Origin of the sequence: Streptomyces sp. NPDC015346 (genome assembly GCF_043078785.1) — a bacterium.
GTDB lineage: Bacteria > Actinomycetota > Actinomycetes > Streptomycetales > Streptomycetaceae > Streptomyces.
In genome coordinates, this window is sequence record NZ_JBIBTW010000010.1 from 1 (window position 1) to 110,219 (window position 110,219).

General features: G+C 71.1%; 113 protein-coding genes and 1 tRNA gene (1 of these 114 running past the window's edge). 72 read left to right on the forward strand and 42 right to left on the reverse strand.

All coding sequences use genetic code 11. The features are described from left to right. The 4 genes from ACF06X_RS29970 to ACF06X_RS29985 form a co-directional block, all read left to right on the forward strand. The coding region (locus tag ACF06X_RS29970) for an Hsp70 family protein (protein WP_392290435.1) at positions 1–504 on the forward strand (504 nt) is incomplete at its 5' end. Continuing rightward, complete coding sequence (grpE, locus tag ACF06X_RS29975; protein ID WP_392290436.1) at positions 504–1,157, forward strand: nucleotide exchange factor GrpE; 654 nt, start codon at positions 504–506, stop codon at positions 1,155–1,157. The genes ACF06X_RS29970 and grpE, both read left to right, overlap by 1 nt. Positions 1,158–1,228: 71 nt before the next feature. Next, positions 1,229–2,410 carry a molecular chaperone DnaJ gene (dnaJ, locus tag ACF06X_RS29980; protein ID WP_392290437.1) on the forward strand — a complete coding sequence of 394 codons (1,182 nt, stop codon included), beginning with the start codon at positions 1,229–1,231 and terminating at the stop codon, positions 2,408–2,410. A gap of 4 nt (positions 2,411–2,414) precedes the next feature. Beyond that, on the forward strand, positions 2,415–2,864 hold the full coding sequence (locus ACF06X_RS29985) for a heat shock protein transcriptional repressor HspR (RefSeq protein ID WP_392290438.1): 450 nt from the start codon (positions 2,415–2,417) through the stop codon (positions 2,862–2,864). Positions 2,865–2,937: 73 nt separating this feature from the next. Here ACF06X_RS29985 and ACF06X_RS29990 read toward each other — a convergent pair whose 3' ends face one another. Continuing rightward, entirely contained in the window at positions 2,938–3,921 is a 984-nt protein-coding gene (locus ACF06X_RS29990; RefSeq protein ID WP_392290439.1) for a helix-turn-helix transcriptional regulator, read from the reverse strand. 128 nt (positions 3,922–4,049) lie between these two features. Here ACF06X_RS29990 and ACF06X_RS29995 point away from each other — a divergent pair, with 128 nt between their 5' ends. Then, the gene (locus tag ACF06X_RS29995) at positions 4,050–4,328 is read left to right on the forward strand and encodes a hypothetical protein (RefSeq protein ID WP_392290440.1); all 279 of its coding nucleotides are present in this window, start codon (positions 4,050–4,052) and stop codon (positions 4,326–4,328) included. After that, a complete protein-coding gene (locus ACF06X_RS30000; protein WP_392290441.1) occupies positions 4,325–4,645 on the forward strand; it encodes a (2Fe-2S)-binding protein in 321 nt (106 codons plus the stop codon). The genes ACF06X_RS29995 and ACF06X_RS30000 overlap by 4 nt, the downstream gene beginning before the upstream one ends. Before the next feature lie 117 nt (positions 4,646–4,762). Here the strand turns inward: ACF06X_RS30000 and ACF06X_RS30005 are convergent, their stop codons facing one another. After that, a complete protein-coding gene (locus tag ACF06X_RS30005) occupies positions 4,763–5,167 on the reverse strand; it encodes a pyridoxamine 5'-phosphate oxidase family protein (protein ID WP_392290442.1) in 405 nt (134 codons plus the stop codon). 122 nt (positions 5,168–5,289) lie between these two features. Between ACF06X_RS30005 and clpB the strand changes: the two genes are divergently transcribed. Further along, entirely contained in the window at positions 5,290–7,875 is a 2,586-nt protein-coding gene (clpB, locus tag ACF06X_RS30010) for an ATP-dependent chaperone ClpB (RefSeq protein WP_392290443.1), read from the forward strand. Positions 7,876–7,894: 19 nt separating this feature from the next. Here clpB and ACF06X_RS30015 read toward each other — a convergent pair whose 3' ends face one another. Beyond that, the gene (locus ACF06X_RS30015; protein WP_392290444.1) at positions 7,895–8,356 is read right to left on the reverse strand and encodes a hypothetical protein; all 462 of its coding nucleotides are present in this window, start codon (positions 8,354–8,356) and stop codon (positions 7,895–7,897) included. A 106-nt stretch (positions 8,357–8,462) separates the two neighbouring features. Between ACF06X_RS30015 and ACF06X_RS30020 the strand changes: the two genes are divergently transcribed. Beyond that, positions 8,463–8,999 (forward strand): YbjN domain-containing protein, encoded by a 537-nt coding sequence (locus tag ACF06X_RS30020; protein ID WP_392290445.1) that lies wholly within the window; start codon positions 8,463–8,465, stop codon positions 8,997–8,999. A gap of 14 nt (positions 9,000–9,013) precedes the next feature. On the opposite strand, the gene ACF06X_RS30025 is transcribed toward ACF06X_RS30020, so the two are convergent. Together ACF06X_RS30025 and ACF06X_RS30030 are read right to left on the reverse strand one after the other, a co-directional pair. Further along, positions 9,014–10,063 carry a hypothetical protein gene (locus ACF06X_RS30025; protein WP_392290446.1) on the reverse strand — a complete coding sequence of 350 codons (1,050 nt, stop codon included), beginning with the start codon at positions 10,061–10,063 and terminating at the stop codon, positions 9,014–9,016. Positions 10,064–10,355: 292 nt separating this feature from the next. Continuing rightward, positions 10,356–11,555, reverse strand: coding sequence for a pyridoxal phosphate-dependent aminotransferase (locus ACF06X_RS30030; RefSeq protein ID WP_392290447.1), 1,200 nt, complete (start codon positions 11,553–11,555; stop codon positions 10,356–10,358). A 93-nt stretch (positions 11,556–11,648) separates the two neighbouring features. On the opposite strand from ACF06X_RS30030, the gene ACF06X_RS30035 reads away from it, so the two are divergent. From ACF06X_RS30035 to ACF06X_RS30115, 17 genes are all read left to right on the forward strand, one after another. Further along, complete coding sequence (locus tag ACF06X_RS30035) at positions 11,649–11,846, forward strand: hypothetical protein (protein ID WP_392290448.1); 198 nt, start codon at positions 11,649–11,651, stop codon at positions 11,844–11,846. Positions 11,847–12,152: 306 nt separating this feature from the next. Continuing rightward, on the forward strand, positions 12,153–12,671 hold the full coding sequence (locus ACF06X_RS30040) for a DUF2617 family protein (protein WP_392290449.1): 519 nt from the start codon (positions 12,153–12,155) through the stop codon (positions 12,669–12,671). A gap of 75 nt (positions 12,672–12,746) precedes the next feature. Next, a complete protein-coding gene (locus ACF06X_RS30045; RefSeq protein ID WP_392290450.1) occupies positions 12,747–14,528 on the forward strand; it encodes a spermidine synthase in 1,782 nt (593 codons plus the stop codon). An 82-nt stretch (positions 14,529–14,610) separates the two neighbouring features. After that, positions 14,611–15,606 (forward strand): SRPBCC domain-containing protein, encoded by a 996-nt coding sequence (locus ACF06X_RS30050; protein ID WP_392290451.1) that lies wholly within the window; start codon positions 14,611–14,613, stop codon positions 15,604–15,606. 19 nt (positions 15,607–15,625) lie between these two features. Further along, positions 15,626–16,417: an aldose 1-epimerase gene (locus ACF06X_RS30055; protein ID WP_392290452.1), complete on the forward strand. Its 792-nt coding sequence runs from the start codon at positions 15,626–15,628 to the stop codon at positions 16,415–16,417. 24 nt (positions 16,418–16,441) lie between these two features. Beyond that, positions 16,442–16,990: an orotate phosphoribosyltransferase gene (pyrE, locus tag ACF06X_RS30060; protein ID WP_158988380.1), complete on the forward strand. Its 549-nt coding sequence runs from the start codon at positions 16,442–16,444 to the stop codon at positions 16,988–16,990. A gap of 311 nt (positions 16,991–17,301) precedes the next feature. Further along, a complete protein-coding gene (fbaA, locus tag ACF06X_RS30065) occupies positions 17,302–18,324 on the forward strand; it encodes a class II fructose-bisphosphate aldolase (RefSeq protein ID WP_392290453.1) in 1,023 nt (340 codons plus the stop codon). A gap of 110 nt (positions 18,325–18,434) precedes the next feature. Next, positions 18,435–19,997, forward strand: coding sequence for an MFS transporter (locus ACF06X_RS30070; RefSeq protein ID WP_392290454.1), 1,563 nt, complete (start codon positions 18,435–18,437; stop codon positions 19,995–19,997). Between the two features lie 25 nt (positions 19,998–20,022). After that, the gene (locus ACF06X_RS30075) at positions 20,023–20,436 is read left to right on the forward strand and encodes a DUF3151 domain-containing protein (protein WP_392290455.1); all 414 of its coding nucleotides are present in this window, start codon (positions 20,023–20,025) and stop codon (positions 20,434–20,436) included. Between the two features lie 300 nt (positions 20,437–20,736). Next, positions 20,737–21,540 (forward strand): DUF3152 domain-containing protein, encoded by an 804-nt coding sequence (locus ACF06X_RS30080; protein ID WP_392290456.1) that lies wholly within the window; start codon positions 20,737–20,739, stop codon positions 21,538–21,540. Between the two features lie 106 nt (positions 21,541–21,646). Beyond that, on the forward strand, positions 21,647–22,495 hold the full coding sequence (locus ACF06X_RS30085; RefSeq protein WP_189599676.1) for a tryptophan 2,3-dioxygenase: 849 nt from the start codon (positions 21,647–21,649) through the stop codon (positions 22,493–22,495). Beyond that, positions 22,488–23,768, forward strand: coding sequence for a kynureninase (gene kynU, locus ACF06X_RS30090; RefSeq protein WP_392290457.1), 1,281 nt, complete (start codon positions 22,488–22,490; stop codon positions 23,766–23,768). Before ACF06X_RS30085 ends, kynU begins: the two co-directional genes overlap by 8 nt. Positions 23,769–23,871: 103 nt before the next feature. After that, on the forward strand, positions 23,872–24,741 hold the full coding sequence (locus tag ACF06X_RS30095) for an alpha/beta hydrolase (protein WP_392290458.1): 870 nt from the start codon (positions 23,872–23,874) through the stop codon (positions 24,739–24,741). 283 nt (positions 24,742–25,024) lie between these two features. Then, positions 25,025–26,371 carry a sensor histidine kinase gene (locus tag ACF06X_RS30100; RefSeq protein ID WP_392290459.1) on the forward strand — a complete coding sequence of 449 codons (1,347 nt, stop codon included), beginning with the start codon at positions 25,025–25,027 and terminating at the stop codon, positions 26,369–26,371. Further along, positions 26,368–27,027, forward strand: a complete 660-nt coding sequence (locus ACF06X_RS30105) for a response regulator (RefSeq protein WP_392290460.1) — start codon at positions 26,368–26,370, stop codon at positions 27,025–27,027. The genes ACF06X_RS30100 and ACF06X_RS30105 overlap by 4 nt, the downstream gene beginning before the upstream one ends. A 96-nt stretch (positions 27,028–27,123) precedes the next feature. Then, positions 27,124–28,311 carry a cytochrome P450 gene (locus ACF06X_RS30110; protein ID WP_392290461.1) on the forward strand — a complete coding sequence of 396 codons (1,188 nt, stop codon included), beginning with the start codon at positions 27,124–27,126 and terminating at the stop codon, positions 28,309–28,311. 209 nt (positions 28,312–28,520) lie between these two features. After that, entirely contained in the window at positions 28,521–29,324 is an 804-nt protein-coding gene (locus ACF06X_RS30115) for a hypothetical protein (protein WP_392290462.1), read from the forward strand. On the opposite strand, the gene ACF06X_RS30120 is transcribed toward ACF06X_RS30115, so the two are convergent. After that, positions 29,321–30,139 (reverse strand): diacylglycerol kinase, encoded by an 819-nt coding sequence (locus tag ACF06X_RS30120; protein WP_392290463.1) that lies wholly within the window; start codon positions 30,137–30,139, stop codon positions 29,321–29,323. The genes ACF06X_RS30115 and ACF06X_RS30120 overlap by 4 nt on opposite strands. A 142-nt stretch (positions 30,140–30,281) precedes the next feature. On the opposite strand from ACF06X_RS30120, the gene ACF06X_RS30125 reads away from it, so the two are divergent. The 6 genes from ACF06X_RS30125 (at position 30,282) to ACF06X_RS30150 (ending at position 33,907) form a co-directional block, all read left to right on the forward strand. Next, entirely contained in the window at positions 30,282–31,565 is a 1,284-nt protein-coding gene (locus tag ACF06X_RS30125) for an adenylosuccinate synthase (RefSeq protein WP_392290464.1), read from the forward strand. Between the two features lie 85 nt (positions 31,566–31,650). Beyond that, a complete protein-coding gene (locus ACF06X_RS30130; protein ID WP_392290465.1) occupies positions 31,651–32,502 on the forward strand; it encodes a Scr1 family TA system antitoxin-like transcriptional regulator in 852 nt (283 codons plus the stop codon). Positions 32,503–32,515: 13 nt separating this feature from the next. Next, on the forward strand, positions 32,516–32,707 hold the full coding sequence (locus ACF06X_RS30135; RefSeq protein ID WP_392290466.1) for a DUF397 domain-containing protein: 192 nt from the start codon (positions 32,516–32,518) through the stop codon (positions 32,705–32,707). Positions 32,708–32,904: 197 nt separating this feature from the next. Beyond that, positions 32,905–33,249, forward strand: coding sequence for a hypothetical protein (locus ACF06X_RS30140; protein WP_392290467.1), 345 nt, complete (start codon positions 32,905–32,907; stop codon positions 33,247–33,249). Further along, positions 33,249–33,521 carry a hypothetical protein gene (locus tag ACF06X_RS30145; RefSeq protein ID WP_392290468.1) on the forward strand — a complete coding sequence of 91 codons (273 nt, stop codon included), beginning with the start codon at positions 33,249–33,251 and terminating at the stop codon, positions 33,519–33,521. The genes ACF06X_RS30140 and ACF06X_RS30145 overlap by 1 nt, the downstream gene beginning before the upstream one ends. 140 nt (positions 33,522–33,661) lie before the next feature. Continuing rightward, positions 33,662–33,907, forward strand: coding sequence for a type II toxin-antitoxin system HicB family antitoxin (locus tag ACF06X_RS30150; protein WP_392290469.1), 246 nt, complete (start codon positions 33,662–33,664; stop codon positions 33,905–33,907). Between the two features lie 178 nt (positions 33,908–34,085). On the opposite strand, the gene ACF06X_RS30155 is transcribed toward ACF06X_RS30150, so the two are convergent. Next, on the reverse strand, positions 34,086–34,916 hold the full coding sequence (locus ACF06X_RS30155; RefSeq protein ID WP_392290470.1) for an oxidoreductase: 831 nt from the start codon (positions 34,914–34,916) through the stop codon (positions 34,086–34,088). Between the two features lie 89 nt (positions 34,917–35,005). On the opposite strand from ACF06X_RS30155, the gene ACF06X_RS30160 reads away from it, so the two are divergent. The 3 genes from ACF06X_RS30160 to ACF06X_RS30170 are packed head-to-tail and all read left to right on the forward strand — an operon-like array spanning position 35,006 to position 36,972. After that, positions 35,006–35,947, forward strand: coding sequence for a LysR family transcriptional regulator (locus ACF06X_RS30160; protein ID WP_392290471.1), 942 nt, complete (start codon positions 35,006–35,008; stop codon positions 35,945–35,947). Positions 35,948–35,989: 42 nt separating this feature from the next. Continuing rightward, positions 35,990–36,640, forward strand: a complete 651-nt coding sequence (locus ACF06X_RS30165; RefSeq protein ID WP_392290472.1) for a DUF6232 family protein — start codon at positions 35,990–35,992, stop codon at positions 36,638–36,640. Beyond that, positions 36,637–36,972, forward strand: coding sequence for a hypothetical protein (locus tag ACF06X_RS30170; protein WP_392290473.1), 336 nt, complete (start codon positions 36,637–36,639; stop codon positions 36,970–36,972). The genes ACF06X_RS30165 and ACF06X_RS30170 overlap by 4 nt, the downstream gene beginning before the upstream one ends. Positions 36,973–37,030: 58 nt before the next feature. Here the strand turns inward: ACF06X_RS30170 and ACF06X_RS30175 are convergent, their stop codons facing one another. Both ACF06X_RS30175 and ACF06X_RS30180 read right to left on the reverse strand, forming a co-directional pair. Beyond that, positions 37,031–38,926, reverse strand: coding sequence for a serine/threonine-protein kinase (locus ACF06X_RS30175; RefSeq protein ID WP_392290474.1), 1,896 nt, complete (start codon positions 38,924–38,926; stop codon positions 37,031–37,033). Positions 38,927–39,038: 112 nt separating this feature from the next. Continuing rightward, positions 39,039–40,562 carry a substrate-binding domain-containing protein gene (locus ACF06X_RS30180; RefSeq protein WP_392290475.1) on the reverse strand — a complete coding sequence of 508 codons (1,524 nt, stop codon included), beginning with the start codon at positions 40,560–40,562 and terminating at the stop codon, positions 39,039–39,041. Between the two features lie 155 nt (positions 40,563–40,717). On the opposite strand from ACF06X_RS30180, the gene ACF06X_RS30185 reads away from it, so the two are divergent. Then, positions 40,718–41,662, forward strand: a complete 945-nt coding sequence (locus ACF06X_RS30185; RefSeq protein WP_392290476.1) for an NADP-dependent oxidoreductase — start codon at positions 40,718–40,720, stop codon at positions 41,660–41,662. 44 nt (positions 41,663–41,706) lie between these two features. On the opposite strand, the gene ACF06X_RS30190 is transcribed toward ACF06X_RS30185, so the two are convergent. Together ACF06X_RS30190 and ACF06X_RS30195 are read right to left on the reverse strand one after the other, a co-directional pair. Next, positions 41,707–42,180, reverse strand: a complete 474-nt coding sequence (locus ACF06X_RS30190) for a MarR family winged helix-turn-helix transcriptional regulator (protein ID WP_392290477.1) — start codon at positions 42,178–42,180, stop codon at positions 41,707–41,709. Further along, positions 42,177–42,830 carry a DJ-1/PfpI family protein gene (locus tag ACF06X_RS30195; protein ID WP_392290478.1) on the reverse strand — a complete coding sequence of 218 codons (654 nt, stop codon included), beginning with the start codon at positions 42,828–42,830 and terminating at the stop codon, positions 42,177–42,179. Before ACF06X_RS30195 ends, ACF06X_RS30190 begins: the two co-directional genes overlap by 4 nt. 219 nt (positions 42,831–43,049) lie before the next feature. Between ACF06X_RS30195 and ACF06X_RS30200 the strand changes: the two genes are divergently transcribed. From ACF06X_RS30200 to ACF06X_RS30210, 3 genes are all read left to right on the forward strand, one after another. Then, complete coding sequence (locus ACF06X_RS30200; RefSeq protein ID WP_392290479.1) at positions 43,050–44,411, forward strand: aspartate aminotransferase family protein; 1,362 nt, start codon at positions 43,050–43,052, stop codon at positions 44,409–44,411. A 72-nt stretch (positions 44,412–44,483) separates the two neighbouring features. Continuing rightward, complete coding sequence (locus ACF06X_RS30205) at positions 44,484–45,215, forward strand: GntR family transcriptional regulator (RefSeq protein WP_392290480.1); 732 nt, start codon at positions 44,484–44,486, stop codon at positions 45,213–45,215. A gap of 134 nt (positions 45,216–45,349) precedes the next feature. Beyond that, on the forward strand, positions 45,350–46,000 hold the full coding sequence (locus tag ACF06X_RS30210) for a hypothetical protein (protein ID WP_392290481.1): 651 nt from the start codon (positions 45,350–45,352) through the stop codon (positions 45,998–46,000). 109 nt (positions 46,001–46,109) lie between these two features. On the opposite strand, the gene ACF06X_RS30215 is transcribed toward ACF06X_RS30210, so the two are convergent. Continuing rightward, positions 46,110–46,829: an SLATT domain-containing protein gene (locus ACF06X_RS30215; RefSeq protein ID WP_392290628.1), complete on the reverse strand. Its 720-nt coding sequence runs from the start codon at positions 46,827–46,829 to the stop codon at positions 46,110–46,112. 304 nt (positions 46,830–47,133) lie between these two features. Here ACF06X_RS30215 and ACF06X_RS30220 point away from each other — a divergent pair, with 304 nt between their 5' ends. The 7 genes from ACF06X_RS30220 to ACF06X_RS30250 all read left to right on the forward strand — a co-directional run bounded on the left by ACF06X_RS30220 (position 47,134) and on the right by ACF06X_RS30250 (position 53,714). Continuing rightward, complete coding sequence (locus ACF06X_RS30220; protein WP_158994433.1) at positions 47,134–47,469, forward strand: YbaB/EbfC family nucleoid-associated protein; 336 nt, start codon at positions 47,134–47,136, stop codon at positions 47,467–47,469. 72 nt (positions 47,470–47,541) lie between these two features. Continuing rightward, complete coding sequence (recR, locus tag ACF06X_RS30225; protein ID WP_158988352.1) at positions 47,542–48,141, forward strand: recombination mediator RecR; 600 nt, start codon at positions 47,542–47,544, stop codon at positions 48,139–48,141. A 57-nt stretch (positions 48,142–48,198) separates the two neighbouring features. Next, positions 48,199–48,873, forward strand: a complete 675-nt coding sequence (locus tag ACF06X_RS30230; protein WP_392290482.1) for a DUF5063 domain-containing protein — start codon at positions 48,199–48,201, stop codon at positions 48,871–48,873. Between the two features lie 244 nt (positions 48,874–49,117). After that, complete coding sequence (locus ACF06X_RS30235; RefSeq protein ID WP_158988350.1) at positions 49,118–50,389, forward strand: aspartate kinase; 1,272 nt, start codon at positions 49,118–49,120, stop codon at positions 50,387–50,389. A 63-nt stretch (positions 50,390–50,452) separates the two neighbouring features. After that, positions 50,453–51,514 carry an aspartate-semialdehyde dehydrogenase gene (locus ACF06X_RS30240; protein WP_392290629.1) on the forward strand — a complete coding sequence of 354 codons (1,062 nt, stop codon included), beginning with the start codon at positions 50,453–50,455 and terminating at the stop codon, positions 51,512–51,514. A 278-nt stretch (positions 51,515–51,792) separates the two neighbouring features. Further along, complete coding sequence (locus ACF06X_RS30245; RefSeq protein ID WP_392290483.1) at positions 51,793–52,461, forward strand: SigE family RNA polymerase sigma factor; 669 nt, start codon at positions 51,793–51,795, stop codon at positions 52,459–52,461. Then, complete coding sequence (locus ACF06X_RS30250) at positions 52,458–53,714, forward strand: hypothetical protein (RefSeq protein WP_392290484.1); 1,257 nt, start codon at positions 52,458–52,460, stop codon at positions 53,712–53,714. The genes ACF06X_RS30245 and ACF06X_RS30250 overlap by 4 nt, the downstream gene beginning before the upstream one ends. 86 nt (positions 53,715–53,800) lie before the next feature. Here ACF06X_RS30250 and ACF06X_RS30255 read toward each other — a convergent pair whose 3' ends face one another. The 7 genes from ACF06X_RS30255 to ACF06X_RS30285 all read right to left on the reverse strand — a co-directional run bounded on the left by ACF06X_RS30255 (position 53,801) and on the right by ACF06X_RS30285 (position 61,251). After that, positions 53,801–54,541 (reverse strand): SURF1 family protein, encoded by a 741-nt coding sequence (locus tag ACF06X_RS30255; RefSeq protein WP_392290485.1) that lies wholly within the window; start codon positions 54,539–54,541, stop codon positions 53,801–53,803. 23 nt (positions 54,542–54,564) lie between these two features. After that, positions 54,565–56,415, reverse strand: coding sequence for a prolyl oligopeptidase family serine peptidase (locus tag ACF06X_RS30260; RefSeq protein WP_392290486.1), 1,851 nt, complete (start codon positions 56,413–56,415; stop codon positions 54,565–54,567). An 80-nt stretch (positions 56,416–56,495) separates the two neighbouring features. Continuing rightward, the gene (locus ACF06X_RS30265; RefSeq protein WP_392290487.1) at positions 56,496–56,744 is read right to left on the reverse strand and encodes a hypothetical protein; all 249 of its coding nucleotides are present in this window, start codon (positions 56,742–56,744) and stop codon (positions 56,496–56,498) included. 88 nt (positions 56,745–56,832) lie between these two features. Then, positions 56,833–58,056 (reverse strand): protein kinase, encoded by a 1,224-nt coding sequence (locus ACF06X_RS30270; RefSeq protein WP_392290488.1) that lies wholly within the window; start codon positions 58,054–58,056, stop codon positions 56,833–56,835. 122 nt (positions 58,057–58,178) lie between these two features. Further along, on the reverse strand, positions 58,179–59,669 hold the full coding sequence (locus ACF06X_RS30275; protein ID WP_392290489.1) for a SulP family inorganic anion transporter: 1,491 nt from the start codon (positions 59,667–59,669) through the stop codon (positions 58,179–58,181). Positions 59,670–60,151: 482 nt separating this feature from the next. Then, on the reverse strand, positions 60,152–60,382 hold the full coding sequence (locus ACF06X_RS30280) for a hypothetical protein (RefSeq protein WP_392290490.1): 231 nt from the start codon (positions 60,380–60,382) through the stop codon (positions 60,152–60,154). 209 nt (positions 60,383–60,591) lie between these two features. Next, positions 60,592–61,251: a helix-turn-helix domain-containing protein gene (locus tag ACF06X_RS30285; RefSeq protein ID WP_392290491.1), complete on the reverse strand. Its 660-nt coding sequence runs from the start codon at positions 61,249–61,251 to the stop codon at positions 60,592–60,594. Positions 61,252–61,572: 321 nt separating this feature from the next. Here ACF06X_RS30285 and ACF06X_RS30290 point away from each other — a divergent pair, with 321 nt between their 5' ends. The 3 genes from ACF06X_RS30290 to ACF06X_RS30300 are packed head-to-tail and all read left to right on the forward strand — an operon-like array spanning position 61,573 to position 65,545. Continuing rightward, entirely contained in the window at positions 61,573–62,250 is a 678-nt protein-coding gene (locus ACF06X_RS30290) for a hypothetical protein (protein WP_392290492.1), read from the forward strand. A gap of 58 nt (positions 62,251–62,308) precedes the next feature. Continuing rightward, positions 62,309–63,724 carry a transcriptional regulator gene (locus ACF06X_RS30295; protein ID WP_392290493.1) on the forward strand — a complete coding sequence of 472 codons (1,416 nt, stop codon included), beginning with the start codon at positions 62,309–62,311 and terminating at the stop codon, positions 63,722–63,724. Continuing rightward, positions 63,725–65,545: a DEAD/DEAH box helicase gene (locus ACF06X_RS30300; RefSeq protein ID WP_392290494.1), complete on the forward strand. Its 1,821-nt coding sequence runs from the start codon at positions 63,725–63,727 to the stop codon at positions 65,543–65,545. It abuts the gene before it with no gap. Positions 65,546–65,563: 18 nt separating this feature from the next. Here the strand turns inward: ACF06X_RS30300 and ACF06X_RS30305 are convergent, their stop codons facing one another. After that, entirely contained in the window at positions 65,564–65,752 is a 189-nt protein-coding gene (locus ACF06X_RS30305; RefSeq protein ID WP_392290495.1) for a hypothetical protein, read from the reverse strand. Between the two features lie 70 nt (positions 65,753–65,822). Here ACF06X_RS30305 and ACF06X_RS30310 point away from each other — a divergent pair, with 70 nt between their 5' ends. Both ACF06X_RS30310 and ACF06X_RS30315 read left to right on the forward strand, forming a co-directional pair. Continuing rightward, entirely contained in the window at positions 65,823–66,776 is a 954-nt protein-coding gene (locus tag ACF06X_RS30310; RefSeq protein ID WP_392290496.1) for a NaeI family type II restriction endonuclease, read from the forward strand. Next, a complete protein-coding gene (locus ACF06X_RS30315) occupies positions 66,773–67,276 on the forward strand; it encodes a very short patch repair endonuclease (protein ID WP_392290497.1) in 504 nt (167 codons plus the stop codon). The genes ACF06X_RS30310 and ACF06X_RS30315 overlap by 4 nt, the downstream gene beginning before the upstream one ends. A gap of 20 nt (positions 67,277–67,296) precedes the next feature. On the opposite strand, the gene ACF06X_RS30320 is transcribed toward ACF06X_RS30315, so the two are convergent. Further along, positions 67,297–68,571, reverse strand: a complete 1,275-nt coding sequence (locus ACF06X_RS30320; protein ID WP_392290498.1) for a DNA cytosine methyltransferase — start codon at positions 68,569–68,571, stop codon at positions 67,297–67,299. Positions 68,572–69,155: 584 nt separating this feature from the next. Beyond that, positions 69,156–69,560, reverse strand: a complete 405-nt coding sequence (locus ACF06X_RS30325) for a hypothetical protein (RefSeq protein ID WP_392290499.1) — start codon at positions 69,558–69,560, stop codon at positions 69,156–69,158. Between the two features lie 166 nt (positions 69,561–69,726). Between ACF06X_RS30325 and ACF06X_RS30330 the strand changes: the two genes are divergently transcribed. Beyond that, complete coding sequence (locus ACF06X_RS30330) at positions 69,727–70,149, forward strand: hypothetical protein (RefSeq protein ID WP_392290500.1); 423 nt, start codon at positions 69,727–69,729, stop codon at positions 70,147–70,149. A gap of 71 nt (positions 70,150–70,220) precedes the next feature. On the opposite strand, the gene ACF06X_RS30335 is transcribed toward ACF06X_RS30330, so the two are convergent. The 3 genes from ACF06X_RS30335 to ACF06X_RS30345 form a co-directional block, all read right to left on the reverse strand. Continuing rightward, positions 70,221–70,763 (reverse strand): hypothetical protein, encoded by a 543-nt coding sequence (locus tag ACF06X_RS30335; protein ID WP_392290501.1) that lies wholly within the window; start codon positions 70,761–70,763, stop codon positions 70,221–70,223. 111 nt (positions 70,764–70,874) lie between these two features. After that, a complete protein-coding gene (locus ACF06X_RS30340; protein ID WP_392290502.1) occupies positions 70,875–71,087 on the reverse strand; it encodes a hypothetical protein in 213 nt (70 codons plus the stop codon). Continuing rightward, positions 71,084–71,323 carry a hypothetical protein gene (locus tag ACF06X_RS30345; RefSeq protein ID WP_392290503.1) on the reverse strand — a complete coding sequence of 80 codons (240 nt, stop codon included), beginning with the start codon at positions 71,321–71,323 and terminating at the stop codon, positions 71,084–71,086. Before ACF06X_RS30345 ends, ACF06X_RS30340 begins: the two co-directional genes overlap by 4 nt. Positions 71,324–71,360: 37 nt before the next feature. On the opposite strand from ACF06X_RS30345, the gene ACF06X_RS30350 reads away from it, so the two are divergent. Beyond that, positions 71,361–72,371, forward strand: a complete 1,011-nt coding sequence (locus ACF06X_RS30350; RefSeq protein ID WP_392290504.1) for a LacI family DNA-binding transcriptional regulator — start codon at positions 71,361–71,363, stop codon at positions 72,369–72,371. A 76-nt stretch (positions 72,372–72,447) separates the two neighbouring features. On the opposite strand, the gene ACF06X_RS30355 is transcribed toward ACF06X_RS30350, so the two are convergent. The 4 genes from ACF06X_RS30355 to ACF06X_RS30370 form a co-directional block, all read right to left on the reverse strand. Beyond that, positions 72,448–72,918, reverse strand: coding sequence for a hypothetical protein (locus ACF06X_RS30355; protein ID WP_392290505.1), 471 nt, complete (start codon positions 72,916–72,918; stop codon positions 72,448–72,450). 1 nt (position 72,919) lies between these two features. Continuing rightward, on the reverse strand, positions 72,920–73,819 hold the full coding sequence (locus ACF06X_RS30360) for a TIR domain-containing protein (protein WP_392290506.1): 900 nt from the start codon (positions 73,817–73,819) through the stop codon (positions 72,920–72,922). A gap of 195 nt (positions 73,820–74,014) precedes the next feature. Further along, positions 74,015–74,088, reverse strand: a tRNA-Pro gene (locus ACF06X_RS30365). 95 nt (positions 74,089–74,183) lie between these two features. Beyond that, on the reverse strand, positions 74,184–75,122 hold the full coding sequence (locus tag ACF06X_RS30370) for a metallophosphoesterase (RefSeq protein ID WP_392290507.1): 939 nt from the start codon (positions 75,120–75,122) through the stop codon (positions 74,184–74,186). A gap of 149 nt (positions 75,123–75,271) precedes the next feature. Between ACF06X_RS30370 and ACF06X_RS30375 the strand changes: the two genes are divergently transcribed. Continuing rightward, complete coding sequence (locus ACF06X_RS30375; RefSeq protein WP_158988342.1) at positions 75,272–75,736, forward strand: GatB/YqeY domain-containing protein; 465 nt, start codon at positions 75,272–75,274, stop codon at positions 75,734–75,736. Positions 75,737–75,828: 92 nt separating this feature from the next. Here ACF06X_RS30375 and ACF06X_RS30380 read toward each other — a convergent pair whose 3' ends face one another. Then, the gene (locus ACF06X_RS30380; RefSeq protein ID WP_392290508.1) at positions 75,829–78,072 is read right to left on the reverse strand and encodes a transglycosylase domain-containing protein; all 2,244 of its coding nucleotides are present in this window, start codon (positions 78,070–78,072) and stop codon (positions 75,829–75,831) included. Positions 78,073–78,488: 416 nt separating this feature from the next. Here ACF06X_RS30380 and ACF06X_RS30385 point away from each other — a divergent pair, with 416 nt between their 5' ends. Further along, entirely contained in the window at positions 78,489–78,833 is a 345-nt protein-coding gene (locus tag ACF06X_RS30385) for a WhiB family transcriptional regulator (RefSeq protein ID WP_015034550.1), read from the forward strand. Positions 78,834–78,914: 81 nt separating this feature from the next. Here ACF06X_RS30385 and ACF06X_RS30390 read toward each other — a convergent pair whose 3' ends face one another. Then, positions 78,915–80,285: an ArsA family ATPase gene (locus tag ACF06X_RS30390; RefSeq protein ID WP_392290509.1), complete on the reverse strand. Its 1,371-nt coding sequence runs from the start codon at positions 80,283–80,285 to the stop codon at positions 78,915–78,917. Further along, entirely contained in the window at positions 80,282–81,244 is a 963-nt protein-coding gene (locus ACF06X_RS30395; protein ID WP_392290510.1) for an ArsA family ATPase, read from the reverse strand. The genes ACF06X_RS30390 and ACF06X_RS30395 overlap by 4 nt, the downstream gene beginning before the upstream one ends. Before the next feature lie 71 nt (positions 81,245–81,315). Here ACF06X_RS30395 and ACF06X_RS30400 point away from each other — a divergent pair, with 71 nt between their 5' ends. From ACF06X_RS30400 to ACF06X_RS30420, 5 genes are all read left to right on the forward strand, one after another. After that, a complete protein-coding gene (locus ACF06X_RS30400) occupies positions 81,316–81,474 on the forward strand; it encodes a DUF4177 domain-containing protein (RefSeq protein WP_003967454.1) in 159 nt (52 codons plus the stop codon). Then, positions 81,471–81,938, forward strand: a complete 468-nt coding sequence (locus tag ACF06X_RS30405; RefSeq protein ID WP_158988338.1) for a RidA family protein — start codon at positions 81,471–81,473, stop codon at positions 81,936–81,938. The genes ACF06X_RS30400 and ACF06X_RS30405 overlap by 4 nt, the downstream gene beginning before the upstream one ends. A 91-nt stretch (positions 81,939–82,029) precedes the next feature. Then, positions 82,030–83,034, forward strand: a complete 1,005-nt coding sequence (locus ACF06X_RS30410) for an NUDIX hydrolase (RefSeq protein WP_392290511.1) — start codon at positions 82,030–82,032, stop codon at positions 83,032–83,034. Beyond that, positions 83,031–83,861 (forward strand): MBL fold metallo-hydrolase, encoded by an 831-nt coding sequence (locus tag ACF06X_RS30415; RefSeq protein ID WP_392290512.1) that lies wholly within the window; start codon positions 83,031–83,033, stop codon positions 83,859–83,861. The genes ACF06X_RS30410 and ACF06X_RS30415 overlap by 4 nt, the downstream gene beginning before the upstream one ends. Positions 83,862–83,958: 97 nt before the next feature. Beyond that, entirely contained in the window at positions 83,959–84,843 is an 885-nt protein-coding gene (locus ACF06X_RS30420) for a prohibitin family protein (RefSeq protein ID WP_392290513.1), read from the forward strand. A gap of 96 nt (positions 84,844–84,939) precedes the next feature. Here the strand turns inward: ACF06X_RS30420 and ACF06X_RS30425 are convergent, their stop codons facing one another. After that, on the reverse strand, positions 84,940–85,614 hold the full coding sequence (locus tag ACF06X_RS30425) for a Crp/Fnr family transcriptional regulator (RefSeq protein WP_015034542.1): 675 nt from the start codon (positions 85,612–85,614) through the stop codon (positions 84,940–84,942). A gap of 229 nt (positions 85,615–85,843) precedes the next feature. Here ACF06X_RS30425 and nth point away from each other — a divergent pair, with 229 nt between their 5' ends. From nth to ACF06X_RS30440, 3 genes are all read left to right on the forward strand, one after another. After that, positions 85,844–86,845, forward strand: coding sequence for an endonuclease III (gene nth, locus ACF06X_RS30430; protein WP_392290514.1), 1,002 nt, complete (start codon positions 85,844–85,846; stop codon positions 86,843–86,845). Positions 86,846–86,914: 69 nt separating this feature from the next. Beyond that, on the forward strand, positions 86,915–87,667 hold the full coding sequence (locus ACF06X_RS30435) for an NUDIX hydrolase (RefSeq protein WP_392290515.1): 753 nt from the start codon (positions 86,915–86,917) through the stop codon (positions 87,665–87,667). A 52-nt stretch (positions 87,668–87,719) separates the two neighbouring features. Beyond that, the gene (locus ACF06X_RS30440) at positions 87,720–88,919 is read left to right on the forward strand and encodes a MarP family serine protease (protein ID WP_392290516.1); all 1,200 of its coding nucleotides are present in this window, start codon (positions 87,720–87,722) and stop codon (positions 88,917–88,919) included. 19 nt (positions 88,920–88,938) lie between these two features. Here ACF06X_RS30440 and ACF06X_RS30445 read toward each other — a convergent pair whose 3' ends face one another. From ACF06X_RS30445 to ACF06X_RS30470, 6 genes are all read right to left on the reverse strand, one after another. Beyond that, entirely contained in the window at positions 88,939–89,127 is a 189-nt protein-coding gene (locus tag ACF06X_RS30445) for a hypothetical protein (protein WP_392290517.1), read from the reverse strand. 120 nt (positions 89,128–89,247) lie between these two features. Beyond that, positions 89,248–90,189, reverse strand: coding sequence for an alpha/beta fold hydrolase (locus tag ACF06X_RS30450; protein ID WP_392290518.1), 942 nt, complete (start codon positions 90,187–90,189; stop codon positions 89,248–89,250). Then, the gene (locus ACF06X_RS30455) at positions 90,186–90,662 is read right to left on the reverse strand and encodes a phage holin family protein (protein WP_392290519.1); all 477 of its coding nucleotides are present in this window, start codon (positions 90,660–90,662) and stop codon (positions 90,186–90,188) included. Before ACF06X_RS30455 ends, ACF06X_RS30450 begins: the two co-directional genes overlap by 4 nt. Before the next feature lie 38 nt (positions 90,663–90,700). Continuing rightward, positions 90,701–92,113: a Na+/H+ antiporter NhaA gene (gene nhaA / locus ACF06X_RS30460; RefSeq protein ID WP_392290630.1), complete on the reverse strand. Its 1,413-nt coding sequence runs from the start codon at positions 92,111–92,113 to the stop codon at positions 90,701–90,703. A gap of 308 nt (positions 92,114–92,421) precedes the next feature. Beyond that, complete coding sequence (gene acs, locus ACF06X_RS30465) at positions 92,422–94,377, reverse strand: acetate--CoA ligase (protein WP_392290520.1); 1,956 nt, start codon at positions 94,375–94,377, stop codon at positions 92,422–92,424. Between the two features lie 190 nt (positions 94,378–94,567). Further along, positions 94,568–97,114, reverse strand: coding sequence for a bifunctional SulP family inorganic anion transporter/carbonic anhydrase (locus tag ACF06X_RS30470; protein WP_392290521.1), 2,547 nt, complete (start codon positions 97,112–97,114; stop codon positions 94,568–94,570). A 312-nt stretch (positions 97,115–97,426) separates the two neighbouring features. On the opposite strand from ACF06X_RS30470, the gene ACF06X_RS30475 reads away from it, so the two are divergent. After that, a complete protein-coding gene (locus ACF06X_RS30475) occupies positions 97,427–98,713 on the forward strand; it encodes a hypothetical protein (RefSeq protein ID WP_392290522.1) in 1,287 nt (428 codons plus the stop codon). Between the two features lie 132 nt (positions 98,714–98,845). Here ACF06X_RS30475 and ACF06X_RS30480 read toward each other — a convergent pair whose 3' ends face one another. Further along, positions 98,846–99,832, reverse strand: coding sequence for an ATP-binding protein (locus ACF06X_RS30480; RefSeq protein ID WP_392290523.1), 987 nt, complete (start codon positions 99,830–99,832; stop codon positions 98,846–98,848). A gap of 102 nt (positions 99,833–99,934) precedes the next feature. Between ACF06X_RS30480 and ACF06X_RS30485 the strand changes: the two genes are divergently transcribed. Then, entirely contained in the window at positions 99,935–100,762 is an 828-nt protein-coding gene (locus ACF06X_RS30485; RefSeq protein WP_392290524.1) for an oxidoreductase, read from the forward strand. A gap of 335 nt (positions 100,763–101,097) precedes the next feature. Here the strand turns inward: ACF06X_RS30485 and ACF06X_RS30490 are convergent, their stop codons facing one another. Then, complete coding sequence (locus ACF06X_RS30490; RefSeq protein WP_392290525.1) at positions 101,098–101,952, reverse strand: HAD family hydrolase; 855 nt, start codon at positions 101,950–101,952, stop codon at positions 101,098–101,100. 553 nt (positions 101,953–102,505) lie between these two features. Between ACF06X_RS30490 and ssd the strand changes: the two genes are divergently transcribed. From ssd to ACF06X_RS30525, 7 genes are all read left to right on the forward strand, one after another. After that, positions 102,506–103,621 (forward strand): septum site-determining protein Ssd, encoded by a 1,116-nt coding sequence (gene ssd, locus ACF06X_RS30495; protein ID WP_392290526.1) that lies wholly within the window; start codon positions 102,506–102,508, stop codon positions 103,619–103,621. Beyond that, positions 103,618–104,802 carry a TadA family conjugal transfer-associated ATPase gene (locus ACF06X_RS30500; RefSeq protein WP_392290527.1) on the forward strand — a complete coding sequence of 395 codons (1,185 nt, stop codon included), beginning with the start codon at positions 103,618–103,620 and terminating at the stop codon, positions 104,800–104,802. Before ssd ends, ACF06X_RS30500 begins: the two co-directional genes overlap by 4 nt. Then, positions 104,796–105,686, forward strand: a complete 891-nt coding sequence (locus ACF06X_RS30505; protein ID WP_392290528.1) for a type II secretion system F family protein — start codon at positions 104,796–104,798, stop codon at positions 105,684–105,686. Before ACF06X_RS30500 ends, ACF06X_RS30505 begins: the two co-directional genes overlap by 7 nt. 44 nt (positions 105,687–105,730) lie before the next feature. Beyond that, the gene (locus ACF06X_RS30510) at positions 105,731–106,471 is read left to right on the forward strand and encodes a type II secretion system F family protein (RefSeq protein WP_392290631.1); all 741 of its coding nucleotides are present in this window, start codon (positions 105,731–105,733) and stop codon (positions 106,469–106,471) included. A gap of 46 nt (positions 106,472–106,517) precedes the next feature. Beyond that, positions 106,518–106,721, forward strand: coding sequence for a DUF4244 domain-containing protein (locus ACF06X_RS30515; RefSeq protein WP_392290529.1), 204 nt, complete (start codon positions 106,518–106,520; stop codon positions 106,719–106,721). Then, positions 106,708–107,067 (forward strand): TadE family type IV pilus minor pilin, encoded by a 360-nt coding sequence (locus ACF06X_RS30520; protein ID WP_392290530.1) that lies wholly within the window; start codon positions 106,708–106,710, stop codon positions 107,065–107,067. The genes ACF06X_RS30515 and ACF06X_RS30520 overlap by 14 nt, the downstream gene beginning before the upstream one ends. Before the next feature lie 161 nt (positions 107,068–107,228). Continuing rightward, positions 107,229–107,579, forward strand: a complete 351-nt coding sequence (locus ACF06X_RS30525; protein WP_392290531.1) for an Rv3654c family TadE-like protein — start codon at positions 107,229–107,231, stop codon at positions 107,577–107,579. Here ACF06X_RS30525 and ACF06X_RS30530 read toward each other — a convergent pair. Beyond that, a complete protein-coding gene (locus ACF06X_RS30530) occupies positions 107,512–109,998 on the reverse strand; it encodes a DEAD/DEAH box helicase (RefSeq protein ID WP_392290532.1) in 2,487 nt (828 codons plus the stop codon). The genes ACF06X_RS30525 and ACF06X_RS30530 overlap by 68 nt on opposite strands. An 80-nt stretch (positions 109,999–110,078) precedes the next feature. On the opposite strand from ACF06X_RS30530, the gene bldG reads away from it, so the two are divergent. Continuing rightward, positions 110,079–110,219, forward strand: the beginning of a protein-coding gene (gene bldG / locus ACF06X_RS30535; protein WP_392290533.1) for an anti-sigma factor antagonist BldG. The gene runs 213 nt beyond the window's last position; only the first 141 of its 354 coding nucleotides appear in the window; it begins with the start codon at positions 110,079–110,081; its stop codon lies off the right edge, out of view.

The following is a 110,219-nucleotide window of genomic DNA, read 5'->3' on the forward strand; positions in this document are numbered from 1 at the left end:
GCCAACGGCATCATGCACGTGACCGCGAAGGACCTGGGCACGGGCAAGGAGCAGAAGATGACCGTCACCGGCGGCTCCTCGCTGCCGAAGGACGAGGTCGACCGGATGCGCCAGGAGGCCGAGCAGTACGCCGACGAGGACCACCGTCGTCGCGAGGCCGCCGAGTCCCGCAACCAGGGCGAGCAGCTCGTCTACCAGACGGAGAAGTTCCTCAAGGACAACGAGGACAAGGTCCCGGGCGAGGTCAAGACCGAGGTCGAGACCGCCGTCGCCGAGCTGAAGGAGAAGCTCAAGGGCGACGACACCGCGGAGATCCGCACCGCCACGGAGAAGGTCGCGGCCGTCTCCCAGAAGCTCGGCCAGGCGATGTACGCCGACGCCCAGGCGGCCCAGGCCGCCGGTGGCGAGGCGCCGGGCGCCGGTGCCAAGGCCGACGACGACGTCGTGGACGCCGAGATCGTCGACGACGAGAAGCCGAACGACGCGAAGGGTGGCGCTGCCTGATGACGGAGGAGACCCCGGGCTTCGAGGAGAAGCCCGACGTCCCCTCCGGCGCCGAATCTGACGACGCCGCCGAAGCCGCCGAGACCCCCTCCACGGAGGAGGTCCCGGCGGCCCCGGCCGGGGACGTAAGCCAGACGGCCGGCCTGACGGCCCAGCTGGACCAGCTCCGCAGCGCGCTCTCCGAGCGCACGGCGGACCTCCAGCGGCTCCAGGCCGAGTACCAGAACTACCGCCGCCGCGTGGAGCGGGACCGGGTCACGGTCAAGGAGATCGCCGTCGCGACCCTCCTGACCGAGCTCCTGCCCGTGCTCGACGACGTCGGCAGGGCCCGGGACCACGGCGAGCTCGTGGGCGGGTTCAAGTCGGTGGCCGAATCGCTGGAGACCGTCGTCGCCAAGATGGGACTGCAGCAGTTCGGCAAGGAGGGCGAGCCCTTCGACCCGACGATCCACGAGGCCCTGATGCACTCGTACGCGCCGGACGTCACCGAGACGACCTGCGTGGCGATTCTGCAGCCGGGGTATCGGATCGGCGAGCGGACCATCCGGCCCGCGCGCGTGGCCGTGGCCGAGCCCCAGCCCGGGGCCGCGCCGGCCGCGAAGGAAGAGAAGTCGGCCGACGAGGAGAGCGGTGCCCCCGAGGAAGGTGCGTGACCTGGTCCCTGTGGGGCCGGGCCACGTGCCCTGCGGGGTGACGCGATGATCGTCCGGGAGGAGGGACGTCGATGAGCACGAAGGACTTCGTCGAGAAGGACTACTACAAGGTTCTCGGCGTCCCCAAGGACGCCACCGAGGCCGAGATCAAGAAGGCGTACCGGAAGCTCGCCCGCGAGAACCACCCGGACGCCAACAAGGGCGACGCGAGCGCCGAGGCGCGGTTCAAGGAGATCTCCGAGGCGAACGACATCCTCGGCGACCCCAAGAAGCGCAAGGAGTACGACGACGCTCGCGCGCTCTTCGGCAACGGCGGCTTCCGGGCAGGGCCGGGCGGTCCGGGCGGCACGTTCAACTTCGACCTGGGCGACCTCTTCGGCGGCGCCCAGGGACCCGGCGGGGCGGGCGGCTTCGGCGGCGGCCTCGGCGACGTGTTCGGCGGGCTGTTCAACCGGGGCGCGGGCGGCGGTCCCGGCACGCGGACGCAGCCGCGCCGCGGCCAGGACATCGAGTCCGAGGTGACGCTCAGCTTCACCGAGGCCATCGAGGGCGCCACCGTCCCGCTGCGGATGTCCTCCCAGGCGCCCTGCAAGGCCTGTTCGGGCACCGGCGACAAGAACGGCACGCCCCGGGTGTGTCCGACCTGTGTCGGCACCGGCCAGGTCTCGCGCGGCGGCAGCGGTTCGTTCTCGCTGACCGACCCGTGCGTGGAGTGCAAGGGCCGCGGCCTGATCGCCGAGACACCGTGCGAGGTCTGCAAGGGCAGCGGGCGGGCCAAGTCCTCCCGCACCATGCAGGTCCGCATCCCGGCGGGCGTCTCCGACGGCCAGCGGATCCGGCTGCGCGGCAAGGGCGCTCCCGGCGAGCGCGGCGGCCCGGCGGGCGATCTGTACGTGGTCGTCCATGTCGACACCCACCCGGTCTTCGGCCGCAGGGACGACAATCTGACCGTCACCGTGCCCGTCACCTTCGCCGAGGCGGCGCTCGGCGGCGAGGTCAAGGTGCCGACCCTGGGCGGCCCGCCGGTGACGCTGAAGCTTCCCGCCGGGACCCCGAACGGCCGGACGATGCGCGCCCGCGGCAAGGGCGCCGTCCGCAAGGACGGCACGCGCGGCGACCTGCTGGTGACGGTCGAGGTCGCGGTGCCCACGGAGCTGGACGACAAGGCCCGCGAGGCGCTCGAGACCTACCGCGAGGCGACGGCGGGCGAGGACCCCAGGGCAGAGCTGTTCCAGGCCGCGAAGGGAGCTTGACGCGATGGACCGACCAGGACGTAGCCGTAACCCCTACGAGCTGACCGACGAGAGCCCGGTGTACGTCATCTCGGTGGCGGCCCAGCTCTCCGGCCTGCACCCGCAGACCCTCCGGCAGTACGACCGTCTCGGCCTGGTCTCTCCCGACCGCACGGCCGGGCGGGGCCGGCGCTACTCGGCCCGCGATATCGAACTGCTGCGCACCGTCCAGCAGTTGTCGCAGGACGAGGGCATCAACCTGGCCGGCATCAAGCGCATCATCGAGCTGGAGAACCAGGTCGCGGCGCTGCAGGCCAGGGTCGCGGAGCTGTCGGCGGCGCTGGACGGCGCGGCGATGGCGATGCAGCAGCGGGAGGCGCAGGTGCACGCCTCGTACCGGCGCGACCTGGTGCCGTACCAGGATGTGCAGCAGACGAGCGCGCTGGTGGTCTGGCGGCCCAAGCGCCCCGAGTGACCGAAGCCCGCATGACCTGAAGAGTGTGAAGGCCCCCTCCGCGGAGGGGGCCTTCACGTCGTCATGGGGCCCCTCAGCCGTCCTGGTCCAGGATCCCGGACTGGGCGATCAGATAGCCGAGCTGGGCCCGGCTGCCGCTGCCCAGCGCGGCGGCGAGCTTGGCTATGTGGGCGCGGCAGGTGCGGACGTTCATGCCGAGGCGGCGGGCGATGGCCTCGTCGACGTGGCCCTCGACGAGGAGTTTGGCGATCGAGCGCTGCACCCCGCCGATCCCGTCCACGGACGGGCTGTACGGGATCTCCTCCTCCCACGGCACGCCGTGGAGCCAGAACTGGTCGAAGACGCCGACGAGGTACTGGACGAGTCCTTCGTGGCGCAGTTCGAGCGCGACCCGCCGGTCCCGGCGCGCCGGGACGAAGGCGATCTTGCGGTCGACGATGATGAGCCGGTCGATGATCTCCTCGAGCGTGCGCACCTCGAGTCCGTACGGGGCGATCCGCTCGACGTACCCCATGGTCGCGGAGTGGTGCCGGGCGGTGTGCTGGTAGAGGGTGCGCATCCGGATGCCCCGGTCGAGCAGCGGCTCCACGCGGCGCAGCCCGGCCTGCACGACCTCGGGCTTGCGGCCGCTGCCCGGCTGGATGGTGAGCAGCTCCTCGGTGCACTCGTTGATGACGCGGTCGAGGGTGGCGTTGATGAGGCTGAGGCCTTCGAGGACGGTGATCGCCTGGGTCGCGGAGGGGTCCGGGGCGTTGATCGTCATGAATGGCTCGAACGTGTCCGCCAGGGAGATGGCGAGCTGCCGGCGTTGCTGGATCTCCCTCTCGATGGGGTGTATGAGCTTGTTCAGCGCGATGGACGGCGGTATCGGCCGCAGCCACTGCGAGTCGTCCGGATCCGGGTGCAGCAGGGCCAGTTCGATCAGGCACGGGACGGAATCCACCTCCGCGCGGGAGATCCGGCCGGCCCGCAGCGCGGTCGCGTAGAGACGCCTTCCGGCGTCGCACAGCTCGCCCGGACCGTGCCCGGCGTCCGTATCGCCCTGGTTCGGCTCCATTTGCACCCCCCTCAGGGTCCTGAATTACAGGAACATGATGCCTGGCACCGCTGGTGGAAGGGTTCGGAGTGAGCCATCGTCTTATTCGCGGGGGAGGAGGTAATGATCAAAAGAGGTGGAGATCGGCCATGACCAGGATGGTTCGTGCACTTGGCGCCATAGCTTTCGCTGCAGCGGCTGCTCTTGGCGCTCTCGCCGCCAACGGCGAGCCGACGTGGGACACGCCGCCGGCGAACAACGTTGTCGCGGCTCCGGGCGAGCCGACGTGGGACTTCGTGAAGACGGTCGCGGGTGAGCCCACGTGGGACCTCGCTCCGACGGCCGAGGGAGAGCCCACATGGGACTCCGGCACGACCGGCGAGCGTGAGCCGACATGGGACTCTGCCCCGGCGGGCGCGGACGCATGACCGTGCCGCCGGACGACCGGGTCTTCCGGCGAGAGATGGCCTCGGCCTATCGATCCGGGTGGCATTTCATCGATCTCGTCACGGCCATTCCCCACCGTGGCGATTCGTTGATGGTCACCCTCTTCGGAGAACCGATCGTCGTCGCTCGTGAGCAGGACGAGGACGTTCGCGCCTACCGGTGCCTGAGGCGGCCTCGAGGAGCCCCGCAGCCCGTTCGCTGTGCCATCCGGTACGGCATGATTTTCGTCAACCTCGACCAGCGGGACCACCAGCTGGTCGAGCCCGAGACCACCACCGCCACCCCCCGCAGTGCCTGAGCGGTTCCCCCGTCGTTGTAGATCGCTCAGGTGCTTCCCCCACACAGCGGCGCCATCGCGGACCTGAAACGCGATGGCGCCGCTGTGCTGTCCGCGTGCCGTCGGGCGGGACTCGGGCTACGCCCGGCCCATCGCCCGCGTGAGCGTGATCTCGATGACCACCCGGTCCGGGTTCGGCGACGGCGTGCGGCCGTAGCGGGCCGCGTAACGCTCCACCGCGTCCGCGACGACCTCCGCCTCCGTACGGATGCGCGCCACGCCCTCCAGGGTCGCCCAGCGGCCCTTGTCGACCTGACAGACCGCCACCCGCGCCCCCTCCGGCCCCGCCGCGAGCACGTTGGCGACCTTGTGGCTGTGCTTGTTGGTGATGACCCGCGCCAGGCCGTTCTCGGGGTCGTACGTCACCCCCACCGCCACCACGTGCGGCGTACCGTCCGGGCGCGGGGTCGTCAGGGTGCTCATGTGGTACTCGCGCCAGAAGCTGAGATACGCGTCGTCCGGGTTCCTCGGGTCAGTCGCCATGCCGCGAGCCTATCCTTGAGTGGAATGGACTCAACTTTGTGTACGCTGGATGAGTCATACGTTGAGTCATGCGCTGAGTCGTACGCGAGGACAGGACGCGCCGACAGGAGGAGACACCGCACGTGGACGCCGAACTGACCAACAAGAGCCGGGACGCCCTCAACGCGGCCACCAGCCGCGCCGTGTCCGACGGGCATCCCGACCTCACCCCCGCGCATCTGCTTCTCGCGCTGCTCGCGGGGCAGGAGAACGAGAACATCGTCGACCTGCTCGCCGCCGTCGAGGCCGACCAGGTCGCTGTACGGTCCGGAGCGGAGCGGCTGCTCGCCGCCCAGCCCAGCGTGACCGGTTCCACGGTCGCGCCGCCGCAGCCCAACCGTGAGCTGCTCGCCGTCGTCGCCGACGCCGCCGAGCGTGCCAAGGAGCTCGGGGACGACTATCTGTCCACCGAGCACCTGCTCATCGGGATCGCGGCGAAGGGCGGAGCGGCGGGCGAGGTGCTGGCCCAGCAGGGGGCGAGCGCCGCGAAGCTGCTCGACGCGTTCGAGAAGGCAAGGGGAGGGCGCCGGGTGACCACACCCGACCCGGAGGGTCAGTACAAGGCGCTGGAGAAGTTCGGTACGGACTTCACGGCGGCCGCGCGCGAGGGAAAACTGGACCCCGTCATCGGGCGCGACCAGGAGATCCGGCGCGTCGTCCAGGTGCTGTCCCGCCGCACCAAGAACAACCCGGTCCTCATCGGTGAGCCCGGCGTCGGCAAGACCGCCGTCGTCGAGGGCCTCGCCCAGCGGATCGTGAAGGGCGACGTGCCCGAGTCGCTGAAGAACAAGCGCCTCGTCGCGCTCGACCTCGGCGCGATGGTCGCCGGCGCGAAGTACCGCGGCGAGTTCGAGGAGCGCCTGAAGACGGTCCTGTCCGAGATCAAGGCGAGCGACGGACAGATCATCACCTTCATCGACGAGCTGCACACCGTCGTCGGCGCGGGCGCCGGCGGCGACTCCGCCATGGACGCCGGCAACATGCTCAAGCCCATGCTGGCCCGCGGCGAGCTGCGCATGGTCGGCGCGACCACGCTCGACGAGTACCGCGAGCGGATCGAGAAGGACCCCGCCCTGGAGCGCCGCTTCCAGCAGGTCCTCGTCGCCGAGCCGTCGGTCGAGGACACCATCGCGATCCTGCGCGGACTCAAGGGCCGGTACGAGGCCCACCACAAGGTCCAGATCGCCGACTCCGCGCTGGTGGCCGCGGCCACCCTCTCCGACCGGTACATCACCTCCCGCTTCCTCCCCGACAAGGCCATCGACCTCGTCGACGAGGCCGCCTCCCGGCTCCGCATGGAGATCGACTCCTCGCCGCTCGAGATCGACGAGCTGCAGCGGGCCGTCGACCGGCTGCGCATGGAGGAGCTCGCGCTGAAGAACGAGACCGACGCGGCGAGCAGGCAGCGGCTGGAGAAGCTGCGGCGCGACCTCGCCGACCGCGAGGAGGAGCTGCGCGGCCTGACCGCCCGCTGGGAGAAGGAGAAGCAGTCCCTCAACCGCGTCGGCGAGCTCAAGGAGCGCCTCGACGAGCTGCGCGGCCTGGCCGAGCGAGCACAACGTGACGGTGACTTCGACACCGCCTCCAAGCTGCTCTACGGCGAGATCCCGGCCCTGGAGCGGGAGCTGGCCGAGGCCTCCGAGGCCGAGCAGGAGGTCGCCCGGGACACCATGGTCAAGGACGAGGTCGGCCCCGACGACATCGCCGACGTGGTGGGCGCCTGGACCGGGATCCCGGCCGGCCGCCTCCTGGAGGGCGAGACGCGGAAGCTGCTGCGCATGGAGGAGGAGCTGGGCCGGCGCCTGGTCGGCCAGAGCGAGGCCGTCCAGGCCGTCTCCGACGCCGTGCGCAGGACCCGGGCCGGTATCGCCGACCCCGACCGCCCCACCGGCTCCTTCCTCTTCCTCGGCCCCACCGGTGTCGGCAAGACGGAGCTGGCGAAGGCGCTCGCGGACTTCCTCTTCGACGACGAGCGGGCCATGGTCCGCATCGACATGTCGGAGTACGGCGAGAAGCACTCCGTCGCCCGGCTGGTCGGCGCCCCGCCCGGCTACGTCGGGTACGAGGAGGGCGGCCAGCTCACGGAGGCGGTCCGCCGCCGCCCGTACAGCGTGGTCCTGCTCGACGAGGTGGAGAAGGCCCACCCGGAGGTCTTCGACATCCTGCTCCAGGTCCTCGACGACGGCCGGCTGACCGACGGCCAGGGCCGGACGGTGGACTTCCGCAACACCATCCTGATCCTGACGTCCAACCTGGGCAGCCAGTACCTCGTCGACCCGGCGACCTCGGCGGAGCAGAAGAAGCAGCAGGTCATGGACGTCGTACGGGCCTCCTTCAAGCCGGAGTTCCTCAACCGGCTCGACGACCTGGTGGTGTTCTCGGCGCTCGGCAAGGAGCAGCTGGGCCGGATCGCACGGCTCCAGATCGACCGGCTCGCGGCGCGCCTGGCCGAACGCCGGCTCACGCTCGACGTCACCCCGGCCGCGCTCGACTGGCTGGCCGAGGAGGGCAACGACCCGGCCTACGGCGCCCGCCCGCTGCGCCGCCTGATCCAGACGGCGATCGGCGACCGGCTCGCGAAGGAGATCCTCGCGGGCGAGGTGACCGACGGCGACACGGTCCGGGTGGACCGCTCCGAGGACGGCCTGATCGTGGGCCCGTCGCGGTAGGACCGTCCGGCGCCGGGCGTCAGACGTCGAAGGCACTCAGGCGTACGAGGGCGGACTCGCCCTCGTACGCCACCTTCACGTGGACCACGACCGGGCCGTTCAGCTCGACCTCGGCGCCGTACTGCATGTCCACGCACAGGTCGTGGTCGCAGAACTGCGGCTCGTCCGGTTCCGCGCCGGGGTAGGTCCCGGCGACCCACCCCGCCGCCTCACGGCGGGGCATCCGGAACTCGGCCGTGACGTACGTGTCCAGCCAGCTCGTCGTGGTGCACCGGGGCCCCTGCGCGCTCTTCGGCATGGTCGCCTGGGCCCACGTCATCACCTCCGTGCAGTCGGCGGGCTCCGGATCGCCCGCCTGGCCGAACGCGATCGCGCCCCACACGAGCAGGGCGAGCGGGCCGCCACAGACGACCGTCATCAGCGCCGACACCCAGATCCAGGTGCGCGGGCGCGGCTTCACCGGCTTCGGTTTCTCCCCCATGGGCACCAGATCCTGTCAGCCCGCAGCGGATCGCGGGAGGCGGGGCTTGCCATGGACCGCCCGGCATGGGAGAGGATGGCGGCAACCGTACGAAGGGATATTCACGGTGAGCATCGACCCGTCCTCGATTCCGAATTTCGGGGGCCAGCCCCAGCCTCAGGCCGCAGGACCGGCGGGCCCCGTCGTCCCCGACCAGGACCTGGTCAAGCAGCTCCTGGACCAGATGGAGCTGAAGTACGTCGTCGACGACGAGGGTGACCTCGCGGCGCCGTGGGAGGAATTCCGCACGTACTTCATGTTCCGCGGCGACGAGGACCAGCGGGTCTTCTCGGTGCGGACGTTCTACGACCGCCCGCACTCCGCCGACGACCGCGTCAAGATCCTCGACGCGATCGACGACTGGAACCGCCGCACCCTGTGGCCCAAGGTCTACACGCACCTGCACGAGGAGGAGGACGGCTCCGCCACCCTCCGCCTCATCGGCGAGGCGCAGATGCTGATCGGCACCGGCGTCGCCCTGGAGCACTTCGTGTCCTCCACGGTCAGCTGGGTCCGCGCCTCCATCGAGTTCGACAAGTGGCTCGTCGAGCAGTTCGGCCTCCAGTCCCCCGAGGACAAGGAGTCCGGCGAGGCCGGCGCGTAAGACGGACTTCTCCGTCACAGGGCCATGTTCGCGAGCGTCAGCGCGTACGTCCCGTAGCTGAACGAGAGCCCGGCCAGGGCGGCGATCACCACGATCGCCGCCCTCGGCCGGGCTTTCGTCAGTGCCAGGGCGAGGGGCACAAGGAGCGGGAACGCCGGCAGCAGGAAGCGCGGCTTGGACTCGAAGAAGCCGGAGCCGCAGACCGTGATGACCACGAGCACGCCCGTGTAGACCAGGACCGGCAGCGGGGGCCGCTCCACGACCGCGAGCAGCGCGAACAGCAGGACACCGGCCGCCGCGATCACCAGCGCCATCACGAAGCCGAACTGCGTCGGCCCCCTCAGCATCTCCCGTACGAAGAGCAGTGCGCCGACCCCGAAGTCGAAGCGCGAGGTCCAGCCCTCCTGGACGGCGAAGTAGCCGCCGACCAGATCGCCGCGCCGGGCGCCGACCCACAGCAGGTACGAGAGCCAGCCGACCGGCGCGAGCGCCGCCCCCGCCCATACCCGCCAGGGCGCGCCTCTGCGGGACCACAGCTCGTACGCGGCCGCCGCGAGGACGGCCGCGGCGATGGCGATGCCGTTGGGCCGCGAGAGCCCGGCCAGGGTGGCCAGCGTGCCCGCCCACAGCCACCGGCCGGTGAGGAGCGCGTACAGCGACCAGGCGGCGAAGGCGGTCATCAGCGGCTCGGTGTACGCCATGGTCAGCACGATCGAGTGCGGCAGCAGCCCCCAGAGCAGCACGAGGAGGACCGCGGCGGGCCGCCCGTACAACTGCTCCCCGACCAGGTAGATCCCCCACGCCGCCGCGCCGGCCGCGAGCCAGGACAGGAGCAGTCCGGCGGTGCCGCCGGTGACCGGCAGGACGGTGGTGACGGCCCGGACGAGGCCGGGATAGAGCGGGAAGAAGGCCAGATCGGACTGGACGATTCCGTCGGGCCAGTGGATCGTGCGGCCGTAGCCGTGCGCGGCGATCCGGATGTACCAGTCGGAGTCCCAGGACGTCGCGAGCAGCGCGCGCGGTGAACGCCCGATGTGCCAGGACCAGAGCGCGAGCACGATCATCCCGGTCAGCCGCGCGGCGGCGAAGAGCCCGAGCGCGGGGGCGGCCCGGTGCAGCGAGGCCCGCCATCGGGGGACGCTCCGGACACCGGCGGACGCCGGCCGGTCGAGAGTCTCGGCGGACAGGGTGCACCTCCGTGCGCGCGGGAATCAGATCCGGCCCGGCGAATCGGTCTACCCGACAATCACGGGGGCGCGCGGGGGGCGCGCGCGAGCGGTGCGCCCAACCGGGTGGAACTTTCCTCCTTCGCCGCCTTTCGTCGTCTCTCGTAGCCTTTGGGCGTCGTCGGACCGGTCAGAGGCCCTTCAGGCGGGACACCGCCTCCTCGAGGACGCTCGTCCGCTTGCAGAACGCGAAACGCACGAAGGGCGCGCCCTCCTCGCGGTGGTCGTAGAAGACCGCGTTCGGGATGGCGACCACGCCGGCGCGCTCCGGCAGGGCGCGGCAGAACGCGAAGCCGTCGCTCTCGCCGAGCGGGCGGATGTCGGTGGTGACGAAGTACGTGCCCGCGGGCCGGTACACCGCGAACCCGGCGCGGGCCAGCCCGTCGCAGAGGAGATCCCGCTTGGCGCGCAGGTCGGCGCGGAGCGTGTCGTAGTACGTGTCGGGCAGCCGCAGCGCCTCGGCGACGGCGTACTGGAACGGGCCCGAGGAGACGTACGTCAGGAACTGTTTGGCGGACCGGACGGCGGCGGTCAGTTCGGGCGTCGCGGTGACCCAGCCGACCTTCCAGCCGGTGAAGGAGTAGGTCTTGCCGGCCGAGCCGATGGTGACCGTGCGCTCCCGCATCCCCGGCAGGCTCGCGATCGGGATGTGCGTCGCCTCGTCGAAGACGAGGTGTTCGTACACCTCGTCCGTGACGACGAGCAGGTCCCGCTCGACCGCCAGTTCCGCGATCGCGGTGAGTTCGGCGCGGCTGAGGACCGTGCCGGTGGGGTTGTGGGGGGTGTTGAGGAGGATGAGCCGGGTGCGGTCGGTGACGGCGGCCCGCAGTTCGTCCAGGTCGAGGACGTAGCGGCCCTCGACGGCTCCGCCGACGGGCCCCTCCTGCGGACGGAGGGTGACCGGTACGCGGGTGCCGCCCGCCATGGCGATGCAGGCGGCGTAGGAGTCGTAGTACGGCTCCAGGGCGATGACCTCGTCGCCGGGTTCGAGCAGGGCCAGGAGGGAGGCGGCGATCGCCTCCGTCGCGCCGGCGGTGACCAGGACCTCGGTGTCGGGGTCGTGGGCGAGGCCGTACCGCTTCAGCTGGTGCTCGGCCACGGCCGTGCGCAGCTCGGGCACGCCGGGCCCCGGCGGGTACTGGTTGCCGCGCCCGTCGCGCAGCGCCCGGACCGCCGCCTCCCGGATCTCCTCCGGGCCGTCGGTGTCGGGGAAGCCCTGGCCGAGGTTGATCGCGCCGGTCCGGACGGCCAGCGCCGACATCTCGGCGAAGATCGTCGTTCCGAACGCGGCGAGCCGGCGGTTGAGCAGCGGTCGTGTCATGCCCGCCATCCTGCGGCGAAGCTCTGGAGTTCCTCAAGTCCGGTTGGGATCCGGGCCGTGCCGGGCATCCCCCCACCACACAGACACACGGGGGTGACACGAATGGAAGCACTGGTGATCGGGGGGCTGATACTCCTCCTCGTCCTGGTCTTCGCGGCCGCGCGCGGCGGCGGTTCGCGAGGGCGCCGGCGCGGCTGGTGGGAGAGCGGTGGCGGCTCGTCGTCCGGGAGCGGCGGCTGCGGCGGCGGCTCGTCGTGCGGGGGCGGAGGCGGCTGCGGAGGCGGTGGCGGGGGCGACTGACACGGGGCAGTCGACTCCGCGATCACCCAGGTGCCCGGCCGGTCCAAACCTGCCGGGCACCCCTGTGTCGGAGTTGTCGATCGGCTGTGATTGAACAATTGAACTGTGGGGTCCCCGAAGGGGATGGAAACCACGTCAAGTTGGGTAAAAACGCTGCGACTCGTTCAACGTCCATGATTCCCTCGCTGTTGATAAGACAGCCCTCGGACCGTATGCGGACCCGAGTGGCGATCCCCCACTCCCGTTGAACCCTTTCTCCGGGGCGCCCCCGGCCCACCCGTCAAACCGTGTTTGCGGAGCCGACCCATGCTCACGACCCTGAAGACCACCTATACCGACACGCGCGCGGCCGACCTGGCCTGGGCGCTGGGCCGCGAGCCGCTGCCCGCTCTCGCCGTACTCGATCTCGAACTGACCGGCGCCAAACTGCAGTTGAGGCTGCTCGGCGCCTCCCATCAGGTGCTCCTGGAGGAAGAGCAGCGCAGCTGCTCGGAGACCGTCGCCTGTATGCCCGGCAGCAGCACACCGCTGCCGCTGGGCGTCTCCAAGCGCGTCGGCGAGTGGGAGTACGAATTCGCCGCCCGCGTCGAGACGTTGTCCCACGGCTCGTTCGCGGGCCGCGCCCAGGAGTTGCTCGCCCTCGTCGCCGACCATCCCCACGGCCTCGCGGGGACCTTCCCCGGCTCCCCGCACGCCTTCACGGCGATGCTGGCGCAGCGCCACGAGGGCCAGGTGCGGTGGCGCACCTGGCACGCGTACCCGCAGGAAGGACAGTTGGTGGTCACCAGGACCCAGATCGGCGTTCGTATGCCCGCAACGCTCTAATACGCCGTCCCCGAGCCCCAGGTGCACTCGTGTGGGTGACGAGCGGCGACAGATGTGTGACGTAGCGTTACGAACATGATCGACCCGCCCGTGACCATGCCACCCAAGAGGGTGGCGCGGCTTCCCGTGCGGCCGAGCGCGGTGCGGTATCCGGTCCTCGCCGTGGTGTTCGTGTGCGCCGCCTGCGGACTCGTCTACGAGCTGGAACTGGTCGCGCTCGCCTCGTACTTGATCGGCGACTCGGTCACCCAGGCCTCCGTCGTCCTGTCCGTGATGGTCTTCGCGATGGGCGTGGGCTCGCTGCTCGCCAAGCGGCTGCGCTGCCGCGCCGCCGTCGGCTTCGGCCTGGTCGAGGGCGGGCTCGCGCTGATCGGTGGCTGCTCGGCGCTGGTGCTGTACGCGGCGTTCGCCTGGCTCGGCGAGGCGCGGTACGTCCTGGTGGCGTTCTCACTCGCGATCGGCGTGCTCATCGGGGCGGAGATCCCCCTGCTGATGTCGCTGATCCAGCGGGCGGAATCGGCGCGCGCGTACGGCGCGCGGGAGTTCGGTGCGCGGCAGTCCGGCGTGCGGGAGACCGGCGTACGGGAGACCGGCGTACGAGATGTGGACGTACGGGAGTTCGGCGCGCGGGGGCCGGAGGCGGACGAGAAGGACGATCCGGCCGGGACGGTCGCCGATCTGTTCGCCGCGGACTACGTCGGGGCGCTGGTCGGCGGCCTCGCCTTCCCGTTCCTGCTGCTGCCCTGGCTCGGCCAGCTCACCGGCGCGCTGGTGACCGGCGCGGTCAACGCGGTCGCGGGCGGCGCACTGGTCCTGTGGCTGTTCCGGCACGACCTGACGGCGAGGTCCCGCGCCCTGCTGATCGGCGTGAACCTCACCGTGCTCGCCGTCCTCGGCACCGCCACCGTCCTCGTCGACGACTTCGAAGGAGCGGCGCGGCGCGCGGTGTACGGCGACAGCGTGCGGGTCGCCGTCCACACCGACCTCCAGGAGGTGGTGGTCACGGGGGAGCGCGGCGGGCCACCGGACCTGTTCGTGGACGGCCGGCTCCGGGTCGGCGGACAGGACGAGCGCCGCTACCACGAATCGCTGGTCCACCCCGCGATGAACGGCCCGCACGGGCGGGTACTGATCATCGGAGGCGGGGACGGCCTCGCCCTGCGTGAGGTGCTGCGCTACGCCGGAGTCCGCTCCGTCACCGTCGTCGAGCTCGACCCCGGGGTCGTACGCCTCGCCCGGACCAACCCCGAACTGGCCACCCTGAACGGCCACGCGTACCGCGACCCCCGGGTCCGGGTGGCGTTCGCGGACGCCTTCCGCTGGCTGCGCGGCGTCGACGCGGGCGGGAGCACGGCCGCCGACGGGGCGTACGACGTGGTGATCTCGGACCTCCCCGACCCCGGCATCTCCGCCAGCGCCAAGCTGTATTCGGAGGAGTTCTACGGCCTCGCGGCCCGGGTCCTCGCCGACCGCGGACGGCTCGTCGTCCACGCCGGCTCGGCCTCGGCCCGGCCCCGCACCTACTGGACGGTGGACGCCACCCTGCGCGCGGCGGGCTTCGCGACCCGGCCCTACAGCGCGAGCGGCGGCGGGGCGGCGCGCGCCGCGGGACCCGACCGGGCCGAGCGCGCCCAGCCCTCCGGCGGTACGGACGGCGCGCCGGGGGACTGGGGCTACGTCCTCGCGGTCCGCGGCCCCTACACGCCCGCGCTGGGCCTCGCGCCGGACGCGCCGCCGCTGCGCTCCCTCACGGCGGAGGGCCTGACGGCCGGGGCGCGGGCGGCGGAGCGCACGCGGGACGCACTGGAGGCCGAACCGCCGCCGTCGACCCTGGTGCACCCGCGGTACGGCGGCTGACGGGGGCGGACGAGGGCGGGGCGAGGGCCTCAGGCGTACAAACAGGCGACGGAGGGGCCGGGGCTGAGTAGGCTCGGCTTCCATGGAGCATGAGGTGTTCGTTCCGGTTCCGGCCGAGGTCCTGCGCGAGACGCTCACGGACCCCGTACGGGTTGCGCGCTGCGTCCCCGGCCTCCAGCGGGACGCCGACGCGGAGGCGGGCCCTCTCTCCGGCCGTCTGAGGGTCCGGGTCGGCGGCCACACCATCACCTACCGGGGAACCCTGCGGCTGACCGACCGCGAGGGGGGCGTCGCCGTCGAGGGCGACGGCACCGAGGTGCGCGGCAAGGGCTCGGTCACGTTCTCCTTGGCGATCGCGCTCACCCCGGTGGCGGACGGTACGACGCTCGCGTTCAGCGGCGCCCTGACCCCGACGGGCCGCCTCACCGAGCTCTCGGAGGAGGCGCGGGAGTCGGCGGCCGTGCGGCTCCTCGAGAAGTTCGCGGAAGAGGTCGCCGCCGTCGCGGAGGAGGGCCCGGAGACCGGCATGGACGCCGACACCGAGACGGCCGCACAAATGGACACCGACACCGACACCGACACCGACACCGGTACCGGTACCGGCACAGGTACCGGTACCGGTGTCGGTACCGGTACCGGCACAGGTACCGGCTCGGACCTCGACGCGGAGGCGGCCGACGAGGACGACGAGGGCCACCAGGACGACGAGGCCGACAGCGACGACGACGGGGTGGACGACGGCGTCGAGGAACCCCACCGCCCCTCCGTCTTCGACACGCCCGTCCCGCCACCCTCCCTCGACCCCGCGCTCGACCCTTTCCAGAGCGGCGACTTCGACGACGCGCCCGTGGAGTACCCCGCCGAGCCGCCCGCCGCCGAGGCCGCCCACGCCCGGCGGACCATGATCGGGCGGAGCGCCGAGGAGGTCGACCACGCCCCGCCGCGCGGACGGTACGCGCCCGTGCCGGCGCCCCAGTCCTCCAGCGCACGGGCCACGCTGCGCTGGGTCGCGCCCGCCGCCGCGCTCGCGATCGCCTCCGCCGTCGTCGTCGGCCGTGCCCTACGCCGCCGACGCTGATCCCGTCTAGGGTCGGAGCGTGAGCAAGCAGACGCGACTGACGGCGGGCGACGCCGAGTTGACCATCAACCCCGACAACGGCTGCCGGATCGAGAGCCTGCGCATCGGCTCCACCGAGCTGCTGCGCCAGGGCGAGCGATACGGGTGCTTCCCGATGGTGCCCTGGTGCGGGCGCATCGCGAACGGCCGTTTCCAGAACGGTGCGACCAGCCACCAGCTGCCGCTCAACTCACCCCCGCACGCCATCCACGGAACCGGCCGCGACACCGCCTGGCGGACCGTCCGCGCCGACGCGCGCGAGGCCGCCTTCACCTACGACCTCGCCACGCCCTGGCCGTACACCGGCCGGGTCACGCAGACCTTCGCCCTCACCGAGGACGCGCTCACCCTCCAGCTGGGTGTCGAGGCCACGTCCGACTCCTTCCCCGCGCAGGCCGGATGGCATCCCTGGTTCCGGCGGAACCTGGGCGACGGCGGCAAGGACGTCCACCTCGACTTCACCGCCGACTGGCAGGAGGAGCGCGGCGCCGACCACCTCCCCACCGGCCGCCGGATCGGCCCCATCCCCGGCCCCTGGGACGACTGCTTCGGCATGCCGGACGGTGTCGACGTCACCCTCACCTGGCCGGAGCAGCTGGAGCTGAAGGTGACCAGCCGCGCCCCCTGGGTGGTGATCTACGACGAGCAGGAGGAGGCGGTGTGTGTGGAGCCGCAGTCCGGCCCGCCGAACGGCCTCAACACCGCGCCGCGCTATGTGACGCCCATCGACCCCCTGGAGATCACGGCGACCTTCGCGTGGCGCAGGCTCTGAGCGCCCGGCTTTAAGCTCGTGTCCATGACTGACGTACGCGCTGACCTGCTCCAGCAGATCAAGGACAAGGCCGTGGTGCACGGCAAGGTGACCCTCTCCTCGGGTCTGGAGGCCGACTACTACGTCGACCTGCGCCGGATCACGCTGGACGGCGCCGCCGCGCCGCTGGTCGGCCGGGTCATGCTCGACCTCACCGCCGACCTGGAGTTCGACGCGGTGGGCGGTCTGACGCTCGGCGCCGACCCGGTCGCGACCGCGATGCTGCACGCCTCCGCGGCGGAGGGCAGGCGCCTGGACGCCTTCGTCGTGCGCAAGGCCGCCAAGGCGCACGGCATGCAGCGCCAGGTCGAGGGCCCCGACATCAAGGGCCGCCGGGTCCTGATCGTCGAGGACACCTCCACCACCGGCGGTTCGCCGCTGACGGCCGTCGAGGCGGCGCGCGCGGCCGGTGCCGAGGTCGTCGCGGTCGCCACGATCGTGGACCGGGCCACGGGCGCGGGCGAGAAGATCAGCACCACGGCGGGGGTGCCGTACCTCTACGCGTACGCGCTGGACGAGCTGGGCCTGGCCTGACGCACGTCGCCTGACGCCGGCCTGACGCACGCCGGCCAGACGCACGTCGCCTGACGTCGGCCTGACGGCCGCGGAGAACGCGTGCGGGAGGGCCGACCGACGCGAAGTCGTGACTTAGCGCCCGGCTCGCCTGCGGACCGGCTCTGACCTGCGGCTTTGATGAGGGGCGGAGTGTTTCACGTGAAACGCTCCGCCCCTTCCTCCTGGTGTCCGGAGAAGAGTCTGGAAAGATGGGCCCCGACGATGACGTCGCCCCAGGTCAGGGTTCAAGCAACGCCACGCACACACCGCACATCACAAGGAGCGGACGAATGCCCATCGCAACCCCCGAGGTCTACAACGAGATGCTCGACCGGGCGAAGGCAGGCAAGTTCGCCTACCCGGCCATCAACGTGACCTCGTCCCAGACCCTGCACGCTGCGCTGCGCGGCTTCGCGGAGGCCGAGAGCGACGGCATCATCCAGATTTCGACCGGGGGCGCCGAGTTCCTGGGCGGCCAGTACAGCAAGGACATGGTCACGGGCGCCGTCGCCCTCGCCGAGTTCGCGCACATCGTCGCCGCCAAGTACGACATCACGGTCGCCCTGCACACCGACCACTGCCCGAAGGACAAGCTGGACGGCTACGTCCGCCCGCTGCTCGACATCTCCGCCGAGCGCGTCAAGGCCGGTCGGAACCCGCTGTTCCAGTCCCACATGTGGGACGGCTCCGCCGAGACCCTCGCCGACAACCTGGCCATCGGCCAGGAGCTGCTGGCCAAGGCCGTCGCCGCCAAGATCATCCTTGAGGTCGAGATCACCCCGACCGGCGGCGAGGAGGACGGCGTCACCCACGAGATCAACGACGAGCTCTACACGACCGTCGACGACGCGATCCGTACCGCCGAGGCCCTGGGCCTGGGCGAGAAGGGCCGCTACCTCCTGGCCGCCTCCTTCGGCAACGTGCACGGCGTCTACAAGCCGGGCAACGTCGTGCTCCGCCCCGAGCTGCTCAAGGACCTGCAGGCCGGTGTCGCCGAGAAGTTCGGCAAGGCCTCCCCGTTCGACTTCGTCTTCCACGGCGGCTCGGGCTCCACGGCCGAGGAGATCGCCACCGCGCTGGAGAACGGCGTCGTGAAGATGAACCTGGACACCGACACCCAGTACGCCTTCACGCGTCCGGTGGCCGACCACATGTTCAAGAACTACGACGGCGTCCTGAAGGTCGACGGCGAGGTCGGCAAGAAGTCGACCTACGACCCGCGCACCTGGGGCAAGCTGGCCGAGGCGGGCATGGCCACGCGCGTGGCCGAGGCGTGCGCCGCGCTGCGCTCGACCGGCACGAAGCTGAAGTGACACGCAGCTGAAGTAAGCACATGTGAGCGAGGGGCCCGGCACCGAACGTGGTGCCGGGCCCCTCGTGCGTGGGTGTGCGCCGGGGGCGGTCGGCGGGGACGATGGCAATCATGGACATCAGGCTCGCCTCGGCGACGGGGCGGTGGACCGTCTTCACCACCGTCCTCGGATCCGGGATGGCGCTGCTGGACTCCACCGTCGTCAATGTCGCCCTGCCCCACATCGGCGAGGATCTCGGCGCCGACCTGGCCGCCCTCCAGTGGACCGTCAACGCCTACATGCTCACGCTCGCCGCTCTCATCCTGCTCGGCGGCGCGCTGGGGGACCGCTACGGGCGGCGGCGGGTGTTCCTGATCGGGGTGGTCTGGTTCGCCGTCGCGTCGCTGCTGTGCGGCCTGGCGCCGAACGCCGGTGTCCTCATCGCCGCCCGCGCCCTCCAGGGCATCGGCGGGGCGCTGCTCACGCCGGGGTCGCTCGCGCTGATCCAGGCGAGCTTCCATCCGGACGACCGGGCCAGGGCCGTCGGCCTGTGGTCCGGGTTCGGCGGGGTCGGTGCGGCGATCGGGCCGTTCGTCGGCGGCTGGCTGGTCGACGGGCCCGGCTGGCGCTGGGTGTTCTGGCTGAACGTGCCGCTGGCCCTGCTCTGCCTGCCGGTGGCGCTGCGGCACGTCCCGGAGTCCCGGGACGAGGCCGCCCACGGCCGCTTCGACGTCCTCGGCGCCGTCCTCGGGGCGGTGGGGCTCGGCCTCGTCACGTACGCGCTGATCGGCGAGGTGTGGTGGGCGGGGGTGCTGGGGGTCGTGGTCGGCGCCTGGTTCGTCGCCGTGGAGCGTCGTCGGCGCGCGGGCGCGATGGTGCCGCCGTCGATCTTCGCGTCCCGGCTGTTCACCTCGATCAACCTGGTCACGCTCTGCGTGTACGCGGCGTTCAGCGGTTTCTTCTTCCTCGCCGCGCTCCAGCTCCAGGTGGTCTCCGGCTACTCGGCGCTCGGCGCGGGGACGGCGCTGCTGCCGACGACGGTGCTGATGCTGCTGCTCTCGGCCCGGGCGGGGGAGCTGGGGGAGCGGATCGGACCGAGGATCCCGCTGACCGTGGGGCCGCTGCTGTGCGCCGCGGGGATGCTGCTGATGCTCCGGGTGGGGGAGAACGCCTCGTACGTACGGGATGTGCTGCCGGCGCTGCTCGTGCTGGGCCTGGGCATGACCGCGCTGGTGGCGCCGCTGACCGCGACCGTCCTGTCGTCGGTGGACGTGGCCAGGGCCGGACTGGCCAGCGGGATCAACAACGCGGCCGCGCGGGCGGCCGGGCTCCTCGCGGTGGCGGCGCTGCCGTTGCTGGCAGGGATGGGCCCGGACTCGTACCGCTCGGCGACTGAGTTCGGGGAGACGTTCCGGCGGGCGATGCCGATGTGCGCGGGCCTGCTGCTGGCGGGGGCGGTCCTCGCCTGGGCGACGGTGCGGGTGCCGGCGGCGGCCTGCCACCCCGAGTGCCGGGTGCACTGCGGGGTGACGTCGCCTCCGCTGGACCCCGGCGAACGGGAGGGGTCCGGCGGAGGGCCCGGCGGCGGCGACCGCCCCGACCCGGGCCACCCGTCCGACCCGGGCGGCGGCGAACGGCCCGGCCCGTCCCGCCCGTCCGGCCCGAGCCACCCGTCCGGCCCGGGCGATCGGTGAGACGCCGCTGAGGCAGACTGGCCCCATGGCCATCCACGAGAACCTGCTGGGGGGACCTCCCCCCACCCACCTGCCCGACGATCCGGAGCCGCGCGAGCTGCTCGCGAACGGCACGCCGCCCGCGGAGGTCGCCGCGAAGTACCCGACCTCTTCGCTGGCCTGGGCCCAGCTCGCCGACGAGGCGTACGAAGGCGGCCGGGTCATCGAGTCGTACGCCTACGCCCGTACCGGCTACCACCGCGGTCTGGACGCCCTGCGCCGCAGCGGCTGGAAGGGCCACGGCCCGGTGCCGTGGGAGCACGAGCCGAACCGGGGCTTCCTGCGGGCGCTGCACGCGCTGGCGCGGGCGGCGGGCGAGATCGGCGAGAAGGACGAGCACGAGCGCTGCTCGACCTTCCTGCGCGACTCCTCCGAAACGGCCGCGGAGACCCTCGGCTGACGCCCACCGCGTCCCACTTCTGAGAAGCACGCCGGTTCCACCCCCGGGGGCACGACCCACCGCCCCCGGAGGTGGAAACCGGTCATAGTTCGACAGGCGTTCGAGGGCGTTCGAAGCGGCGGTTACGATCCTTCGGACCGTTCGTAGTACCGAAGCCGCCGGCGCAGAGGCCCCACCCTCTTCCCCCACCCGGCCGACGCAGGGGAGAAGTCTGTCTTGGGCAAGCGTGCCGCCGCACCCACAGGACGGGGCCGACCGCAGAGCCGTCGGCGCGGAAGGAGCCGGTCACGACGGCGCCCCGTGGCCCGTCTCGTGCTCCCCACGCTCGCCCTGATCGTGCTCTCCCTCGGCGGCGGTGCCGCTCTCGCCCACTTCAACAGCGGCGGAGACACCGGCTCCGCCGAGGCGGCCGCCCCCACGGCCGATCCGGCCACCGCGCCGCCGCCCAGCCCCACGGCCACGACGCCCAAACCCGCCCCGAAGCCGCCGAAGCCGAAGCCCACGCCCAAGCCGCCGGCCCCGGAGAAGACGACCGTCCCCGCCTCCGGCGCCGGGACCTTCACCACGGCCCAGGCCTCCGGCGACGCTGTCGGCACCGGCGGCTCCCTGCGCCGCTACCGCGTCCAGGTCGAGGACGGCATCGACCTCTCCGCCCGCCAGGCCGCCGCCGAGATCCAGCAGATCCTGGCCCACCCCCAGGGCTGGGCCGCCCATGGCCGCGGCCGCTTCCAGCTGGTCTCGGAGAACGCCGACTTCGTCATCCGCATCGCGACCCCCACCACCGCCGACAGGCTCTGCCTCGCCAACGGCCTCAACACCCGAGGCGAGCTGAACTGCGAGACCACCACCGGCGTCGTGGTGAACCTCAAGCGGTGGATGCTCGGCTCGCCGACCTTCGCCGGAACCCCCGCCGAGTACCGGCACCTGATCATCAACCACGAGGTCGGCCACGAGATCGGCATCCGGCAGCACATGGGCTGCCCGGGTCCGGGCATGCTCGCGCCCGTGATGATGCAGCAGATCAAGGGACTCAACGGCTGCCGTTCGAACGCGTATCCGTATGACGAAGACGGGAGCTACATCAGCGGGCCGATCGTGTCATGATGCCGTTGGGCCGTGCGCGACGAAGCGCGGCCCGAGGGGACCGGGGCTCCACTGCCACACGGAAGGAGCGGACCGCTACCCGGTAGTACGTATCGAGGAGACAGAAATGTCCACCTTCCCCGATGCCTCCGGAGCCGGTTCGGTCGATGACCCGAACCTCGACTTCGCGGGCACGACGCCGTACGAGGACTACGTACAGGCGGACGTTCTCACCCACCTCCAGCACCTGCGCTCCGACGATCCGGGCGAGATGGTCTTCCTGGTCACCACCCAGGTCATGGAGCTGTGGTTCACCGTCATCGTCCACGAGTGGGAGACCGCGAGCCGCGCGCTGCGCGAGGACCGCGTCCCCGTGGCGATGGACGCGCTCAAGCGGTCCGTGCGCGAGCTGGAGGCCCTGAACCACTCCTGGCGGCCGCTCGCCCAGCTCACCCCCGCGCAGTTCAACGCCTATCGCGGCGCCCTCGGCGAGGGATCCGGCTTCCAGTCGGCGATGTACCGGCGGATGGAGTTCCTGCTCGGCGAGAAGTCCGCGTCGATGCTGGTGCCGCACCGCGGCGCGCCCCGCGTCCACGCGGAGCTGGAGAAGGCGCTCCAGGAGCCGAGCCTGTACGACGAGGTGCTGCGGTTCCTCGCCCGGCGCGGGCTGCCCGTGCCGGCCGCCGTGCTCGGCCGGGATCTGGCGAAGCGGTACGAACCCTCGCCCGAGATCGAGGAGATCTGGGCCGGGATCTACGCCGAGCCCGACCAGAACGGCGAACTCGTGCGCCTGGGCGAGGCGTTGAGCGACGTCGCCGAGCTGGTCTGGCGCTGGCGCAACGACCACCTGGTCGCCACCCGGCGGGCCATGGGCTCCAAGACGGGCACCGGCGGTTCGGCGGGCGTCGCCTGGCTGGAGAAGCGGGCGCAGAAGAACGTGTTCCCCGAGCTGTGGACGGCGCGCAGCCATGTCTGAGACCTCCAAGACCTCCAAGACCTCTCAGGCCTCTGAGACCTCTGAGACCTCTGAGACCTTGCGCGAGAAGGCGCTGCGCCTGGACGCGGCGGACGAACTGGGCAAGCTGCGCGAGAAGTTCGCGCTCGACGAGGTGACCTACCTCGACGGGAACTCGCTCGGCGCCCTGCCCGCCCACGTCCCCGCCCGGATGGCCGACGTCATCACCCGTGAGTGGGGCGAGCTGCGCATCCGCTCCTGGGACGAGAGCGGCTGGTGGACCGCGCCCGAGCGGATCGGCGACCGGATAGCCCCGCTCGTCGGCGCCGCCCCGGGTCAGGTCGTGGTCTCCGACTCGACCAGCGTGAACGTCTTCAAGGCCGTCGTCGGCGCCGTCCGCCTGGCCGGGGACGACCGGGACGAGATCCTCGTCGACGCGACGACCTTTCCCACGGACGGGTACATCGCCGAGTCCGCGGCCCGGATGACCGGCCGCCGCATCGTGCCGGTCGCCCCCGCCGACATGGCGTCGGCCGCCGGCCCCCGCACGGCCGCCGCGCTGGTCAACCATGTCGACTACCGCACCGGCCGGCTGCACGACCTGCCCGGCATCACGGCCGCCCTCCACGCGGCGGGCGCGCTCGCCGTCTGGGACCTGTGCCACAGCGCGGGCGCGCTGCCGGTCGGCCTGGACGCGCACGGCGTCGACCTCGCGGTCGGCTGCACCTACAAGTACCTGAACGGCGGCCCCGGTTCGCCCGCGTACCTGTACGTCGCCGAGCGCCATCAGGCGGCCTTCGACTCCCCGCTGCCCGGCTGGAACTCGCACACCGACCCCTTCGGGATGACCCCCGGGTACGAGGCGGCGGCGGGCGCGCTCCGCGGCCGCGTCGGCACCCCGGACATCCTCTCGCTGCTGGCGCTCGAATCGGCGCTGGACGTGTGGGACGGGGTGGACGTCGAGGCCGTGCGGGCCAAGTCCCTGGCGCTGACGGACTTCTTCCTGGAGTGCGTACGGGAGTACGCTCCGGCCGGCCGGGTCGAGTCCCTCACGCCGGGCGCGCACGCCGAGCGCGGCAGCCAGGTCGCCCTGCGCTGCGCGGAGGCGCCCGCCGTCATGGCCGAGTCGATCCGGCGCGGAGTGGTGGGCGACCTGCGCCGGCCCGACGTGCTGCGGTTCGGCTTCACCCCGCTGTACGTCGGCTTCGCCGACACCGAGCGCGCCGCGCGGGTGCTGGCGGAGGTCCTGGCCGAGGTTCCCGCTCAGGTTCCCGCTCGGGTTCCCGCCGGCTGAGGCCGCGCGGTCCGATGATCGCTTGATCTGTGGGGGCGTCAGTGCTGATACGGTCCCCGCAGGTCAGGCCAATTCGGCCCCGTCCCCAGGAGGTTGGAACAGCATGCCGGACCCCGCCGCGCGCGACGCCGCCGAAGAAGCATCGGCCTTCTCGCACCCGGCCGTCGCCCCGGACGCGTCCGCCGCGTACGGAGAACACCCCGACCAGGTCGTCGACTTCTACGCCCCCCGCGACGGCCGGCAGCCGGCCCCGCTCGTCGTCGCGCTGCACGGCGGCGCGTGGCGGGCACCCTACGACCGTCGGCATCTCACCCCTTTCGTGGACTTTCTCGCCCGCCGCGGGTTCGCCGTCGCCAACGTCGAGTACCGGCGCGGTGGTTCGATCCCCCGGCAGGGCGCGACAGGACCGGTCGCCGGGCGGTGGCCCGAGACCTTCGACGACGTGGCCGCGGCGCTGGACGCCGTACCCCGCCTCGTCGCCGAGCATCTGCCGCAGGCCGACCCGCGCCGGACCGTGCTCACCGGCCACTCCGCGGGCGGTCACCTCGCCCTGTGGGCCGCCGCCCGTCATGTCCTGTCCCCCGACGCGCCCTGGCGCCTGTCCGCCGCGCCCGCGCTGCGCGGGGTGGTCGCGCTGGCGCCGATCGCCCACTTCGACCGGGCCGTCGAGCTCGGGGTGTGCGGCGGGGCGGTCACCGAACTCCTCGGCGGTGAGGGCGAGTTCGACGTGCGGGCCCGGCATGCCGACCCCGCCCTGCTGCTGCCCACCGGAATCGCGACCGTGGTCGTCCAGGGCCGGGACGACATCGTCGTCCCGCAGGCCGTCGCCGAGGCGTACGTGGAGGCGGCGGCGAAGGCGGGCGAGACGGTGGGCCTCACGCTCCTGCCGGACGTCGGCCACTTCCCACTGATCGATCCGGCGGCGGACGCCTGCGCGGTGGTGGCGGAGGAGATCGCCCAGCTCGCGTTCTGAAGGCGTGCCGCGGAGCCCGGCATGATCGGCAAGACATCCCCCTAGGTCGTGTCCGGAAAGTCTCGCCTGGTGCGCGACGCCCTGCACGCACGCTCGCCGCGTTGTCGTCGGTCGCCATGGCTCCGCCATTGTCTCCCTCCTCCGCCTTGCGATCGCACGCACCGGACGCCGCGCACCCCGCCCTCCGGGCGGACGGCGATACTTTCCGGACACTCCCTAGGGCCACGGAGGGGCGGTGGGACCCCGCGTAGTACTTGGGACGGACGCGGGAGGATCCCTATTCATGGGGACGACCGCGGCCGCCCGCCCCCGTACCGTTGCCGATGTGACAGACACCCGTGAAACGAGCCGCAGCCCCGAGTTCCGCCTGGCCCAGGGCGCGCTCGGCGGGCTGCGCGAGGACCTCTTCCACGACGCGTTCGCCTACCGGCCGCTGGGGCCGATGCGGGTCGACGGCCGGGTGACCCGGCGCTTCCCGGAGCGGATACGCCGCAACGCCCGCTGGACCCCGCACGCGATCGTGGGGGCGTTCGCGCTCTTCCTCTTCGCGGTCGGGTCGGACAGCGGTTCCGGCAGCGGCCTGTTCATCCTCGCGTTCGCGGGCCTGCCGGCCCTGGCCGTGCTGCTGACCCTGGTCCGCCCGGTCCTCGCCTTCTGGGCGTCGCTGGCGATGACCCCCTTCATCACCGCCCTCGGCTCGTACGGCGACGGCTGGCCGTGGGGCCCGACCTCCGGCACCGCCCATGTGGTGATCATGACGGTGGTGGCCGCCCGGACCCGGCCCCGTACCGCCGGCTGGATGTGGCTGGTCACCGCCGTCTACGCCTTCTTCGCCACCGGTCTCCTCGGCCGGGGATCCGGCCCGGACGCCTTCGCGGTCCTCTTCCCCTCCGCGCTCGCGCTGCTCGTCGTGACCGTCCTCCAGGTCCGCCGCGAGGCCGAGCAGACGGTGACCGCCCAGCAGACCGTGACCGCCGAGGAGCGCTCCAAGCGCACCCTGCTCGAAGAGCGGACCACCATCGCCCGCGAGCTGCACGACGTCGTCGCCCACCACATGTCGGTGGTCGCCATCCAGGCGGAGGCCGCCCCCTACCGGGTGGAGAACCCGCCGCCGGAGCTGGAGCAGGCGTTCGTCACCATCCGCGAGAACGCGGTGGCGGCCCTCACCGAGCTGCGGCGCGTCCTCGGCGTCGTACGGGCGGAGGACTACGAGGCCCCCGACGCCCCGCAGCCCACCCTCGCCGACCTGGACGGGCTCGTCGCCAACGTCCGCGAGGCCGGCCTCGACGTCGAGAAGACGGTGACCGGCGCGGTACGGGAGCTGCCGCAGGGCGTCGAGCTCTCGGCGTACCGGATCGTCCAGGAGGCGCTGAGCAACGTGCTGCGGCACGCGCCGGGCGCCGGGGCGAAGGTCGAGGTCAGCTACGTCCTCGGTGGCCTGGGCCTGCGGATCGTCAACGGCCCGGCGCGCGGCCTGGCAAAAACCTCGCCGGGTGCCGGGCACGGCATCACCGGCATGCGGGAGCGGGTGACCATGCTGAGCGGCGAGATGACGGCCGAGCCGGCCGAGGACGGCGGCTACGAGGTGACGGCGTTCATCCCGGTGGCGCGCGAGGGGGCCGAGCAGTGATCCGCGTGCTGATCGTCGACGACCAGATGATGGTCCGCGAGGGCTTCTCGGTCCTCCTCGGCGCCATGCCCGACATCGAGGTCGTCGGCGAGGCGGTCAACGGACGCGAGGCGGTCGCGCAGGTCGCGGCGCTCCGCCCGGACGTCGTCCTGATGGACATCCGGATGCCGGAACTGAACGGCATCGACGCGACCCGCGAGATCGTGGCCGCGGACGCCGACGCGAAGGTGCTGGTCCTGACCACCTTCGACCTCGACGAGTACGTCTACCAGGCGCTGCGCGCCGGGGCCTCGGGCTTCCTCCTGAAGGACGCCTCCGCGCGGCAGCTGGCGGAGGGGGTACGGGTGGTGGCGGCCGGCGAGGCGCTGCTGGCGCCGACCGTGACCAAGCGCCTGATCACCGAGTTCGCGAAGGCGGCGGAGGCGCCGCGGCCGCCCGCGCTGTCGCAGGTCGGGGAGTTGACGGAGCGGGAGACGGAGGTGCTCGTGCTGATCGCGCAGGGCCTGTCGAACGCGGAGATCGCGGACCATCTGGTGGTGGCCGAGTCGACGATCAAGACCCATGTGAGCCGGATCCTGGTGAAGCTGGGGCTCCGGGACCGGACGCAGGCGGCGGTCTTCGCGTACGAGGCGCGACTGGTCCAGGTCGGCGGGTAGGGGGTGCCTTGTGGATCTTGCCGGGCTGATCCACAAGACACCGCCTCGCAGCGGCTTCCCCTCCCGTGGGCGCCCCGGCGCGGGTAGCGTCCGGGCATGGACGTTCCCTTCGCCCCCTGGTCCCCGGAGTTCGTCGCCGATCCGTACCCCGCCTACGCCGAGCTGCGGGCGACGGGCCGCGCCCACTGGTACGCGCCGACCCGGCAGTGGCTGATCCCGCACTACGCGGACGTCTCCGCGCTGCTGCGGGACCGGCGCCTGGGCCGTACGTACACCCATCGCTTCACGCACGAGGAGTTCGGCCGTGCGGCGCCGCCCGCCGCGCACGAGCCGTTCCACACCCTCAACGACCACGGTCTGCTCGATCTGGAGGCCGGGGATCACACGCGGATCCGGCGGCTGGTGTCGAAGGCGTTCACGCCCAGGACGGTGGAGAACCTGGCGCCGACGGTGGGGCGGCTCGCCGGGGAGCTCGTGGGCGGGCTCGTCGCCCGGGGCGGCGGGGACCTGCTCGCGGAGGTGGCCGAACCGCTGCCGGTCGCCGTGATCGCCGAGATGCTGGGGATCCCCGAGGAGGACGAGGAGCGGGGCAGGCTGCGGCCCTGGTCGGCCGACATCTGCGGGATGTTCGAGCTGAACCCCTCGGAGGAGACGGCCCGGCGGGCGGTGCGGGCCTCGATCGAGTTCTCGGACTATCTGCGGGAGCTGATCGAGCGGCGGCGGAAGGACCCCGGCGACGATCTGATCTCCGGGCTCATCGGTGTGGAGGAGCTCACCGAGCAGGAGATGATCTCCACGTGCGTGCTGCTGCTGAACGCGGGGCACGAGGCGACGGTGAACACGACGGTCAACGGCTGGTGGACGCTGCTCCGGGAGGGCGTCCGTCCGGAACCCGAAAAGTTGTCCACAGCTGTGGAAGAACTTCTGCGGTACGACACTCCGCTGCAGATGTTCGAGCGCTGGGTCCTGGACGACATCGAGATCGGCGACCAGGTGATCCCCCGCGGCTCGGAGGTCGCCCTCCTCTTCGGCTCGGCCAACCGCGACCCCGCCCGCTTCGGCCCGACGGCGGACGTCCTGGACCTCTCCCGCGCCGACAACCCGCACATCACCTTCGGCGCGGGCATCCACTACTGCCTGGGCGCCCCACTGGCCCGGATCGAACTCACCGCGATCTTCGGCGAGCTGCTGCGCCAGGCCCCGGGCATGCGGCTCGCGGCGGAGCCGCGGTGGAAGCCGGGGTACGTGATCCGCGGCTTCCACGAGCTGCTCGTGGAGGTCTGACGGCCGGCACCGTCACCCCCTGGGAGCTGTCGTCAAATGTCGCGCCCACATCAGCGAGGGTGACGGCTGCATCGTAGGACTGGGCGGTCTTGTCGAAGGGGGGTGGCGATGCCGCGTCACGGAGGGGCTGAGGAAGGGTCGGGTACCCGGATTCGGTCGGGTCCCTCTTGCCTTTCCCGTGGGCCTTGAGGCCCTTTACGATCTTCGACATGTCGAACCCGTCGCTCGTACCCGTCCTGCGTGGCTCCCGCGGAACCCTGCTCCAGCTCACCGGTGACGCGCTGACATGGCGTCGGGACGCCGAGGAGGTGACCATCCCCCTCCAGGCGGTCGCGCGAGTCCACCGGGAGGGGCGCTCCGTCACGGTCGAGCTCCTCGCCCCGGCCGGAACCGCGCCCGCCGTGCACCGCGTCGACGGCGTGAGCCAGGCCGCCGCGGCGCTGTTCGTCCCGGCTGTCACCGCGGCCCTGCCCGAGCGCACCGAGGAGGACGGGACGGTCGACGGCTCGACACTGGTGTCCGCGTACACAGAGCCTGAGCCCGAACCCCATCGGCTCAGGAACCCGGCGATCGCCGTCGGCGTCCTGTCGGTCACCTCCGCCCTGGTCGCCTGGATCCTGGGTGACCTGCCGAGCGCGATCGTGACTCTGGTGGGCGCTCCCATCGGCCTCGGGATCACGGCGGTCGGTGTCTACTTCCTGTACCTCGTGTTCTTGGAGTGGTACTTGCCCCGGTCCGGCATCACCGTCGAGGCGAAGTTGGTCGCGGAGTACCTCAGCAACGCGACCTACGCCTACACGGAGCTGGACGGCACGACGCGGGACATCCATGACAGGAAGGTCGAGGGGGATCCCTACGTCGCCTATGCCGCAGCCCGTCCGGACAGAAGGACGCTGTGCTACTCGCCACTCAAGATCGCCGGGCACATGGTCTCCGCCTTGCTGGTCCTTCTCGTCGGTCTCGGCGTGGTGGCCTTCGTCGTCTTCCTGGTCATGATCTTGAACCTGCCCTAGTCGTCGCTCGGCAGCTCCCTCGGCAGCGTCAGCCCCCACGCGTCCGCGCGCACCGTCCACGTCCGTCTGCGCACCGGCCCCGCGACGACCGCGTCGGCCCGGTAGCGGAAGTCCGGGCCCGACACCGTGAGGGTGCGGGCGTCCGTGTGGAAGGGCGGTGCGGACGGCGGGTGGACCGTGACTTCCGCCACACCGCCGAGGGACCGGACGCTCACGCCCTCCACGGGCGCGTTCACATCGCTGAGCAGGACGCCGTCCGCCTCCACCCGCAGCCGGTGCGTGCGGATCGCGAGGTGGGCGGGGTCCGGGCGGACCAGGGTGCGGACGAGGGAGCGGCAGGTGTTCCAGACCGACGGCCCGGTGACGGTCGTCGTCGGGCCCGGCACGGCGGGGATGCGCAGATCGCCGAGGACGACCCCGTCGCTGTCGTCGACCAGCAGGTCCAGTCGGCGTACGACTCCGTCGAGGACCGCCCGGGCGGCCGCCACCGTGGTCCGCGGCACGCCGAGGCTGTGGGCCACCTGGAGGGATCCCGGCGCGCCGATCGGAACGAGGGAGAGCGGGCCCCGGGCGAGCTCACGCTCCCGGTGCAGGACGGTCACCGTACGTAGCAGCGCGCGGTCGTCGCCGACCACGACGAGGCGGCGGGAGCCCCGCCGCGCAAGGGCCCGGGAGAATTCTTCCGGGGTGTCCGGGAGACAGATCTTCGCTTCCGCTCCCGCACACAACACATCTTTCGCGATCCGTACGGACTCGCCGTCACTTCGGCGGGCGACCGGGTCGATGACCACCAGCAGCTGGTCGTGAGCCGACACCTCGGTCCTTCCTCGGGTAGCATCTTTGTGCAAGAGCCCCTTGCGCTATTGCGCCAGGGGCTTCGTCTATTCCGGGGCACACCGGTGAGGCGGCGGACGCCCGCTGACCTTGACATGCCCCGCCCGGAAGGGGTGTACGCCTGTGCCCGCACTTGTGCTGCTCGGTGCTCAGTGGGGTGACGAGGGCAAGGGAAAGGCCACCGACCTCCTCGGTGGATCCGTTGACTATGTAGTGCGTTACCAGGGCGGCAACAACGCCGGCCACACCGTCGTCGTAGGCGACCAGAAGTACGCGCTCCATCTTCTCCCTTCCGGAATCCTCTCCCCGGGGTGCACCCCGGTGATCGGAAACGGTGTCGTCGTCGACCCGGCGGTCCTGCTCTCCGAGCTGAGCGGGCTGAACGAGCGCGGCGTCGACACGTCCAAGCTCCTCATCAGCGGTAACGCGCATCTCATCACGCCGTACAACGTCACCCTCGACAAGGTGACGGAACGGTTCCTTGGGAAGCGCAAGATCGGTACCACCGGCCGGGGCATCGGCCCGACCTACGCGGACAAGATCAACCGCGTCGGCATCCGGGTCCAGGACCTGTACGACGAGTCGATCCTCAACCAGAAGGTCGAGGCGGCGCTCGAGGGGAAGAACCAGCTCCTCGCCAAGCTCTACAACCGCCGTGCGATCGACGCCGCCCAGATCGTCGAGGAGATGCTCCAGTACGCGGAGCAGATCAAGCCGTTCGTCGCCGACACCACGCTGATCCTCAACCAGGCGCTCGACGACGACAAGGTCGTGCTCTTCGAGGGCGGCCAGGGCACCCTGCTCGACGTCGACCACGGCACGTACCCCTTCGTCACCTCCTCGAACCCGACCGCGGGCGGCGCCTGCACCGGCGCCGGCGTGGGCCCGACGAAGATCAGCCGGGTCATCGGCATCCTCAAGGCGTACACGACCCGTGTCGGCGCCGGCCCGTTCCCGACGGAGCTGTTCGACGAGGACGGCGAGGCGCTGCGCCGCATCGGCGGCGAGCGCGGTGTCACCACCGGCCGTGACCGTCGCTGCGGCTGGTTCGACGCGGTCATCGCCCGGTACGCGACCCGCGTGAACGGCCTGACCGACTTCTTCCTCACCAAGCTCGACGTGCTGACGGGCTGGGAGCAGATCCCGGTCTGCGTCGCGTACGAGATCGACGGCAAGCGCGTCGAGGAGCTGCCGTACTCGCAGACCGACTTCCACCACGCGAAGCCGGTCTACGAGATGCTGCCGGGCTGGACCGAGGACATCTCCAAGGCCCAGACCTTCGCCGACCTGCCGAAGAACGCGCAGGCGTACGTGAAGGCGCTGGAGGAGATGTCGGGCGCCCCGATCTCCGCGATCGGCGTCGGCCCGGGCCGCACCGAGACGATCGAGATCAACTCGTTCCTCTGACAGGTGACCATGGAAGCCGGTGAGGAGACCTCACCGGCTTCCGTGCACCGCTACGGTTCCTCCGAGGCTACGGAAGGGGGAGGCGATGGCTGCGAGGAAGCCTCCGACGGAGCGGCAGCGACGGTTGGGCGCGGAGCTGCGGAAGATGCGTGAGCATGTGGGCCTGTCGCTCACCGAGGCCGCCGAGATGCACCGCGTGGACAAGACCACGATGAGCAACACCGAGTCGGCACGTTTCGGCGTCAGCCCCGACAGGGTGCGTGTATGGGCCGCGAACTACTCGTGCCCGGACACCGCGTACATCGACGCCCTCGCTGACATGGCCAGGGAGCGCGGCTCGAACTGGTGGGACGAATACCGGGGCGTACTCACCGCAGGCGTTCTCGATCTCGCCGAGTTGGAGCACCACGCAGTGGCCTTCCGCTCCGTGCAGCTCACGCACATGCCGGGCCTTCTGCAGCATGAGGACTACGCACGCTCCGTCTTCGCGGAAGCCGTGCCGTCGCTGTCGTCCGAGGATCTGGAACGCAAGGTCGCCTTCCGCCTCCGGCGCAGCTGCGTTCTCGACCGGCCGGACCCGCCGGCCTGCACGTTCATCATCCACGAGGCCGCGTTGCGCATGCGATTCGGAGGCGATGGGGTGACGAAGGCTCAACTGGACCACCTGCTGGAACAGTCGGAGCGGGCCCACGTCACGATTCGTGTCATGCCGTTCGCCGGCGGCGGGTTCCCGAGCGCGGGCAGTTCCACCCTCTACGTCTACGGGCCCGTCGGACAGCTGGACACGGTGCAGTCGGACACCCCGCTCGGTTCGAGGTTCCTTCACGCCGAGACGCATCTGGCCAACTACCGCGTGGTCCTCGACCGCATGGAGGAGCGATCCCTCGGCCCGGACCGCTCGCGGGACTTCATCCGCGAGATAGCTCAGCAACTCTGAAGGCGTGAGAAGAGTGGACATTCATTGGCGCAAGTCCTCGTTCTCGGAGGACTCCGACGGGAACTGCCTCGAACTCGCCACACACGGGGGCGACATCCTCGTGCGGGAGAGTGACGACCCCGAAGTGGTCGTCAGGACGTCGCCGCAGAAGCTGCGTGCGTTCCTGGCCGGGGTGAAGGCGGGCGAGTTCGACGACCTGGTGTGATTCGCGCGTTTGTTCCCGGCAGGCAACTGGCATATGCGGAATGCTCGTTGATTGTCCATAAACGTTGATGAGACACGTCGGGTGGCGTTACGGTTCAACTCCACGGTGTGACCGTCGCGTCACGTCGTGGAACGACAGTGCCCCGGCGGTGTTAGCGGCACCCCGGGGCATGGCCAACGCTTCGAAGGAGCGTCAGCATGAACCACGGTATCTGGTCCGCCCTGTGGCGAACCCTCACCCGACTCCTCACCCCGCCTGCCCCTGCGGCTGCCGCCCCCGCGCCGCCGCCCCGTACCGCCACCGGCCGGTATCTGTTCATCCGCCGTACCGCGCCCCTCCACGCACCAGCGCCGCACCGCGCGGAGGCGCCCGTTCTCGACCCCGGCGGCCCCCTCGTACGGCCGTACCTTCTCGCCCAGGAGCAGCGGGACCGCCGGATCGCCTTCGCTCTGGCGCTCGACGGGATCGACGTCGGACCCTGGGTCATCCACGGGCGACTCGTCGGGACCGGCGTCGGCGTCGGCGTCGGGGGGACGGTCTGATGGGCGCGCCCACCTCCGGGCTCCGGATCAGCCGGGTCCCCAGCAAGCCCGTACTCCGCGAGGCCGACGGCAGCCTCTCCATCCCGCTCTGGCTGCTGCGCGACGGGCAGTTCGACACCGACCTCGCCCTCCGGCTCACCGCCGGCGAGGCCGAGATGCTGCACGCGCAGCTCTGTTTCGCTCTGGACGGCGAGCCGGTGACCACACCCCGCGCCCAGACCCCGGACTGCCGCAAGGCCGCTCTGGGACCCACGGGCGTGCGAAGGCGGTAGGGCAGAAGCCCGCCCCCCCCCGCGCGAGTCCCGGGCCCCGCCACTCAACGGCGGGACCCGGGCACCGCACCAGCCCCGCCGCTCGGCGCGCCGCCCATACACTCCATCACGGACATCGCCTCACCACGACGGAGACCGGCATGCCTGACCAGCACCTCACTTTCCACATCCTCTACACACCCGACGAGGGCGGCTACAACGCCTTGGAGCCGGTGACGGGCACGACGAGCTGGGGCAAGGACCTGGCCGAGGCGAAGACGATGATCGCCGAGGCTCTTGAGCTTTATCTCGGTGAACTGTCGTCCGAGGAGACCGCGGAGATCGCCGCCCGCCAAGCTGACGCATGGTCCGGCGATGTCGACGTGACGGTGAGCGCCGCCGCCTGATGCCACCCTGGCGCGGAAGCGTCGTATGCGTCGTGCCGCACCGAAATCCCGTTCCACGCGGAACTCTGACGAACGTACTGCGCCAGGCCGGGGTCACCGCAGAGCAACTCATCGACGCCATGTGACCGTCAGCGGAACAGGCCGGCCCGACTAGACGTGCCTGGCTCCCCGCTCTTCCCTACTGGTCCAGCTTGGTGTCCCGGCCCACCTTCTCCCAGGCCGCCAGGTCGCCCCGCACCTGCTCCAGGTGGGCGTAAATCGTGTCGATCGAGTCGTCGCCGAGGGCCAGACGCAGCGGGGTCTCCTCCGCGTCGAGGGCGGCGAGGACCGCCTTCGCCGCCTTCGCCGGGTCGCCGGCCTGTGTGCCGCCGCCGGTCTCCACGTAGCGGCGGGTCGCGCCCACCGTGTCCGCGTAGTCGGCGATCCCGTCCCCGCTCAGGCTGTGGTTGCCGAACAGGTTCGTACGGAAGGCGCCCGGCTCCACGATCAGGACGTCGATGCCCAGCGGGCGCACCTCGGCGGCGAGCGCCTCCGACATCCCCTCCAGGGCGAACTTGGTGGCGCTGTAGGCACCGAAGCCGGCCATCGACATCTGCCCGCCCACGCTGCTGAGCTGGACGATCGCCCCCGAGCGGCGCGCCCGCATGTGGGGCAGGACCGCGCGGGTCAGCGCCGCCGGGCCGAAGACGTGCACGTCGAAGAGGGAGCGGAGCTCGGCGTCGCCGGTCTCCTCGACGGAACCGACGTGGGTGCGGCCCGCGTTGTTGACCAGGACGTCGATACGGCCGTGCCGCTCGGCGACATCCCGTACCACCGCGTCGATCGCGGCCGTGTCGGTGACGTCGAGCGCCACCGCGTCGACCTGGTCGGGGTGGGCGGCGACCAGGTCGTCCAGGGACGCGACCCGGCGGGCGGTGGCGACGACGACGTCGCCCGCGCCGACCGCGGCCTCGACGAAGGCGCGCCCGAAGCCGCTGTTCGCGCCGGTGATCAGCCAGACCTTGCTCATGTCCGTGACTCCCTCGTCCGCTCTTTCTTGTCCTTCAACAAGACTGCAGCGCAAGGGCGTTGCTCGTCCAAGATCCGTCGTGATAACCCATGGCTATGGATGTGCACGTACGGGATCTGCGGTACTTCGTCGCCGTCGCCGAGGAGCTCCACTTCACCCGGGCGGCCGAGCGGCTCTTCCTCTCGCAGCCGGCCCTGAGCAAGCAGATCAGGGCCCTGGAGCGGCAGCTCGGCGCGGTGCTCTTCGACCGCGACCGGCAGGGAGTGCGGCTGACCACGGTGGGCAGCGCGCTGCTGCCCCACGCCCGGGCGGTGATCGCCGCGGGTGAGGAGGCCTGGGCGGCGGTCCGCGGCGCCAGGGAGGCCGCGAGCAGCACGCTCGTCGTGGGGATGAGTACGAGCCCCGGGCGGGGCGGGCTGCTGCCCGCGATCCGCTCCCGCTTCACCGAGGCCCACCCCGAGGCCCGGCTGAAGCTGCGGCAGGTCGGCTGGGAGGACCCGACGGCGGGTCTCGCCGACGGGACGAGCGATGTCGCCTTCGTCTGGCTGCCGTTGGCCGGAGCCGAGCGGTACCGCTGGGTGGTGGTCGCCACCGAACCGCGGCTGGTCGCGCTGCCCGAGACACACCCCCTGGCCGGCCGCGAGAGCGTCGACTTCGCCGAGCTGCTCGACGAGCCGTTCCTCGCCCTGCCGGCGGCCAGCCCCGAACTGCGCGACGACTGGCTCGCTCTCGACGCCCGCGACGGGCGTCCGCCGGTGGTGGGCGCCGAGATAGCCAGTACGGACGAGACGTACGAAGCCCTCGTCGGCGGTCTCGGCATCTGCCTGGTGGCCGAGGGGAACGCGCCGCTGCTGACCCGGGGCGGGGTCGTCACCCGGCCCGTCCACGGGGTGCCACCCAGCCGGTTCGCGCTCGCCTGGCGCGCGGAGGACACCCGCGCGCTGGTCCGCGACTACGCGAAGGCGGCGGCCGAAAACCCACTCCTGAGCGTCCGTCAATTGCCTTGTGGTGACAGTGCGACAGGTGCTTAATGGCCCTTCATGATCTGACAAGGCTTCACCTCCGGGGGAGATATGGACGAGACGCAGACAGGGACACCGCCATCGCCACCGCCGCCACCACCGTCGTACTCGCCGCCGCCGTACGCCCCGCCCGCTCCGGCGGCCGCGGCGGCCGCGTCGGCCGGGTACACGGGCGGTGTCGACGTGCGGGTCAGCAAGCGGCTGCTCTGGGTCGGCGGGGCCTGCTACCCGCTGCGGAACATCGCCCGCGTCTACACCTTCACGCTGCATCCGCGGCGCAAGGACGCCGTCGTCCGCTGCCTCAAGAGGTTCGCGTTCGCGCTCCTCACCGCGATCGGTCTCAGCCTGATCGCCGCGATCTCGCGCCTCGACTCCGACGGCGAGGGGTACCTGGACCTGATCTGGTTCTTCACCGTCGCGTTCCTGCTCTACGCGGTCGGGGACATGATCTCCGTCCTGGCCGCGAAGTCCCACTTCGTCCTCGCCGTCGAGACCTCCGGACCCTCGACCGCGCTCGTCACCGCCCAGAACCCCGCTCACCTGCACGAACTCGTCCGCTCCCTCGCGGACGCGATCGAGAACCCGGCCAGCGAGTTCACCATGCACGTGCAGACGCTGGCCATCAACCCGAGCAACTACTACTTCGGCGACAACGTCAACATGTACGGCGGCAACGGCAACACCGGGGTGAGCAACTCATGAGCGGCGACCACTACTACGGGCCCACCGTCAACATGTACGGCGGCCAGGGCAACCAGGGCATCGTCAACTACGGGACGACGTCCTCCCCGAACCTCGACGCGGCCGTCACGGAGCTGCTCCGGCAGCTTCAGGAGCTGCGCGCCCAGGTGTCGCCGGTCGCCGCCCAGTCCATCGACGAGGTGCTCCCGGCCCTCGCCCCCGCCGCCGACGTACCGCCGCGCGAACGGCATCGCGCCCTCATGGCCGTCGCGGGCATCGCGGCGACGGCCGGCGCGATCGGACAGCCCGTCCTCGACTCGGTCCGCGCCCTCCTCGAACTGCTCGGCGCCTAGGGACGCTCCCTGGGGACGTCCCCAGGCCCCCCAGGCCCCCCAGGCCCCCCCGGGGCTCTCAGCGGCGGTGGTACTCCCCCGGCTCCCCGTCGAGCATGGGGAAGACCAGCAGCCGCTCCTTGCCCTCCGAGCGGACGATCGTCAGGTAGCCGGAGTTGCCGGTCTGACTGCAGTCAGGGTCGGAGGAGTCCGGGTCGGGGGTCGTGGGGCCGATGACCAGGGGGGTGCCGGAGCCGGCCAGCATGGCCGTCCAGGTGCAGCTGACCGCGTCACCGGTGAGGTTGCCCTCCTCGTCCTGGCGGGGATAGACCTGCACGCTGCGGTAGACGGGGGCGCCGATGGGGCCCTGGGTGATGGTCACCTCGTCGGTGTAGCGGTCGGCGTTCTCGCCGTAGACCAGCGGGTCGTTCTTCATCTTCCAGGTGCCGACGAACGCGGCGGGGACGATGTCCGTACCCGTGCGTGCCTTGCGGAAGGTGGCCTTCGCCGCGCCCGACGACCACTCCAGGACGTCGGGCGAGCGCAGGGTAAGTGTCTGGTGGGCGGCCGGCGTGCAGCGCTGGGCGGGGACGCTCGTGGTCACGTCGGACTCGCCGAGGACCACCTTGTCCTCGTCGGCCGAGACGAGGCGGGAGCGCCCCATGCAGAGCCGCTCGTCGCTGACCTGGACGTAGACGGCGGTCTTCGCTCCCGCCGCGCCCTGGCCGATCTCGATCCGGGCGGTCTCCCGGGGGTGGTCGGCCGATCCGCGCTGCACGCCCTCCCAGGCCCCGAGGAAGGCGGCGGGGACGATCCCGGCCGGGCGGGCCGACACGTCGCCGGTCTGGCCGCGGGCGCGGTTCTTCTGCTCGTCGGCGCCCTTGGCGGGGTCGGGCCAGAAGACGTACGTCAGGGAGGCGGCCGCGGCCACGACGAGCGCGGTGGCGGCCGCGATCAGCCCGGTGCGGCGCCGCCGGTGCGGCTTCGGCGCCGTGGCCGGTACGGGCGTGGGGTCGCCGCCCGCGGTGCCGGTGCCGGTGCCGGTCCTGGTGCCGGTCCTGGTCCCGGTCCCGCTTTCTCCCGCCGCCGCCTCCGCCTCCAGGAGCTGGGCCGCGTGGCGGCCGAGGCGGGCCAGGACCTCCGCCGGCAGCCACGGGTCGGGGACCGTGATCGTCTCGGCGAGTTCGGCGGCCGACGGCCGGCGGGCCGGGTCCTTGACGAGGCAGGCCCGCACCAGGCCGCTGAGTTCGGGGGCGAGGCCCGTCAGGTCGGGCTCGTCGTGGGCGATGCGGAACATCGTGGCGTGGACGCCGCTGTCCGCCGTACCGAACGGGGAGCGGCCGGTCGCCGCGTACACGAGCACCGAACCGAGGCAGAAGATGTCCGAGGCCGGCGTCAGCTTCTCGCCCCGCACCTGCTCCGGGGACATGAAGCCGGGCGAACCGACCACCGCGCCGGTGCTGGTCAGCCCGCCGTCGGTGATCGTGTCGACGGCGCGGGCGATGCCGAAGTCGATGATCCGGGGGCCGTCGACGGTGAGCAGGACGTTGGAGGGCTTGAGGTCGCGGTGGACGAGCCCGGCGGCGTGCACATGGGTCAGCGCCTTGGCGAGTCCGGCCGCCAGCGCCCGCACGGTCGTGGTGGGCAGCGGCCCGAACTCGTCGCCCACCACGGAGCGAAGCGAAGGCCCCGGGACGTAGCCGATGGCCACCCAGGGCGCCGGCGCCGCCGTGTCGGAACCGAGCACCGGGGCCGTGCCCGTGCCGCCGACCCGCTCCAGGGCGGCGACCTCACGGGCGAACCGGCGCCGGAACTCGTCCTGCGCCGCCAGCTCCGTGTGCACGACCTTCACCGCGACCGTGCGGCCGCCCGACGAACGCGCCAGGAAGACCCGGCCCATTCCGCCGACGCCGAGTCGGCCGAGCAGGCGGAACGGGCCGATGCTGACCGGGTCTTCCGCGTTCAATGGCTCCACGACGAAAGAGGATGCCAGACGCCCCCGCCGGGTCTCACCCTTGTCCCCCGCCGGTTCGCACCCTCGCCCCCGCCGGTTCTCACCCCTGTACCCGGCTGCACCCGGCCCGTTCTCAGCCTTCACCACAGATCCGCAGTCCCTTGGGCGTCGCGCACGGCAGGTGCCCGTGGGTGCGGATGACGTCCTGGCCGCTGCCCCGGCTCAGATAGGTGAGGAAACTGGAGGTCAGCGAGTCGGCGGGCGGCTGCCCCCAGGTGTACGCGTACTCGATCTCCCGGTACGGATACGTCGACTCGCCGATCTCGTCCACGCTCGGCACGCGGCCGTCGACGGCGATCCGGTGCAGGCCCTTCAGCCCCGTGCCGGCGCGCAGTTCGGTGTAGCCGATGGCCCCGGGCAGCCGGGCCACCGTCGCGAGCACCTGCTCCGTGCTGCCGAGCTCGCAGCGCACCACCGGCGCCGCCGGGTCGTCCTTGGTCTCGCAGTCCAGGGAGGAGTTCGCCGGCTCGTTGCGGTCCAGGACCCGGCGCTGGAACACCTCCCGCGTACCGGAGTTGGCGTCCCTGCTGACCAGCAGCACCGGCCGGTCGGGGCCGCCCGGGATCTCCTTCCAGTTGGTGATGTCGCCGCGGTAGAGGCGACGGATCTCGTCGAGGGTGAGGCTGGTGAGCGGTATCTCGTCGTTGACGACGAGGGCGAAGAGGGAGACGGCGACCATGGACTCCCGCAGCTGCGGGAAGCCGCCGGGCTTGCGCCCGTCGGAGAGCGCGATCATCGCCGGGGAGCCCTTGCCGCTCGCCGCCCCGACCGCCGCCAACTCCCGTATGCCGGCCGTCGAGCCGTGCGCGTCGACCACGACGGTGGCGCCGTCGCAGTCCTTCTCGTACTTCTTCGCCAGCTCCCGCACCACCGGGGCGAAGGCGGTCGACCCGGTGACGGTGAGGGTGCCCCGGGCGCAGCCGATGGGCGGTGGGGGCTCGGTGCGGACGATGATCGTGGCGAGGGTGATCACACAGGCGGTGAGAGCCAGGACGATGTTGCGGGCCGCCGGGCTGAAGGTGGGGGTCCGGTCGTCGACGCTCCTGCTGTGGTTGCGGTGGATGTCGGTTTCCTTGAGCGTGCCGGTGAGTTCGATCTCGTCGGGGGCCACGGGCCCGGAGAGCAGGACGAGCAGCTTGAAGTACTGCTTGCGGTTCAGTGACACCTTGGGCATCAGGACGGCGTTGCCCTCCTTGCGCAGCCCGGGCTCCGCCTCCAGGTTGCGCTTCACCCGGCCGAAGGCGCGGGGGATGGTGGCGACGACGGCCTGCACGGTCTTGTCGTCGAAGGTGACCCGCAGCCCCTCGAAGTCGTCGGACCGTTCGTAGTCCCCGTGGTAGATGTCGCGGAGCCCGTCGTTCTCGATGCGGAGCAGGACGAGGCTGGAACCGCCGGTGCTGCCGACCTCGCCGTCCCGTACGGTCAGGTCGCCGACGGTCTCGGGCCCGTCCCTGAGCGGGGTGTTGAGCTGTACGCGGTAGCCGAGCCGCCTGCCCCGCTGCATGAAGCGTTCGTAGGCGACGACACCGGCCGACACGAGGACACCGATGAGCGCGGTGACCACGGCGATGACGTTCTCTGCGGTTATCCACTCCATGCCCGCGACGGTACGGACGCCTGTGCGAGCCGGGGGGTGGTGTCGCGCGCCGCCACCTGGAGTTCTTCGTTCGTTCAGGTGGCCGGACAGCGGTTGCCGGGGGTGGGGAGCGTGGGTGTAATGGCGACCAGGGGGCCCCGTCGGAGAGGAACCCCATGCGTGTCGTCGAAGTGACCGCCTACGGCGGCCCTGAGGTCCTGAGGATGGCCCGCCGGCCCGAGCCCGAGCCCGGCGAGATTCCCGGCCGGGTACGGGTGCGTCTGAAGGCGGCCTCCGTGAACCAGGAGGACCTGAAGATCCGCTCCGGCGCGCGGGCCGCCATCCTCGGCACCCTCACTCCGCCGTTCGTCCTCGGCTCCGACTTCGCGGGCACCCTCCTCGACCCGGTGCCCGGGCTGCCGGCGGGAACGCGTGTGGCCGGGTTCGTGCCCTGGATGGAGACGGGCGGCCAGGGCACCTATGCCGAGATCATCCTGGTCGAGCCGGAGTGGCTCGCCCCGATCCCGGACGACGTGGACTTCATCGCGGCGGCGTCGCTGCCGCTGTCCGCCGTGACGGCCCGGCAGGCGATCGACCAGCTGGGGCTCCCTTCGGGGTCGACCGTGCTCATCACCGGCGCGAGTGGTGTGGTGGGGCGGTTCGCGGTGCAGCACGCGGTGGCGGACGGCCTGCGGGTGATCGCCCTCGGCCTCCCGGGAGACGAGTACGAACTCGGTGTGCTCGGCGCCGCGCACGTCCTGCCCGTGCCCCGGGGCGCGCCGCCGGCCGAGATCACGGGCGCGCTCACGAACCTCCCGGAACGCGTGGACGGCATCTTCGACGCGGCGCTGCTCGGCGCCCCGCTGCTGTCGGCGCTGAAGGACGACGGTGTCTTCGTCTCGGCCTCGCAGGAGCGGATGCCCGCCGCCGAGCGGGGCATCTCGGTCTCGGCGGTACGGGGCAGGCCGGACCAGGCGCGGTTGAAGGAGATGCTGGAGCAGGTGGCGGCCAAGAAGCTGATGACCCGGGTGGCGGACGTCATGCCGCTGGAGGAGGCGGCGGAGGCCCACCGCCGGGTGGAGGCGGGCCACCGCCCGGGCCGCCTGGTCCTGCTCGTCTGAGCGAAGGGGGAGGCGCCCCTATCTGGCCGAAGGGGGAGGCGTCCCTATCCGGGCGAAGGGGGAGGCGTCTGGCTCGCGCTGATCGCCTCCATCGCCGCCGACAGGCGTTCCAGGGCCCGTGCGGTCTTCTCGAACGCCTCCAGGCCGCCCAGTTCGCGCGTCAGCCGCGCCGCCAGCTCGGCGTGGCCCGGGTCGATGCGGGCGATCGCCGCGCGGCCCTCGGGGGTGGGCGTGAGGAGCTTGGCGCGGCGGTGGGCGGGGTTGGGTTCGTACGCGGCGAGGCCCTGGGTCACCAGGAGGTCCGCGATCCGCTGGACGCTCTGGCGGGTGATGCCCATGGCCCGGGCGATCCCGGCGACGGGCAGCGGCTCGCGCAGGACGGCGCCCAGGACCTGCCACCAGGCGGCGGTCAGGCCGGCCGGGCGGGCCAGTTCCTCCGAGACCGCGAGGAACTGGCCGTTGAGGCGGAAGACGCCGAGGGCCGTACGGGACAGGGCGTCCTGCTCCTCGCGGCTCACGACTCCTCGTCCGAGGTCGCCGCGTCCTCCGAGGCCGTCGCGTCCTCCGCGTTGAGCTCCTCGAACGCCGCCGGGTCCGAGTCGTGGAAGAGGCGGTACCAGGCGTCGAGCTTCGAGCCCTCGAAGGCGCCCATCCGGCCGAGGATCTCGCGGGCGAAGGCGACCGGCTCCGTGGGACCCGCCGTGATGAGGTCGCCCACACCGTCGCCGGTGTCCGTGACCGCGTCCGTGTCGACGTAGTGGTCGGCGCCCTTGTAGCCGGTGGCGGCCAGGTAGAACGAGACGGCGCTCGTGTGCGAGCGGTCGTCGAGCAGGCCCTCGCGGGCGAGACCGGCGGTGGCGCCGCAGATGGCGGCGACGGGCGTGCCGGCGTCGAGGAAGCGGCGGGCCGCGGCCGCGAACGGCGCGAGGTCGTCGCTCGTGTCCCAGAGATCGGCGCCCGGCAGGATGAGCAGCTCGCTGTCCTCCGGGCGCAGCTCGGAGAGGGCCAGGTCGGGGGTGATGCGCAGTCCCCCGATGGAGGTGACGGGGTCGGTGGACGGGCCCACGGTCTTCACCGTGAATTCGGACCTGGCCAGCCAGGCCGTGGCGTGGCCGGTCTCCCAGTCGGCGAGGGTGTCGTAGACGGCGAGATGGACGGTGCGGGACATGGTGGGCTCCTGCGGTTGTCGGTGCCTGGTGGTGCCTGTCGATGTCTGTCGGTGCCGTGCGCCTATGACAGAAGGCTGTCATGTCGACAGTGCGCTGTCAATGCTCCGGCATCCCTCATACGCCCGCAATCGAGTCCCACCAAGGTGTCGCGTCCCTCCCGGTCTCGGTGGACAAGATGGTCATGGCCGCTCCGACCTGCGCATCCTTACCCTGGCCGCATGACCCCTCATGTCGAACCCGACCCCCAGGCCGGCGCGGCCGTGAAGGCCGCCGACCGTGCGCACGTGTTCCACTCCTGGTCCGCCCAGGGCCTGATCGACCCGCTCGCCGTCGCCGGCGCCGAGGGTTCGTACTTCTGGGACTACGACGGCAACCGCTACCTCGACTTCACCAGCGGCCTCGTCTACACCAACATCGGCTACCAGCACCCCAGGGTCGTCGCCGCCATCCAGGAGCAGGCCGCGAAGCTCACCACCTTCGCGCCCGCCTTCGCCATCGACGTACGCTCCGAGGCCGCACGCCTCATCGCCGAGCGCACCCCCGGCGACCTGGACAAGATCTTCTTCACCAACGGCGGCGCCGAGGCCGTCGAGAACGCCGTCCGGATGGCCCGTCTGCACACGGGCCGCCAGAAGGTGCTCTCCGCCTACCGCTCGTACCACGGCGGCACCTCCACCGCGATCAACCTCACCGGCGACCCGCGCCGCTGGGCCTCCGACACCGGCTCCGCCGGCGTCGTGCGCTTCTGGGCGCCCTTCCTCTACCGCTCGCCGTTCTACTCCGAGAACGAGCGGCAGGAGTGCGAGCGCGCCCTCGCGCACCTGGAGGACACCATCGCCTTCGAGGGTCCGGCGACCATCGCCGCGATCATCCTGGAGACCGTCCCCGGCACCGCCGGGATCATGACCCCGCCGCCCGGCTACCTCGCCGGCGTCCGCGAGATCTGCGACAGGTACGGGATCGTCTTCGTCCTCGACGAGGTCATGGCCGGCTTCGGCCGGACCGGCGCGTGGTTCGCCGCCGTGCACTTCGACGTCGTGCCCGACCTGATGACCTTCGCCAAGGGCGTGAACTCGGGCTACGTACCGCTCGGCGGAGTCGCGATCAGCGCCGAGATCGCCGCCACCTTCGACAAGCGGCCCTACCCGGGCGGGCTCACCTACTCCGGTCACCCGCTGGCCTGCGCCGCCGCCGTCGCCACCATCCAGGTCATGGAGGACGAGAAGGTCGTCGAGCACGCCGCCCACATCGGCGAGACCGTCCTCGGTCCCGGCCTGCGTGAGCTGGCCGAGCGGCACCCCTCGGTCGGCGAGGTGCGCGGCCTGGGCGTGTTCTGGGCGCTCGACCTCGTCAAGAACAAGGAGACGCGCGAGCCTCTCGTGCCGTACAACGCGACCGGTGAGGCCAACGCCCCCATGGCGGCCTTCGGCGCGGCGGCCAAGAAGCACGGCCTGTGGCCCTTCATCAACATGAACCGCACCCACGCCGTCCCCGCCTGCAACGTCTCCGAGGCCGAGGTCAAGGAGGGCCTCGCCGCCCTGGACGCGGCGCTGAGCGTGGCCGACGAGCACACCGCGTAGACATACGTACGCGGGGGTTTCCCTCCGTCTGGTCTAGGGTGTCCCGGAACCGGACGGAGGGGGCCGACCATCATGCCCGCGAGCGGAGCTGTCACCCGCAACACCCTGCGGCGGCAGATCGCGGACGCGCTGCGTGACGAGGTCCTCGCGGGGCGTTTGCAGCCGGGGGAGGAATTCACCGTCAAGCAGATCGCCGAGCAGTACGGCGTGTCCGCGACGCCGGTGCGCGAAGCCCTCGTCGACCTCTCCGCGCAGGGGCTGCTCGACTCCGACCAGCACCGCGGATTCCGGGTGCACCAGTTCTCGGTCGACGACTACCGCGGGATGGTCGAGGCCCGCATGCTCGTCGTCGACGGCATCTTCCGCCGCCATGTACGCCCCGCCCCCGCCCCCTTCCCTGCCTCTGCCGCTGCCTCGGGCTCCGCCCCCGAGCCGGACGTGACGCGCGGGGTCGCGTTCCTCTCGGTACGGCGCCGGGGCGAGGCGGCGGTACGGGCGGCCCGCGCCGGTGACCTGGACATCCTCATCGGGTACGACATCCGCTACTGGCGCGAGCTGGCCCGGCTGGTCTCCGCCAACGACTACATCGCCGACTTCCTGCACCGGCTCCGCGTCCAGGCGTGGGTCTTCTCCGTGCCGTACCTGCGCTCCGACCGTGACCTGCTCGGCTGGCTGTGGAGCGGACACGTGGACCTCGTCGACGCGCTGACGCTCGGCGACGCGGAGGCGGCGATCGCGGTCGTACGGGCGTACAACAGGCAGTCGCTGGAGTGGGCGGACCGGCTGGAGCGGCTCGCGACGTGAGCCGGCGGTGGACCCCGTCCGGCGACGCGGCGGGTTGACGCGGGGCGCCGGCGGGCAGGTCACCAGCGGGTGTGCGACGCGGACCGCGCCGACTACCCTGGCCGTCCCTGCAACTGACGGAGAGCGAGCCTCCCTTGGCCTGTGACCTGTGGCTGGTCCCCCTCGTCGACGTGCTGTGCCACAGCCCCGACAATCCCTTCGCCGAAGAGATCGCCGCCTACGACAAGGCCCTCACCGAGTCCGGACTGCCCACCGTCCCCGTCTTCGCCTACATGCCGGGGCTCTCCGGCGACGTGGCGCCCGTCGCCGGTTTCGACTACGACGCCCTGCACTTCCTGCGCCGCGCCTATCTGCTGCGGATGTGCGGTCTCGCGGTCGAACCGGTCGACGAGCTCGGCGGTGACTACGAACAGCTCCTGGAGATGTTCGAGGCGACGGCCCAGCAGTCCCACCTGGTCTGGCACTACGACCACGCCGGTGCGTACGTCCCGGTGGACTTCCCGGTCCCGCTCTTCAACGACGAACTCCTCGAGGGCGGCGGGCCGCTCGGGTCCTCGCACGGGCTGCTGCGGGAGCTGGAGTTCGTCGCGTCCTCGATCGGGATCGACCCGGCCAACCCGCCGGCCGCGCCGCTGCCGCCGGAGCGGCCGACCTCGCTGGAGGAACCGGCGGGGCCGATCGCGTACGACGACAGTCCCTTCGCCCGCGAGCGGCATGTGTGGCTCGGGCTGCACGCGGCGGCGACCCGGAGCCTCGGACAGGGCTCGATGATCATCCTCAGCTGAACCCCTCCCCGTTGCCCCGAAAGGCCGCCCCAGGAGTCCCGGGGCGGCCTTTCGTCGCTGTCGGCGGCGGTCAGCGGCGGTCAGCGGCCAACCGTCCAGCGGCCAGTGGTCAGCGAGGCTCCGGCGGACGCTGGCGCGGCATGTTCGGGCGGGTCCCCGGGGGGAGCGGGAAGCGGGCCGCGGCCGGCGGCCCCTCGGGGCGGGGCGGGCCCGTGCCCACCGACTGGAGGGCCAGCGGCGCGGGGCCCGAGCGGAACTCCACCATCCAGTCCGCCGTCTCCGCCCGCACCAGCTCCGTCACGTCCTCGGAGAACCGGCGCAGCACCCCCAGGCACCGCTCCGCCGCCTCGCTCGCCGTCCCCTCCGTCGGCCCGAGGACCTCGCGCACACTCTCCGACGCCCAGTCGAACTGCAGCGCCTGCAGCCGGCGCTGCACCGCCTGCGCCGTCGCCACGTTCCTTATCCACCCCGACGTCAGACCGAAGTACCGGTCGCAGCCGATGCACGCCGCGCCGAGCAGGAGGGACAGATACCCCCACCCGGCCGCTCCGTCCGCGACGCCCGTCAGGTCGAGCAGGGGCAGCGCCGCGCCCGCGATGACGCCCAGCGCCGTACCCGCCCGCAGCACGCGCGCGCAGCGGCGCTTCCAGACCCGGTCGGAGAGGTACCACTCCGCCGTGCGCAGCGCGTTGGACTCGACCCAGCGGTACAGCTCGTCCAGACGCTCCGCGGGCTCGCCCCAGTCGCCGAGCGGGAACGGCGTCCCGGTCAGATCGCTGCTCGCGGCGGCGCCTCCGGGCTGTCCCGCCGACGGCTGCGGCGGCTGCATCTCCGGCTGCTGGCTCACCGGGGCACTCCTCTGTTCAGCTCGGCGCTCGTGTCCTTCTCGGCGCTCGTGTCCTTCTGTGACGTGCGGTGCACGTGGTGCCTGCCCTTCCTACCGCCGAATGGTGGGCTGTGGGCCCGGAATCCCGGGATTTCCGCCCGCAAGAGCGTCTTGATCAGGTAGAGGAGCCCGCAGTTTCTCACTCGAAAGAGTTGGGCGGCAGCGGCGGCACGGACCACGTAGGCTCGGCGTACCGAACACTCGGCGTACCGAACAGTCGTCAGCGAGACACCAGGAGTGAGTGACCGTGATCCCCGGTGGTGGCCAGCCCAACATGCAGCAGCTCCTGCAGCAGGCCCAGAAGATGCAGCAGGACCTCGCCCGCGCCCAGGAAGAGCTCGCCGCGACCGAGGTCGAGGGCCAGGCGGGCGGCGGCCTGGTGACGGCGACGGTCACCGGCTCCGGCGAGCTGCGCGGACTGGTGATCGACCCCAAGGCCGTCGACCCGGAGGACACCGAGACGCTGGCCGACCTGGTGGTGGCCGCGGTCAAGGCGGCCAACGACAACGCGCAGCAGCTGCAGCAGGCCAAGCTCGGTCCGCTCACGCAGGGCCTGGGCGGAATGCCGGGTCTGGGCTTCTGACCCCGCTGGGCTTCTAAGCCGCCCCGGCAGCCACTACCGTAAGAATCAAGCACTCCCCGGAAGGGCGTTCCGTTGTACGAAGGCGTGGTTCAGGACCTCATCGACGAACTGGGCAGGCTGCCCGGCGTCGGTCCCAAGAGCGCGCAGCGGATCGCCTTCCACATCCTCCAGGCCGAGCCGACGGACGTCCGCCGTCTCGCGCACGCGCTCCTGGAGGTCAAGGAGAAGGTCAGGTTCTGCGCGGTCTGCGGCAATGTGGCGCAGCAGGAGCAGTGCAACATCTGCCGCGATCCGCGCCGGGACCTCTCGGTCATCTGTGTGGTCGAGGAGCCGAAGGACGTCGTGGCGATCGAGCGGACGCGTGAGTTCCGCGGCCGCTACCACGTGCTCGGCGGCGCGATCAGCCCGATCGAGGGCGTCGGCCCGGACGATCTGCGCATCCGCGAGCTGCTCACCCGGCTCGCGGACGGCACGGTCACCGAGCTGATCCTCGCGACCGACCCGAATCTGGAGGGCGAGGCCACCGCGACGTACCTGGCGCGGATGATCAAGCCCATGGGACTGAAGGTCACGCGTCTCGCGAGCGGTCTCCCCGTCGGCGGCGATCTCGAATACGCGGACGAGGTCACGCTGGGCCGTGCCTTCGAGGGGCGGCGCCTGCTAGATGTATGACGACAGGGCCGACAACGGCTCGTGCGCTCACTCGTGAGCACAAGGGAGGCACCCTCGATGTCTGACGCCACGCTGCACTCCATCACGCAGGATCCGGACGACTTCGCGGTCCAGATCGCCGACTCGATCGAGTCCTTCATCGTCGCCACCACGGAAGTGGCCAAGGGCGACGAGCCCGACAGTGCGGTGCCGTTCCTGCTCCTGGAGATCTCGCAGCTGCTGCTCGCGGGCGGCCGCCTGGGAGCGCACGAGGACATCCTCCCGGACGAGCGGTACGAGCCGGACACAGGCCCCGACGTCGACCTGGACGAGCTGCGCATGCGGTTCGCGGTGCTGCTGGAGCCGGTGGACGTCTTCTCCGAGGTCTTCGACCCGTACGAGCCGCGCAAGGCGCCGGTGCCCTGCCGGATCTCCGACAACCTCGCCGACATCATCTCGGACCTGCGGCACGGCCTGGCCCACTACCGGGCGGGCCGGACGACTGAGGCGCTGTGGTGGTGGCAGTTCTCCTACTTCTCCAACTGGGGACCGACCGCGTCCGGGACCCTGCGCGCCCTGCAGTCGCTGGTCTCCCACGTCCGCCTCGACCAGCCGCTGGCGGAGCTGGACGGCCTCGACATCGACGAGGACCTGGCGGAGGACGAGCTGGCGGAGGAGGCGGGCCGGGTGATGGCGCGCGAGATCGCCGGACCGCTGGGTCTGGTGTCCCGCAAGGGCGCGTTGAAGAAGTAGCGCGCACCGAAGGGGAGTGGCCCGGGGCCGCCGTGACCTGGGGTTTGTGACCCCTCCCACAACTCCGCGTAGCTCGCTCCCCTGGGGGCAGGGGGTCGACCACGGGCAGTCCGGGCCGGCGGGCGTGATCACAACCTGAGCGGGACATCTCAGGATGTGATATACGGTCGGCGATTCCGGGCTGCTCGTTAAACTGAGCCGACCGCAGTAATGACTGCGGCAGAGACCTGAGCGAGGAGCGCACGTGGGCCTTGTCGTGCAGAAGTACGGAGGCTCCTCCGTTGCCGATGCCGAAGGCATCAAGCGCGTCGCCAAGCGGATCGTGGATGCCAAGAAGAACGGCCACCAGGTGGTCGTCGTGGTTTCCGCGATGGGCGACACGACGGACGAGTTGATCGATCTCGCCGAGCAGGTATCCCCGATCCCTGCCGGGCGTGAGTTCGACATGCTGCTGACCGCCGGAGAGCGGATCTCCATGGCCCTGCTGGCCATGGCGATCAAAAACCTGGGCCACGAGGCCCAGTCGTTCACGGGCAGCCAGGCCGGTGTCATCACCGACTCGGTCCACAACAAAGCGCGCATCATCGATGTCACGCCGGGCCGGATCCGGACCGCCCTCGACGAGGGCAACATCGCGATCGTGGCCGGTTTCCAGGGCGTGTCCCAGGACAAGAAGGACATCACCACGCTGGGCCGCGGCGGGTCCGACACCACGGCCGTGGCGCTGGCCGCCGCGCTCGACGCCGAGGTCTGCGAGATCTACACCGACGTCGACGGTGTGTTCACGGCCGACCCGCGTGTGGTGAAGAAGGCGAAGAAGATCGACTGGATCTCCTTCGAGGACATGCTGGAGCTCGCCGCCTCCGGCTCCAAGGTGCTGCTGCACCGGTGCGTCGAGTACGCACGTCGTTACAACATCCCGATCCACGTCCGCTCGTCCTTCTCGGGGCTGCAGGGCACGTGGGTCAGCAATGAGCCGCAAGGGGAACGCAAGGTGGAGCAGGCCATCATCTCCGGTGTCGCCCACGACACCTCCGAGGCGAAGATCACCGTCGTCGGCGTGCCCGACAAGCCGGGCGAGGCCGCGGCCATCTTCCGCGCCGTCGCGGACGCCGAGATCAACATCGACATGATCGTGCAGAACGTGTCCGCCGCCTCCACGGGCCTGACGGACATCTCCTTCACCCTCCCCAAGGCCGAGGGCCGCAAGGCCATCGACGCCCTGGAGCGGGCGAAGGGCGCGATCGGCTTCGAATCGCTGCGCTACGACGACCAGATCGGCAAGATCTCGCTGGTCGGCGCCGGTATGAAGACGAACCCGGGCGTCACCGCCTCCTTCTTCCAGGCGCTGTCCGACGCGGGGGTGAACATCGAGCTGATCTCGACCTCCGAGATCCGCATCTCGGTCGTCACCCGCGCGGACGACGTGAACGAGGCCGTGACGGCCGTCCACACCGCCTTCGGTCTGGACAGCGACTCGGACGAAGCCGTGGTCTACGGCGGCACCGGCCGGTGACCTGCGCCCTGACGTGGGGCCCGACGCGCCGTGGGGCCCGGCGTGCTGCCTGACGTGGAGTTGTTGCACCGCAAGCCGACGCTCGCGGTCGTGGGAGCGACCGGGGCCGTCGGCGCGGTGATGCTCCAGCTCCTGTCGCAGCACGCCGACGTCTGGGGCGAGATCCGACTCGTCGCCTCCCCCCGCTCGGCCGGCCGCAAGCTGGCCGTGCGCGGGGAGGAGGCCGAGGTCCTCGCGCTGAGCGAGGACGTCCTGGAGGGCGTCGACCTCGTCCTCCTCCTGGCGCCCGAGGACGTGGCGGCGCGGTGGGCGCCGATCGCGGCCGCCAAGGGCGCGGTCGTCGTGGACACCTCCGCGGCGTTCCGGGCGGACCCCGACGTGCCGCTGGTGGTCCCCGAGATCAATCCCCACGCGGTACGGGTACGGCCGCGCGGGATCGTCGCGAGCCCCGGCTGCTCCACCCTGGCGCTGATCGTCGCCGTGGGCGCCCTGCACGCCGAGTTCGGCGTCGGCGAGCTGGTGGTGACCGCCCAGCAGGCTGCCAGCGGCGGCGGGCAGGCGGGTGTCGCGGCCCTGCGGGAGCAGCTGTCGCTGGTCGCGGGGACCGAGCTGGGCCACCGTCCCGGTGACGTGCGGCGGGCCGTCGGCGACGACACGGGGCCCTTCCCCGGGCCGGTCGCGCTCAATGTGCTGCCCTGGTCGGGGACGCCGATGGAGGACGGCTGGTCCTCCGAGGAGCTGCGCATCCGCGAGGAGACCCGCAAGATCCTCGGCCTTCCCGGGCTGCCGGTCGCCGCCACCTGCGTACGGGTACCGGTGGTCACCGCGCACTCCGTCTCCGTCCACGCGCGGTTCGAGCGCCCGGTCACGGTCGGGCGCGCGCACGAGATCCTGGCGACCTCCCCGGGCGTGGTGCTCTACGACGATCCGGCCGCGGGCGGTTTCCCGACGCCGGCCGACGTCGTGGGCACGGACCCCACCTGGGTGGGGCGGGTCCGTCGCTCGATGGACGACGAGCGGGCCCTCGAGTTCTTCGTCTGCGGGGACAACCTGCGCAAGGGCGCGGCCCTGAACGCCCTGCAGATCGCCGAGAGTGTCATCCGTCCGGAAATCGGCGTCGGTTGACCGTTCACTTTTGTAGGATCTGTGAAGCCCCTGTGATCAAGTCACCGACAAAGGGCTCTTGAACTGGGGCGATGCCATGTTCGACGATGCTCTTCCCGCTTACCGCGACCGGTAGTTGGGTGGGAGCATCTCTGTGTGCGCCTCTGTGGTGTGTCGCACAACGCGCGGAGAAAACGGGGCATTGGGGAAGAGCGTGTACGCATGAGGGCGAACTGCACACCGTCAAAAACGGTGGCGTACGCGTACAACCCTGACGGGGGGAAGCGTGTCCAACAGGCGTGGCAGAGGTACTCGACATCGCAGCGGTGGTCCCGCTCCGCGGAGTGCGCCCGCTCAGGCGGCCGCGCCCGGCCGGCGGCATGCCGGTGATCGCCCCCATGCCCGCCCGAACCCGGGCGGCCGGGGTGAGCGGCATCCCGTCGCCGCGCGAGAGCGCTGACGACACCATGGCCGCGGGCACCACCGTCGACCATCTGACCGAGACCTACCGGGCGCACTACCGCTCGCTGCTCGGCCTCGCCGCGCTGCTCCTCGACGACACCGCCTCCTGCGAGGACGTGGTCCAGGAGGCGTTCATCCGCGTCCACTCCGCCCGTAACCGGGTCAGGGACCCGGAGAAGACGCTCGCCTATCTGCGCCAGACGGTCGTCAACCTCTCGCGCTCCGCGCTGCGCCGCCGCATCCTCGGCCTCAAGCTGCTCTCCAAGCCGATGCCGGACATGGCGAGCGCCGAGGAGGGGGCGTACGACCAGCTGGAGCGCGACGCGCTCATCAAGGCGATGCGCGGGCTGCAGCGACGGCAGCGCGAGGTGCTGGTCCTGCGGTACTTCGCGGACATGACGGAGGCCCAGGTCGCCGAGACGCTGGGCATATCCCTGGGGTCGGTGAAGGCGTACGGCTCGCGTGGCATCGCGGCGCTGCGCGTCGCGATGGAGGCGACGGCATGAGCTCCGACGGTGAGGAACCCGGCGGTACGGCATGGCTGCCCGGCGGTACGGAACCCGGCGGTACGACTGGGCTGCCCGACGGTGAACGCGACGACATGGGACACGAGATTGTGAACGACGGGCCGGACAAGGCGAGGGCCGAGGACCGCCCAGGCGGCGACGGCCCCTTCGCGGACCAGGACGGACAGGGCGGACAGGACGGACAGGACGGAGAGGGCATCTTCGCCGGCGAGGAGCCGGCGCTGCGGAGCCTGTTCCACGGCGCTGTGGCGGACCTCCAGCCCTCCGAGGGCGCACTCGACCATCTGCGCCGCGCGGTGCCCGCGCGGCGCGCCCGCAAGCGGCAGGCCATCGTCGGGGTCGCCGCCGCGGTGGTACTGATCGGCACGGCCGTGCCCGCGTTCGTGCACGTGGCCAACTCGGGCGGCATCGCCACCGACCAGTCGGTGAACGCCGGCCACGGCCAGCAGGCGCAGGGCGGCACGGGCACCGGCGCCGAGACCGGCGTCGAGGGCGGCGAGAAGACCCGCCAACCGTCGGCCGGCGCCACGAGCCCCAGCCAGGGCGAGGCCGCGGGTGCGGGCACGCCCACCGAGGCCGCCACCGACGAGAGCGGCGGCACGGGCGCCGACTCGACGCGGCCGGTCGAGTCCCAGCCGGACTCCTCGCCGGTCTGCGAGCCCGGCCAGCTGGGCGTCAGCTCCGCGCAGGCGGGCGGCCCGGACGCGGAGGGGAAGGTCTACGGCACCTTCCGCATCGCCAACATCTCCGGCGAGGACTGCGTGGTCGGCGGCGCCGGCAGCATCGGCTTCCAGGCGCTCGGAGCGGCGGACCCGGCCAAGATCACGGTCGTGGATCACGCGGCCGGGGACCCGGCGAGCGGCCTGCCCGACCCCTCGCTGGAGACCCCCACGCTCGTCCTCAAGCCGGACAACGCCTACGAGGTGCGGTTCGCCTGGGTCCCCACGGAGACCTGCCCGACCACTGGCACCCCGCCGGACCCGACCACCAGCCCGGACGGCGACGGCACGGGCGGCACGGGCGGCACCTCGGCGGGCGGCACCGGCTCGTCCGGGACGGACTCGACGGGCGAGAACACGGCCCCCCAGCTCGGCACGGCGGACGGGACCCCCGCGGACGGCTCCATCGCCGTCAGCCACACCGCGGAGCCGGGCAGCCCCGCGGCGGAGACGACGATCCCGAACGCCTGCGCCGGCACGATCTACCGCACCGGAGTGCTGGCCGCCTCGTAGCGACCGGCCGGCCCCTCAGCAGGGCCATCGGGGGCCGGAGAAGGCCCCCCCCCGGGTCTCAGGCCCCCGGGTCTCGGAGAGGCGACTCAGAGGCCCAGGGCCGCGTCCCGCTCCGCCTCGGCCTCACGGCGCAGCAGCCGGAACCACATGAAGACGACGAAGCCCGCGAAGACGAACCACTCCGCCGTGTACCCGAGGTTCTGGAAGGCCTTGAGGTCCAGGGACGTCCCGGCCGCCGCGGTCGCCGGGACCGGCGTCAGGCCGGCGGGGGAGTCCGTGAGGGTGACCCAGGCGTCGTAGACCTTGTCCGGCACCACGTTGATCAGCGAACTCGCGCTGATCATGCCGAGCTGCCCCTCGGGAAGCCCGCCCGCCGCATGGACGCCCTTGCTGCCCGCGTTCTCCGAGGCCTGCAGGGCGCCCACCACGGTGACCTCGCCGGTCGGCGGGGCCGGTGCCTTCGCACCGGCCGGCAGCCAGCCCCGTACCACCGGCAGCGACGTGCCGCTCTCCGTCTTCAGCATCGTCAGGACGTAGCTGCCGGTACGGCCGTCCAGCTCACGGTCCGGCACCAGGAACTGCTCGCCGTACCTGCCGCTCGCCTCCGCGTGCCGGCCCGAGGTCTCCTTGTCCACCGGCAGGAGCCGCTCCAGCGGCTCGGCCCTCAGCGTCCCCGGGTCCGGGGCGCGCTCCGCCTCCCGGTGGGAGTCGACGCGGTCCTCGAACTTGCCCATCTGCCAGGTCCCCATGAACAGGCAGAAGGGGATCGCCAGCAGGACGAAGACATTGATCCCCCACCAGCGGGGCGTTTTCAGGAACCGGTACACCCCTCCACGGTACGCAGTCCGCCTCACCCCCCGACCGGCCGGGTCCCCGGGTGCCGGGCCGCACTGTGCTTGTTCAGATGCCTGTCGGCGAAGTCCAGCTCCAGGCGCACCTGCTTGATCCGCTCCTCCACCACCAGCGAGCCGTGCCCCGCGTCGTACCGGTAGACCTCGTGGACCGCGCCGCGCGCCGCCAGCCGCTCGACGTAGTTGTCGATCTGGCGGATCGGGCAGCGCGGGTCGTTGACACCCGCCGAGATGTACACCGGGGCCGTGACCTTGTCGACGTACGTCAGCGGGGACGAGGCCTCGAAGCGGTCCGGCACTTCCTCGGGCGAGCCGCCGAAGAGCGTGCGGTCCAGTGCCTTCAGGGCCTCCATCTCGTCCTCGTACGCCGTCACGTAATCCGCCACCGGGACGGCGGCGAGCCCCAGCGACCACGCGTCCGGCTGGGTGCCGAGCCCGAGCAGCGTCAGATAGCCGCCCCAGGAGCCGCCGGAGAGCACCAGCTTCGCGGGGTCGGCGAGACCGGAGGCCACCGCCCACTCGCGGACCGCGGCGATGTCCTCCAGCTCGATCAGGCCGACCCGGTGCTTCAGCGCGTCCGTCCACTCCCGGCCGTAACCGGTCGAGCCGCGGTAGTTGACCCGGACCACCGCGTAGCCGTGGTCCAGCCAGGCCGCCGGGCCCGAGGCGAAGGCGTCGCTGTCGTGCCAGGCCGGGCCTCCGTGGACCTCGAAGACGGTCGGGAACGGCCCCTCACCGGTCGTCGGCCGCTGCACGAGCGCGTGGACGCGCCCGCCGGGCCCCTCCACCCACACGTCCTCCACCGGCACCGAACCGGGCGCCTTGTCGCCCGGCGGGTCGAGGACGACGCCGCCGCCCGTCGAGCGCACCACCGGCGGCAGCGCGGCCGAGGACCAGAGGTACTCCACGCTGCCGTCCGGGCGGACGGTGGCGTCGGACACCGAACCGGCCGGGGTCTCCACCCGGACCAGCGCGCCGGTCGCGATGTCGTACCGCCACAGCTCGCTGCGCGCCTCGTAGCTGTGCACGATGAGCAGACCCGTACCGTCGGCGTACCACTCCGCCGACACATCGCCCGGCAGGTCGAGGCGGAGATCGGTCTCCTTGCCCGTCGCCACGTCCCACAGCAGCGGCTCCCAGCGGCCCCGCCGCTGGTGTCCGACGAGCAGCCGGGTGTCCCCGTCCACCGGTGCGAAGCCCAGCACCGCGAGCCCGAGCTCCTCGGTGCCGCCCTTGGTGTCGTCCAGCTCGGCGACCACCGAGGAGTCCTCGGCTCGCAGCACCCGCAGGGCGGAGTGCATGGCGTCGCCGTGCTCGGTGTGCTCGATGGCGATCAGGGTGGAGTCGTGCGAGAGGTCGCCGACGCCGGCCGACTCGCGGTGCCGGTAGATCTCCACGGGCGCCGCCCCGTCCCGTACCAGGTGGACCGTGGAGCCCTCCTCGTCCGTGGAGCGGCCGACGACCACCGTGCCGTCACGGCCGATCGCGAGCCCCGCGGGGTAGGACGGCGGGAGCCCGGGGATCGCGGGCTCGTCCGCCCCGCCGTCGAAGGGCTGCCGCATCCACACCCCGAACTCGTCCCCGTCCTTGTCCGAGAACCACCAGATCCACCGGCCGTCGGGGGAGAGGGTGCCGTCCGTCGTGCCGTTCGGCCGGTCGGTCACCTGCCGCTGCCCGCCGCTCGCCCGGTCCCAGGCGTACAGCTCGTACGTCCCCGTGGCGTTGGACACGAACAGGGAACGGTCGGGCGCGTCCTCGGCCCACTCGGGCAGAGACACGCGGGGCGCCCGGAACCGCTGCTCCCAGACGGGGATGTCGTTGATCTCGTTGCTCTGGCTCATGGCCCCCATGATGCGCCGAACCGCCGACAATCCGTCCGCCTCGTCCGCAACCTGTGGATAACCTCTCGGGGCCGGGCCATCGGGCCAGGTCAGCCCGGGGACTTGTCCGACGGCGATTCCGACCGCCGTTCGCGCGAGGACGGTTCACCGGCCGACCTCGACACGCGGTTGCGTACGACGGCGGTGGCGATGGCACCCGCCAGTGCGGCGGCCCCGAGGCCCAGGGCGATGGCGGACGGGCCGGAGTCGGAGACGGCCTCGGCGGGGACGGTGGACGCCGCTTCGGCCGCCGCCCGCAGCGGGTGCAGGTCGAGGGGGTTCAGGTCGAGGGGGCGCATGTCCCCAGGGGAACGGACCGGGGCCCGCCGGGCCACCCGGCGGACCCCGTTCGGGTCAGGGACGGCCGGGCCGGGGGAAGGGTGAGCGTCAGGAGCCGGTGGTCGCCGGCGGACGGGTCGAGGGCGTCTCCGCCGAGCCCTCCGCGGGCGCGAGCCAGGCCATGCCGATGAGCAGGAAGACCACGAAGGCGATCCCTCCGGCCACGGCGGCCGTCTTCCTCGGGCGGCGCCGGGAGAGGGCCGCGAGACCGCTCTCGCCGCGCGGGGCCTGCCGGGGGTTGCGCGGTCGCGCCGAGGGTCTCGCCGAGGGTCTGTGCTGCGGCGCGGTGTGCTGCGGTCCGGTGTGCTGCCCGGGCCGGGGACGCGACGGCGGCGGAGTGTGTGCGTGCGGCTGAGTGTGCGGCCGTCCCTGGGACCGCCCATGCGGCTGGCGGTGCGACTGCGGGCGCGGCGCCTGCCGCTGTGACTGCTGGGGTCGCTGTGACTGGTGAGGCTGCTGGGGCTGCTGGTACGTCGGTATCTGCGGCTGATGGCCGCGCCACGCCCCCGAGGCGAACCAGTCCGCTATCGCCTGCGCCGGAGGACGCTGCTCGGGCTGCTTGGCCAGCAGCGTCAGGAGGTACGCCTCGAACGCGGCCGGCAGCCCCACCCCGAGCTGCCGCGGCGGAGCCGGCGGCGTGTCGATGTGCTGGTACAGCAGCGCCGTCGCGGTGTCGCCCTGGAACGGCGGCCTCCCGGTGAGGAGTTGGTACAGCACGCAGCCGAGCGAGTACACGTCGGAGGCCGGCGACGCCGGCTGCCCCAAGGCCCGCTCGGGGGCGAGATAGAGGCCGGTGCCGACGATCTGCCCGGTGGTGGTGAGCGCGCCTGAGGGGTCGTCGACGAACCGGGCGATGCCGAAGTCCGCCAGTTTCACCGTCCCGTCGCCGTCCAGCAGCAGGTTCCCCGGCTTGATGTCCCGGTGCACCACGCCCTCCCGGTGCGCGGCGGCAAGGCCCGCGGCCGCGTGCGCGGCCACCACGGCGACCCGCTCCGGCGACAGCGCCTGCGGAGCCCCCGGGTCCCCGGCGAGGCTGCTCCCCTCGACCAACTCCATGACGAGGTACAGCTTTCCGTCCCACGTGCCGAAGTCGAAGACGCCCACGACATGCGGATGGCTCAGCCGAGCCGCCGTCTGCGCCTCCAGCCGGAACCGGTCGGCGGCCGAGGGGTCGGACTCGTGACCCAGCATCAACTTCACGGCCACGGACCGCCCGAGCACCTCGTCGGTGGCCTGCCACACCTCGCCCATGCCGCCACGCCCGACACACATGTGGAGCCGATATCGGTCCGCGACCAGCACCTGAGACCCAGCCTTTCGACGGTCAGCCAACGTGATGACGTTCCAGAGTAGAGCCGCGCGATCCACACCCCGTCGCCGGATGGCGACCCCGGTCATTTCCCGGCGGAGAGCTCGCCGCTGAGGCTGCTGTGGAGACGGGCGCTGGCCGTGTTCAAGCCGGTGATCTCGACCCGCTTGCCGCGCTGCGCGTACCGGTGCTCGATCGCGTCCAGCGCGGCCACGGAGGACGCGTCCCAGATGTGGGCGGCGGAGAGGTCGATCACGACCGTCCCGGGGTCGCCGGCGTAGTCGAACCGTCCCACCAGGTCGTTGGAGGACGCGAAGAACAGCTCGCCGGTCACCCGGTACACGACCTGGCCGCCGTGCGGATCCAGGACGGAGGTGACGTCCGCGAGACGGGCGACGCGCTTGGCGAAGACGACCATCGCCGTGACGGAGCCGACCACCACACCCACGGCGAGGTTGTGGCTGGCGACCACACAGACCACGGTCACGACCATGACGACGGTCTCCCCGGCGGGCATCCGCCTGAGGGTCTTCGGCGCGACGGAGTGCCAGTCGAAGGTCGCCACGCACACCATGACCATCACGGCGACGAGCGCGGCCATCGGGATCTCGGAGACGACCGGCCCGAGGGCGAGGCACAGCACGAGCAGGAACGCCCCCGACAGGAAGGTGGAGAGCCGCGTCCGGGCCCCGGACACCTTCACGTTGATCATCGTCTGGCCGATCATCGCGCAACCGCCCATGCCGCCGAAGAACCCGGTGACGATGTTCGCGACGCCCTGCCCGATGGACTCCCGGGTCTTCGAGGACCGGGTGTCGGTGATCTCGTCGACCAGCTTCGCCGTCATCAACGACTCCATCAGCCCGACGAGGGCCATGGCCAGCGCGTACGGAGCGATCAGCGTGAGCGTGTCCAGGGTGAACGGCACGTCCGGCAGACCCGGCACGGGCAGCGCGGACGGGAGCTCGCCCTTGTCGCCGACGGTCGGCACGGCGATGCCGGCGGCCACCGTGATCACGGTGAGGACGACGATGGACACCAGCGGCGCCGGGACCGCCTTCGTGATCTTCGGGAAGAACACCGTCAGCGCCAGACCGGCCGCCATCAGCGGATAGACGGCCCAGGGCACGTCGTACATCTCGGGCACCTGGGCCATGAAGACCAGGATGGCGAGCGAGTTGACGAAGCCCACCATCACCGAGCGCGGAATGAACCGCATCAGCTTCGCCACGCCCAGCACACCGAGCACGATCTGGAAGACGCCCGCCAGGATCACGGCGGCGATCAGGTACCCCAACCCGTGCTCCCGGTTGAGCGGGGCGATCACCAGGGCCACGGCGCCGGTCGCGGCCGAGATCATCGCCGGCCGGCCGCCGACGACGGAGATCACCACGGCCATGGTGAAGGAGGCGAAGAGCCCGATCGCCGGATCCACCCCGGCGATGATCGAGAAGGAGATCGCCTCCGGGACCAGCGCGAGGGCGACGACCAGACCGGCCAGTGCCTCCGTCCGCAGCACCTTCGGCGAAAACGTCCTGGGCAGCGCGGACAGCGTGGACAGGGTGGAGGACAACACGGCGACAGACCTCTGGCTCGATCGCGGGAACACGCAGGAAGGGCCTGATCCGCACTGCGGATCAGGCCCTTGACCTGGTCTTACGAAGTCGGGGTGGCGGGATTTGAACCCACGACCTCTTAGTCCCGAACGAGGTTCGGGCGGGATCGTGGCCAGCACGTATGGCGTTTTTGCAGGTCACGGCGTTGGAGTGACCGGGTGTCGCGTGGTCCTGCGGGGGCTCGGGGAGCGGGTCGGCTCCCAGATGGCTCCCAGGGGGCGCAGGCGGCGGTCAGGGTGCTGAGCTGTGACTGCGAGGTCGGCCGGTACGGGTGTGCCGGCCGTCTTCTTGAGGCAGGCCAGCAGCCAGCAGTGTGCGGCCCCCGCCGACATGAGCCGGGTGCCGCACACTGCTTGATCGTTCAGCTTGCCGCCGTTAGCGCGGCCGGTCGGTCAGTGCCTGCTCCCCCTGGGGCAGGGGCGGGCCGTGAGCGGCGAATACCTCACTGGTTGAGGTACCGAGTTGCCGCGATCTGGATGAGGATGCCGCCGCCGGCGAAGGCGGCCCCCTTGAGGATCTGGATCACCAGCGTCCAGCGGAGGAAGCGGAGCCGGCGACGCGTCTTCTGCCAGAGGGGGCCGACGCGTTCCGGACCGCCGGCGGCAGCGCGGAGCCGCAGGCAGACAGCCTTGATCTTCCTGGCCAGTCGGGCCGGAGGGGCCTTACTATTCAAGACGGAACTCCTGGTTGGTCATCGATCTAACGGGCGTTTCGGCAGGGGAGGTCTCGGTCGCGGTTTGCCGACCCTTCAGGCCGAGCCTTCCCTGCACTGCCGGGGGTGCGCGGCAGTAGCCATTAAGGGGGCGGGGGAGCCCCTCATACCTGTCGCTGGACACATGTGTCCCCTGTTCCTGATTCGAGTGAGATCGACCATTCAAAATGCTAGCGGAGTCCGCCGAGGGCGATTGCAATTTCCGTTGAGTCCCTCCCGGCTGATTTAGCAGAACGGATCAGAACCTCCATCTCGGTCTTCATCCCTGCACGCGCAAGGATGTCGGCATATGCGCCGATATCCCCTTCGCTCAATGCCGCCCCCAGGTCCAGCAGATGAGCCGCGCGGTCGGCCTCGGCCATCGCCGCCAGGTGTGCCGGTAAATTCGGGTTCGTCGGCGCCGTGCTGTTGCGCCGGTCCCCCCTGTCGGCGGAGGTGTTGCAGGAACTGTTGCGCCGGTCCCTCTCGCCCCCCGCCTCGTCGCAAGTGCACCTGCCCGCGCATCGACGGCAGGTCGACTTCCGTGCGGCCTGGAGGAGCGGCTTGAGTGCTGCGAACTTGCGGGCCAGCGCGGCGACATCTCCACCGTCTGCCATCCCCTCGGCCGCCAACCTGGACATCTCCTCGATAACTGCCGTACGCGGAAGCCGCCGTCCGTTGAGCCAGTGGGAGAGGAGCGGCGGCGAGACGTGCAGCGCCTGCGCCTTCTGCGCCATCGTGTCGCCAGGGCGGACATGATGGATGAGGAGCTTGAGGGCTTCGGCGAACGCCTGAACCTCTTCCGTGGCCTCTGGCGCACAGGTGGTGCTGATCGATCCAAGTGACGGCATGCCAAACGAACCCTTCCGCTCGCTCGAGATTGCCTAGGGAGAACCAGTGATCACCGGAAGCCTAGCCATTCCCTGGCTCGGTGGTGCACAGTTCCGTGCTTTTTCTTGACTACTTTTCGCGGGAGTATTTGCCACCTTTAATGCCGACAAATAATGCTAAAACGGATCTTTACGGGCGCCTTCTCTTTCCTTGCTCGTGTAAAGATCGCTAATCGCTGGAATGAGGGTGTGGGGTCGTGCTACTAATGAATGTCCGCAGCCCGCTGCCACCAGTGCCACCTCGGGCCATCCCGCCGGGAGGCCCCCGCGAATGGAGATGTCATGCCGTCCTGGCAGGATGCCGGCCTCGGAACGATGAAGCGCGTGGCCCTGTGGTTGGTCTCCGTGGTCGGCGAAGGCAATACCTTCACCAAGGAGGACCTGCGTGCAGCCTTCCCTGGGGTGTCCCAGGTCGACCGCCGCATGCGAGACCTCCGGGATTTCGGTTGGCGTATCGACACCAACAGGGAAGACGAGGAGCTGGACCCCCACGAGCAGCGCTTCGTGAAGCCCGGCGACCCTGTCTGGGAGCCAGGTCGCGCGACCCGCAAGTCAGGAACGATCGCAATCGGTGCGGTGCGTCGACGCGAGGTGCTGGCTAGGGACGGGAACATGTGCCGCTCCTGCGGCATCACCCCCGGCGAGATCTACGCCGGCACCTACGAGGCAGCCCAGCTCGACATCGCCCGTAGGGAAGTGGTGAAGCCGGACGGCACCAAGGCCACGGAATTGGTCACCGAGTGCAAGCGGTGCCGGGTGGGAGGCAGGGCGCTCGCAGTGGATCTGGGCAAGGTGCTCAAGGCAGCCGCCGCCCTCGACCCGGCCGAGCGCAGCGTACTGTCCGACTGGGTGGCGGCCGACCGGCGGGAGTTCAGCCGCCTGGAGCAGATCTGGAGCGACTACCGCTCTCTGCCTGAGGAGTCGCGGGCGCAGCTCCGGGCGGAGCTGGGACTCGGCTGAGCAGCCCTGTTGCACAGAACAACCTCGTAAGAACGCGAACGGAAGCAGGTGCAACTACATGGCCAAGGGCTACGGTCTGCCGCCGGGTGCCGAGGAGAACCGCGCCCTTGTCCGGTCCCGGTTGGAGGAGGTCGCGGCCGGCGGCGGCCCCCGCGAGACCTTCACTGTCGAGTGGCGGGGCGGGCCGGAGCATCTGGAAGTCATCCAGATGCCAGTGGGCAGCCTCTACTACAACCCGGCAACCCACCGCATCCGCGCACAGGCCGGCCACGACCCGAAGCAGGCGGAAGCGCTCGCGGACGACCCGTGGAGCGGTGACAGCCAGGCATATTTGGACCGCCTTCTGCAGGTGCTCCCGGCAGACCCCGCCCGGACTGATCCTGAGTTCGACGAACTGATGGCGAGCCTGAAGGAGTACGGCCAGACTGATCCGGGGCTGATCACTCACGAAGGCATCCTCGTCAACGGCAATACCCGGCGCGCTGCTCTGATGCAGCTTTTCGGCCCCAACCACGCCATGCGTGTAGCTGTACTGCCGCCTTCCTGCGACTGGCAGGACATCGCTGCGATCGAACTGTCGCTCCAACTGCGCAAAGAGCACCGTCGGGACTATTCCTACATCAACCGGTTGCTTGCGGTTCAGGAGCTAGTGGATCAAGGCACGCCCCTCGCTGTCATCGCCGCTACCTTCCGCACGACCGCAGAACGCTGCCGGCAGGACCAGTGGGTGCTCGCCCGCATCGAGTCGCTCATCGAGCGAAGTAAGACGGCCGGCGAGCAGCTGTCCTTGGTCGCTTTCGAGGACCAGGCTGAGAAGTTCCGCGAACTGCACCGCGCCTACGCCAAGCAGTACGCGGTCAACCCCGAGAAGGCAGAACTGCTGCTAGAGAACCGGCTGGCAGCCATTCTCTTGGGGTTCGCCAAGACCGACGTCCGGTTCATCGATCACGACTTCGGTGACCGGTACCTCTCCAAGGTGCTGCCACCTAGCGAAGCTCCAGCTGAGATTTCGTCGAGTGTGGGCATCCCTGGCCTGGGGCGGGCAGTGAAGGGTCCGTCCGCCCCCCTTAGTGCTGCCAAGGCAATGACAAACGCCGTCCTTCACGCGCGATCTGTCAGCCAACCGGGCAGCAAAGTCCCGCCGGAGGCTGCGGCTGGGGCCCAAAGGGAGATCATGCGGCTGCGCGCGGCAATGGACGAGGCCATCACCAACGTCGGCCGCGACGCGCGTATCAAGAAGCGCAAGCAGGCAGCACCTGCCCGCTTGGCTGACGCCGCCCGCGACATCGAGCAGTGCGTCACTGATCTGGTCCTGTCCCGGGCGCAGCGGAGCCTGGACGAGGAGTCGTTCGATGATGCCGTCACTGAGCTACGGCAGAAGCTGGACAAGCTCGCTGCGGAGGTGAAGCGCACTGTGCAGCACCCCGGAGACGGTGTGACGTGGCTCCTCGAAACGTTTGGGAAGGCGCAGTAGGTGGCCGACGAGCCCAGTCTGACGATCGGCTTCGACGTCACTCGCACGCAGGCAGCGCTGCGGACTGTGCCCGAGTGCCGTGGTGCGCTGGGGCAGTTGATCGCCAGCTTCCCCAGCGGCCGGATGACCGACAGGCTCTCGGCAGCGGTCCCCATCGATAGCTTCCTGGCCAGTATCAGCGCGCTCGGGACCTGGCCCCGACCGGACAGCGTTGTCTGGGAGGAGGACTTCCGCCTCCTCGCCACCGAGATGCTCGACACGGCGGACACGGCGGAGAGGCTTCTCAGCGGCTCGCCCGACGAGGACACCGTCGAGCCGGAGTCGGTCCCGGCCCTGCTGGGCGACGACTGGATCGGCCCTCTGACCCCTTTCCAACTCCGCGACATAGCCCGCCTTCTCTCGGTCGGCCACGGAGCCAACTTCAGCGTGCCCGGCGCCGGCAAGACCCGTGTCTCCCTCGCCGTCTTCTCTGCACTCCGCCAGCGCGGAGCCGTAACCCGCATGCTTGTGGTGAGCCCGAAGTCCGCCTACGAAGCATGGCAATGGGAGCCGGAGCAGTGCTTCTCCACCAGGCTCGACGTGCAGGTGCTCGGCAAGTCGGTCCCGGCCTCGGCAGACATCCTGCTCGTCAATTACGAGCGTCTGGACCGGGCCCTCGCTGGGCTGTCCCAGTGGCTGGAGGCGGCCCCAGCGATGCTCGTCCTCGATGAGGCCCACCGAATGAAGCTCGGCGGGGCCGGGGTATACGGTGCCGCCTGTATGGCGCTAGGCCCCCTCGGCCGTTTCCGGATGATCCTCAGCGGCACTCCTGCACCCAATAGCGCCAAGGACCTGGAGAACCTGCTCTCCTTCGTCTGGCCAGGTCACGGGCGGCGCGTGGTCACTCAAGCTGTCGACGGCGGCGATCTCGCCCATGCCAGCCGAGTACTGCGCCCCCTATATACGCGGACGACCAAAGAGGAGCTCGGACTGCCTCCCATGGAGACGCGGGTGCGCCGAATCCCGATGCCGCCGCTTCACCGCGAGATCTACGACGCTCTGGTGGGGAAGCTCTCAGACAGGGCGGCGGCCGACCGCACCGACTTCGAATCGCTCGGCAAGACAGCGCTGCGCCTGCTGATGGCCGCCACCAGCCCGGCTCTGCTCGTGGCGGGCTCAACGCGTTATGAGCCGCTGCACTTCCGCGTCCCACCGCTGGAGGTGGCCGAGGGGGATCCGCTCTCCATGCTCCTCCGCCGACTCCCCGACTACGAGCTGCCGCCTAAGTACCAGGAAACCCTCTCCATCGTGTCCGCCAATGCTGCGGCCGGACGCAAGACTCTGATCTGGACGAGCTTCGTCCGCAGTATCACTTCGCTCCACGCACTGCTGGCGCCGTTCCAGCCAGCGGCTGTGCACGGGGGGACCCCCGACCGGGAAGCTGAGTTGTGCCGCTTTCGGGAGGATCCGGACTGCAGCGTCCTCATCTCCAATCCGGCGACCCTCGGCGAGGGCATCAGCCTCCACCAGGTGTGCCATGACGCGGTCTATGTGGATCGTGATTTCCAGGCCGGCCGGTTCCTGCAGAGCCTCGACCGCATTCACCGCCTCGGCCTCGCACTGGACACGGAGACGCGGGTCACGGTCCTTACGGCCGAAGGCACGGTCGACGAGGTGGTAGCCCTTCGGCTGGCGCAGAAACTGGACTTCATGGGGCGGATCCTCGACGACCCGGAGGTGCAGCAGCTGGGCGATCCGGAAGAGGAGGTCCCGCTGGCCGCAGGAATGGACGCCGCGGACGTGCGAGCACTCCTGGAGCATCTCGGGGCGGGAGCCGTCTAGCGCCAGCAGGACTGCGACTCACAGAGTTCCGTCTCGCAGCAGCGCCTCGACGGCGTCCGCCTCCCGCTGCAGCACAAAGCGCCCGTCCCCGTCGCTGAAGGCGAGGATGCGGCCGCCCGTATCCAGGCCCGCCTCCGCCAGGAGCCCCAGCGGCAGGGACACACGGCCCTCGTCATCGATCTGCAGTTCTGCTGGTTCGCGTATCACAGCTGAAGTCTGCCAGTCTCCTCGTCGGACGGGGCTGCCCTGCCGTCCGGAGCCCGGATAGAGTCCTGCCGTGGACGGCGAAGCGATGAGCACGCAGGCAGCCCTGTGGCCTGTTGACGAACCAGGCGATCCGGAACTGGATGCCGTTGCGCAGCAGATCCTCACTGCCGACCCGCATGGCAGGAGGACCGCAGGTGCGATCCGGCGGAGCATCGACATGCTGCTGGATGGGCAGCACACCGGTCGCTTCCGGTGGGACCAGCTGTACAAGACCGAGAAGGCCCACTTGGGCACGCTGATCGAGATCAACATGCAGCGCGAGTTCGGCTTCGCCGACGGCCTCAGCATGGACTACTCGATCGCCGGCACCGACGTCGACTGCAAGTACTCGCAGACGCTCGGCGGGTGGATGGTCCCGCCAGAGGCCCTCGGCCACCTGCTGCTTGTCGTCTGGGCCAGCGATGAAGAGTCCAGATGGTCCGCCGGCCTGGTGCGCGCCCTGCCTGAGAGGCTGAACAATGGCGGCAACCGGGACGCCAAGAAGACACTGAACGCCGCGGGGCGGGCCGCAGTGCGGCGGCTATTCCACCAGGCTCCCCTCCAGGAGAACATGCTGCTGCGGCTCTCCGAGGCCGATATCAAGGCGATCTTCTCCCACAGGAGCGGCCAACGCAGGGTGGACGATCTCTTCCTCAGAGCTCAGGGCCGACGGATCAGCCGCACTGTCGTCGCTACAGTGGCGATGCAGGAGGACTACATGAAACGCGTCCGCTACAACGGCGGATCGCGCTCAAGGCTCCAACCCCGAGGCATCGTTATCCTGGGCCATTACTCCAGTCACGGCCGGATTGCCGAAGCGCTTGGCCTGCCCGTACCTGGTCCCGGTGAGTCGGTGAGCGCCCGGCTTGCGGCTGCCGGTCCCCGCCACGGGGATGCACCAAGAGTAGAACTGGGCGGGCGGGAATGGGTTGTCGCGAGGCCGGATGACCCAGAGGAAGCCGTCCCCAAACTGCCGGAGATATGAGCGAGCAAGCGCAACCAGAGCAACAGGCCGGGCAGTGGACACGGCCCGAAGGTTCCTGGGCCTCCTCGGCTGCGAACCGGCGGAGCATGCTCGGCAACCGGAACCGCGACACCGCACCCGAGCTGCTCCTCCGCTCGCTCGTCCACGCCGCTGGACTGCGCTACCGGGTGGCGGCCAAGCCGCTTCCGAAGATGCGACGTACGGCTGACATGGTCTTCCGCCCAGTGAAGGTGGCTGTCTTTATCGACGGCTGCTTCTGGCACGGCTGCCCAGATCACTTCGTGATGCCGAAGACGAACCGGCCGTACTGGGAGGACAAGATCGGCCGGAATATCAAGCGCGACCGGGACACGGACAACCGGCTCGCGGAGGAGGGGTGGCTGGTGCTCCGCTTCTGGGAGCACCTCGAGCCAGAGGCGTGTGCCAGGACCGTCATCGAGGTAGTGACCGCCCGGCGGCAGGAGGCCGCAGCCACGAAGCGTGACCGGAAGGCCCCCTGACCGCCCGCCTGCGGCGGCCGTCAGCTGATCTTCGCCTGGTTCAGGGAGAAGAGTTCATGCCTCTGATGGCGCTCTTGGCCGACGAAAGCCTTGAACTCGCCGAGCCTGTAGCTGAGGGCGCCGCTGGAGCGCTTCACCCTGTGGATCACGAAGTCGTGCTCGAGGTGGGCAATGTGCCGTTCGACTTCCGGCTCTGACATGTGCTGCCCGGTCTTCTCCAACCGGCTGATGATCTGGTCGATCCCGATGGGACGGTCCATCCCCCGAAGCAGCTTGTAGACGGGGTCGTGGACTACCTCTGTTGCCTCTACCAGCTCGGTGCGGGGCCCTTCCTGCCGCAGCGCCCGTGCGATGGACCGTCCCACCGCCTCCGCGACAGGCGGCGGGAAGGCGTTGCCTACCTGCCGGTACGTACTGGTCTTCCGGCCCTCGAACACCCACTCGTCCTCGGGCCTCCAGCCCTGGATCCGGGCCACCATCTCCACGGTCAGTTTCGGTCCTGGCTTGCCTTCAGCCGGCTTCCAGCCAGGCTCTGGGGCCTGATCGCTGACACCGAGAGCGTCCACCCCCAGCTTCGCCCAAGCAGCCTTGGCGCGCGTAGGTCCTAGGTCGGCCCCACCGTGCTTCTTCGACCCTCCGACGATGGTGGGGGCGATATCGTTGGCCTTCTCAGCCCAGCTTCTAGCGCCCTCCCAGCCCCTAGCGGCCATCAGGTCGCAAAGGGCTTCGCCCACTGTGGGCCGCTTGGCCGCCAACGGTTCAGGCCATGTGAAGTACTCAGCGTATTCAGGGCGTAGCGCTACGAGCACGAAACGGGGCCGCAGCTGCGGCACTCCGAAGTCAGCTGCGTGGAGGAGCTTCCACTGAGCGACGTAGCCAGCGCTTTGCAGGGTGTCGAGGACGTTCTGCCGATAGGCTGCGAAGCGATTGGCGCTGAGCCCCCGGACGTTCTCCAGCAGGAGCGCCTTGGGCTTGGCCCTCTCAGCCAGGCGCACGGCCCAGGCGAAAAGATCGCGCTCGTCGGTTGCCCCCAACTGCTTACCGGCGATGGTGAAGGGCGGGCACGGCACGCCGCCAGCGATCAGATCCATCCCGCTGAACTTCTCGGGCTTCCAGACCTCCGGATCAGCCACATCGCCTTGCCGGACGTCCCAGTCTGGCCGATTCCTGCGCAGTGTGGCGACGGCGTGCGTGTCGAGCTCAACGGCCAGGGCGTGCCCGAATCCGGCGCGCTCCAACCCGAGGGCCTGGCCGCCCGCCCCTGCGCAAATCTCGACAGCCTGCAGATCCGTCATTCATCCTCCATACGTGCGCACCGCCCGCCGAGCGCTTGGCTGCACTCGCGGCAGGCTGGACTCGAACGTGCTAGCGAGTCCGTCTCTGCGTACGAACATCCCAGGAACAAGCCAGCAAGTCCACCGAGACGGGCGTGTACAGCTGACCGCGAACGGGGCCAGTGAGAATGCCCAGTCTAGGTGGCTGGAACCCTGCGGACCCTTGCCTTACTGCCGCCTCACACGAAAGAAATAGAGGACCATCTCACATCCGACGCCGACGACCTCACGCCCCACCTCGGCGTGCCCTCACCGCGAGCGGCAGCCGACAGAGCTCTGTCCCAGAGATGGACGCGGAGTCGCTGGGCCTGACGCATCTCGAGATCATGCTGTCCATCTCGTTGTGAATATGTGTTCGTACGGAGATCCGGGCGAGTCCTGCCCGCCCTGACCTGCAGCGGAGCGTTCGGAGCGGCACCGTCCAGACGGTGCTGGACGGAGGCGAATGGGCCACGCTGGGTGGTCCGTCCAGCTTCCGTGACGCTGTCAGGCTTGGATGGCGAAAGTGGGCTCGCAACCTTCATCGATCTTGATGTCTTCGTAAACTACGGTCTCGCACAACCGGTTCCAGTGGTCGCCAAGGAGGACCGCGAGTCCCTTTGGGCGCAGAAGGCCCGCATCTCCCCTGCGGTCCGCCACTGCGCCAGGGCGGTGCCGAACCGGTTGACCCGTACGGCGTCCACCGCCTTGATCGCCGCGACGCTGATCGCCGCTTCCCACTCCCGCCGCACGCGCTCCTTCTTCTCCGCTTTCCGCCGACGGTGCTCCTCTTCTTCCTGGGCCTCTCGCAGGCGGCGTTCCTCCTCCTGCCGTTCCCTCTCCTCACACTGACGCCGCTGTTCCGCCTCCCGCGCCAGCCGGGCCTGCTCCTCTTCCTTCGCGCGGGCCTTCAGCGCTCGGAGGACGGCGTCGATCTGGTCCTCCAGCGGCTTCTGGCGGTGTCGACCCATTCCTTGTTCCAGCCGTATCGGTAGCCGTGGCTGTAGCCCGAGCCTTGGCTCACGTGCAGTTCCAGTTCCCCAGATGGCTCGAACCGGTGCAGGGGTGACCCGCTGCCACTCGTACGTCCGCCGGCCCGGCTGCGTGGGTACGTGCCGGGCCTGCTTCTGCCGTTCCTTGAAGCTGATCTCGCACGTCCTGCCGTGGACAGTGAGCAGTGGCCTCAAGCTGCCTGCGCTTCTTCGACACCGCGATCTCGCCCTGCCGGGCGAGGGCCTGCTCGGCGAGGAGCCGAAGCAGGGAGAGCACTCGTGGGAGTACCTCGTCCGAGATCTCGAAGGCGCTGTGGTCCGCGGTGACCGCCGCGATCACGTCCTCGACGTCTGTGATCACTCGGCTGCGTGCCAGGCGGATCCGGTTCCACTCGGTGTCGTCCTCGCCGGTCACCCGGAGCAGGCCGAGAAAGAAGTCTCCCTCTGCTCGCCCGCTGTATTTCAGGTGATAGCCCTCTGGCGCACACTGCCTCGCGGCGTCGAACGCCCGGCGATAGCGGGCCCGCTCCTCTTCGCTCGGGTCCGCGATCCGAAGGAACCGGCGTAGAGACTCTCCAGGTCCGTGGGGGCGGTACGGGTGACGGGCATCAGAAGCCCCCCGAAGAGAAGAGGCGCGGTCTACGCGCCATCGGTGCAGACCGCGGACAGCCATCCGACAAGCTGTCCGCCGGTGATGGGGATGTGGACGTCGCCACGGCGAAGGAACCACCCGTCGGCGTACCGCTGGGGCAGCCAGCCGGCGTCTGGGGCGCCCAGACTGGGAGGCTTCTGCAGCGGGTCGTCGACGGGCCAGCAGCCCAGGAGTGCTCTGGCCACGCGTCGCTGAACCGGACGGAACCACTCCCACGTCTCCGCGCGAGCCGGGTTGATCGACAGGCGGGGCAGCGCGCCGGCGAGCAGCGGCAGCCACTTGTCGCCCAGGACGGGATGGCCGACCGCCGCGCAGTCGAGCGCGGCGAGACAGGTCTCCAGCTTCCGGCATACGACGCCGACCGGTTCGGCCAGGCCGTCCTCGACGAGGCCGGTCAGGTCCTCGGCGAGACTCGCTGCCACCTCGGCCTGGTCGGCAACCGCCCACCGTCGGTAGCCCTGGCGCTCCACGGGAGCGAGCACCGGAACCCAGCGTCCGGAGCCGTAGGAGAGAGCGGTACGCAGACACATGAGGTCGTGCATCGAAGCGCGTACCCGGCGGAACGAGCCGAGGTCGTCGCGGCGGACGTCGAAGGAGCGGAGCAGGTGACGGAGTTCCTCCGCCCGCTGCGGCGCCGTCGCCTAGAGGTCGACACGGACGCCGTCCACGATGCGGGACTCCCACGCCGGAAGGGTGCCGTCCACGATGCCACGCAGGTCGATGTCGCTCGCCGCGTGGGCGAAGCCGCAGGCGAGGGCTCCCTCCAGCCAGACCTCACGAGCCTCGCCGGACGCGAGCAGAGCCTGGGCGACTCTGTCGGCGATCTCCCGGCGCAGTCGTGCCGATGGGTTCACCGGTGCCCTCCTTCGATCAGGATCTTGTCGGCGGCGGTGATCTCCTTGAGGAGATCGATGGCCCATCGGTCGAGTGCGCCGCGCACGTCGGAGCGCTGCGCGCCGATGTGGGGCGAGGCCAGGAGGTTGAGCGGCGTCGTGGAGCCGGTGAGGAGCGGCAGGTGCTCCCGCTCGACCGGGTCGAGTGCGACGCCCGAGAGCCTCCCGTCCGCCAGTGCCCGACGCGGGCGAGGCAAGCGCGCCGGTCGCTCCCGAGACCGAGGCCCAGAGAAGGTGGTCACCGATGCGTTCGGCGTCCTGTTGACTGCCGAGCGGGCCGCTCTCCTGTCGGGTCGCGACGACGAGTTCGTCGCCGTGGTCCTCAAGGGGTACACCGGCATGCGCTGGGGCGAGATCGTCGGCCTTGCAACCACGTTCGTCCGCCCTGGGGCCGTCCGTGTCGAGTGGCAGCTGTACGAACTCGACACGGGCGAGCTGGTGCGCTGCCCGCCCAAGGACGACAGCTACCGCACCATTGACTCGATGGGCTGGTTGTCGGCACTGGTCACCAACCACGTCGTACGTACGAAGCCCACACCGTGCCCTTGCCACGGCAAGACCAATGTCTTCCGAGGCCAGGGCGCGGCTCGCACCGGCGGCCACCAGGGCGCGAAGCTCGTCGACGTCGCGCGTCGGGTCAGCGTCTCCACTGGCACGGTGTCCAACGTCCTCAACCACCCCGAGCGCGTCACCGAGGCCACGCGAGCGAAGGTCGAGCAGGCCATCGCGGACCTCGGATTCGTACGGGGCGGCACTGCGCCGGAGCATGCCGCTCACTGGCGCAGAAACGGTTTCGCCACCTGGCTGTTCACGCCGGCGGTCTCTGGCTGGTATCCGAAGAAGGCGCCACAGGAGCCACGGCCCGTGCCCCTGCTTGGCGAGCCTTGGCCCGGCGTCCCGGCACGGGGGCGGGGTGCCAGCGAGCGGGCCCACGCCTGCTGGCTCCCGATCGCCAAGGGCCTCACGCCCCACGGTCTTCGCCACACCCATCGGACCGTGATGGAGGACCTCGGTACGGAGAAGGTCCTCATGGACGAGCGCATGGGACACATCGACGGCTCCGTCTCGGCCCGCTACGCCCACGTCACCCCTGGCATGCGCCGACGCCTCATGCTGGGGCTGACCGAGCAGTGGAGTCGGCGCTCGATGCCCGTCTGGCCGATGTGCCCCACGTCCCCAGTGCACGTCCTCAATGGTCTCCTGCGCGCACGCGGGGATGCTCGCGAGCTGACGATGCCTGGTTGATGCGCCACGGGTCCCCCCACGCGATCACCGCGTGGGGGCACACGTGCTTCGTGGATGCTGCTTCGGCCGCCTCGGGTCAGACGGCGAAGGCTTGACCGCACACGAGGCAGTGATAGGGACCCGACGTGTCTTCGGGCACTTTCACCGGCTCGTACGAGTGGCAGGGGGATGTCACGATGACCATGTCGTCGGGTTCAGTGAGGGGCGAAGGTGCCTCTGGGGTATCCACGCTGCCCTTGACGCCGACCTTCACGTACTTGCTGCGGATCGGCTTGAGCGCGCTCTTCAGCTCGTCCTCCACCATCCGCGCTGCGGCGGGAGCGATCACGCCCCTGGCGTAGTCGATCTGTTCCTGGGTCCACCAGGAGTCCGGCCCAGCTGGCTGGCCACAAAGAGGGCAGTAGTAGGCAGGGGGCGACGACTGCTGCTCGGCCTCGGCCTCTTCATTTGCCGCCCCGTGGTGCCATTTGAACTGGCTGATGCAGTGTGGGCACTCTCGACGCACGAAGCCGTCGTGGTCCAAGGGCAGGCTCATCGGAATCTCCATGTCAGGCCCCGTCCACGAACTCTTCGACCCTGATCGGCACCCCATCGGCGGTCTTGCCCGTCAGGACGACGTTGAAGTACGAGCTTGCCCCCATCCCCATGGAGCGGGCGCTCATCACGCGCACCGACTTACCGGCGGGCAACTTCGGCACCGGGAACTCACCCTCGTTGCGTGTGACTAGCTCGGCCTTTTCTTCGGCTTCCACATCAAGGTCGTAGACGTCCCCGGGGCCGTGGTTGGTGATCACGACCGTCCCCATCTTCCTCGACCCGTTGTCGACGTATCGGGCACTTAGCCGAGGGACGCCGACCGCCTGCGACGACGGCAGCTTCCGCCCCAGCGGAAGCCCGCCGCCTGGCGGCACCGGGGGAGTGAGGTCGCCGGCGTCATGCCAGTCCATGCCGGTCAGGCGCACAGCACACCCCGCCGTCTGCAGACGCATCGCGAGGTCCTGACGCTTCCTCGTGGAGTTGTCGAGGCGGATCACATGCCGGCCATGAATGTCGCTGAAGACCTTCACCTGCCCGAGCTCCACGATGACGGTGCGGTTCTCGTCCCGGCCCATGGCCATGCCCGCCTCGAACAGGACGTTCGGCCGGGGCTGCATCTGTGGGCTGCACTCGGGGTCCCCGGCGTACGTGAGGCTCTCGTGCAGGTAGGTGACGTCGTCAGGGGTCTGGAGGACGACCACTGCCTGCGCGTTCGAGAACGCCGTGTCCAGGACCTCACCGATGTACGGGGAGCCCTTGCCGGTCATCTGGATGGCCTCGGACCACTCGATGGGATCGAGCCCCAGCGCCCGCAGGAACTCGAAGAGCCCCTTGCGTGCGAGATCGTTTCGTCCGTGGATCACGAACACCTTGCGAGGGTCTGCGCCGCCCTCGGCCACTCGGTCTGCCATGTCTTGCTCACTACTCACGGTCGAGGGAGAACTGTCCCCAGTGACGGTAGCGGCGGGCACTGACAACGAGAGAGCCCGATGCGGGGAGCTGCCTCCTGGGGTCGGCTCCCAAACGGCTCCCAATACGTCCCCGGAAACCACTCAGGGGCCTGATTCGATCTCTCGAATCGGGCCCCTGACCTGGTGTTTCATCTGTCGGGGTGGCGGGATTTGAACCCACGACCTCTTCGTCCCGAACGAAGCGCGCTGCCAAGCTGCGCTACACCCCGATGTCACTGCTCTGCTGTTCACGTCGCGGCGACATCGATTACTTTAGCCCACCCACGCCCGGAGACGAAATCCGGTTTTCGCGCCGCCGCGCCGCTCAGTCTCGTGCGGTCAGGGTCAGGAGGGTCGCCTCCGGCGGGCAGGCGAAACGGACCGGGGTGTACCGGTTCGTGCCGCAGCCCGCCGAGACGTGGAGGAACGAGGTCCGGCCCTCGACGGTGTGGGTGGACAGCCCCTTCACCCGGTCGGTGTCCAGGTCGCAGTTGGTCACCAGGGCGCCGTAGAAGGGGATGCACAGCTGACCGCCGTGCGTGTGGCCGGCCAGGATCAGCTCGTACCCGTCGGCCGTGAACGCGTCGAGGGTGCGCAGGTACGGGGCGTGGACCACGCCCACCGAGAAGTCCGCCGACCGGTCCGGGCCGCCGGCCACTCGCGCGTAGCGGTCCCGCTTGATGTGCGGGTCGTCCAGGCCGGTGAAGGCGACCTCCAGGTCGGGCAGCTTGAGCCGGCCGCGCGTGTTGGTCAGGTTCTGCCAGCCCGCCGCGTCGAAGGCCTCGCGCATGCCCTCCCACGGGTTGTGGACCGCGCCGACCACCGGCGCGTTGCCGTTCAGACCGTGGCGGCCCTGCGCCTTCTCCATCAGATAGCGGGCGGGGTTGCGCAGCCGCGGCCCGTAGTAGTCGTTGGAACCGAAGACGTAGACACCCGGGAACTCCATCAGCGGACCGAGCGCGTCCAGGACCTCCGGGACGGCGTCCGTGTCGGAGAGGTTGTCGCCCGTGTTGACGACGAAGTCCGGCCGCAGCCCCGCCAGCGACTGCAGCCACGCCCGCTTCTTGCGCTGACCGCAGACCATGTGGATGTCGGAGACCTGAAGGACCCGCAGATCGCGCATCCCTGGCGGCAGTACGGGGATCGTCACCCGGCGGAGACGGAACGAGCGGGCCTCGAAGCCCGCCGCGTAGACGAGTCCGGCCGCCGCCGTCGCGGTAAGACCTGCCGTGACCTTCAGGGGGATCCCGTACCGTGCGCGCATTCCCCCATCGTCGCAGACGGAGCCGCTCCCCTCGATCCGCGGGCGCCCACCGGGAGGACGGCGGGGAGCTGGGCGGGGACGGGGCCGGGGAGGCGGGCGGGGGATAAAGCGCGGGCGGGCACGACGCCCCACCTGACACACTGGGGCGTATGACCACGCTCAAGGCCAAGCTTCAGGACGACCTCAACGCCGCCATCAAGGAGCGCGACGAGCTGCGCTCCTCGACGCTCCGGCTCACCCTCGCCGCGATCACCAAGGAGGAGGTCGCGGGCAAGACCAAGCGCGAGCTCTCCGACGACGAGGTGCAGAAGGTGATCGCCAAGGAGGCGAAGAAGCGCCGCGAGGCCGCGGACGCCTTCGCCCAGGGCGGTCGCGCCGAGTCGGCCGAGCGGGAGAAGGCGGAGGGCGTCATCCTCGACGCGTACCTGCCGAAGCAGCTCAGCGACGAGGAGCTGGAGCAGATCGTGGCCGCGGCCGTCGCCGAGGCCACGGGCGCGGGCCACGAGGGGCCGCGCGCGATGGGCGCCGTCATGAAGATCGTGAACCCGAAGGTGGCCGGCCAGGCCGAGGGCGGTCGTGTCGCCGCCGTCGTGAAGAAGCTCCTCGCCGGCTGACCACCCGCCGCGAGCCGTACGCACGACGACACGCCTGAGGGCGCCCCCGGTCTCGGGAGGCGCCCTCAGACGTACGTACCGCGGCCGGGAGCCTAGCGGTTTCCGCCGCCGCCACCGTTGCCCTGGCCGCGGTTGTTCCCGCCGCCGATCAGGTCCGGCGGGAGGGTGATGCCGGGGAAGATGTCCCCGTCGTCCGGCTCGCGGTCGCCCGGCTTGCCGTCGTCGCCCGGCTTGTTCTTGTCCTTCTCCTTGTCCTCCGGCTTCTCGCCGCGCGGCACGGAGATGGGCGCGAAGGACGGCGTCTCGGAGGCGTTCAGCGCCCCGGTCATCGCGATCCGCCAGATCGGACCGGGCAGGCAGCCACCACAGACCTTGTCGTAGTACTCGCCGCCGATGGTGATGTCGTACATCGACTGCTTCTCGCCGACGTCGTCACCGACCCACACCGCCGTGGACAGGTTCGGCGTGTACCCGACGAACCAGGCGTCCTTGCGGTCGTTGGTCGTACCCGTCTTGCCGGCGTTGTCGCGGTCGCTCAGACCGGCCTTCGTACCGGTGCCGTCCTCGACGACGCCCTTCAGCATCTGGTTGACGGTGTCGGCGGTCCGCTCGCTCATCGCCCGCGAGCACTCGGTCTTCGGCACCTTCAGCTTGTCGCCGGCCGCCGTGGTGATGGACTCGATGGCGATCGGGGTGCAGTACGTGCCCCGGTTGGCGAAGGTGGCGTAGACGGCCGCCATGTCGAGCGGGGTGGCCTCCTGGCCGCCGAGGGTGATCGAGGGAAGCTCCTTGAGCTTCTTGCCGAGCTCCCTCTCGTACCCCATCTTCTTCGCCATCTCGACCGTCTCGCACAGACCGGTCATCTGCTCCAGATGGGCGAAGTAGGTGTTGATGGACTTGCCGAGCGCGCTCGTCATGTCCCAGGTGCCGGCCTCGGACTCCAGCTCGTTCTGCAGGTCCCAGTTGCCGCCGCCGGCCGGTCCGCCCGCACAGGTGCGGTACGAGTCCATCGGCAGCGAGATCTTCCACGGCGTGGAGAACGACTGGGCGGGGCTCAGCCCCTTCTCCAGGGCGGCCGCGGCCGTGATCGGCTTGAACGTCGAACCGACCTGGAAGCCGTAGGTGGTGCCGCCCATCTTGCTGCCGACCGCGAGGTTGAGCGTCGTCTGGTGCTGCTTCTGGTCCAGGCCGTACGGGCGGGACTGGCCCATGGAGAGGATCTTGCCGCTGCCCGGCTGGACCTGGACGACCGAGGCGGCGACCTTGTCGTCCTCGTTGATCTTCGCGACGGCGGCCTGGTTGGCCGCCTCCTGCGCGCGCGGGTCGAGCGTGGTCCTGATGGTCAGTCCGCCCAGGTTCCACAGCTTCTGCCGCTCCTCGACCGTCTTGCCGAAGACCGGGTCGTTGAGGATCGTCTTGCGGACGTAGTCGCAGAAGAAGCCGGCGCCGTCGACGGCGGTGATGCAGCCGTTCCTCGGGCTCTTCACCTTCAGCTTGATCGGCGTGGCCTTCGCACGGTCCGCCTCGGCCTGGCTGATGTCCTTCACGTCGGCCATCCGCTGCAGGACGATGTTGCGCCGCTTGGTGGCCTCCTGGAGGTCGTTGACCGGGTCGTAGCGGCTCGGCGACTGGACGAGGCCGGCCAGCATGGCGGCCTCCTCCACCTTCAGGTCGGCGGCGGGCTTGGAGAAGTAGCGCTGGGACGCCGCCTCGATGCCGTACGCCTGCTGCCCGAAGAAGGTGATGTTGAGGTAGTTCTCGAGGATCTTCTTCTTCCCCAGCTCCTCCTCGACCTGGATCGCGTACTTCAGTTCGCGGACCTTGCGGCCGATGGTCTGCTGGGTGGCCTGGGCGACCTTCTCGGGATCGTCGCCCGCCTCCTCGACGAAGACGTTCTTCACGTACTGCTGCGTGAGCGTGGACGCGCCCTGGGCCACGCCGCCCGACTGGGCGTTGCGGTTGATCGCGCGCAGCACGCCCTTGAGGTCGATCGCCCCGTGCTCGTAGAAGCGCGAGTCCTCGATCGCGACGATCGCCTTCTGCATGTACGGAGAGATCTTCTCGATCGGCACGACCTTCCGGTCGCGCGAGTACACGGTGGCGAGGTGGCCGCCCTCCGAGTCGAGGATCGTGGTGCGCTGACTCAGCGGCGGTGTCTTCAGGTTGGACGGGATCTCGTCGAATCCCTCGACCGTGCCCTTGGCGGCCAATCCGAGCGCTCCGGCCGCGGGCAGGGCGATGCCCGCCAGCACGGCTCCGGAGAGCACACTGACACCGAGGAACTTGGCGGCCTGCTGGGTCCCGGTCAGACCACCGCCCGAGCGCTTCTTTGCCATGGGGGCAGCCTACGTTCTGAATCGCCGGACACGCGTATATGCCTTGGCCTAAGCTGCTCTCAACTGTCACAGCAGTGCGGTCCCGCATCAAGGGCCGGGCGTGACATCGGTACGAGAACCCATGACCCCGAAGCGTGGGAAGTCCTGCCCGATTCCGCCCCATGCGTCACCCGCCGTCCCAAGTGACTCCGTCATAACGGGGTGGATTGTGGTGATCTGACGGTTTTGACACGTATGTCCTCGGGTCACTCCCCTGGGTGATCTGCCGCGTACGCATAGTCCGTTCGGGCCATTCAAGATTGGGCCCGAAGGGGGTGTTGCGCTGTGCCCACCTTCCGTAACGTCACCAACTGGCAGCGGTGAATATGCCGCTACCGCCGTGGGGGAGCCTCGATTCGGGAGAGGACGGCGCCGGTATGGGCTGGGTAGCTGACTGGAGTGCGCAGGCGGCCTGCCGCACTACCGATCCGGATGAACTTTTCGTGCAGGGAGCGGCGCAGAACAGGGCGAAGGCGGTGTGCACCGGATGCCCGGTGCGGACCGAGTGCCTGGCCGACGCCCTGGACAACCGCGTGGAGTTCGGTGTGTGGGGCGGCATGACGGAGCGCGAGCGCCGTGCCCTGTTGCGCCGGCGGCCGACCGTCACCTCGTGGCGGCGACTGCTCGAGACGGCGCGTACGGAGTACGAGCGGGGAGCGGGCCTGCTGCCCGTGGCGATCGAGGACGACGCGACGTACGAGGCGTACGCGGCGGTGGGCTAGGCCCACCGGAGCCCGCAAGACCCGCAGGAGCCCGCCGGCCCGGCAAGAGCCTCGCCGGAGCTCCGGCGTAGCGGGAACAGCTCAGGCCGAGGGCATGCGCCCGGCCGTGAGCCGGTCACCGATGGCCCGCAGCCCTGCGAGATCGTGTACGTCGCCGGGCAGGGCGGCCACTTCGGCGACCGCCACCTCCGGGTGGAGCGCGGTGAAGCGGTCACGCGTGCGCTGTTCGCGCGCGAGCACCTGCATCCGCTCGGCATGCAGACGCAGGAGACCCGCGGTCAGTTGCTCGATGTCCGGCACGTGCTCGATGTCCTGTACGGCGGGGTCGTACGCGGATGTGTCGTACGCGGCTGTGGGGGCAGCCTCGTCGTCGTGCGAGGAGTGTGCGGCGGCGGTGGCGATGTCTGACGGCTCGGGGATTGTGGCGCGGGGGCCACGCTCACCAGTCTTCCCGCCGCCCTGATCCACCATGCGGCCCTCGTCAAGATTTTCTGCCGCGGCCCGCGCCCGCTCGGCCGACAGCCGGGCGGCGCCGCTGCCGTGCACACGGTTGAGGACGAGACCGGCCAGCGGCATCTCCTCGGCGGCCAGCCGCTCCACGAAGTACGCGGCCTCGCGCAGCGCGTCCCGCTCCGGCGTGGCGACCACGAGAAACGCCGTCCCCGGGGCCTGGAGCAGCTTGTACGTCGCGTCCGCCCGGGTCCGGAAGCCACCGAACATCGTGTCCATGGCGGCGACGAAGGTCTGTACGTCCTTGAGGAACTGACCCCCCAGCAGCTTCCCCAGGGTCCCCGTCATCATCGACATGCCGACGTTGAGGAACTTCATCCCCGCCCGGCCGCCCATCTTCGCCGGCGCCATCAGCAGCTTGATGAACTTCCCGTCCAGGAAGGACCCCAGCCGTTTCGGCGCGTCGAGGAAGTCGAGCGCGGAGCGGGACGGCGGAGTGTCGACGATGATCAGGTCCCAGGCGTCCCGGGCCCGCAGCTGCCCGAGCTTCTCCATCGCCATGTACTCCTGCGTACCGGCGAAACCGGCCGACAGCGACTGGTAGAAGGGGTTCTCCAGGATCGCCCGGGCCCGCTCGCCGTCGGCGTGCGCCTCGACGATCTCGTCGAAGGTCCGCTTCATGTCCAGCATCATCGCGTGCAGTTCCCCGCTGCCCGACCCCTTGATGCCGTCCACTTTCCGCGGGATGTTGTCGAGCGAGTCGATCCCCATCGACTGCGCGAGCCGCCGCGCCGGGTCGATCGTCAGGACGACGACTTTGCGGCCGCGCTCCGCCGCGCGGACGCCCAGGGCGGCCGCGGTCGTCGTCTTGCCGACACCCCCGGCACCGCAGCACACGATGATCCGGGTCCCCGGGTCGTCGATGAGCGGGTCGAGCTCGAGCGTGGGAACGGAGTCGAGGCCGTTCACCGGAGAAACGTCCTCCGCCGTCGTCTCCGTCACGCGTCCACCCCTTGCTTCCGCAGTTCCTTCGCCAGCCGGTACAGGCCCGCGATGTCCGCCCCGTCCCCCAGGAAGGGCAGTTCGTACGCCGGTACGTCGAGCGCGGTCAGGACCGCCCGCTGCTCGCGCTCCAGCTCCACGCGCTGCGCGTGCTCCGCCGCCTGTTCCAGGAGCGGCCCGACCAGCTTCGTACCCCCGCCGATCCCCGCGGCGGTCAGGGTCTTCGCGACCGCGTCCCGGTGGTCGCCGGAGGCGGCCCGTACCGCCGCCTCGTCGAGGACGTGCGGACGGACCATGTTCACGATGACCTTGCCCACCGGCAGCTCGGCGTCCCGCAGTTCGGCGATGCCGTCCGCGGTCTCCTGGACCGGCATCTCCTCCAGGAGGGTCACCAGGTGCACCGCCGTCTCCGGGGACTTCAGCACCCGCATCACGGCCTGCGCCTGATTGTGTATCGGGCCGATCCGGGCCAGACCCGCCACCTCGTCGTTGACGTTGAGGAAGCGGGTGATCCGGCCGGTGGGCGGCGCGTCCATCACGACGTAGTCGTAGGTGTAGCCGCCGTGCTTCTCGCGTCGGCGGACCGCCTCGCACGCCTTGCCGGTCAGCAGGACGTCCCGTACCCCGGGCGCGATCGTCGTCGCGAAGTCGATCGCGCCGAGCTTCTTCAGGGCCCGGCCCGCGCTGCCCAGTTTGTAGAACATCTGGAGGTAGTCGAGGAGCGCCCGCTCGGCGTCGATGGCCAGCGCGAACACCTCGCCGCCGCCCGGACCGACGGCGATCTTGCGCTCCTCGTACGGAAGCGCCTCCGTCTCGAAGAGCTGTGCGATGCCCTGCCTGCCTTCGACCTCCACGAGGAGGGTGCGCCTGCCCTCCGTCGCGAGGGCGAGCGCGAGGGCGGCGGCGACCGTCGTCTTACCGGTACCGCCCTTGCCGCTGACGACCTGGAGCCTGCTCACGTCTTCGAGCCTAACCACTGCCGTGCCGCCCTAAGCAGGAGGTGTCTGTGGCAGCGGATACAGTCGGCTCCATGACCAAGTGGGAATACGCGACCGTGCCCCTTCTCGTGCACGCGACGAAGCAGATTCTGGACACCTGGGGCGAGGACGGGTGGGAGCTCGTCCAGGTCGTTCCCGGACCGAACAACCCCGAGCAGCTCGTGGCCTACCTGAAGCGGGAGAAGGCGTGAGCGCCGTCGAGGCCAAGCTCGCCGAGCTCGGCCTGACCCTGCCGGAGGTCGTGCCCCCGCTGGCCGCCTACCAGCCGGCCGTGCGGTCGGGCGTGTACGTGTACACCTCGGGCCAGCTCCCGATGGTGGACGGCAAGCTTCCGGTGACCGGCAAGGTCGGCGGCGAGGTGACCGCGGAGGAGGCCAAGAAGCTCGCGGCCACCTGTGCGCTGAACGCGCTCGCGGCCGTGAAGTCGGTCGCCGGTGACCTGGACCGGATCAAGCGGGTCGTGAAGGTCGTCGGCTTCGTCGCCTCGGCCGCCGACTTCACCGGCCAGCCGGCCGTGATCAACGGCGCCAGCGAGCTGCTCGGCGCCGTCCTCGGCGACAAGGGCGTGCACGCCCGCAGCGCGGTGGGCGTGGCCGTGCTTCCGCTCGACGCCCCGGTCGAGGTCGAGGTCCAGGTGGAGCTCGTCCAGGACTGACCAGCACCCCGGAAAGTCGTCACGAGCCGGTTCCCCCCTCAGGGGGGAATCGGCTCTCGAACATCCCGACCGCCCGGCATACCATCCGGCCATGGCGAATGGACAGTGGTACCCACCGGAATGGCCCGACCGCATCCGCGCTCTCGCCGCGGGCGAGCTGGTCCCCGCGACGCCCAAGCGGGCCGCCACCGTCCTGCTGCTGCGGGACGCGGCGGACGGGCCGAGCGTCCACATGCTGCGGCGCCGCACCTCCATGGCCTTCGCGGGCGGCGCGTACGCCTATCCCGGTGGCGGGGTCGACCCCCGGGACGAACACCCCGTGCGCTGGGCCGGGCCCTCCCTGGCGGTCTGGGCCGAGCGGCTCGGCGTGCCGGACCACGCGCAGGCCCAGGCGATCGTCTGCGCGGCCGTGCGTGAGACGTACGAGGAGGCGGGCGTGCTGCTCGCCGGGGAGACGGCGGACTCGGTGGTCGGCGACACGACCGGCGACGACTGGGAGAAGGACCGCGAGGCGCTGGTCGCCCGCGAGCTGTCCTTCGCCGACTTCCTCGACCGGCGCGGCCTGGTGCTGCGCTCCGATCTGCTCGGCGCGTGGGCGCGCTGGATCACGCCGGAGTTCGAGCCCCGGCGGTACGACACCTGGTTCTTCGTGGCCGCGCTGCCGGCCGGCCAGCGGACCCGTAACGCCTCGACGGAGGCGGACCGCACGGTCTGGATCCGCCCGGCGGAGGCCGCGGCCGGTTACGACCGGGGCGAGCTGCTGATGATGCCGCCGACGATCTCGACCCTGCGCGGACTGGAGAAGTTCGGCTCGGCGGCCGAGGCGCTGGCCGCTTCGGTGGGGCAGGACCTCACTCCCGTACTGGCGCGGGCGCGCCTGGACGGTGACGAGGTGGTCCTGAGCTGGCCGGGGCACGACGAGTTCACCAAGCACATCCCGACGGGCGGGGACGCGGGAGCGGCCGGTGCCGCCGGTACGGCCGCGGAGGTCGAGGCCGAGGCTGAGGCCGGCGTCGAGGCCGAGGCTGAGGGTGGCGGCGCGGGTGCGGGTGCGGGCGGTGCGGGCGCGGGTGCCGGGATCGGGGGTGCGTCGTGAGTGACGCCGCCGCACTGCCCGGACAGCCCCGGGGAGCCGTGGTCTCCGGCCCCGCGACCGCCCGCGCCGTCAACGTCCTCGCGCCGAACCCCTCCGCGATGACCCTCGACGGCACGAACACCTGGATCGTCTCGGAGCCGGACTCCGAGCTGGCCGTCGTCATCGACCCCGGTCCGCTCGACGAGGGCCATCTGCGGCGCGTTGTCGACACCGCCGCGCAGCTCGGCAAGCGGGTCGCGCTCACCCTGCTGACGCACGGTCACCCGGACCACTCCGAGGGCGCGGCCCGGTTCGCCGAACTGACGGGGACCCGGGTACGCGCCCTGGACCCGGCGCTGCGGCTCGGCGACGAGGGACTGTCGGCCGGTCAGGTGGTCGCGGTCGGCGGTGTGGAACTCCGGGTGGTGGCGACCCCCGGCCACACCTCCGACTCGCTCTCCTTCCACCTGCCCGCCGACCGGGCCGTGCTGACGGGGGACACGATCCTCGGGCGCGGCACGACGATCGTCGCGCACCCCGACGGGCGGCTCGGCGACTATCTGGACTCGCTGCGCCGGCTGCGCTCGCTCACGGTCGACGACGGGGTCCACACGGTCCTGCCGGGCCACGGGCCGGTCCTGGAGGACGCGCAGGGGGCCGTGGAGTTCTATCTGGCCCACCGTGCCAGTCGCCTCGCACAGGTCGAGACGGCCGTGGAGAACGGCTACACCACCGCCCAGGAGGTGGTGGCCCATGTGTACGCCGACGTGGATCGCTCCCTGTGGCCGGCCGCCGAACTGTCCGTACGGGCGCAGCTGGAGTACCTGCGGGAACACGACCTGATCTGACCCCGGCGGAACCGGATCCCACCCCACCCCTCCGAAGCCGGCCGTCCGTGCTTTACGCTCCGCTTACTTCTGGCCGTAGTTCTCGGGGGGAATGCCCATGTTCGTCATATCCATTCTGCTGCTCATCGCGGCGGTGGTGCTGTTCTTCGTCGCCCGCGCCAACGACACGCGCGGGCTGAAGCTCGGCGCCCTCGGCGCGCTCATCGCCGGTGTCTTCGCGATGCTCGGTTCGACCCTCTACGTCGTCAGCGCGTACGAGGTCGGCGTCCCGGTCGCCTTCGGCAAGGTCGGCTCGCCGATGACCTCGGGCATGCACGTCAAGTCGCCGTTCACCGACGTCACGACGTTCTCCACCCGGCCCGTCGACCTCAACCTCTCCGACAAGGACGTGGTGGAGGTCCGTTCCTCGCAGGGCGGTGTGATGGAGGTCGAGGTGACCGTGAAGTGGGCGGTCACGCCGGCCAAGGCGGTCGAGCTGTACCGCCTCGCGGGCAGCGAGGAGGCCATCCAGCAGCGCCTGGTCTACCCCGACAGCCGGGAGATCGTCCGGAACGTCTTCGCGCGCTACACGAGCGAGCAGGGCTACGCCACGGACCGCGAGAAGATCAACGCCGAGATCGGCACGCTCATCAAGGAGCGGCTGGCCCCGCGCGGGATCGACGTCACCGCCGTCAACCTGCGCAACGTGAAGCCCTCGCCGGCCCTGCAGGAGCAGATCGACCGCAAGATCCAGCAGCAGCAGGCGACCGAGCGCGCCACCGAGGCCTCCCGTACGGCCAAGGCGGAGGCCGACCGGCGCCGCATCGAGGCGGAGGGCATCGCCCGCGCCAACAAGATCCTGAACGAGTCGCTGACGGACAAGGTCCTGATGAACCAGTGCATCGACGCGTACAAGGAGGCCGCGGCGCAGAACCCGGTCTACGCGGTGCCGTGCGGCGGCGGCAGCGGTAACCCGGTGATCGTGGACGGTACGAAGCGCTAGTCCGTACGAAAGCCCGTACGAAGTCCGTACGAACAGAGAGGCCGCCCCGGTCCACGACCGGGGCGGCCTCTCACGTACGTACTGCGGCCTGCGTGGTTACCGCGAGCGCTTCGCGAGGCGCTCCACGTCCAGCAGGATCACGGCGCGGGCCTCCAGGCGCAGCCAGCCGCGCTGGGCGAAGTCCGCCAGGGCCTTGTTGACCGTCTCGCGGGAGGCGCCGACCAGCTGGGCGAGCTCCTCCTGGGTCAGGTCGTGGACGACGTGGATGCCCTCCTCCGACTGCACGCCGAAGCGGCGCGACAGGTCGAGGAGCGCACGGGCGACACGGCCCGGGACGTCGGAGAAGACCAGGTCGGACATCTGGTCGTTGGTCTTGCGCAGGCGGCGGGCGACCGCGCGCAGCAGGGCGGTGGCCACCTCGGGGCGGGCGTTCAGCCAGGGCTGGAGGTCGCCGTGGCCCAGGCCGAGCAGCTTGACCTCGGTCAGCGCGGTCGCGGTGGCGGTGCGCGGGCCCGGGTCGAAGAGGGACAGCTCGCCGATGAGCTCGCCGGGGCCGAGGACGGCCAGCATGTTCTCCCGGCCGTCGGGGGAGGTGCGGTGGAGCTTCACCTTGCCCTCGGTGACCACGTACAGGCGGTCGCCGGGGTCTCCCTCGTGGAACAGCGCGTCGCCACGGGCGAGCGTCGCTTCACTCATCGAGGCGCGCAGCTCCGCGGCCTGCTCGTCATCGAGCGCCGCGAAGAGCGGGGCGCGCCGCAGAACGTCGTCCACGAGTTCTCTCCTATGTCGACCTGCTCAGGGGACCTTGATCCCATGATGCCGGACGCACAAAACAGTGCGATCAATCACAACAAGTTTGACGTACCGAACCGCCCGTCCGTACGCCAGGGGCCCGATTGGGTCGTGATCGGCCGTGCCCGGGGCGGATGTCGGTGGTGGCCCTTAGGCTGGCCGGGTGTCCAACTCGCCGGTGAGAGCGCAGGCCAAGGGGGCTGGGAGAGTGTCCGCCAAGGGTAATTCCGCTGTGGGCGAACAGGGTGCGTCGAAGCGAACAAATGCCGCAAAACGCCCCGCCGCGCCCGCCGTGAGGGCGGCCGGAGCCCCCGCGAAGAGGGCCGCCAAGACCTCCGCGAAGGCGCCGGCCAAGACCTCCGCCAAGCCGTCCGCCGCGCCGTCGGCGAAGACCGCCAAGCCCGCCAAACCCGCGAAGTCCGCGAAAGCGGAATCCCGGCTCGGGATGATCCGCCGGGCCCGGAAGATCAATCGGGAACTGGCCGAGGTCTATCCGTACGCCCATCCCGAACTGGACTTCCGGAATCCCTTCGAGCTGCTCGTCGCCACGGTCCTCTCCGCCCAGACCACCGACCTGCGGGTCAACCAGACCACCCCCGCGCTCTTCGCGAGGTACCCGACGCCCGAGGACCTCGCCGCCGCCGATCCCGACGCGGTCGAGGAGCTGATCAGGCCGACCGGCTTCTTCCGCGCCAAGACGAAGTCGATCATGGGCCTCGCGGCGGCCCTCAGGGACGACTTCGGAGGCGAGGTCCCCGGCCGGCTCGAAGACCTGGTGAAGCTGCCCGGCGTCGGCCGCAAGACCGCCTTCGTCGTCCTCGGCAACGCCTTCGGCGTGCCCGGCATCACGGTCGACACCCACTTCATGCGGCTCGCCCGCCGCTGGAAGTGGACGGAGCAGGACGACCCGGTCAAGATCGAGGCCGAGATCGCCGAGATCTTCCCGAAGAGCGAGTGGACGATGCTCTCGCACCGGGTGATCTTCCACGGCCGCCGGATCTGCCACGCCCGCAAGCCCGCCTGCGGCGCCTGCCCGATCGCCCCTCTCTGCCCGGCGTACGGCGAGGGCGAGACGGACCCCGAGAAGGCGAAGAAGCTCCTGAAGTACGAGAAGGGCGGCTATCCCGGCCAGCGCCTCAATCCGCCTCCGGACTATCCGGGCCGTCCGGCGCCCCCCGCCGTCGGCGTGTCCCCGGGCGCCGGTGCATGAGGCCGGGAGCCCACGAGGCCGTGGGGAACGAAGCCGCCGTCCGATCGCGTTGTGAAACACGGGGTGCCTATGACGCGCACTGAAGAAGAGACCGAGAAGAAGGCCGCCGGAGCGGCCGGAGCGGCCGAGGACCGGAAGGTCTACGGCGTGGGGACCGGCGGTCTGCTCGACCGCGAAGGGCTGCCCGCCTGGCTCGCCCCCGTCGACCGGGCCGCCCGCACCGTCGCGCCCGAGCAGCTCAGCCGCTTCCTGCCGCCCGCGAGCGGCGCCGGTCGCCAGTCCGCCGTCCTGATCCTCTTCGGCGAGGGCGAGCGGGGGCCCGAGCTGCTGCTCATGGAGCGCTCCGGCAGCCTGCGCTCGCACGCGGGGCAGCCCTCCTTCCCCGGCGGCGCCCTCGACCCCGAGGACGGCTCCCCGGCCGACGGTGGCCTGCTCCGGGCCGCGTTGCGGGAGGCCGAGGAGGAGACCGGTCTCGACCCCTCGGGCGTCCAGCTCTTCGGTGTGCTGCCCCAGCTCTACATCCCGGTCAGCGGCTTCGTCGTCACCCCGGTCCTCGGCTGGTGGCGCACCCCCACCCCCGTCGGCGTGGTCGACCCCGCCGAGACCGCCCGGGTCTTCACCGTCCCCGTGGCGGATCTCACGGACCCCGCCAATCGCGCGACCACCGTCCACCCGAGCGGCCACAAGGGCCCCGCGTTCCTGGTCGAATCCGCTCTGGTCTGGGGTTTCACGGCCGGTGTCATCGACCGGCTCCTGCACTTCGCCGGATGGGAGAGACCGTGGGACCGGGCCAAGCAGGTCCCGCTGGACTGGCGTGCATGACAGGCTGACCTGACCCGGGGCGACCGAAGACGAATCTGCGAGGCTATTGACGGTGAACGTGCTGGACATCCTGCTGCTGCTCGCCGCCGTGTGGTTCGCGATCATCGGTTACCGCCAGGGTTTCGTCGTCGGCATCCTGTCGGTGATCGGATTCCTCGGCGGCGGCCTCGTCGCCGTCCTGCTGCTCCCGGTCATCTGGGACCAGCTGACGAACAACTCCGAGGTCTCGACCACGGCGACGGTCGTCTTCGTGATCATCGTGATCGTCTGCGCCTCGGTCGGACAGGCGTTCACCACCCACCTCGGGAACAGGCTGCGCCGGCACATCACCTGGTCACCGGCGCGCGCCCTGGACGCCACCGGCGGCGCGCTGGTCAACGTGGTCGCGATGCTGCTGGTCGCCTGGCTGCTCGGCTCCGCCCTCGCCGGGACCTCGATGCCCACCCTCGGCAAGGAGGTCCGCAGCTCCAAGGTGCTGCTCGGCGTGGAGCGGGTGATGCCCGATCAGGTGTCCAGCTGGTTCGCCGACTTCACCTCGATCCTCGCCCAGAACGGCTTCCCCCAGGTCTTCAGCCCCTTCGCCAACGAGCCCATCACCGAGGTCCGGCCCCCGGACCCGGCGCTCGCCGGCAGTCCCGTCGCCGCCCGCGCCCAGCGCTCCATCGTCAAGGTCGTCGGCACGGCGCCGAGCTGCGGCAAGGTCCTGGAGGGCACCGGGTTCGTCTTCGCCGACCGCCGGGTCATGACCAACGCCCACGTGGTGGGAGGCGTCGACGAGCCGACCGTCCAGATCGGCGGCGAGGGCCGGCTGTACGACGCGAAGGTCGTCCTCTACGACTGGCAGCGCGACATCGCCGTACTGGACGTGCCGGACCTGGACGCCGAGCCCCTGCGGTTCGCCGAGGAGGACGCCCGCAGCGGCGACGGCGCCATCGTCGCGGGCTTCCCCGAGAACGGCTCGTACGACGTCCGCTCGGCGCGCGTCCGGGGCCGTATCGACGCCAAGGGACCCGACATCTACCGCCAGGGCGAGGTACGCAGGGATGTGTACTCGCTGTACGCGACGGTGCGTCAGGGAAACTCCGGCGGCCCGCTCCTCACCGAGGACGGCGAGGTGTACGGCGTGATCTTCGCCCGCTCGCTCGACGACGCGAACACCGGCTACGCCCTGACGGTCGACGAGATCCGGGATGACATCGTCCAGGGGCGTACGGCGAACCAGCAGGTCGACAGCCAGGGGTGCGCGCTGTAGCGGGGACCCCTGGAAGGGCTCAGTCCCGAGAGTGGCGGAGCCGGGCCGAGACCCACCGGGCCCGGCGGCGGAGGATGCGCGGGATCCCGACCTCCTGCGCGGAATGCGAGCGGCCCTCGTCCTCGGGGCCACTCCTCTCGTGGGAGCCCGGCCCCGTGGCCGAGCGGCGGTCGCGTGCTGTGTCACCGTAGTCGTACGTCCAGCCCATACACCGACGTCTGCCCGGGGCCCAAGGTCGGTAACCGCCCCGGGGCCCGCCAATTGGAGTATGCGCCGGGCACATGGCCGTTCGGAGAACAGAGGTTCCCGTGGCCCCCGGCGGCAGGGCTCAGCGGTCGGGTTCGGGGTCCTTGAGCCAGTTGACGAGCTCCGTGGAGAACGCCACCGGGTCCTCCTCGTGGGGGAAGTGCCCCAGGCCGTCGAAGAGCCGCCAGCGGTACGGAGCCTCCACGTACTCACCGGAGCCCGCCGCGCTGCGCGTCCGCATCGCCGGGTCCATCGAGCCGTGCAGATGCAACGTGGGTACCCGCACCGGGCGCTTCATACGCCGGTTGAACTGGATCCCGTCGGGCCGCGCCATGGACCGCACCATCCACCGGTACGGCTCGATCGAGCAGTGCGCCGTCGACGGGATGCGCATCGCCCGCCGGTACACCTCGATGGCCGCCTCGTCCGGCAGCCCGGGCCCCGACCACTCCTGGATCAGCCGGCCGACCATGGCCGCGTCGTCGGCGACGAGCTGACGCTCCGGCAGCCACGGGCGCTGGAAGCCCCATACGTACGAACCCGCGCGTGACTGCGAGAAGTCGGAGAGCATCGCCGAGCGCCAGCGGCGCGGGTGCGGCATCGAGGAGACCGCGAGCCGGCGCACCAGCTTGGGCCGCATGACCGCCGCCGTCCAGGCGAGATAGCCGCCGAGGTCGTGTCCGACCAGCGCCGCGTCCGGCTCCCCGAGGGAGCGGATGACGCCGGTGATGTCGAGCGCCAGATTGGCCGGGTCGTAACCCCGGGGCGTACGGTCGCTGCCGCCCACGCCCCGCAGATCCATCGCCACGGCCCGGAACCCCGCGTCGGCGAGAGCGGGCAGCTGGTGGCGCCAGGTCCACCAGAACTGCGGGAAGCCGTGCAGCAGCAGGACGAGCGGCCCGTCGCCCATCTCGGCGATGTGGAAGCGCGCGCCGTTGGCGGCCACGTCGCGGTGGGTCCACGGGCCGTCGATCCGTACGGGACTGCCGTGGCCGCTGCCGTTGCTGCTCTCAGGGACGGTCATGCCGACGAGCGTCCCACAACCGCGGCCTTCTCCTGGACCGTGCCGGGCAGGACCGCCCGTTCGGGGCGGGGGTGCGGCTTGGCGTTCTGGAGGATGGCGGCGGTCTGCTTGGCCGAGTTGATGGACTTCTCCGGCTTCTTGACCTTCTTGAACTTGGCGTAGGCGAGGAGCCCGAGGAGCCCCGCGAGCAGCACGTTGGCCGCGAAGGAGAGCAGGAAGCAGACCGAGATGTGCCAGTGACTCCAGGCCTGGATGCCGTAGGCGAGCGCGAAGCTCAGCATCGGCAGCGAGAAGAGCAGCACCGTGGCCGCGGCCACGCCGGCCGCACCGCCCATCGCGCCGCGCTTGACGTCCTGTCGGATCTCGGCCTTGGCCAGGGCGATCTCGTCGTGCACCAGCGCGGACATCTCGGCGGTCGCCGAGGCGACCAGCTGTCCGAGGCTGCGCTCGGCTCCGTTGACCGGGTCGCTCATCGCTGCTCCCTCTTCTCTTCTACGGTTCCGACCTCAGATCATGCCGGACTGTCGGCGTCATCGCGCGATGCCCCCGCGAGTTGGGCGCGCTCGCGGTGTTCGGCGGCCTTCTTCTCGTAGATCTCGGCCATGCGGAGGTGGTACTCCGGGTTGTCCAGTTCGTACACGTCCGGGATGCCGTCCATGTCCTCGTCGCGCTCCTCGTCCGCGATCAGCGCCTCGTACCTCCGCACTCGCAGCTTGAGCAGGACGGTCGCGAGCACGGCCGCGATCAGGGAGCCGAACAGGACGGCCGCCTTGACCTCGCCGGTGAGCGCCTGGTCGCCCTCGAAGGCCAGTTCGCCGATGAGGAGGGAGACGGTGAAGCCCATTCCGGCGAGCGAGGAGACGGCGAAGACGTCCGGCCAGGCCAGGTCCTCGTTGAGTTCGGCGCGGGTGAAGCGGGCGGCGAGCCAGGTGCCGCCGAAGATGCCGACCGCCTTGCCGACCACGAGTCCGAGCACGACGCCGAGGGTGACAGGTTGGGTGAACACCTCGGCGATCGACTTTCCCGAGACGGTGACCCCGGCCGAGAACAGCGCGAACAGCGGGACGGCGACACCGGCGGACAGGGGACGGACCAGGTGCTCGATGTGCTCGCCCTGGGAGTGCTTCTCGCCCTCGCGCCTGCCGCAGTCGAGCATCAGGCCCATGGCGACACCGGCGATGGTGGCGTGGACGCCGCTGTTGTACATCAGGCCCCAGATGATGAGGGCGAGCGGCACGTAGACGTACCAGCCGCGGACCTTCGTGCGCAGGAGCAGCCAGAAGAGGGCGAGGCCCACGAAGGCGCCGCCGAGGGCGAGGAAGTTCAGGTCGTTGGTGAAGAAGACCGCGATGATCAGGATCGCGAAGAGGTCGTCGACGACGGCGAGGGTGAGCAGGAAAGCGCGGAGCGCGGACGGCAGCGAGGTGCCGATGACGGCGAGGACGGCGAGCGCGAAGGCGATGTCGGTCGCGGTGGGGACCGCCCAGCCGGACAGCGAGCCGCCGCCGACGACGTTGACCAGGGTGTAGACCAGCGCGGGCACGGCCATGCCGCAGACGGCGGCGATGACGGGCAGGGCGGCGGCCTTGGGGTCGCGCAGCTCGCCCGCGACGAGTTCGCGCTTGAGCTCGATACCGGCGACGAAGAAGAAGACCGCGAGGAGTCCGTCGGCCGCCCAGTGCTGGATGGAGAGGTCGAGACCGAGGACGGAGGGGCCTATGTGGAAGTCCCGTACCGTCGCGTAGCTGTCGCTGAGGGGGGTGTTCGCCCAGACGAGCGCGGCGATGGCGGCGAGGAGCAGCAGGACGCCACCGACGGTCTCGGCGCGCAGCGCGTCGGCCAGGAACTGCCGCTCGGGCAGCGACAGGAGGCCGAGGAACTTGCGGCGGGTGGGGGCGGAAGCGGGCGCTGGCGCGGGCACGATGAGAGACCTCCGGTCGGGCGGGCAGGGCGAAGCACATGCCGACCAGACTTCCCGGCGCACCTAGGTCTTCTTGTCGCGTCACTGACGCTTTCTTTACTTTACCTAACGAGCCAGGGTTGTGTCCGGCGGGTTTCACTTTAGGGAGAGATGACTGGTTCGTCCCGTTGTGATCCGCCGCAGGACTCGCTGCACGCGCTGGGCCTGCCGGTCGCGCGGGGGCCGCTGACGCGCCGGAGACGCAGGAGCGCCCGCCCCGGGGTGTCGGGGCGGGCGCTCGTGTCATGACCGTGGGGATGGTTCGGATCTGGTCAGTCCTCGCTGGAGGCGCTCGGCAGCTGCGTCTGGATGAGCGCCATCACCGACGAGTCCGTCAGCGTCGTCACGTCACCCAGCTCCCGGTTCTCGGCGACGTCCCGCAGCAGACGCCGCATGATCTTGCCCGAGCGCGTCTTCGGGAGCTCCTGGACGGGCAGGATCCGCTTGGGCTTCGCGATCGGCCCGAGCGTCGTGCCGACGTGGTTGCGCAGCTCGGCGACGAGCCCGTCACCCTCGCTGGCCGTACCGCGCAGGATGACGAAGGCGACGATCGCCTGACCGGTCGTCTCGTCGGCGGCGCCGACCACCGCCGCCTCGGCGACGGACGGGTGCGAGACGAGGGCCGACTCGACCTCCGTGGTCGAGATGTTGTGCCCGGAGACGAGCATGACGTCGTCCACCCGGCCGAGGAGCCAGATGTCGCCGTCCTCGTCCTTCTTCGCACCGTCACCGGCGAAGTACTTGCCCTCGAAGCGCGACCAGTAGGTGTCGATGAACCGCTGGTCGTCGCCCCAGATGGTGCGCAGCATCGACGGCCACGGCTCGGTGAGGACCAGGTAGCCACCGCCTCCGTTCGGCACCTCGTCGGCCTCGTCGTCGACGACGGTGGCGGAGATGCCGGGGAGCGGGCGCTGGGCCGAGCCCGGCTTGGTCTCGGTGACACCCGGCAGCGGCGAGATCATCATCGCGCCGGTCTCCGTCTGCCACCAGGTGTCCACGATCGGGGTCTTGCCGGCGCCGATGTGCTCGCGGTACCAGATCCACGCCTCGGGGTTGATCGGCTCGCCGACCGAGCCCAGCACACGCAGGCTCGACAGGTCGAACTTCGCGGGGATGTCGTCGCCCCACTTCATGAACGTACGGATCGCGGTCGGCGCGGTGTAGAGGATCGTGACGCCGTACTTCTGGACGATCTCCCAGAACCGGCCCTGGTGCGGGGTGTCCGGCGTGCCCTCGTACATGACCTGCGTCGCGCCGTTGGCCAGCGGTCCGTACGTGATGTACGAGTGTCCGGTGACCCAGCCGATGTCGGCGGTGCACCAGTAGACGTCGGTCTCCGGCTTGAGGTCGAAGACGGCGTGGTGGGTGTACGCGGCCTGCGTGAGGTAGCCGCCGGAGGTGTGGAGGATGCCCTTCGGCTTACCCGTGGTGCCGGAGGTGTAGAGGATGAAGAGCGGGTGCTCGGCCTCGAACGCCTCGGGCGTGTGCTCGGCGGACTGGCGGGCGACGATGTCGTGCCACCACACGTCCCGGCCCTCGGTCCAGTCGACGTCCTGGCCGGTGCGGCGGACGACGAGGACGTTGCGCACCCGGTCGACGCGGCCGAGGGCCTCGTCGACGGCCGGCTTGAGCGCGGCGGGCTTGCCCCGGCGGTAGCCGCCGTCCGCCGTGATGACGAGCTTGGCGTCGGCGTCCTCGATGCGCGTGGCGATGGCGTCGGCGGAGAAGCCGCCGAAGACCACGGAGTGCGCGGCGCCGATGCGGGCGCAGGCCAGCATCGAGACGACGGCCTCGGGGATCATCGGGAGGTAGATCGCGACCCGGTCGCCCTTGGTGACGCCCAGCTCGGTCAGGGCGTGGGCCGCCCGGGAGACCTCGTCCTTCAGCTCGGCGTAGGTGATGGCGCGGCTGTCGCCCGGCTCGCCCTCGAAGTGGAGGGCGACCCGATCGCCGTTTCCGGCCTCGACGTGCCGGTCGACGCAGTTGTACGCCACGTTGAGCGCGCCGTCGGCGAACCACTTGGCGAACGGCGGGTTCGACCAGTCGAGGGTCTCGGTCGGCTCGGTGGCCCAGGTGAGCCGCCTCGCCTGCTCGGCCCAGAAGCCAAGCCTGTCCGCCTCGGCCTGCTCGTACGCCTCCGCCGTCACGTTGGCGTGCGCGGCCAGCTCGGCCGGCGGCGCGAACCGCCGCTCTTCCTTGAGCAGGTTGGCCAGGCTTTCGTTGCTCACGACATCTCCCTTTCCCAGGGCGTCCTATGTGCCTATGTGTCCCGCGTCATAGCTCATCAGTCAGATGCCTGGGTGACAAGGGTCTCCAGGCAATTGGTTTAGACCTGTGAGCGGGCGGACGGGGGCCCCTCCCTCCCGGGCGGTGGGAAGAAGGGGCCACACACTCTCACGGACGTCAGGGCGGGAAGGTTCAGGACGCGCGCGCTTCCTCCCGGCCAGGCACCCGGTCGTCCTCCAGGGATGGCGCCCGGTCCTCCTCCCGGCCCGGCGCGCGCTTCCCGTCACGGGCCGGTACGCGGTCCTCCGCACGGCCCGGTACGGGGTCCTCCGCACGGCCCGGTGAGGGCTGCTCCTCACGGGCCGGTACGCGGATCTGTTCCCAGGACGGCACGAAGTCCTTCCCCTCGCGGCCCGGGGCGCGGGCCTCCTCGCGGGTGCGGGTGGGCGGGACACTGTCGAAGACGTCGTCGTAGCGGTGCAGCTCGTCCGGCCCGGCCAGCAGATACGCCTGAGCCTCGCCGACGTGGAAGTACATCCCGTGGAGCGTGAGGGTGCCGTCGGCGAGCCGCCGCGCCACCGCTTCGTACGTCCGCAGATGCTCCAGCTGCTGGACCACATTGGTCAGGCAGAGCTGCTCGACCCGGTCCGCCGGCAGCCGCCCGGAGATCCGCGCCCAGGCGTGCTCGCGGCTCGCCATCCGCTCCAGGCTGGGCAGCCCGTGGCGCAGCCAGCGCCGCAGCGGGGTCTGCGGGGCGTCGGGCCGGCTGTTGAGCAGCGCCTGCATCGCCCCGCAGCCGGAGTGTCCGCAGATGGTGATCGACTCGACCTGCAGCACCTCCACGGCGTACTCGATCGCCGCCGCGACCGAGTCGTCCCCGCTCTCCTCGCCCGGCAGCGGAACGAGATTTCCCACGTTCCGGACGGTGAACAGGTCGCCCGGGCCGCTGGAGGTGATCATGCTGGTGACCAGGCGTGAATCGGCGCAGGTGAGGAAGAGCTGCGAGGGGCGCTGGCCCTCGCGGGCGAGCCGGGCGAGCTCGTCGCGCACCAGGGGAGCTGTGTTGCGCTGGAACTTCCCGATGCCGCTCGCCAGTTGGTGCCCGGTCTTCTTCGGCGCCTCGTCCGCCGGCTGCTCCCCGCAGTGGTGGTTGCGCCAGGGGGTCCAGGGGCGGCAGCAGGCGTGCGCTTCGGGGGCGGGCTCGGCGATCCGGGCTCCCGATGGCCCGGTCATCTCGACCGTCCCGCCGTGCCGGAGGTGCGCCGCGTGCCAGTCGTGCAGCGTCTCGTACGCGGCGTGGTCCATGAAGGACCCGTCCAGCTCGACCACGACGTGGGAGCCGTGCGGCAGCTGGTGGAGGGCCCGGCTCAGCCGGGGCACGGCGAGGAAGGTCAACTGCCCTCGCACACTCACCCGATGACATCCGTCCTCGTCCTCGCGGGTGATCCGGGTCTTGGCGAGGCGGTGCAGGGCGACGGCCGTCGCCGCGGCGATGCCGAGGGCGACGCCTTGCAGGATGCCGATGAGGACCACGCCACTCAGCGTCGTCGCGTACACCAGGACTTCGCGGTGCCGGGTCACGCTGCGGATGTGGGTGATGCTCACCATCTGGATGCCGACGACCATGACAAGCGCGGCGAGCGCGGGCAGCGGGATGAGGTCGATGACGGGGACCAGGAAGAGCGCGGCGAGCACGATCCACAGGCCGTGCAGCATCGTGGAGTTCCGGGTCATGGCGCCCGCCGAGACGTTCGCGACACTGCGGACCGCCACCCCGGCCACCGGCAGTCCGCCGAGTGCGCCGGAGACGACGTTCGCCGCGCCCTGGCCCGCGAGTTCGCGGTCGAGCCGGGAGCGGGGGACGCCGTGGCCCCGGTCGGGGCGGGCGGCCACCAGCTTGTCGACGGCGACGGCGGAGAGCAGCGACTGCACGCTGGTCACCAGCGTGATGGTGAGCACCCCGGCCGCGATGCCGAGGACCGGTCCCTCCGGCAGCCCGGGCAGGGCGTGGCTGCTCCACGAGGGCAGGTCGACCCGGGGGACGGCGAGTCCGGCGATCGCCGCCAGGGCCGTCGCCGCCGCGACCGAGGTGAGGGCGCCCGGGACCTTCCGCAGGAGACGGCCCGCGCGGCCGGGAAGTCTCGGCCAGAGCAGCAGGACGGCGACGGTGAGCGCGCTGATGGCCAGGCCGGTCGTATGCGGATCGGCCAGCTGCGCGGGCAGTCCGAGGAAGTTGTCCACGGCGGAGCTCTGCGGGGTGCCGCCGAGGACGATGTGGAGTTGCGCGAGGGCGATGGTGACGCCGATGCCGGCGACCATGCCGTGCACGATCGCGGGGGAGACCGCGAGTGCGGAGCGGGCCACGCGCAGGGCGGCCAGGCCCAGTTGGGAGAGGCCGGCGAGAACGGTGATGGCGCAGGTGGTGCGCCAGCCGTACCGCTGGATCAGCTCGGCGGTGACCACCGTGAGGCCGGCGGCGGGCCCGCTGACCTGGAGCGGGGCCCCGCCGAACCGGCCGGCGACGATGCCGCCGACGGCGGCGGCCACCAGGCCGGCCTGGAGCGGCGCGCCGGTGGCGAGCGCGATGCCGAGCGAGAGCGGCAGGGCGATCAGGAAGACGGAGATGGACGCGGACAGGTCGGCGCCCACGAAACCGAAGCGGCGGCCGCCGCCGGGCGGGCTGTGCGGACGCTGGAAGCGGGGCCTGGTGGTGGTGCGGTCGGTGGGGCAGAGGGTCATGGTTCCCGTCTCCTCCGGGGCAGCGCGGTCGCGGCTCGTGCGGGACGAACGTGGGGGTCGCGGCCGTGGGTCACGGCGTGCAGCGGCGGGATACCGGCGCGCGGATCCTCACCGGTCACTGGGGCGAGTATCAACGCTCGGTAAATGGATCGTAATGCAGAGTAAAGTCTGCGGCATTATTTTCGGGGCAAACAGGGCAATCCTTCACCGGTTCGGGTGATAAGTGAGGGCAGTGCCGCTTGTCGTTTCATCTCCCCGGCGGCGGGGTGCGACGTTGGCGCCGCTCGCACGGAACCGAGGAGAGGTGGGCGGATGACAGCCGCCGGGAGAAGGACCACTGCCCGCACGAGGACACTCGCCGTCGGCGCTCTCGCCGTCGCCCTGGTCGTCGGCCTCGCCGGCTGCTCGGGCTCGGACGAGGAAGCCCCGGCGAAGGGCGCCTCGGGGGCGAAGAAGGGCCAGGCGGCGGCTCCGCAGAACGCGGTGCGCCTGATCGGTGACGGCTCGACCGCCTTCACCGGCGCCCAGCCCAACCAGCCCACCTGGGAGCGGCTGAAGCCCGGTCAGAAGCCGCCGCAGTTCGTGGTGTTCTCCTGGGACGGCGCGGGCGAGGACAGCCAGAAGCTCTTCTCCCACTTCCGCGAGGTGGGCAAGAAGTACGACGCGACCATGACGTACTTCCTCAGCGGGGTCTATCTGCTGCCCGAGGAGAAGCGGAAGCTCTACAACCCGCCCCAGCACGCGCCGGGCCGTTCGGACATCGGCTTCAACGACACCGAGGGCATCCGGGCCACCGTCCGCGAGCTGCGCGCCGCCTGGCAGGAGGGCAACGAGGTCGGCACGCACTTCAACGGCCACTTCTGCGGCCCGGAGGGCGGTGTCGGCGACTGGTCGGTCGAGGACTGGAAGAGCGAGATCCGGCAGGCCAAGTCCTTCGTGAAGAACTGGAAGACGAACGCCGGCCTGACCGCCGAGCAGCCGCTCCCGTTCGACTACGACAAGGAGCTGGTCGGGGCGCGCACCCCCTGCCTGGAGGGCCGGAAGAACTTCGTCCAGGCGGCGGCCCAGATGGGCTTCCGCTACGACACCAGCGGCGTCAACGACCAGATCTGGCCCAAGAAGGAAAAGGGCCTCTGGGACCTGTCGATGCAGCTCGTGCCGGTCCCGGGGCGCGCGTTCCAGACGCTCGCGATGGACTACAACTTCCTGGTCAACCAGTCGGGTACGACGCAGGGCGACCCGTCCATGCACCAGTTCTGGGGCAACCAGATGCGCGACGGCCTGGTGCAGGCCTTCAACCGCTCGTACCACGGCAACCGGGCGCCGCTCATCATCGGCAACCACTTCGAGTCCTGGAACGGCGGCACCTACATGCGCGCCATCGAGGAGACCATCGCCACGGTCTGCGTCCAGAAGGACGTGAAGTGCGTGTCCTTCCGCCAGCTCGCGGACTGGCTGGACGCCCAGGACCCGGCGGTCCTCGCCAAGATGCGCACCCTCAAGGTCGGCGAGGCCCCGAAGGGCGGCTGGGCGACCTTCCTGGCCCCCCAGCCGGCGCCCCCGTCGAAGCCGGCCGCCAAGCAGCCCGAGCGCCACTGAACCAACCTGGGGCCGACCCGCGCACGAGCACCCTGGGGCCGACCCGCGCGCGAGGTCGGCCCCAGACGACCGTGCGGGCGTTCCCAGCCGGGCTGCGCCGGACTCCGTCCGCCGGTCGTGGTGCGGGCGGTCTCAGCCGGGCTGGGGTACGGCCACCGCCTCACCGAGGACGAAACCGGGGTCGACCTGCGCCGCCAGGTCGGCCCCGGTCTTCGCGTTGCCCCAGCTCTCCGCGTTCTTCAGGTGGAAGTGGACCATCTGGCGGGTGTAGCGCTCCCAGTCCCGGTGGGCGTACGAATCGTCCGCCGCGTTCTGCAGGGCCTGCAGCGCCATCCGGTTGTCCGCCTCCAGGAGCTCGAAGCGCGGCGGGCGGCCCTTCTCCATCGCCCTGACCCAGTCCGAGTGGCCCACGGTCACCAGCAGGTCGTCGCCCACCTCGGCGCGCAGGAAGTCCACGTCCTCCGGGCCCTGCACCTTGTTGCCGACGACCTTGAGCGCGACCCCGAAGTCCCGCGCGTACTCCTTGTACTGGCGGTACACCGAGATGCCCTTGCGAGTCGGCTCGGCGACCAGGAACGTCATGTCGAAGCGGGTGAACATCCCGGAGGCGAAGGAGTCCGAACCCGCCGTCATGTCGACGACGACGTACTCGTCCTCGCCGTCGACCAGGTGGTTCAGGCACAGCTCCACCGCGCCGACCTTGGAGTGGTAGCAGGAGACGCCCAGATCCGACTCGGTGAACGGCCCCGTCGCCATCAGCCGGATCTCGCCGTCGTCCAGCCGCACGGTCCGGGCGCAGGCCTCGTACACCGGGTTGTCCTCGCGCACCCGCAGCAGGCGCGAACCCTCCCCGGGAGGGGTGGTCTTGATCATCGTGTCGGCGGAGGCGATCCTCGGATTGCTCCCGCGCAGATACTCCTTGATCAGCGGCAGATGCGCGCCCATCGCCGGCAGCGCCGCCGCCTCCGCCTCGTCGAGGCCGAGCGCGGCGCCGAGGTGCTGGTTGATGTCGGCGTCCACCGCGATGACATGGGCTTCATTGGCGGCGAGGTGGCGGATGAAGAGCGAGGACAGCGTGGTCTTCCCGCTGCCGCCCTTCCCTACGAAAGCGATCTTCATGTTCACCTAGCGTAGTGCCACGATCGCGATCTGTGGTCAAGGTGCGTGAAGAAGACCACTCCATCGTGGGGCCACGCCCTGGGGCGCGTAGCCTCGCTACTTATGAGTACGCACGCCTCTGACCCCCTGGCCGCCCTCGGCTCCCTGCCGGGCGTCGCCGAATCGGTGGACTCCGTACGCAAGGCCGTCGACCGGGTTTACGGGCACCGCGTGATGCGGCGCCGCAGCAACGAGATCACCTCCGAGGCCGCTCTGCGCGGGGCGCGCGGCTCGGCGGCGCTGTCCGGCGCCGACTGGGCCCTCGAAGAGGTCCGCCGACGCACCGACTTCGGCGGCGACCCGGAGGCGCGGACGGTGGGCGCCGCCCTGCGGCTGGGCGCCGAGGCCGGACAGCTGCTCTCCATCTGGCGCCAGTCCCCGCTGCGGGTTCTGGCGCGGCTGCACCTGGTCGCGGTGGGCGACGACCCCGGCTTCGGAGACTCGGTCGGCAGGCCCCGACAGGCTGGCGAGGCCGTCGACGAGCCGCTGATCGAGGCGCCGCTGCCGGACCCGGCGGAGGTCTCGGGGCGGCTCGACGGGCTCTCGGAGCTGATCATCGCGGGCGGTACGGCCCCGGCGCTGGTGACGGCGGCCGTGGTGCACGGCGAACTGCTCGCACTGCGCCCGTTCACCTCGTACAACGGGCTGATCGCGCGAGCCGCCGAGCGGATCGTGCTCGTCGGCAGCGGGCTCGACCCCAAGTCGATCTGCCCGGCCGAGGTCGGCCACGCGGAGCAGGGGCGCGCGGCGTACGTCGCGGCGTTCGAGGGGTACCTGTCGGGGACCCCGGAGGGCATGGCCGCCTGGATCGCCCACTGCGGGCGGGCTGTGGAGCTGGGCGTCCGGGAGTCGACGGCGGTCTGCGAGGCGCTGCAGAGGGGCGCCGCATAGCCGGTCGGCGCGAAAGGGGCCGAAAGGGCCGACGCACGTCAGCGCAAAGGGTTGCGGCGGTACCAGTCCTGGTACCGCCGCTGGCACGTCGGCCGAGTTACCAAGCGTCCTCGATATGTGCCCATCAGGCGGGGAACTCAGCCCTTCGCCTGGTGCGGCTGGCCCGTAATCGACGGGTCGACGTCGCGTGGGTGCTCGGCTTCAGTGCGAGGTCCGTGGGGCCTTCTTGCTCAACAGGTGATCCTCTCGGATGTCCTAGGTCTCGCGGGCCTGATTCCTTTCTACTCCTGTCGGATCGGAAGCGAAAGCCCTGACTCCACTTCTTTACTTTCGTCTCAAATCCGGGCAAAGCGATGGGCAAGAGCGGCGTGCCGCCGGCGGTTGGCGTACCAGACCAGTCCGGCGGTCGCCGCTGCCGCGCCCACGGCGGCCGCGGCCACGAGCGCGGGGCGGGGCGGCATCCTGAAGGCCGGCAGCCGCTGCTTGAGCCGGACCGGCTTCTCGAAGGCGAGGATCGGCCAGTCCCGGGCGGTCGCCTCGCGGCGCAGGGTCCGGTCGGGGTTGACGGCGTAGGGGTGGCCGACGGTCTCGAGCATCGGTACGTCGGTCGCCGAGTCGCTGTAGGCGTAGCAGCGTGAGAGGTCGTACCCCTCCGATTCCGCGAGCTCCCGGATCGCCTCGGCCTTGGTGGGCCCGTAGGCGTAGTACTCCACCTCGCCGGTGAAGCAGCCGTCGTCACCGACCACCATCCGGGTGGCGACGACCCGGTCGGCGCCGAGCATCTCGCCGATCGGCTCCACGACCTCGGCGCCCGAGGTCGAGACGATCACGACATCGCGGCCCGCGGCGTGGTGCTCCTCGATGAGCGAGGCCGCCTCGTCGTAGATGATCGGGTCGATCAGGTCGTGCAGGGTCTCGGCGACGAGCTCCTTGACCTGCGAGACGTTCCAGCCTTTGCAGAGCGCGGAAAGATATTCGCGCATCCGCTCCATCTGATCGTGGTCGGCGCCGCCCGCGAGGAAGACGAACTGGATGTAGGCAGTCCGCAGGACGGCGCGGCGGTTGATCAGCCCGCCTTGGTAGAAGGACTTGCTGAAGGTCAGCGTCGAGGACTTCGCAATGACCGTCTTGTCCAGGTCAAAGAAGGCGGCTGTGCGCGGCAACGAGTGGTTTTCCACGAGCCCGAGCATAGGTGCCCGCCATTCGGCGTACGCTCGGGCGTGTGGGTTTGCCTGAGAAGGCTCTCGGGTACACCATGGAAGTCACGGATCGTTCGCGACCGTGCTAACCCGGTCCGGCTCCTCCCCCCCCGAGTCGGCCGGAAAGACGACCCCCGCTCTCCCCCCCGGCGGGGGTCGTCGCATGTCCGGACGCGTTTTCGTCCGACGGATCCCCATCGCTCCCCCTCTCGTCGGCCCTGCGGCCGCGACGGCGTGATGCCTTTGATTCGTCACCCACAGTAACGGGAGCGCTGCTCTCCGGCCATCCCCGGTATGGGTCATGGAGATATTCACAACCGGCGAGTTATCCACAGTTTTTGACCAAGATCCACGCGATTTCCGGGACGAGGGCACGGTCATTCCCACCGCGAACTCCGCGGCAGCAGGAATCACCGATCTCCGCCGTGCCAGCGGCACGTGCGGGATCACACGGGGACAGGGGGCGTGTGCCGTGGCCGGAACCATGACATTCAGAATGCCGAGGCCTTCCAGGGCTTCACGATCCGCCGGCTCGCCCGGGCACATGCCCGGGCGCTCGGCGGGCTCGGCGGGCTCGGGCGGGAAACCGGCGGCCGACGTGCGCCGGGCCGGGCCACTGATCGTGACCGAGGACCTCGCGCTCCTCGACGACCTGCTGCGGCTGTGCGCCGCCGCGGGAGCCGAGCCCGAGGTGCACCACACGGTGCCGGACGACCGCGCGAGCTGGGCCGACGCCCCGCTCGTCCTGGTCGGGGACGACGCGGCGGCACGGTGCCGCGGGGCCGCCCGACGGCAGGGGGTGATGCTCGTGGGCCGCGACCACGACGACCCGGACGTCTGGCGGTGGGCCGTCGAGATCGGCGCCGACTGCGTGCTGCGGCTCCCGGACGCCGAGAGCTGGCTCGTCGACCGGATCGCCGACGCCGCCGAGGGCGCGGGCCGGCAGGCGCTGACCGTCGGCGTCATCGGCGGCCGCGGCGGCGCGGGGGCCTCGACCCTGGCCTGCGCACTCGCCCTGGCCGCCGCGAGGACCGGACGGCGCACGCTGCTGGTGGACGGCGACCCGCTCGGCGGCGGGCTCGACGTCCTGCTCGGCGGCGAGCGGGCCGAGGGCAGACGCTGGCCCGACTTCGCCGCCTCCAAGGGAAGGGTCGCCGGCGGCGCCCTGGAGGAGTCGTTGCCGTCGGTGCGCGGCCTCCGGGTGCTCAGCTGGGACCGGGGCGACTCCGTCCTCGTGCCACCCGAGGCCATGCGTTCGGTGCTCGCCGCGGCGCGCAGGCGCGGAGGGCTGGTCGTCGTCGACCTGCCACGCCGGGTCGACGAGGCGGTGACCGAGGCCCTGGCACAGCTCGACCTCGGACTGCTCGTCGTCCCCGGAGAGCTGAGGGCCGTGGCGGCGGCGAGCCGCGTCGCCTCGCTCGCCGGCATGGTGCTGCGCGATCTGCGCGTGGTCGTACGCGGGCCGTACGCGCCCGGACTCGACGACCAGTGGGTCGCGGACGCGCTGCGGCTGCCCCTCGCCGGTGAACTGCCGGACGATCCCGGACTCCTGTCCACGCTGGACGCCGGCGACCCGCCGGGCTCCGAGGTACGCGGGCCGCTGGGCCGGTTCTGCACGGAGTTCTGGGAGCGGGCGCTGGCCCCCGAGGGGGCGTCATGAGCGCGGTGGCGGCCCGGGGCGGTCAGAGCGGCGGGCAGGGCCTTCTGGAGGCCGTGCGGCGGCGGCTCGCCGAAAGCGGCGCGGAACCGACACCCGCGAGGGTGGCGGCGGCGCTGAGGGCCCAGGGACGGCTGCTCGGCGACGCGGAAGTCCTCGGCGCCGCCGAGGCCCTGCGGTGCGAGCTGGTCGGCACAGGACCGCTGGAGCCGCTGCTCGCCGACCCGGCGGTCAGCGACGTCCTCGTCTCGGCACCCGACCGCGTCTGGGTCGACCGCGGCTCCGGCCTCGAACTCACCGACGTCTCCTTCGCCGGCGCGCCCGCGGTGCGACGGCTCGCCCAGCGGCTCGCCGCGGTGGCCGGCCGGCGCCTGGACGACGCCAGGCCCTGGGTGGACGCACGACTGCCGGACGGGACCCGGATGCACGCCGTGCTGCCACCCGTGGCGGTCGGCTCGACCTGCCTGTCGCTGCGGGTGGTGCGGCCGAGGGCCTTCTCCGTGGCGGAGCTGACCGATGCGGGCACGGTCCCGCCCGGCGGGGAGCGGATCCTGCGCGCCCTGATCGAGGCCAGGGTCTCGTACCTGATCAGCGGTGGCACGGGTTCGGGGAAGACGACGCTCCTGTCCACCCTGCTCGGTCTGGTGGGCGAGCGGGAGCGGATCGTCCTGGCCGAGGACTCGGCCGAGCTGCGACCCGACCATCCCCATGTGGTGCGCCTGGAGGCGCGACCCGCGAACCAGGAGGGCGCGGGTCTGGTGACCCTGCGGGACCTGGTCCGCCAGGCCCTGCGGATGCGGCCCGACCGGCTGGTGGTCGGTGAGGTGCGGGGCGCGGAGGCCGTCGATCTGCTGGCCGCCCTGAACACCGGCCACGAGGGCGGCTGCGGGACCGTCCACGCCAACACCGCGGCGGACGTCCCGGCCCGCCTGGAGGCCCTCGGGACGGCGGCGGGCCTCGACCGGGCGGCGCTGCACAGCCAGTTGGGCGCCGGACTCTCGGCGGTGCTGCATCTCGTACGGGACCGGGCGGGGCGTCGCCGGATCGCCGAGATCCATGTCCTCGAAAGGGACCGGGCGGGGCTGGTGGTCACCGTGCCCGCGCTGCGCTGGGGAACGGCCGGGTTCGAGCGGGAGCGGGGCTGGGAGCGGCTGCGGGCGTTGATCGGAGGCGAGTCGTGGTGAGGGAGCAGTGGGCGCTGGCCCAGGGCGCGGCGGTTCTGTGTGCCGGGGCCGCGTTGTGGCGGGTGGCCGAGCGGGAGCGCGGACTGCGCAGGGCGCGGGCGGTTCTGGCGGGCGTGGGCGTTCCGGGTGCCGTGGGGGCTCCGGAGCGTACGGGACCGTCGTGGCGGGAGGTGTGCGAGCGGTGGTGGGCCGTGGCGAGGGGGTGGCGCGCATGGCTGTGTCTGCCCCTGGCGGTGGTGCTCTCGCTTCTCGGGGAGTCGCCGCTGCCGCTGGTGGCGGGGGTGGTCGCGGTGCCGCTGGTGGGGCGGAGGCTGCGGGCGGTGGCCGCCCGTAAGGAGCGGGAAGCACGGGCCGACGCGGTGGTGGCCCTGTGCGGTGCGATCGCGGGGGAGCTGAGAGCCGGCCGCCAACCGGCGCAGGCCCTGGTCTTCGCGGCGGGCACGACAGGGGCTCTTGGCCCGCAAGAGGAGACGTCGGTGCTCGCGGCGGCGCGCTTCGGCGGAGACGTGGCGGAGGCGCTGCGGCGGGCCGCCCGGCAGGACGGCGCCGAAGGTCTGGCCGGTCTGGCGGCCTGCTGGCAGGTCGCCGTGGACGGCGGCGCGGGGCTGGCCGCAGGGCTCGACCGGCTTGAGGCCGCGCTTCGGGAGCACCGGGACCAGCGGGAGCGGATGAGAGCCCAACTGGCTGGCGCCTGGGCGACGGTGGCGGTGCTCGCCGTCCTGCCGGTGGTGGGGCTGGCCCTCGGCACGGCGCTCGGAGCCCGGCCCCTGCACGTCCTGCTGCACACGCCGGTCGGGCTGGGCTGCCTGGTCGTGGGCGGGGCTCTGGAGGCGGCGGGCCTGTGGTGGGCGGCGCGGATCGTGCGGGGAGGGGAGCGGGTGTGAGGGCTGTCGTGGGGCTTGTGGAGGAGTTCGGGCCCGGGGTGGGGATGGTGGCCGGACCGGCCGGCGGGGCCGTCTGGGCGGCCTGGGCGATGGCGGACCGGCGGCGCGAGCGACGGACGCGGAAGCGGCTCGCGGCCTTGCTGGACACCGAGTTCGGGCGGGAGCGGCGAGTCGGGGCGAGGGTGCCGCTGTGGGTGCGCGGGTGGGCCATGCCGTTCCTCGCGGCGCTCGCGGGATGGGCGCTGGTCGGTGGAACGGCCGGCCTCCTGGTCGCTCTCGCGGCGGGCTGGGGAGCGCGGCGGTGGAGCGTGCGCCGCGGCGGCTCCGCGGTGCCGGACGACGGGGAGGCCGCACGCCAACTGCCGCTCGCGGCCGATCTGCTGGCGGCCTGCGTGTCGGCCGGAGCGGGGCCGGGAGAGGCCGCCGAGGCGGTGGGCGGCTCGCTGGGAGGGCCGGTCGGTGAGCGTCTGGCGCGGACGGCGGCGGAGCTGCGCCTCGGCGGCGAACCAGCGGATGTGTGGCGGAGGTTCGGCGCGATACCCGGCGCCGAGGGCCTGGCCCGCTGCCTGGAACGGGCCGGCTCCTCCGGGGCGCCCGCCGCGGAGGCCGTCTCGCGACACGCGGCCGATCTGCGGGCGGACCGGGCGCGGAAGGCGGCGGCGCGGGCGCAGCGTGCGCAGGTACTGATCACCGCGCCCGTGGGGCTGTGTTTCCTGCCCGCCTTCCTGGCGGTCGGGGTGGCCCCGGTGGTGATCGGGCTCGCCGGCGGACTGCTGCGGGCCTGACAGAAGCGCACATGACCAAGACGTAAGGACACCTCAGGGGGTTGGCATGAAGGCGATGAAGTGCGTGAGCGCGTGGTGGCGGGCCCGATGGTCTGCCAGGTCGGACGCGGGGATGACCACGTCCGAGTACGCGATGGGAACGATCGCGGCGGCGGCCTTCGCGGCCGTGCTCTACAAGATCGTGACGAGCGGGACGGTCTCCGGCGCGCTGGAGTCGGTGATCGGGAAGGCGCTCGATGCGCCGTTCTGACGATCGGGGTGCCGTGACCGTGGAGGCGGCCATGGCCCTCCCCGCCCTGGTGGTGTTCACCATGGCCCTCGTCTGGGCTCTCGCGGCAGCCGCGGCGCAGATCCAGTGCGTGGACGCGGCCCGGGCCGGGGCGCGGGCGGTGGCCCGGTTCGAGCCGGTCGCGTCCGCCGAGGCCGCCGCCCTGGCGGCCGCACCGGGCGGGGCCAGGGTCTCGGTGACCCGGTCGGCGGAGCTGTGGCGGGTGACGGTGGAGGCCCCGGCCCCCGGGCCGGGAGGCCTGGGGCTGACCCTCCGCGCCGGAGCGGCGGCACTCTCCGAGGACGCGGTGGGGGTGAACCCGCCATGAGCGAGAGCAGCACGCTCCCGCCGCCTGGACGGCGGCGCCCTGCCCGGAGTCCCGGCCGGGCAGGCCGCCCGGACCGCCCCGGCCCCGCTCCGCACTCCTCCGGACGAACGGGGCGGTCGCGGACGCGGCGGTTCCCGCGGCCGGGGGCCGGGGACGGGGGGATGGCGACGGTGTGGACGGCGTTCGTGGCCTGCGCGCTGTGCGTGGTGTTCGGCGCGGTGCTCGCCCTCGGGCAGGTGGTGGCCGCCCGGCACCGGGCGGGCGGGGCCGCGGACCTGGCCGCGCTCGCCGCCGCCGACCGTGCCCTGTGGGGTGAGCGCGGCGCATGCGAGGCGGCGGCCCGGGTGGCGGGCGCCCAGGGGGCCGTCCTGGTCCGCTGCTCCGTACGGGGCGACGTGGCGGACGTGACGGCGGCGGTGACCCTCGGGCCGTACAGACCGGTGGTCAGGGCCCGGGCGGGGCCTGCGGGGCCTCCACAGGGCCCGTGGGGGCCTCTCGCAGCAGTTCCGTGAGGAGGCGGACGGCGCCGCGCTTGTGGAGCGGGTCGTTGCCGTTGCCGCACTTGGGGGACTGGATGCAGGACGGGCAGCCCGCCTCGCACTCGCAGGCGGCGATGGCCTCCCGGGTGGCCGTCAGCCACTCCCGCGCCGTGTGGAAGGCCCGCTCGGCGAAGCCCGCGCCGCCCGGATGGCCGTCGTAGACGAAGACGGTCGGCAGCAGCGTGTCGGGGTGGAGCGGGACGGAGACCCCGCCGATGTCCCAGCGGTCACAGGTGGCGAAGAGCGGCAGCATGCCGATCGAGGCGTGCTCGGCGGCGTGCAGCGCGCCCCCGAGGATCTCCGGGTTGATCCGCGCGGCGTCCAGCTGGTCCTCGGTGACCGTCCACCACACGGCCCGGGTGCGCAGGGTGCGGGGCGGCAGGTCGAGCTTGGTCTCGCCGAGTACCTCGCCGGTGATCAGACGGCGGCGCAGGAAGGAGACGACCTGGTTGGTGACCTCGACGGAGCCGTAGCAGAGGCGGCCGGCTCCCCAGGGGATCTCGGTGTCGGTCTCCAGGACGGAGATGGAGGTGGTGTCACGGGCGGTGGTGGAGTACGGCGGACTGGCCTCCTCGACGAGGGCCACGGAGTCCTTCAGGTCCAGGTTCCGCACCAGGTAGGTGCGGCCCTGGTGGAGGTGGACGGCGCCGTCGTGGACGGCGGCGTGGGAGGCGGCCTCGTCGACCGTGCCGAGGAGGCGGCCGGTGCCGGCCTCGACGATCTGGACCGGGTTGCCGCCGCCGCCCCGGATGTCGGTCAGGTCGGCCGCCCGCTCGCGCCGGGTCCAGTACCAGCCGGAGGCGCGCCGGCGCAGCAGCCCGGCGGCCTCCAGCTGGGGCAGCAGCTCGGGGACGGCCGGGCCGAAGAGGTCCAGGTCGCTCTCGGTCAGCGGGAGCTCCGCGGCGGCGGCGCACAGATGGGGGGCGAGGACGTAGGGGTTGTCGGGGTCCAGGACGGTCGACTCGACCGGCTGCTGGAAGAGGGCCTCGGGGTGGTGGACCAGGAAGGTGTCCAGCGGGTCGTCGCGGGCGACCAGGATCGCGAGCGCGCCCTCGCCGGAGCGGCCGGCCCGGCCCGCCTGCTGCCACAGGGAGGCTCGGGTGCCCGGGTAGCCGGCGATCACGACGGCGTCCAGGCCCGAGACGTCCACGCCCAGCTCAAGAGCGGTCGTGGCGGCCAGACCGAGGAGCTCACCGGAGTGCAGGGCGCGCTCCAGGGCCCGGCGTTCCTCGGGGAGGTAGCCGCCGCGGTAGGCGGCGACCCGGCGGGCCAGGGACCGGTCGACCTGGGCGAGGCGTTCCTGGGCGATGACCGAGATCAGTTCGGCCCCGCGCCGGGAGCGGACGAAGGCGACCGAGCGGACGCCCTGGACGGTGAGGTCGGTCAGCAGGTCAGCGGTCTCGGCGGTGGCCGTGCGGCGCACCGGGGCGCCCTGCTCGCCCTGGAGCTCGGTCAGCGGCGGCTCCCAGAGGGCGAAGACCAGCTCCCCGCGCGGGGAGGCGTCGTCGGAGACCTCAGAGACCGGCAGGCCGGTCAGGCGGCCCGCGGCGAGGGCGGGCTCGGCGGAGGTGGCGGAGGCGAGGAGGAAGACGGGATCCGCGCCGTAGCGGGCGCAGACGCGGCGCAGGCGGCGCAGCACCTGGGCGACGTGGGAGCCGAAGACGCCGCGGTAGGTGTGGCACTCGTCGATCACGACGTAGCGCAGGGAGCGCAGGAAGGAGGACCACCTGGGGTGGGAGGGGAGTATGCCCCGGTGCAGCATGTCGGGGTTGGTCAGCACGTAGTTCGCGTACTGGCGCACCCATTCGCGTTCCTCGACCGGGGTGTCGCCGTCGTAGACGGCGGGCCGGATCCGGTTGCCGAGCGGGGCGGCCAGCTCGCGCACGGCCCGCCGCTGGTCGGCGGCCAGGGCCTTGGTGGGCGCGAGGTACAGGGCGGTGGCCCCCCGGCCGTTCGCGGCCTCCGAGCCGTCCAGGAGCGTGCTGAGGACGGGCGCGAGATAGGCCAGCGACTTGCCCGAGGCGGTGCCGGTGGCGATCACCACGGACGCGCCGTCCAGGGCGAGCTCGGCGGCCTCGGCCTGGTGGGCCCAGGGGTGCTCGATTCCGGCCGCCTGGATCGCGCCGATCACTTCCGGCCGGATGCGATGGGGCCAGACGGCATGGCGACCCGCCCGGGCGGGCAAGTGCTCCGTATGAGTGATGCGCGCGGCCCGGCTCTCGCCCGACGAGAGCCGGTCGAGAACCATGGCGGGGGAGGGGCGGTCGCCCATGTTCCCCGCCGTTCGACTGGGGCGGTGATTCTTGGCCATCGGCACCGAGTGTGTCACTGGCGTGACGGACAATGCTCCCAAGGCGTCGTGCATGGCTGCTGGTAAGTGATTGAATGCCATCGCGGCTGGCGTTCCGTCCCCCCGACTCCGCCGGGGAGACCTGAGGGGCGACCGCTCGATAGCAAGGTGCTGGAGGATCCGTGGACCTGTCCCTGTCGACTCGCAATGTGCCCGGCCCGAGTGGCGACCGTACGGTCGTCGAGGTCGGTGGCGAGATTGATGTGTATACCGCGCCCAAGCTGCGCGAGCAGTTGGTCGAGTTGGTGAACGACGGCAGCTAC

Excerpts from the sequence above, each read along its gene's own strand:
- pyrE (WP_158988380.1), top strand. The coding sequence starts at position 16,442 with ATGACTGACGTACGCGCTGACCTGCTCCAGCAGATCAAGGACAAGGCC.
- ACF06X_RS30040 (WP_392290449.1), top strand. The coding sequence starts at position 12,153 with ATGCTCACGACCCTGAAGACCACCTATACCGACACGCGCGCGGCCGAC.
- ACF06X_RS30110 (WP_392290461.1), top strand. The coding sequence starts at position 27,124 with ATGGACGTTCCCTTCGCCCCCTGGTCCCCGGAGTTCGTCGCCGATCCG.
- ACF06X_RS30165 (WP_392290472.1), top strand. The coding sequence starts at position 35,990 with ATGGACGAGACGCAGACAGGGACACCGCCATCGCCACCGCCGCCACCA.
- grpE (WP_392290436.1), top strand. The coding sequence starts at position 504 with ATGACGGAGGAGACCCCGGGCTTCGAGGAGAAGCCCGACGTCCCCTCC.
- ACF06X_RS30085 (WP_189599676.1), top strand. The coding sequence starts at position 21,647 with ATGTCCACCTTCCCCGATGCCTCCGGAGCCGGTTCGGTCGATGACCCG.
- ACF06X_RS30195 (WP_392290478.1), bottom strand. The coding sequence starts at position 42,830 with ATGTCCCGCACCGTCCATCTCGCCGTCTACGACACCCTCGCCGACTGG.
- ACF06X_RS30005 (WP_392290442.1), bottom strand. The coding sequence starts at position 5,167 with ATGGCGACTGACCCGAGGAACCCGGACGACGCGTATCTCAGCTTCTGG.
- ACF06X_RS30230 (WP_392290482.1), top strand. The coding sequence starts at position 48,199 with ATGTCTGACGCCACGCTGCACTCCATCACGCAGGATCCGGACGACTTC.
- ACF06X_RS30205 (WP_392290480.1), top strand. The coding sequence starts at position 44,484 with ATGCCCGCGAGCGGAGCTGTCACCCGCAACACCCTGCGGCGGCAGATC.
- ACF06X_RS30470 (WP_392290521.1), bottom strand. The coding sequence starts at position 97,114 with ATGACCCTCTGCCCCACCGACCGCACCACCACCAGGCCCCGCTTCCAG.
- ACF06X_RS30070 (WP_392290454.1), top strand. The coding sequence starts at position 18,435 with ATGGACATCAGGCTCGCCTCGGCGACGGGGCGGTGGACCGTCTTCACC.
- ACF06X_RS30480 (WP_392290523.1), bottom strand. The coding sequence starts at position 99,832 with ATGAAGATCGCTTTCGTAGGGAAGGGCGGCAGCGGGAAGACCACGCTG.
- ACF06X_RS30450 (WP_392290518.1), bottom strand. The coding sequence starts at position 90,189 with ATGACCGTCCCTGAGAGCAGCAACGGCAGCGGCCACGGCAGTCCCGTA.
- ACF06X_RS30335 (WP_392290501.1), bottom strand. The coding sequence starts at position 70,763 with ATGTGTCTGCGTACCGCTCTCTCCTACGGCTCCGGACGCTGGGTTCCG.
- ACF06X_RS30000 (WP_392290441.1), top strand. The coding sequence starts at position 4,325 with ATGACCGTGCCGCCGGACGACCGGGTCTTCCGGCGAGAGATGGCCTCG.
- ACF06X_RS30025 (WP_392290446.1), bottom strand. The coding sequence starts at position 10,063 with ATGATCGTGCTCGCGCTCTGGTCCTGGCACATCGGGCGTTCACCGCGC.
- ACF06X_RS29995 (WP_392290440.1), top strand. The coding sequence starts at position 4,050 with ATGACCAGGATGGTTCGTGCACTTGGCGCCATAGCTTTCGCTGCAGCG.
- ACF06X_RS30510 (WP_392290631.1), top strand. The coding sequence starts at position 105,731 with ATGGTGGCCGGACCGGCCGGCGGGGCCGTCTGGGCGGCCTGGGCGATG.
- ACF06X_RS30250 (WP_392290484.1), top strand. The coding sequence starts at position 52,458 with ATGAGCTCCGACGGTGAGGAACCCGGCGGTACGGCATGGCTGCCCGGC.
- ACF06X_RS30180 (WP_392290475.1), bottom strand. The coding sequence starts at position 40,562 with ATGGAGTGGATAACCGCAGAGAACGTCATCGCCGTGGTCACCGCGCTC.
- ACF06X_RS30035 (WP_392290448.1), top strand. The coding sequence starts at position 11,649 with ATGGAAGCACTGGTGATCGGGGGGCTGATACTCCTCCTCGTCCTGGTC.
- ACF06X_RS30130 (WP_392290465.1), top strand. The coding sequence starts at position 31,651 with ATGGCTGCGAGGAAGCCTCCGACGGAGCGGCAGCGACGGTTGGGCGCG.
- ACF06X_RS30375 (WP_158988342.1), top strand. The coding sequence starts at position 75,272 with ATGACCACGCTCAAGGCCAAGCTTCAGGACGACCTCAACGCCGCCATC.
- ACF06X_RS30400 (WP_003967454.1), top strand. The coding sequence starts at position 81,316 with ATGACCAAGTGGGAATACGCGACCGTGCCCCTTCTCGTGCACGCGACG.
- ACF06X_RS30260 (WP_392290486.1), bottom strand. The coding sequence starts at position 56,415 with ATGGGGGCCATGAGCCAGAGCAACGAGATCAACGACATCCCCGTCTGG.
- ACF06X_RS30420 (WP_392290513.1), top strand. The coding sequence starts at position 83,959 with ATGTTCGTCATATCCATTCTGCTGCTCATCGCGGCGGTGGTGCTGTTC.
- ACF06X_RS30490 (WP_392290525.1), bottom strand. The coding sequence starts at position 101,952 with ATGCTCGGGCTCGTGGAAAACCACTCGTTGCCGCGCACAGCCGCCTTC.
- ACF06X_RS30170 (WP_392290473.1), top strand. The coding sequence starts at position 36,637 with ATGAGCGGCGACCACTACTACGGGCCCACCGTCAACATGTACGGCGGC.
- ACF06X_RS30215 (WP_392290628.1), bottom strand. The coding sequence starts at position 46,829 with ATGCAGCCGCCGCAGCCGTCGGCGGGACAGCCCGGAGGCGCCGCCGCG.
- ACF06X_RS30530 (WP_392290532.1), bottom strand. The coding sequence starts at position 109,998 with ATGGCATTCAATCACTTACCAGCAGCCATGCACGACGCCTTGGGAGCA.
- ACF06X_RS30160 (WP_392290471.1), top strand. The coding sequence starts at position 35,006 with ATGGCTATGGATGTGCACGTACGGGATCTGCGGTACTTCGTCGCCGTC.
- ACF06X_RS30095 (WP_392290458.1), top strand. The coding sequence starts at position 23,872 with ATGCCGGACCCCGCCGCGCGCGACGCCGCCGAAGAAGCATCGGCCTTC.
- ACF06X_RS30525 (WP_392290531.1), top strand. The coding sequence starts at position 107,229 with ATGGCGACGGTGTGGACGGCGTTCGTGGCCTGCGCGCTGTGCGTGGTG.
- ACF06X_RS30270 (WP_392290488.1), bottom strand. The coding sequence starts at position 58,056 with ATGTGTGTCGGGCGTGGCGGCATGGGCGAGGTGTGGCAGGCCACCGAC.
- ACF06X_RS30015 (WP_392290444.1), bottom strand. The coding sequence starts at position 8,356 with ATGGGGGAGAAACCGAAGCCGGTGAAGCCGCGCCCGCGCACCTGGATC.
- ACF06X_RS30155 (WP_392290470.1), bottom strand. The coding sequence starts at position 34,916 with ATGAGCAAGGTCTGGCTGATCACCGGCGCGAACAGCGGCTTCGGGCGC.
- ACF06X_RS30075 (WP_392290455.1), top strand. The coding sequence starts at position 20,023 with ATGGCCATCCACGAGAACCTGCTGGGGGGACCTCCCCCCACCCACCTG.
- ACF06X_RS30150 (WP_392290469.1), top strand. The coding sequence starts at position 33,662 with ATGCCTGACCAGCACCTCACTTTCCACATCCTCTACACACCCGACGAG.
- ACF06X_RS30445 (WP_392290517.1), bottom strand. The coding sequence starts at position 89,127 with ATGGGCTGGACGTACGACTACGGTGACACAGCACGCGACCGCCGCTCG.
- ACF06X_RS30265 (WP_392290487.1), bottom strand. The coding sequence starts at position 56,744 with ATGCGCCCCCTCGACCTGAACCCCCTCGACCTGCACCCGCTGCGGGCG.
- ACF06X_RS30145 (WP_392290468.1), top strand. The coding sequence starts at position 33,249 with ATGGGCGCGCCCACCTCCGGGCTCCGGATCAGCCGGGTCCCCAGCAAG.
- ACF06X_RS30360 (WP_392290506.1), bottom strand. The coding sequence starts at position 73,819 with ATGGCAGACCGAGTGGCCGAGGGCGGCGCAGACCCTCGCAAGGTGTTC.
- ACF06X_RS30435 (WP_392290515.1), top strand. The coding sequence starts at position 86,915 with ATGACGCGCACTGAAGAAGAGACCGAGAAGAAGGCCGCCGGAGCGGCC.
- ACF06X_RS30100 (WP_392290459.1), top strand. The coding sequence starts at position 25,025 with ATGGGGACGACCGCGGCCGCCCGCCCCCGTACCGTTGCCGATGTGACA.
- ACF06X_RS30515 (WP_392290529.1), top strand. The coding sequence starts at position 106,518 with ATGAAGGCGATGAAGTGCGTGAGCGCGTGGTGGCGGGCCCGATGGTCT.
- ACF06X_RS30370 (WP_392290507.1), bottom strand. The coding sequence starts at position 75,122 with ATGCGCGCACGGTACGGGATCCCCCTGAAGGTCACGGCAGGTCTTACC.
- ACF06X_RS30355 (WP_392290505.1), bottom strand. The coding sequence starts at position 72,918 with ATGGAGATTCCGATGAGCCTGCCCTTGGACCACGACGGCTTCGTGCGT.
- ACF06X_RS30140 (WP_392290467.1), top strand. The coding sequence starts at position 32,905 with ATGAACCACGGTATCTGGTCCGCCCTGTGGCGAACCCTCACCCGACTC.
- ACF06X_RS30520 (WP_392290530.1), top strand. The coding sequence starts at position 106,708 with ATGCGCCGTTCTGACGATCGGGGTGCCGTGACCGTGGAGGCGGCCATG.
- ACF06X_RS30115 (WP_392290462.1), top strand. The coding sequence starts at position 28,521 with ATGTCGAACCCGTCGCTCGTACCCGTCCTGCGTGGCTCCCGCGGAACC.
- ACF06X_RS30295 (WP_392290493.1), top strand. The coding sequence starts at position 62,309 with ATGGCCAAGGGCTACGGTCTGCCGCCGGGTGCCGAGGAGAACCGCGCC.
- ACF06X_RS29985 (WP_392290438.1), top strand. The coding sequence starts at position 2,415 with ATGGACCGACCAGGACGTAGCCGTAACCCCTACGAGCTGACCGACGAG.
- ACF06X_RS30050 (WP_392290451.1), top strand. The coding sequence starts at position 14,611 with ATGGAGCATGAGGTGTTCGTTCCGGTTCCGGCCGAGGTCCTGCGCGAG.
- ACF06X_RS30500 (WP_392290527.1), top strand. The coding sequence starts at position 103,618 with ATGAGCGCGGTGGCGGCCCGGGGCGGTCAGAGCGGCGGGCAGGGCCTT.
- ACF06X_RS30185 (WP_392290476.1), top strand. The coding sequence starts at position 40,718 with ATGCGTGTCGTCGAAGTGACCGCCTACGGCGGCCCTGAGGTCCTGAGG.
- ACF06X_RS30200 (WP_392290479.1), top strand. The coding sequence starts at position 43,050 with ATGACCCCTCATGTCGAACCCGACCCCCAGGCCGGCGCGGCCGTGAAG.
- ACF06X_RS30380 (WP_392290508.1), bottom strand. The coding sequence starts at position 78,072 with ATGGCAAAGAAGCGCTCGGGCGGTGGTCTGACCGGGACCCAGCAGGCC.
- dnaJ (WP_392290437.1), top strand. The coding sequence starts at position 1,229 with ATGAGCACGAAGGACTTCGTCGAGAAGGACTACTACAAGGTTCTCGGC.
- ACF06X_RS30385 (WP_015034550.1), top strand. The coding sequence starts at position 78,489 with ATGGGCTGGGTAGCTGACTGGAGTGCGCAGGCGGCCTGCCGCACTACC.
- ACF06X_RS30315 (WP_392290497.1), top strand. The coding sequence starts at position 66,773 with ATGAGCGAGCAAGCGCAACCAGAGCAACAGGCCGGGCAGTGGACACGG.
- ACF06X_RS30325 (WP_392290499.1), bottom strand. The coding sequence starts at position 69,560 with ATGGGTCGACACCGCCAGAAGCCGCTGGAGGACCAGATCGACGCCGTC.
- ACF06X_RS30030 (WP_392290447.1), bottom strand. The coding sequence starts at position 11,555 with ATGGCGGGCATGACACGACCGCTGCTCAACCGCCGGCTCGCCGCGTTC.
- ACF06X_RS30485 (WP_392290524.1), top strand. The coding sequence starts at position 99,935 with ATGAGTACGCACGCCTCTGACCCCCTGGCCGCCCTCGGCTCCCTGCCG.
- ACF06X_RS30410 (WP_392290511.1), top strand. The coding sequence starts at position 82,030 with ATGGCGAATGGACAGTGGTACCCACCGGAATGGCCCGACCGCATCCGC.
- ssd (WP_392290526.1), top strand. The coding sequence starts at position 102,506 with ATGCCCGGGCGCTCGGCGGGCTCGGCGGGCTCGGGCGGGAAACCGGCG.
- fbaA (WP_392290453.1), top strand. The coding sequence starts at position 17,302 with ATGCCCATCGCAACCCCCGAGGTCTACAACGAGATGCTCGACCGGGCG.
- ACF06X_RS29990 (WP_392290439.1), bottom strand. The coding sequence starts at position 3,921 with ATGGAGCCGAACCAGGGCGATACGGACGCCGGGCACGGTCCGGGCGAG.
- ACF06X_RS30290 (WP_392290492.1), top strand. The coding sequence starts at position 61,573 with ATGCCGTCCTGGCAGGATGCCGGCCTCGGAACGATGAAGCGCGTGGCC.
- ACF06X_RS30475 (WP_392290522.1), top strand. The coding sequence starts at position 97,427 with ATGACAGCCGCCGGGAGAAGGACCACTGCCCGCACGAGGACACTCGCC.
- ACF06X_RS30045 (WP_392290450.1), top strand. The coding sequence starts at position 12,747 with ATGATCGACCCGCCCGTGACCATGCCACCCAAGAGGGTGGCGCGGCTT.
- ACF06X_RS30320 (WP_392290498.1), bottom strand. The coding sequence starts at position 68,571 with ATGACGGATCTGCAGGCTGTCGAGATTTGCGCAGGGGCGGGCGGCCAG.
- kynU (WP_392290457.1), top strand. The coding sequence starts at position 22,488 with ATGTCTGAGACCTCCAAGACCTCCAAGACCTCTCAGGCCTCTGAGACC.
- ACF06X_RS30455 (WP_392290519.1), bottom strand. The coding sequence starts at position 90,662 with ATGAGCGACCCGGTCAACGGAGCCGAGCGCAGCCTCGGACAGCTGGTC.
- ACF06X_RS30285 (WP_392290491.1), bottom strand. The coding sequence starts at position 61,251 with ATGCCGTCACTTGGATCGATCAGCACCACCTGTGCGCCAGAGGCCACG.